This is a genomic window from Bergeyella zoohelcum ATCC 43767 (assembly GCF_000301075.1).
Classification (GTDB): domain Bacteria; phylum Bacteroidota; class Bacteroidia; order Flavobacteriales; family Weeksellaceae; genus Bergeyella; species Bergeyella zoohelcum.
This window is the reverse complement of sequence record NZ_JH932293.1, coordinates 111,988-194,316: the sequence shown is the minus strand read 5'-3', so window position 1 is coordinate 194,316 and position 82,329 is coordinate 111,988. Positions and strand designations below refer to the sequence as shown.

The window sequence follows — 82,329 nt, the reverse complement described above, 5'->3', positions numbered from 1 at the left end:
CATATAGAAAATTGAAAGACCTATCTAGGAATTTGAATAATCCATATGGAAAATTGAAAAACCTATCTAGGAATTTGAATAATCCATATAGAAAACTGAAAAACCTATCTGGGAATTTGAATAATTCATATAGAAAATTGAAAGACCTATCTAGGGATTTGAATACCATATATGGATAAGTAAAAACTACGGATAGATTCTGTAAAATTCAATATTCTTTTTTGAGAAAATATATTAAAGGCTACTTTTGGGGCTTTTATTGAATGGCTTTCAAACCATTTCAAATTCTTTTAAACTCATTCCAATGTGCTAATCCCCAGCTTTTCTCGCTCTTAAATCCCATAATAATTTCAGGAAATAATATAAGTTTTTCGCTTTTGGAGACCGAACTATTTTAGTACTTTTGACCCAAATTAGAAACGCTTTATGATGAATAAAAAAGACTATATTCCTGAGGGAATTATAAAACAAGTATTTCTCTTGGTGCTTATTGTAGTACTTCTAGGGATTATCTCCTTTAATCTTGCTCTTTTTATCCCCGCACTTTTAGGAGCTATCACTTTGTATGTGGTAACCAGAGACCTGAATCTTTACCTTCAGGAAAAGCTCAACTGGAAACCGGCACTGGCGGCTTTGGCGATTATATTCTTATGCCTCGTGGTGCTTATTCTTCCTTTGTACTTCTTAGGAGACCTCCTTGTAAGTAAGCTCAGCCAGACGCAAGCCTACATTCCTAAAATAGAAAAATTTCTTACCAATGTACAGCAGTACATCATGGAATTGACAGATATTAATATCTCTAGCACAGAGAACATTAAATCTTTGACCAATTTTGCTACGGGGTTATCTACTACCATATTGAGTAGTACACTCAATGCGTTTTCCATCGTTACCTCTATGTTTTTTATTCTTTATTTCATGTTAGAAAAACCGAGACAGCTGGAAAGTGTGTGTAATGCGGCAGTACCATTTAAGAGAGCCAACTCTAAACTGGTAGGGCAGAAATTTAGAAAATTAGTAATGGCCAATGCAGTAGGGATTCCTGTGGTGGCATTAGGGCAAGGGCTAGTAGCACTTGTGGGGTATCTTATTTTTGGAGCACCCAGTCCTGTTCTTTTCTTTGCACTTACTGCCATTACCAGTATGATTCCTATTGTAGGTGGAGCCATCGTTTTCGTACCTGTGAGTGTATTCATGATGATGGAAGGGGATATGTTCGGGGGCGTAGGGCTCCTCATTTACTGTCTCATCGTAGTGGGGCTTACAGATAATGTTCTTAGATTTACTTTGCTCAAGAAATTGGAAGACATCCATCCGCTCAATACGGTGTTTGGGATTATTATGGGGATGAATTTATTTGGATTTATGGGATTAGTTTTCGGACCCATATTGGTATCCATGACGGTGCTTTTGATGCAAATTTACAGGGATGAATTTTCAGATTCGGATACTCCAGACCTTCATGTCCCTGAAGAGGAATTAAAAAATAAAATAGACTTAACCATTTAAGGACAAATGGAGATTTTAGGTTACTTTTTTGCAATGGTCATTGGGCTAGTAATGGGGCTCATAGGCGGCGGAGGAAGCATACTGAGTGTACCTATTTTTACTTATCTTTTCGGAATAGATGCCATGACGGCTACCACACTCTCACTCTTTGTAGTGGGAGTTACTAGTACAGTAGGGTCTGTGAAATCTATTGTTCAGAAAAAAATAAACTTCAGGCTGGCTTTGTATTTTGGAATACCTTCCATCTTAGGTATTTTATTTTCCCGAAGAATCGTTTTGCCCAATCTTCCTCCTTATATCATTAATAAATGGGGGATAGAGCTCACTAAGGAGATGTTTATTCTTTTATTATTTGCGGTATTGATGCTTTGGTCTTCCCTAAAAATGATAAAAAAAGACCGGTCTATTAAAAAAAATATAGGGAAAGAGAATAATTATACATTGCTCATCAGTCAGGGACTTTTGGTAGGTATTATTATGGGATTTATAGGAGCGGGAGGCGGTTTTCTCATTGTTCCCGCTTTGGTAATGCTCTTTGGTATGAATATGCGAGAGGCAGTAGCTACTTCTCTTTTTATCATCATGATTAATTCTGCGGTAGGTTTTATTTCTTCACTGGACAAAATTGCGATAGACTGGCCATTTTTACTTGTATTTAGTGGACTTTCTATTATTGGAATATTTATTGGGATGCTCATCGCAAAGAAGATGAATGGAGCTTTACTTAAGCCGTTATTTGGCTGGATAGTCCTTGTGATGGGGATTTGGATTATCATCAAGGAACTTTTCTTGCCATAAAATTTACTTACGGTTTATTTTTGTATTGGGGTGATAATGGGCTTTTGGAAAGCAGGTGCTTTTATTTTCCCTTTAAGGTTCCAGTAAACAGAATCAATTAAATTATAATTTCACAAAATGGAAGAATTACAACAAATCACAGAGTTTAAAACATCTCCCGAGTTAGTGGAAAAACTTCAACACAATAGTGTGAAAAAAGAATACAAAGCAGGAGAGGTCATCCTAAGTGAAAATGCCTATATCCGCTCTATTCCCATTGTTATTAAAGGAACTTTAAAAGTAATCCGAACGGAGGAAGATGGGAGAGAGATTTTGTTGTATTATATCAAGGCAGGTGAAAGCTGTATTATGTCCTTTTTAGGAGGACTGCACAATGAGACCAGTAAAGTAAAAGCAGAGGTAGAAGAAAATGCAGAAATACTTTTTTTACCCATAGAAAAGGTATCATTATTCATCAAAGAACACCCTGAGTGGCTAGATTATATTTTTCGTTTGTACCACAAGCGTTTCGAAGAATTATTGGAAATTATCAATGCTATTGCCTTTAAGAAAGTAGATGAGCGAATGCTTACTTTACTGCATAAAAAAGCGGAATTATTAGGAAATAAAACGCTTCATATCACCCATGAACAATTGGCGAATGAATTGGGAACGGCTCGCGTGGTGGTCTCTCGGTTACTGAAACAGCTGGAGGAAATAGGGAAAGTGAAACTGGGGAGAAATAAAATTACACTTGTGTAACAAAGGTGGCTGTATGTTTTTTTGAGTTGGCAGAATTTTGCAAAAACAATTTCAAAAAATGGATACAGTAGGTTATATAGCATCGGTTTTTATTGGTATTGCTTTGGGGCTTATAGGTGGCGGCGGTAGTATTCTTACCGTGCCTGTATTGGTTTATTTGTTTAGAGTAGATGCCGTTTTGGCAACGGCTTATTCGCTTTTCATTGTAGGGGCTACCAGTGTGGTAGGGTCTGTGTCGTATTTTAAAAAAGGATTGGTTAATACCAAAACTGCGGTAATATTTGGCATTCCCTCTATCGTGGCGGTTTTTCTTACTCGAGCGTACATCGTTCCCATTATTCCGCAAGAGTTGTTTATCCTCGGAAGTTTTGTGGTTACCAAAAGTATCTTCTTGCTATTGCTTTTTGCTGTGTTGATGCTTTTCGCCTCATACAGTATGATTAAAAAGAGGAACACACCTGCAATGGAGACGCCACAAAAACAGCAGTTCAATTATCCGATGATTCTCATAGAGGGCATAGTAGTAGGGGTGCTTACAGGGCTTGTAGGGGCTGGAGGAGGCTTTCTCATTATTCCAGCTTTGGTAATATTAAGTAAACTGCCTATGAAAGAGGCAGTAGGGACTTCACTGGTCATCATTGCAGCAAAATCTTTGATAGGTTTTATGGGAGAAGGAGCAGGAACCGCCATGGATTATATATTCCTTTTGAAAATCACTACCTTTGCCGTGGCTGGAATTTTTATAGGAATGGCGTTGTCTAAGAAAATAGATGGCACTAAGTTAAAACCCGCATTTGGTTGGTTCGTTTTGGTGATGGGCATTTATATCATCATCAAAGAAACTTTGTTGCACTAATTTTTACTTGTGTAACCAATGTAACTGTAAAAAAGAAAACTATTTCGCAATTTTGTACCATCATATAGTAAATAAAAGAATAAATCATAGTAAAATGAAAATAGAACAAATATACACAGGTTGTTTAGCACAAGGTGCTTATTATATTGTTTCAGGGAAAGAAGCAGCTATTATAGATCCACTAAGAGAAGTACAGCCTTACCTTGACCGATTAGATGAAGATGGGGTAGTACTGAAATACATTTTTGAAACGCATTTTCATGCGGATTTCGTTTCGGGGCATTTAGATTTAAGTAAAAAAACAGGTGCACCTATTGTCTATGGACCTACGGCACAGCCTAGTTTTGAAGCGATCATAGCAGAAGATAACCAGATTTTTCAGATAGGAGACATTAAGATAAAAGTACTCCACACGCCAGGGCATACCATGGAGAGTGCTACTTTTTTGCTCATTGATGAAAACGGGAAAGAAACGGCTATTTTCTCTGGAGATACTTTGTTCTTAGGAGATGTAGGAAGACCTGATTTAGCCCAAAAAGCAGCAAATCTTACCCAAGAAGAATTAGCAGGATTATTGTATGATAGTCTTTATACCAAAATTCTACCACTTGCAGATGATATTACCGTATATCCTGCACACGGTGCAGGCTCTGCTTGTGGTAAAAACATGCAAAAAGAAACGGTAGATACCCTCGGAAATCAAAAGAAAACCAATTATGCCCTGAACCAACCCAACAAAGAAGCTTTTATAGAGGCAGTACTCGATGGACTTACTGCTCCACCACAATATTTCGGTATGAATGTAGCGATGAACAAAGGGGGCTATGAGTCTTTTGAGGAAGTAATGGATAAAGGAATGAAAGCACTTGAACCGAATGAATTTGAAGCCATTGCAGAACAAACGGGAGCATTAATTTTAGACACTCGTTCGGCAGCAGAATTCCATAAAGGATTTATTCCAAATGCTATTAATATTGGTTTGAAAGGGGATTTTGCACCATGGGTAGGAGCGATGATTGTAGATGTGAAGCATCCTATACTATTGGTGACCGATGAAGGAACAGAAGAGGAGGCGATTACTCGACTTTCTAGAGTGGGCTTCGATAATGTTTTAGGATATCTGAAAGGAGGCTTTGCTGCTTGGAAGGCTACAGGAAAAGAAACAGATGAGGTTAAAAGAATTTCGCCCGAAACTTTTGTTAATGAATTTTCTCCAGAGGCTAAAATCATTGATGTAAGAAAACCTACAGAGTATGCGGCAGAACATATAGAAAATGCTTATAGCCGACCTCTCAATGACATTGCCCAATGGGCAGGAGGTATTTCTAATGATGAACACTTCTATCTTCACTGTGCAGGAGGCTACAGAAGTATGATAGCAGCAAGTATATTAAATAAAAGAGGTATCCGTAATTTTACAGAAATAGAAGGCGGCTTTGGAGGTATTAAAAAAACAGAAAAAATACCTACTACGGATTTTGTTTGTCAAAGTAAAACATTGTGATGGCTGGGTTTATACATAAATACAAACTACACCTCATAGGCATTGCATTGGGGGCAGTTGCAGGTTATGCGTATTATCATTTCATTGGTTGCAATGATGGGAGCTGTGCTATTACTTCAAACCCTATTAGGAGTTCACTGTATGGCTCATTGATGGGCGGGCTTTTCTTCTCCATGTTTGAAAAGAAACAAAAATAATATTTACTTTATTATCCATTTAACCCTTTCGGCGTAGAAAAATGCTGAAAGGGTTCTTTAAAAAAATATCTGATGGAATTCACTGGACAAATACGAAAAATGATTACTCAAATAGGAATGCCTATTCAGTATTATCTAAATCTTTCTAATGATTTGATACACATGAATCATCTCATAGGAAAGAAATTAAAAATTCACCACATAGGTTATCAATGTGTGGAGTGTGGCACTGATACTCCTATTTTCAGAATGGGGTTTTGCAAAAAATGTTTTTTTGAAAGTCCTTATGCCAGTGAAACCATCCTAAAGCCAGAGCTTTCTAAAGCACATTTAGGAATAGAAGAAAGAAATTTAGAAGTAGAAAAAGAGATACAGCTACAGCCTCATATTGTTTATTTGGCTTATACGGGTGATGTAAAAGTGGGAGTAACGAGGGCTACGCAAGTGCCTACAAGGTGGATAGACCAAGGAGCCACCTTCGCATTACCTATCGCAAGAACGGAAAATAGATACGAAGCAGGTATGATAGAGGTGGAACTGAAAAAACATCTTGCAGATAAAACTAATTGGCGTAAAATGCTACAAGATGAAAGAGAGTCAGAGATAGATTTATTGGATTTCCGAAATCAAATAAGGCATCTTTTCCCAGAGGAAAGTAGAAAATTCTTTATGGATGAAGAAGAGATACATAGATTAGACTATCCATATACAGCATCAGAAAAAATAACGGCATTTACCCTCGAAAAACAGCCTAATTTTGAAGGTAAATTATCAGGAATTAAAGGGCAATATCTCTCTTTTGAGGGAGGAAGCGTGATGAATGTGAGAAGTCATGAAGGTTTTGTAATTACATTGTCCATCGCTCTTTAAGGTTAAAAAAAGCTATTAAAGCCAGAATGGTTTAAAAATCATAAGAAAAAAATGATTAGCTTTGCATTTAAACGATAAACGATATGGCATTAGAAATAGGAGAAAGACCGTGGGGAAAGTATTTTGTATTAGAAGATGAGCCTAACTATAAACTGAAGAGAATATTTGTAGAGCCAGGGCATCGGTTGTCTTACCAATACCATCATCATAGACAAGAGTTTTGGACGGTGGTTCAGGGAGAGGCAGTGGTGGTTTTAGAAGATGTAGAATATACCGTGAAATATGGTGAAAGTATTTTTATTCCTCAAGGTGCGAAGCATAGGATAGAAAATAGAAGTTCGGATTTGCTGATGTTTATAGAAGTTCAGACAGGGACTTATTTTGGGGAAGATGATATTATTCGTATAGAGGATGACTACGCAAGAGAGTCGTAATATATGAAAGTTATTAAGCAAAATAAATTATATTATTACTTTTTAGGCTATCTTAGATTTCTTTTGCCCAAGGGGAATTATATTCAGGCAGTACAGAAACTCAAGAATCAACTTACAGAAGAGCAGCTAAAAAAAGTAGAGGAGCGGGTGGCATATTATTGTAAAGATATGCCTAATCAGGTGGTACTATCCATGGATAGTATCGTTAAAGATTTGAGAAAGCCCCGAACGCCTAAGGCATATTATTTTGATGCCTATCAATATGCAAGATTTTTTGATGAAAATCTTGCATTTCATTTTGTTTTCGGAGATGTAACTCATATTCCGAATATTCCCTCCATTGTCAAAAGTCGTCCTATTTCTGAGGAAAATCAGAATAGTGTATTGCTTAATTTGGATAAAGTAAGGCATTTTACTTGGGTGAAAAATGATAAACCTTTCTATCAAAAAAAGAACATGCTCATTGGTAGAGGGGCTATTTATCAGCAACATAGATATGATTTTTATAAAAAATATTTTCATCATCCGCTTTGTGATTTGGGAGCAGTAGGTGATACAGCTATAGCCGAGCGAGAATGGCTCAAACCCAAAATTTCTATTCAGGAGCATTTAGACTATAAATTCATTCTCAGTCTTCAAGGTAATGATGTGGCCACAAATCTGAAATGGATTATGTCCTCTAACTCTATTGCTGTAATGCCAAAACCTACCATGGAAACTTGGTTTATGGAAGGAAAACTTATCGGAGGGAAACATTATATTGAAATCAAACCGGATTATTCAGACCTTGAAGAGCAGCTTCGTTTTTATATGGAGCATCCTGAGCAATGTTTAGAAATCATTCGAAATGCCCATGCTCATTGTGAACAGTTTTGGGATAAAAATGTAGAAGACCTATGCAGTTTAATGGTATTAGAGAAGTATTTCAAAGAAAATAATATTTTGAAAAAATGAAAAATATAGGATTCATACATGAAGAGTTTCCCTGTGGAGGAGCAGAAAAGGTTACTTCTCATATAGCTGCGTCTTTGAGTAAAAAAGGGTATAGATTTTTTGTATTTACTTGTAATTTGGTAGAAGATAAACTTAGTGATGAAGAAAGGAGAAATCTTAATTTTATCAAAATCAGTCCTTCAGATCTATTTGAAGAAACTCCAAATAGTGTTTGGGTGAAAAAGGCAAAAGATATTGATATTATGGTTTTTACGGGTTCTAATTTTAATGTGAAAAGAGAAAGTATAGTAAGAAGCATTGGTTGTAAATATATTTTTTCTAATCATGGTACACCTTTTTGGGAAATAGATGATATTAAAGTAGAATTTGAGAGAAGAATATCTGATAAAAATTTTTTCAGCAAAATTAAACATCGGATTAAACATCGGATTAAACTAAAAAAAGCTAATATTTATTTTAAGAATCTATATAAAAATATATATCAATCTTGTGATGCCTTTACGGTTTTATGCGATGATTACCAGAGAGAGATTTCGGAAAGAATAGGTGTGGGAACTGATAAATTTTATGTAATACCTAATGGCGTTCCACATCCTAAAATAACTTATTCTTTAAACAAAAAAAGACAGTTACTTTATGTAGGAAGAATGAGTTATGCTGATAAACGCGTAGATAGATTGATTGACATTTGGAAGAATATTTATAAAAAATTTCCAGATTGGGAATTTGTCTTGGTAGGAGATGGTGCTGAGCGTATATCCTTAGAAGGGAAAGTAAAAGCATATTCTTTGGAAAGGATTCTATTCTGTGGAGCGGTTAAAAATGTCGAAAAATATTATGATCAAGCAGCCATACTTTGTTTATCTTCTCAGTTTGAGAGCTGGGGATTAGTGCTTACTGAGGCTCAACAAGCGGGAGTTGTGCCTATTGCATTTAATTGCTCGAAAGGAGTTGAGAGTATTCTATCTCCATCTTGGGAGAATGGAGTTTTAATCGAAAATTTTGATATGAAAGCTTACCAAGAAGCCCTTGTTAAATTAATGACAGATGAAAATTTACGGCATAGTATACAAAAAAATATTATAGAAAAATCTTGCTCATATAATATGGATAAAATTGGCGAAAAATGGGATAACTTGTTCCAGAAACTCCTTAATAAAGTTTAACGGATGAATTTCATTTTTTATTTTTTGTAACGAAATCAATCGCTTGATCAAATTTATTTAAAATGCTACTCCAGCTATAATTTTCCTTGACATATCTTTTGGCTTGTAGTGAGTATTCTTCTCTTTCTTCTTCTGATAGGTTAATGATTTTATTAAGATATTTTTTAAACTCCATATAATTCCTAAAATAAAACCCTGTTCCGCTATTAAGGATATGTTGTTTTAAAACAATACAATCTGCATTAACTAACGGTATTTTTCCACAAGCCATAGCTTCTAAAGTAACCATAGACAAACTTTCATATTTTGACGGAAGAATAAGTCCCAAACTATTTTTCAGCAGGTAATATTTATCCTCTTCATTGATAAATCCTGTTAATATAATATTTTTATTAGGTATTATATCCATATTATTTTTCCCTATCATAACCAGTTTGGTGGAAGGGTTTTCCTTGCAAAACAAATTGAAATATTCTACCAATTCTCTACAACCTTTATTTCTATCTATCCTTCCAATATACACAAAATACGGAAAATCATACTGAAATTCTTTGGCTGGGCAGTATGTTTCGTCTAACACAAATTCTTCGATCCCAACCCCTGCAATATCTGTGTTTTGACAATATTCTTTAAAATGATTTTCTACTAATTCTTTTTCGGATTGTGTATTGTACATGATAAATTTCGGTTGTGAAAATAAATTTTCATAAGGCTTGGTATATAGTGGTGGTTCATCATGAGCAGTTGGTATAAAAATAGCTTTTTCATTTACTATAGGAAGTCCCATTACGGTGGGGTAATATAAGTAAGTGAAAAATATAAATACATCATATTCTTCCTTGTTTTTTCTTAAAAAACTCAGTAAATCAGGACAAAAAGGACCTTGCCCTTTCAGCCAATTGTCTTCATCTTCCTTCGTTACAGTAGAAATATTAAATTTTTTATCAAGTAAATCAAATAATCCCAAAAATCGAATGATTTTGAAATATTTTTTCTTTTTAAATATCGCTCTCCTTGCTTTTCTCATTTTCTTTTTCGAAAAGATTTCTGTAGAAAATCGGATAACTTTCAAACCATTAACTTCTGTATGACCTTCCGCATAGTGATTTGCCCAGCCTTGATAATCTAAGGCAGTAGTAGTTAAAATGGTTATATCATAATTTTTAGAAAGTTTTTCTGCTAAAATACGAGCATGAAACTCTGCACCTCCATTAACTTCAATTCCATATCGTTGTACAATAATAGCTATTTTTTTCATTTTATTATCCTCTTAGGATGATCATGCGTGCAATTTACAAATATTAAACCATAACTATCTCGAATTTTGTTTCAAAAATTTCTTAAAATGCTTTATAGGTTTATATCCGAATGCGAACTTATCTTTACTTAATTAATGGGTGTTTTTATTACAAATAAGTCGATGGAACTTCACTGCCAAATTATTCTGTTTTTTTATCTTTGTGTTGATCTAAATTATGGTTGTATGAAAAAAAAGATTCTTATAGACCTTGAAAGACTGCGTTATCCTTACACGGGGCTTGCTAATGTATTTCGGAATATAGCCAAAGGAATTGAAGTTCAATTTCCTAGCAATGATGTATGTTATTTTGGTCCTGAGAAGGAATTAAAAAAGTATATCTCAGCAGAAAAAATCATACCTTATCAAAAGTGGCATAAATATTTTGAATCTTTTAGTCACAAATTTCAATTGATTCATATCAGTAATCAAGGAGCACCTTATTTTAGGAAAAATTATAAAAATGCAATTAAAATTCTTACCCTTCATGACTTAAATTTTCTTCACGAGAACTTGAGTGTGAAGAAGAGAAGAAAGATGCATCATCGTATCAACAAGAGCTTTGAGACAGTAGATTATTTAGTCTGCATATCGGAATTTGTCAAGCAGGATTTATTGAAAAATAAGCATTTGTTTAATTTTAAAAAATTAAAAGATATTGTAGTTATCCATAATGGAATCGAATTTCCAGAGCAGAAAAAATATGATTTAGGGCAGTTTCGTGATTTGAGAAATAAAAAATATATATTAAATATAGGGGTGCTGTTTGATAAGAAAAACCAAAAATCTTTGGTGGAAATGTTGCCTTATATTGACGAGGATTTGGTACTTCTCGCTTCGGGGGAGAAAGAACCCTATGCTACAAAAGTGCGTGAAATCATCAATGAATTAGGAGTTTCAGATAGAGTACATATCCTTAAGAATGTGTCTGAAGAGGAAAAATATGCGTTGATTCAGCATTGTGAAGCGCTATGTCATCCATCTATTGCAGAGGGGTTTGGTATTCCACCTATTGAAGCGATGGCTTTGGGGAAGCCGGTTTTTCTCAGTCGTTACACCAGCTTACCTGAAATAGGGGGTGAAAATGCGTTTTATTTTGATGATTTTGAACCTAAAGAGATGGCAAATATTTTTCACTCCAAAATGAAATTGTATAGAGAGAATAAAACTGAAATGCAACAAGAGTTAAGGAAATGGGCGTCACAATTTGATTATCGAACAATGGCGAAGAATTATTATAAATTTTACCAATCGCTTCTTCAGTAAAATTGTGATTGAGATAATTTACGAAAAACCCCTTTCCAACCATGTGTTAGAAAGGGATTTTTATTAGCGACGCTTACTTTTTAAAATTCAGCACTACATTTCGGATAATAGCCACACATTCTAAGAGTTGTTCCTCTGTAATCACCAATGGAGGAGCAAGACGAATGATGTTACCATGGGTAGGTTTTGCTAAAAGCCCAGCTTCTTTTAGGGCAATACAAAGATTCCATGCGGTAGGCGAGTCTTGAGTATCATTAATAAGAATAGCATTGAGAAGTCCTTTACCTCTTACTTGGTAAATCAAGTCGGTTTCTTTTAATAATTTCTCAATCTCAGAACGGAAAAGCTGTCCCAGTTTTTCGGCTCTTTCAGAGAGATTTTCTTCTTCCACTACATCAAGGGCAGCCATAGCTACAGCACATGCTAATGGATTTCCACCGAAAGTAGAACCATGCTGACCAGGATGGATGACTTTCATGATTTCATTGTTGGCCAATACGGCAGATACAGGGTACATTCCTCCAGAAAGGGCTTTTCCGAGAATTAAAATATCTGGCTGTACCTCTTCATGATGACAAGCGATCAGTTTACCTGTCCTTGCGATTCCCGTTTGCACCTCATCAGCGATGAAAAGTACATTGTGTTTTTTACAAATTTCCGATGCTTTTTTTAGAAATCCTTCATCAGGGACATATACGCCTGCTTCTCCTTGGATAGGCTCTACTAAAAACCCTGCAATGGTAGCCGCTTCGTCTTCTAAAACTTTTGCCAAAGCATCTACATCGTTGTACGGGATTCTGATGAATCCAGGTGTAAAAGGGCCATAGTTAGTATTTGCATCAGGGTCATTAGAGAAAGAAACAATGGTAGTGGTTCTTCCGTGGAAATTATTTTCACAAACAATGATTTTCGCATTATTCCCTTGGATACCTTTCACCTCATACGCCCATTTTCTGGCGAGTTTGATGGCTGTTTCTACCGCTTCTGCTCCTGAGTTCATGGGTAAAACTTTGTCGAACCCGAGGAGTTTTGTGATTTTTTCTTCGTAAAGTCCTAATTTAGAATTATAAAACGCTCTAGAGGTCAATGCTAGCGTTTGAGCTTGCTCCGTAAGTACCTTTACGATTTTGGGGTGCGAGTGTCCTTGATTCACTGCGGAATATGCAGAAAGGAAATCATAGTATCTTTTTCCCTCTACATCCCATACGAATACCCCTTCTCCCTTATCAAGAACTACGGGGAGTGGGTGGTAATTATGTGCACCATGCTGGTCTTCAAGGTCAATGAAGTACTGAGAATTTTTTGTTGACATATTTATTTTAGTTTCTACAAAATTACACTTTTCTATTGGATTATTCTGCTTTAGGGGTAGGGCAATCTTCGTTTACAATGGTTTTAAAATCTTTGATGGTTTCTTCCAAGGATTTAAAATATTTTCCACCTGCGGCATTGATATGACCACCACCATTGAAATATTTTCGGGAAAACTGGTTTACATCTACTGCGTTTTTGGAGCGGAAAGATATTTTGATAAAATCTTCATATAAATCTTCCATGAAAAAAGCAGACATCTCTACGCCCAATAGGCTGAGTCCGTAATTGACAAAACCCTCGGTATCTCCTTTTTCAAAACCAAATTTTTTAAGTTCATCTCTTTTTAGCCAAAGTATAGCGATGGAATTTTCTGCTACCAGCTCTATCCTTCCTAGTACCAAAGAGAGCAAGTGTAATCTGGAAATGGTATGGGTATCCCAAGTATTGGAAGTGATTTCTGCGGGGTTAGCTCCAGCTTCAATGAGTTCGGCAATGATTTTATGCGTTAAGGCGGAGGTAGAGCGGAATCTGAACCCTCCAGTGTCCGTCATGATGCCCGTGTATAGACATTTCGCTACTTCTTCGCTGATAGGAGTTTCAGGGGCTAGTGCTTTGGCGAATTGAAATACCATTTGGGCTGTGGCAGGCTGTGTGGTATCAGAGTACACGAAATCAAATTCATCTGGTTGTTGATGATGGTCTATGAGAATTTTAGTGGCATTAGATTTTTCTATCCATTCCCCTACTCGGTCTCCTGCACGATGCGAAGCATTAAAATCAAGGATGAAAAGTACATCTGCTTCCGCAATGGTTTCCGCTGCGAGTTTCCTTTTATAATCCGCAATGATGATTTTTTTGGCTTCGGGCATCCATTTTAGGAATTTCGGAAAATCATTCGGCACCACTATTGTAGATTCTATTCCGATATTTCTAAGGAAGTGTTTCATTCCCAGTGTGCTACCTATGGCGTCTCCGTCGGGGTTGTAGTGAGTGAGTAGTACTACTTTAGCTTTTGGAGAAAGTAAATTTTTGATGGTTGAAAGTTCGTTGTTGCTCAGCATTATTCGTTCTGTATTAAAAACGCAAAGATAAGGAAAACTACAATGGGGATTTTTGGAAAAAATAAAATAATATGGACCGAAAATTTGCAGGCTAAAAAAAAAGTAATATCTTTGCCATCTGAAAATATAAAATCGGTTACATCTAAATAGTACAGAAGTCATGAAAAGAACATTCCAGCCATCAGAAAGAAAAAAAAGAAATAAGCACGGCTTTAGAGAAAGAATGTCTACACCTAATGGTAGAAGAGTATTAGCTGCAAGAAGAGCGAAAGGTAGAAAAAGCCTTACAGTGAGCTCTGCTCGTGCGAAGAGATAATTATTCTTTCACAAAAGAAAAAATAAAGTGCTTGGAATTTTTCAAGCACTTTTTGTTGTTAAAGTTTGCTAATTTTTTTTCGTTATTACTTTAATTCTCTATTTTTGAGTGTTGAATCCTTTTTTATCCATAAAAAATAAAAATTATGCCACATACAAATGACTTAGATGAGGGAATTATCTCTCTAAAAAATGCCACCATCGCACATAAAAATTTTTCTGTGCTTACCAATGTTAATTTGCAAATCAAAAAAGGAAGTTTCTGTTATCTGATTGGGAAAACGGGAGCAGGAAAAAGCTCGCTTCTTAAAACTTTGTACGGGCATATTCCTTTGGCAGGTGGTAGAGGAAGAGTAGCAGGCTTTGACCTTACGGGGTTAAAAACTTCTCAAATTCCTGATTTGAGAAGAAAATTGGGAATTGTTTTTCAGGATTTTCAGCTTCTTACGGATAGGTCAGTAGAGAAAAACTTGAAATTCGTACTCCAAGCTACAGGCTGGAATGATGCACATAAGATGAGTGTGAGAATAGACGAGGTGCTGGAGAGCGTGGGGATGAAAACTAAAAAACATAAAATGCCACATGAACTTTCTGGAGGAGAACAGCAGAGGGTAGCTATAGCAAGGGCATTGCTAAACCATCCGAGATTGATTCTGGCAGATGAGCCTACGGGAAACTTGGATCCTGAAACTTCTAATGAGATTATGACCCTGCTAAAACAAGTGGCTACGGAGAATGGAGCGGCGGTGGTGATGGCTACGCATGATTATCATATGATTCATAATTTTCCTGGAGAGGCGATAAGATGTGAAGATGGGAAAGTGAATATGCTTTCTACAGCTGAGCTTTTTGAATAAAACTTTTTTAGTTGAGAAATAAAACAATAAAACCACTGAACAATTCAGTGGTTTTATTGTTTTTTGAGTGTATTTTATTACAATGAATAATTAGGAGCTTCTTGGGTGATGATGACATCATGCGGGTGAGATTCCTTTAGTCCACTGCCTGTGATTTTCATCATCTTAGAATCTTTCTGTAGTGTAGTGATATCTTTTGCTCCGCAGTATCCCATTCCGGCACGGATTCCTCCAGTCAGTTGGAAGATGACATCTTCTAATCTTCCTTTATGAGGTACTCTTCCTTCAATGCCTTCAGGGACGAATTTTTTTGCTTCGCTTTGGAAATATCTTTGGCTTCCTCCTCTTTTCATGGCAGCCAAACTTCCCATGCCTTGGTAAGATTTGAATTTTCTACCTTGGAAAATAATTTCTTCACCAGGGGCTTCGTCTGTTCCTGCTAATAATGAACCCAGCATTACTGCACCAGCTCCCGATGCAATAGCTTTAACAATATCTCCTGAAAGTTTGATGCCTCCATCTCCGATAACGGTAACATTTCGGGTTTGTGCGTACTCATAGACATTGTATATGGCAGAAAGCTGTGGTACGCCTACCCCTGCTACTACACGCGTGGTGCAGATAGAGCCTGGCCCTACGCCTACTTTGAGAACATTGGCTCCCGCGTCTATAAGGTCTTTTGCGGCTTCTGGAGTAACGATGTTTCCTCCTACGATATCCAAATCGGGGTAGGCATTTCTAATCTCTCTCACTTTGTCCAAAACACCTTTGGAATGTCCGTGGGCGGAGTCCACTGCAATAATATCTACACCTGCATCTACTAATGCTTTCACTCTGTCCATGGTATCATTTCCTATTCCTACTCCAGCACCTACAATGAGCCTTCCATTTTTATCCTTATTGGCATTGGGATATTCTAGTTGATTGTCAATGTCTTTAATGGTGATGAGTCCTACTAGTTTATTTTTTTCATCTACGATGGGTAATTTCTCTACTCTGTTTTCTAGGAGGATTTTCTTTGCTTCCTCTAAGTTAGTGTCCTTGTGTGAAGTGATGAGGTTTTCTTTAGTCATCAGGTGTTCCACTTTTACACTGAGGTCTTCTTGGTACTTTACATCTCTATTGGTAATGATTCCTATGAGATTGTTCTCTTCATCTACCACAGGAAGTCCAGAGATTTTATACCTTGCCATGGTTTCTTTAGCTTCACCGAGGGTGTGATTCTTAGAAAGTGTAACAGGGTCAGAAATCATTCCATTTTCAGAACGCTTTACTTTATTTACTTGGGCAGCTTGTTCTTCTATGGTCATATTCTTATGAATAAACCCCAGTCCTCCCACTCTGGCAATAGCGATGGCCATTTCCGCTTCAGTTACAGTGTCCATTGCAGCAGAAACGATGGGTACATTTAGAGTAATCTTGTCGGTAAGTCTAGATTGTAAGGATACTTGGCTCGGAAGAACCTCTGAATACGCTGGAACAAGAAGTACATCATCAAAGGTGATGGCTTGTTCTATAATTTTGTCTTGAATAGGCATTGCACTTTCTTTGCAAAATTACGATTTTTTTTGATACGATAAAAGCGTAAGAAAGTTTTTTGACCTAAAATTCCATTAGTAAGTGCAATTGTTTTTATCAAAAAACCTTATTTTTGTATCTTTAATAATCTGGAATAATGTTTTACAACCACCAAGAAATAGAGAAAAAATGGCAACAATATTGGAAGGACAACGAGACTTTCAAAAGCCAACAGCCAACAGCCAACAGCCAACAACCTAAATATTATGTTCTCGATATGTTCCCTTATCCATCGGGGGCGGGATTGCATGTGGGGCATCCGCTGGGGTACATCGCTTCGGATATTTATGCGAGATATAAAAGACATCAGGGATTCAATGTTTTACATCCAATAGGCTACGATAGTTTTGGGCTTCCTGCCGAGCAATACGCCATTCAGACAGGACAACATCCTGCCATTACTACGAAAGATAACATCGCAAGGTACGAAGACCAGCTCCGTAAAATCGGTTTTTCTTTTGATTGGAGTAGAGAAATTAGAACTTCTGATGCTTCTTATTATAAATGGACGCAGTGGATATTTATTCAGCTCTTCCATTCTTGGTACAATAATGAGACCAATAAAGCGGAAGATATCGAAACTTTGATTCAGCATTTCGAGCAATTCGGAACTGAAAATCTTCGTGCGGCTCAAACGGAAGAGCTTTCTTTTAGTTCGGAAGAATGGAAAAATGCGTCCGAAGAGGACAAGCAAGATATTTTATTGAACTATCGATTGGCGTTTCGTGCAGAGACTACTGTAAACTGGTGTCCAGCTTTGGGAACTGTTTTAGCGAATGATGAGGTGATTAATGGGAAATCCGAAAGAGGAGGTTATCCCGTGTATCAAAAGAAAATGATGCAATGGTCTATGCGAATTACAGCTTATTCAGAGAGATTATTGGAAGGTTTGGATAAGTTAGATTGGTCAGATGCTGTAAAAGATTCTCAGCGTAACTGGATTGGTAAATCTGTAGGAGCTTCCGTGCATTTTAAAGTTCAAAATACAGAAGATGATATCGAAGTATTCACCACTCGTCCTGATACTATTTTCGGGGTTTCATTCTTGACTTTGGCTCCCGAACATGAATTGGTAATGAAAATCGTTTCCGAAGAGCAAAAAGCCGAGGTGGAGGCCTATATTGAGGAAACTTCTAAGCGTTCGGAACGCGAGAGAATGGCGGATGTGAAAACTATTTCAGGCGTGTTTACAGGAGCCTATGCTATTCATCCTTTTTCAGGGGAAAATATTCCGATTTGGATAGGAGATTATGTATTAGCAGGCTATGGAACGGGAGCCGTAATGGCGGTTCCTGCAGGAGATGACCGCGATTATGCTTTTGCGAAACATTTCAATATTCCGATTAAAAATATTTTTGACCAAGATATTTCAGAAAAAGCTTTTACGGAAAAAGGCAATTTCAAACTTGAAAATTCTGACTTCTTGAATGGTTTAGCTTATAAAGAGGCCACTGAAAGAGTGCTTTCTGAATTGGAAAAATTAGGAATTGGTAAAAAGAAAATCACTTACCGACAAAGAGATGCTATTTTCTCTCGTCAAAGATATTGGGGTGAGCCTGTTCCTATTTACTATAAAAATGGATTGCCATATACTCTGCCTATTTCAGCATTGCCTTTGGAGCTTCCAGAAGTGGAAAAATATCTTCCAACGGAAGATGGTGACCCACCATTAGGGAATGCCAAAGACTATGCTTGGGATGAGGTTGAGCAAAAAATAGTTAGTACTGATTTGATTGATAATCAAACTGTATTCCCATTAGAACTTTCCACCATGCCAGGTTGGGCGGGTTCTTCATGGTATTGGTTGCGTTATATGGATGCCCATAATCCCGATGAGTTTGTATCTAAAGAAAGCGTGGATTATTGGCAGGGCGTAGATTTATACATCGGGGGAAGTGAACACGCTACAGGACATTTATTGTATTCCAGATTTTGGAATAAATTTTTGAAAGATAAAGGCTACATTAGCCAAGAAGAGCCTTTCCAAAAAATGATTAACCAAGGGATGATTTTGGGAATGAGTGCATTTGTGTTCAGAATTGATGGAACTAATCAATTGGTTTCAAAAAACTTGGCAGGAAATTATACTACACAAAAAATCCCTGTAGATATTTCCTTAATTAAAGGCAATGATGAACTGGATGTTGAGCGATTGAGAAATTGGCGACCAGAATTTAAAAATGCCGAATTTATTCTGGAAGACGGAAAATATCTCTGCGAAAGAGAGGTGGAAAAAATGTCTAAATCCAAGTACAATGTGGTAAATCCCGATGATATTTGCGAGGAGTATGGTGCCGACTGTCTTCGTCTGTACGAAATGTTCCTCGGGCCATTGGAGCAATCTAAGCCTTGGAACACTCAAGGGCTTTCGGGCGTATATGGTTTCTTAAAGAAATTTTATAATTTGTATTTTGATGGAGATACTTTCAGTGTTTCCGATGAGGAACCTACCAAAGAGGAATACAAAGTGCTCCATACTTTAATCAAAAAAGTGGTGTATGATATTGAACATTTTTCATTCAATACTTCCGTATCTTCATTTATGATTGCCGTGAATGATTTGCAAAAACTAAAATGCAACAAAAGAGCGATTTTGGAACCATTGGCAGTGATTATTTCTCCCTATGCACCACATATTTGCGAGGAACTTTGGCAGCTTTTAGGAAATACCACCACTATAGAATATGTGAAATTCCCAGAATTGAACGAAGCCTATTTGGTAGAAGACGAAATAGAATATCCAGTGAGTTTTAACGGAAAGATGAGATTCAAGAAAACTTATCCTGCCGATATGCTTCCTAAAGATATAGAGATTGCTATCATGCAAGAGGAAAGCGTTTTAGAGCAATTAAAAGGGGCAAGTCCGAAAAAAATTATCGTAGTTCCGAAAAAAATTATTAATATTGTGGTTTAGATAAAAAAAATACGAATAGAAGAATGTTAAAAAAATAAGTGCAAGTTTTTTTATTCTTTCATAGGTTTTGCTTTGTTTGATGCGTTTTTTGATGATTTTCTCTATTGGAATTATTAATTCTATATAGGTGTGGTGTTAAATTATTGTAAAAAAAGCATTAATATTTGGGGTGTCATTTGTGTGAAAAGAAAATTTGTATTTATATTTACGGCTTGAAAGTTAGTAATTAAAACAATTAAATAATTAAATTATAATGGAAATGAATGTTTCAAACACAGAAGAGCAAGTAGTTGCTAGAAAAACAGGTGGTCTCAATCCTGCTATTGTACTTCCAATATTGTATGTAATTGCATTGAGCATTTACTTATTCGTATTGGGGAATCCAGGGAATTTTAAGGAAGATGCAAGGCTTACAGGAGCTTCAGTAGCATTTTCAGATGTAGATTCTAAGGAATTTCACCCAGAGTCTTTCATGGGGATTATCTACATGGGAGGTCCTGTAGTACATATCTTGATTTTGTTCATGATTACCGTAATCGTTTTTGCATTTGAGCGTTTCTTCGTAATTGGTAAAGCAGAAGGGAAAGGAAACTTAGATGCTTTCGTAGTGAAAATTAGAACGCTATTGAACCAGAACAAAATTGATGAAGCTATTGAAGCATGCGATGCTCAGCAAGGTTCTGTGGGTAATGTAGTAAAAGAAGGGCTTGTTACTTATAAGGCTTTAGCGAAAGATAATACACTGAATAAAGAGCAGAAAATGGCTGCACTTACTAAATCACTAGAAGAAGCCACCACGCTAGAAATGCCTATGCTAGAAAAGAACATGATGATTCTCTCTACCCTTGGTACTGTAGCTACGCTTGTGGCTCTTTTAGGTACGGTAATCGGGATGATTAAGGCGTTCTTCGCTTTAGGTTCTGGTGGGGGTACGCCAGATGCGGCAGCACTATCTATCGGTATCTCCGAGGCGTTGATTAATACTGCTTTAGGTATTGGTACTTCTGCAGTAGCGATTATTTTCTATAACTTCTTTACCTCTAAAATTGATGGATTGACTTATAAAATCGATGAAATCGGAATGTCTATCCAGCAATCATTCGCAGAGCACCACTAATCATTGAGGTGCGAAAAATACAGATGGAATGATTTATGCATCTGTAATTAAAGAAGTTTAATATAAAATTAATAATAATATGGCGAGAGTCAAACCAAAAAGACATGGCGTAGTAACGGATATGACGGCAATGTGTGATGTTGCTTTCCTATTACTCACCTTCTTTATCTTGACTACACAGTTTAAAAAACCTGATGTAGAGCAGATAATGCCGCCATCTTCTATATCTGAAAAATTGTTACCTGATGCTAGTCTTATGACGGTCAATGTAACAGCAGATGGGAAATTCTATTTCCAGCCCGTAGAAAATGCTTCTGAAAGAATTCAAGTTTTGGAAGCAATGGGGAAGAAATATGGAGTCTCTTTCACAGACAAAGAAAAAGTAGCTTTTACTAAAGTACAATCCATAGGAGTACCTATGAGTCAGTTAAAAAGTTTCTTAAATCTATCAGAAGATGAGCAGAAAAATTTTAAAGGAGCATCTGGTGTTCCTTTGGATGAAACCAATAAACAACTCATAGACTGGGTAAAAGCAAGCTTAGATGTGAAGAATGACTATAAAGTTGCCGTAAAAGGAGATGGTACTACTGCTTACCCTAAAATTAGAGACTTGTTTGAAGGTTTTAGAGATATTGAATTTTACAAATTTTGGTTAATTACTACCCAAGAAGGAAAATAAATCTTAATAGAAATGGCAGAAGTACAAGTACAAGATAAAAGTGCAAAGGGAGGAAAAGTCCGTTCCAAAAAGCAATCTACCAGAGTAGATATGACGCCCATGGTGGACTTAGGGTTTCTATTGATTACATTCTTCATGTTTACCACTACTTTCAGTAAACCGAATGTAATGGATTTAGGACTTCCAGCAAAACCAAAAGAAGATCAACCAAAACCTCCACCAACAGAGATTGATTTATCTAATTCAATCTCCCTGATTATTGGTAAGGACAATAGAATTTTTTATCATCAATTGGATAGACAAGGACTCACAGATGAAAAACTCCTTGAAACTAATTATGATAAAGAAGGGATTACGAAGGTAATCGAGGATGCAAAACGAAGAGCTAAAGATCCTGCTAAATTTACAGTGATTATTAAGCCTACGGATGATGCAGTATATAAGAACTTTGTGGATATCTTAGATGAAATGGCAATTACCAAAAATGAACAGTACGGGGTTACTGAAATCAAAGATTGGGAAAAAGCGATTTATGATAATAAGGTGAAATAAACCCACATCGTCTAACCCTTAATGAATAAATATATGTCAGACGAAAAATTAGGATACAATCAAACGCCTTCTTTGGACGAAATTGTATTTGAAAATAGAAATAAGGCGTATGGTGCCTATGACTTAAGACAAAGTTATAGAGGTATTCTTACCAAATCTTTCATCATCGGTACGATCCTTTTCTGTACCGCAGCGATTACTCCTTTTGTTGTGATGAAAATCAAACAATTGACCAATCCTGAGGAAACAGTAGAAGTAGATGCTAATCTTATGGATATTAAACTAGAAGATGAAGTATTGGAACAGCCTGAGGAAGAGGAAGAACTCCCGCCGCCGCCACCGCCAAAACCTGAAGAGCAGGAGCAAGTGGAAATCATCCAAAATGTGGTGCCAGAGCCTGTAAAAGCTCCAAAAGTGGAAACACCACCACCACCGATTTCTAAACAATTAGAAACTACTACTGGTCTTGTAAATCAGGAAGGGGTGAAAAAGCCAGACTATGCACCGCCACCACCGCCACCAACTCAAGGAACGGCTACAAAGACTATGGAATCAAAACCTCAAATCAGTACTACCGAAGTATATGCAAAGGTAGATCAGGAGGCAGAATATCCGGGAGGGATGAATGCACTGAGAGCTTACTTAGCGGATAATTTCGATAGCTCAGTGGTAGATGCAGAAGGAAGACTCAAAGCGACACTTCGCTTTATCGTGGAAAGAGATGGTACCGTATCGGATGTGAAAGTGGTAGAGAAATCAGGAAATAGAGATTTTGATGATGAAGCGGTAAGAGTAGTGAAAAAACTCAAAAAATGGAAGCCAGGTAAACTAGATGGTCAGAATGTAAGATCTAGATTTAGTGTTCCATTTGTAATGGAGTTTCAATAATTTTTAAATTTTTATTAACATAAAAGAGAGGCTTAAGCTTCTCTTTTTTTGTATATTTGTCTTTATGTTCAATTATCTATCCATTTTTACAGGTTTAGCCTACATTGTCCTTGGAATTTTGGTATTTACATATCAGCAGTTCGCTGTGCCGCTGGACGAAATGGTTGCCTATCTTTTGGGAGGGATTATGATTATTTATGGGATATTTCGTGTCCTTAGAGCTTTGTATAAAATCAAAAAACAAAAACAAGAGGATGAAGAATAATTTTCTATGGATACTCTGTTTTTTTCTATTTCTTTTTTCATGTAAGAAAAGTGCTGATGCACCTACACCACAAAAAGGAGAAATTACCATAGTAGCAGATGATGCCTTTAAAAATGTAACAGAAGCACTCTCTGAAAGATATATGGCGTTTTATCCAGAAACAAAAATTAATGTGCTGTATAAGAAGGAAGATTCCGCATTTATAGATCTTTTGCAGAATAAAACACAGGTGATTGTGATGTCTCGAGATTTGACAGATAAAGAACTTCAACTCTATGAAGACAAAGTGGATTTAAAATTCCAACCTGCAAAGTTTGCCGCCGATGCCGTAGTCTTTGTAGTGCCTAATGAGGACCCAAGGGAAAGCATTTCGGTACAAGAAGTGAAAGATTTTCTTATCAAAGGCAAGGATAAAACATTGATTTTCGATGGTAATAATGCCTCTAATATTAATTTTGTAAAGCAAAAATTTGGTCTCCATGATGCTACACAAAATTTAAACTTTGGGGTGATTCGTGGTAATGATAATATTATTAAGGAAGTAGGAAAATACAAGGGTAAAATAGGTGTAATTAGCTTGAATACCATCAGTAGGGTGCATTCTAAAGAGATTAATGAACTTAAATCTCATGTAAAAATTCTTCCTGTCATTGCGGAAGATGGTAAAATATATCGCCCTGAATTAGAGTATATTAAAAATATGCAGTACCCGTTTACCCGAATTCTCTATTTCTTGACCAATGAAGGTTTTTTCGGGGTGAGCAATGGCTTTATCCGTTTTTCTTGCACACAGTTAGGGCAAATTGTAGTATCTAAACAAGGACTCCAGCCGTACAATAACTATAAGCGAGAAGTACAGATGCGATGAAGAAATGCTTAGTGCTTAGGATGAAATTTTGGAATAATAATTGAAATATAAAAATAAATTAATTAAAAAGAATTTATGATGTTGTACAATGTAAGAAAGCTTACTTTTTCTGCTGCTATGATGGCAGGGGTAGCTGTTTTTAACGCACAGTCTGTTCAAGATGGTGTGAACTTAGTAGATAGTCACAAATATGCACAAGCAAGAGGGGTATTTGAGAAACTCATGCAAGCCAATCCGAAAGATGCAAATAATTTTTTCTATATGGGGAATACTTACCTTACACAGTTCGAGCCGAATTTTGATAAGGCAACAGAGTATTTCCAAAAGGGATTAGCACAATCTTCCAATAGCCATCTGAATAAGATAGGTATAGCTACGGTTAAATTAGGAAAGGGAGACCGCTCGGGGATTGCTGAAATTCAGAAAGTGGTGAGTGATAGCCGTGAAAAAGACGCAGAAGTACTCTACAGAGCTGCAGAAGCACTTACCTTATTTGAAAAAAACAATGCTCCAGATTTAGCCATTGATTATCTTAATAAAGCGATTGAGCGTTCCAAAGGAGGGGTAGCTCCACAAATATATTATTCTTTAGGAGATGCTTATCGTCTTAAAAAAGAGGCAGGAAATGCGATGAATGCTTATGAAAAAGCACTTGCAGTTTCTAGAAGTAAAGCATCTGTGTTTACAAGAATGGCAACACTATGGATGGCAGCAAACCAATGGAAATTAGCAGATGAAAACATTACTAAAGCGATTTCTGCTGACCCTTCCTATGCACCAGCTTATAAAGCATTGGCAGCATATAAAACGAGATTCCAAGAAAACGCAGCCGTAACACAAGCATTGATTAACTATGCGAAATACGCAGATGAAGATCCGGATACACAACTGGAAATCTCCAAAATGTATTTTGTGAATAATGATTATGCACAATCTCAAAAATTATTAGGTACTATTTTTTCTAAAGTAGAAGACCCTATAAAATACAAGCTTAGAGCTTACAATGAATATAAACTTGGTGGAGATATGGCTCAAGCAAAAGCTGATTTAAACCAATTTAAAAATTCAGTAACAGATAAGAGCAGGATACAGCCCGCAGATACGGCTTTAGAAGGTTTATTTATTGCTATTGATGCAAAAAATGAAGCCGATGCTACCCGTAAAGCAGAGCTTTTAGCAGAAGCGAATCAGAAAATTGCTGTAGCAAAAAATATTCAAGACCAAACTTTGGATTGGGATATGGAGTTCGCTAAAATTAATGGAGGAGCAGTGACTGCGGAAATGGTAGAAGCGGGTCCTCAATCACCAAAAATCCAAGAGTTGAAAACAAAACTGGCGACAAACCCTAAAGATGCTAATGTGTTGGTGGAATTAGGAACAGCTTATCAAGAGGCTCAGAATTGGAATGGTGCTATTTTTACTTGGGATAAAATGATTGCTTTGGCTCCAGATTGGGAATATTCTTTTTATGCGAAAGGAGTAGCCTATCAGCAGCTCGGAAAACATGATATGGCAGAACTTTCTTACCAGAAGTATATTGACACTGTAGCGAAAAAATCACAAGCTGAGCAAGATGCACAGAAACAATCACTTTCTTATGCATATTTCTTGGTGGCACATTACAATCAGGAGAAAAACTTGCCATTGGCCAAAGAATATGCAGCGAAGGCGGTGATGCTCAATCCAAGTTATGAAGATGCAGTGAAACTGAATACAGCATTACAAGCAAAATAATGTATAAAATTTTATAAAACACTTTTACCCTTTTGGCATTTTAAATGCTGAAAGGGTTTTAATAATATAATGATGAATCCATTTAAGGTAGATATTTTGGCTTTTGGTGCACATCCTGATGATGTGGAGTTAGGATGTGGTGGTACTTTGGCAAAACTTATTCATGAAGGGAAGAGAGTAGCCATTGTAGATTTGACGCAGGGGGAAATGGGTACCCGAGGTACTATAGAAACAAGATATGTAGAAGCTGCAAAAGCAAAGGAGATTTTGGGCGTTTCATACAGAGAAAATCTCAAAATGAAAGATGGTTTTTTAGAAAACACAGAGGTCAATATCCGAAAAATCGTAGAAATGGTGCGTAAGTATCAGCCAGAAATCGTTTTTGGAAATGCGATTAAGGATAGGCATCCTGATCATGCGAAAGGACAGAAGTTGGTTTCTGATGCATGTTTTATTGCAGGTTTAGTTAAATATGCCACCACTTATGAGGGAGAAAATCAAACGGCGTGGAGACCAAAACAGGTGTTTAATTATATTCAATGGCAAGAGATAGAGCCACATTTTGTAGTGGATATTAGTGATTTCATGGAACAAAAAATAGCATCATGTATGGCGTATGCTACACAGTTTTATAATCCTGAATCTCAAGAACCAGAGACGGTAATTGCTACAAAAGATTTTCAAGAAAGCTTTACTTATAGAGCTCAGAACTTAGGGAGACTTACGGGATGTGCTTATGCTGAGGGCTTTACCAGTGAAAAAACATTGGTCTTAAAAAATTTTGAAGGAATTGTTTTGTAGTTTCTGAAAAAGTCTTATATTTGCATCCACAATACGGTGGCTATAGCTCAGTTGGTTAGAGCGTCAGATTGTGGTCCTGAAGGTCGTCGGTTCGATCCCGATTAGCCACCCTAAAAGCACATAACAAAAGTTATGTGCTTTTTTATTTTATAATAAATACTATCTTTGTATTAATATATTTTGTTATGAAAAAGACAAGGATAATTGGGTTTATGCTATTTTCATTTATAGTATTTTTGCTAAGTTGCGAACGCAGGGATTATCTCAATAACTCAAGGTTTCATGTGGAGGGGCTCACTAATGCACCTCGAACAGAAGTAAAAGTAGTAATAGGTTCTGTGGTTTATTCTAAGGGGAAAACTAATGAGTTGGGCTATTTTCGATTGGGAGGTCCAGAAAGTGATAATTCTGAGAGGTTTTTGATTTTTGAGCGTAAAATAAAATCTTTTTCAGTTAATGATGCTCGAGTGAAATTGAGCTCAGACTCATCGGCAATCGTTCTTCCTTATAAAGTTTCTTATATTAAGTTTAATCATATTCTATTGCAATGATGAGATTTTTTTTACCCTTAGCTTTTTTGTTGTCCACATCGGTATTTGCCCAGAATAAAATTTTTAGAATGGAGTTAGGATACCATTTTTTGACTGCTGTAGGTGATAATTTTGTTAAAGATGGGCTCGGAAGTTTTAATGGATTAGGAGGTGAGGTAAATGCTGTAGTGTATAAAAATGTAGGTGTAGGATTGGGATATTCTAGGACTTTTTCTACTGTGAAAAATGAAGCAATTTATGGTAGTCTGAAAGAGCCGCAGCTTTCTGTTTTGGGAGTTTATATTTTTTATCGTCATCGTTTTACTCCTAGAATAGCCTCTGAGGCAGAAGTAGGCATTAATGATATGAGGATAAAATCTAAGTCGTATTATAGTAAAGATTTTTTTAGAGAAGGTGGAAGTGCTGGTTTTTTCGGAATCAAAGGGCTTTATAGCATTTCATATGATAATGTAGTGTCTATTGTTGTAGGTTCAAGACTGTATATTTATGATTCTAATTTAGACATGAAGCATTCAGCTGTACAAAATTATTATTCACAAGCGTTATTTCTCAATTTTAATGCAGGGATATCTATTGCTTTTTAGATATACTTGTAAAAAACAAATGGAAAGGAGAGAAATTACCTTTCTTAAATAGCTTTTGGTGATTCAAAAATTAATAAAAATCTTGAACAACTTAGTAATCTTTTCAAAATCAATTTACTGTATATTATTTCAGTATCCGTAGAATATTCCTACTTTTGCAATATGGCAAAAAACAAAAGAAAAAATCAGATTCTTACGGGGATACAACTGCATGCGGCTGGTGCAAAAGGTGTGGCTATAGGGAAAGATGAAACTGGAAAAACGGTTTTGGTTTCTGGTGCTATTCCAGGCGATGTGGTCAATGTTCGTGTGAAAAAATCGAAATCCAAATATATAGAAGGCGAGGCGATAGAGATAATTCAACAATCTGCTGATAGAGTAACGCCTAAATGTCAGCATTTTGGGGTGTGTGGCGGCTGTAAATGGCAAAATATGAGCTATGATAAGCAGTTGTACTATAAGCAATTGGAGGTAGAGAATAACATTCGAAGAATAGGAGGAATCAATGATTTCAAAACTTTGCCCATTTTAGGTGCCAAGGAAATCTATCATTATAGAAATAAAATGGAGTTTTCTTTTTCTAATGCCCGCTGGCTCAGTCAAGAAGAAATTGATTCTGATGAAGACTTAGGGGACAGAAATGCCTTAGGTTTCCATATCCCAGGGATGTGGTCTAAAATTTTAGATTTAAAAGAATGTCATTTACAAGAATCTCCTTCGGACGAGATAAGATTGGCTGTGAAAAAGTATGCCGTAGAGCATGGGTTAGAATTTTTTGATGTAAGAAACCAAGAGGGTTTTTTAAGGACTTTCATGCTGAGGCAAAATTCTAAAGGAGAATGGATGCTGCTTTTTCAGCTTTTCAGAGAAGAAAAGGAAAATAGAGAGCGGTTGTTTGATTTTGTTTTAAATCAGTTTCCTCAGGTTAAAACTTTGGTGTATGCCATTAACTCTAAAGCGAATGACTCGGTGTATGACTTGGATATTCAAACTTATTTTGGCGATGGATTTTTAACAGAAGAGATGGATGGCTTAGAATTTAAGATTGGACCAAAGTCTTTTTTTCAAACCAATTATCGTCAGGCTCTGGAATTGTACCGAAAAACTTTAGAATTTGCAGACTTAAAGGGAGATGAAGTAGTTTATGATCTTTATACAGGTACGGGAACCATTGCCCAATACTTAGCTAGAAAAGCCAAGCAAGTAATAGGTATAGAATCTGTACCCGAGGCAATAGCAGCGGCGAAGGCTCATGCAGCGGTGAATGGATTAACCAATTGTTTATTCTATTGTGGGGATATGAAAGAGGTCTTTACAGAAGCGTTTTTAGCTCAGCATCCTAAGGCAGATGTATTGGTAACAGACCCACCGAGAGATGGGATGCATGCCAAAGTGGTGGAGCAAATTCTGAAACTCGCACCTGAGAAGATTGTATATGTCAGCTGTAACTCAGCTACTCAAGCTAGAGATATTGATTTACTAAAAGAAGCATATCATTTAGTCAAAATTCTTCCTGTAGATATGTTTCCACAGACGCATCATGTAGAGAACATCGCATTGCTCATAAAAAAATAAAGATGAATAAAAGTTGGTTCTTAATTCTCTTGGCATTCATCATGACCAGCTGTGGAGGGGATGATATATGTAGTAGTACGGAATCTACACCAAGGATGAAGATGAAGTTTAAGAATGAAGCTACAGGGAAAATCCGAAGTTTGGATTCTATTTTTGTCTATGCAGACTATGGTCAAGGGATGGAAATGGTGGTGGCCAATCGGTACAAAACGGATTCTATTTTGATTCCTCTAAGAATAGATAATACGCCTTTTACACAGTTAGAAATTGCCCTTTCATCAGGTGGTGCAAAGAGTGGTGTAAAGATAGCGTATTTACCCAAAGACGAATATGTGTCACCCGCTTGTGGTATGAAGAAAGTCTATGAAAATGTGAACACTACACTTATGAATCCTCAGTCTTTAAAAGGAGTGGAGGTTTCTAAAAATGAAATTTATAATGAAGATACTACGCATATTTTTCTGCTTTTTTAGTCTTTGGGTAGGGAAAGTAATGGGGCAGCGTATGGAAGAGGGGAATCACCTAAAGTCATCACCATATTCATTTAATGGAGTGGTGGGAGTAGATGTTTTGAACACAGGACTCAGTACTTTTTCTGAAAGGAAACTTTTCCAAGGTTTTATTTCTACACAAATCAAAGAAAAAATTCATGCCATAGCGGATGCTGGTTTTGAGAAAAACGATTTTGATAAAAGTGGATATCAGGTCTATGCTCAAGGGTTTTTCTTTAAGCTAGGGACTTACTATATGCTTGTACAAGATGTAGAGGATAAGCTCAATGGGTTTTATGCAGGTGGAAAAATTGCAGGGAGTTTTTATAAGCAAGATTATACTGTGATACCTATCAGAGGGTATGGAGGAAGAGTGAGTAATAGCAGTATGCCTATTTCTTCACAGAGTACTTATTGGGTAGAAGCAATGGTAGGTGGAAGAATACGCATTTTTGACACTCCGTTTTTCATAGATGTAAATGTACAGCCTAGATACAGACTATATTCCACACTACAAAATGGTGTACATCCTTTGGTTATTCCTGGTTTTGGAAAGGGGATAGGAAAATTTAATATGGGGTTTTCTTGGAATGTTGCTTATTATTTTTAAGATTTTTTTGACTTAGTTTTCCATCATTAAGATATTTAAACTGAATCAAATAAGGGAAGTAAGTGATTTGATTGATCAAATTGAGGGGAAGAACATTTTTCTTTATAAATAAATCTATGAGACTTCATAGTTAGTTTTTTCTAAAAACTTTTATTCTAAGTAGATTTAAGATGCAAATGGTGTAAAAAGTTAGTATTTACATTGTTTGGGTTTGTTAATTTAAACTTTTTGCGTAGGGATAGGAATATGTAATTTTTTTTCGATAAAATAGCTGTAGCGTAATTTTTTTAATTATATTTGACAAAAATTTTATTATTGTTATTATGTTAAAAAATACTATTTTGCTTTCAGCTATCATGCTTTCGGGCGTAGTGTCTGCACAGTGGACACCAGCCAAAAGCAATGAGAAGAGAAGTGAAGACCTTACAAAGGTTCAAAAGAAAGAGTTTTACAAGCTCGACATTAATGAGATTAGAGCTCAATTAAAGGATGCTCAGCTACAAGGTCCTAATGCGAGACCTGTGTATATTTCTGTACCTGTAATGGGAGGAAAGGTAGAGCTATTTAAGGTGTATAGCTTCCCAGTTATGGTGCCAGAATTGGCAGAGCAGTATCAGCTAGGCTCATACACTGGGGTAAGTACAGAAAACCCTACGAAATTCATTCGTTTCTCGGTGGCTCCGAATGATTTCCAATCCATGGTGTATGATGAGCATGGATATCAGTTCATCTCTCCAGAAGATAAATCAAAGGGGCTTTATTCAGTTCATCCTAAAACGAATAAAGCATCAGGAAAAGACGCTTTCGTATGTGATACAGAACACGGACACTCATCTTCAGATATCGATAGACTTCGTAGTAATAATTCTTTCGCCAATGTGCCGGGAGATTTTTCTAGAAATTCTGATAGAAAATACAGAACGCTTCGTTTAGTAGTCTCTACTACAGGAGAGTACACTGCACATTTTGGAGGAGTAGCAGGAGCTTTAGCACAAATTAATGCTACGATAACGAGAGTAAATGCAGTTTTTGAAAAAGATTTTGCTCTGCACCTAAATCTTCAAAACTTTCAAAATATTATTTATACTGACCCTAATACTGACCCATATGCTACCAACCAAAGCGATTGGAATGTAAAACTTCAGCAAACACTGACTGCCAATGTAGGGCATACCAACTATGATATTGGGCATCTGTTCGGAAGAAGTGGAAACAATGGTAATGCAGGATGTATCGGATGTATCTGCGTAGATCCATCTACGCAAATGCCAAGGGCTAAAGGGTCTGGGTTTACCACTTCTACTAACCCTCAAGGGGACGCATTTGATATTGATTTTGTGGCTCACGAAATCGGTCATCAGTTAGGAGCAAACCATACTTTCTCTCATGGTATCGAAGGGACAGGAGTGAATATGGAGCCAGGTTCAGGAAGTACTATCATGGGGTATGCCGGAATTACAGGGCCAACTACCGATGTACAGACAAATTCGGATCCTTATTTCCATGCGGCGAGTATCCAACAAGTTCAAACAAATTTAATTTCTAAAACTTGTGATGTTGAAACCGATATTGTAAACAATCCTCCAGTAATCAACGCTTTTCCTGCTTATACCATTCCTAAGTCTACAGCATTTGTACTGACCGGAAATGCTACAGATCCTGAAGGAGATGCAATGACTTATACTTGGGAACAATACAATACTGCTACTTCACAGATAACTAATGCTAACTTAGGTAATACAACGCATGGCGGTAGTTTCCGTTCCAAATTACCAAGTAATAGCACCGTTCGTTATTTCCCTGCTTTGAGTACAGTGCTTAATGGAAGTGTAAGAGATGTTGCAAGTTGGGAATCTGCTTCCACTGTGGCAAGAAACCAAACATTCCGTTTTACAGCAAGAGATAATAATGCAAATGTAGCTCAACAGCAAACTAATGCTAGAAATCAAGTGGTTACTGTAGGTGATGACGGTCCATTCAGAGTGATTACAGATTATGCGGATGCAGGTAATCCTACAAATTTTGAATGGGATGTGGTAAATACCAATAATGCACCTTATAATGTAACTAATGTAAGCATTGACTATACTACTGATAATGGAAATACATGGACCACATTCGTGGCAAGTACTGCCAATGACGGAAATGAAATGATTACTTTTCCAGCTTCTTTAAACGGACAAACGGTGAAAGTAAGAGTTTCGGCTATTGATAACATATTTTACGCAGTAGGGGCAGTTAATGTAACTCAGCTTGTTTCATGTGACGGTACAGCACCTTCTGGATTGACGGCTACAAACCCTACATCATTTGGAGTAACATTGAATTGGGTGCCAGTGTCAGGAGCTTCTTATGAAATAAGATATAGAGTGGTAGGATCTGCTACTTGGACTACGGTTTCTTCTACTACTCATAGTATTACATTAAATGGTCTATCAGAGAATACTAATTATGAAGTACAGGTTGCTGCTGTATGTAATGCTGTAGTAGGGGCTTTCTCTAATTCTGTGAACTTTACAACAGCTCAATTGTCTTACTGTGCTGCCCAAAGTACGAATAGTACTTCAGAGCATATTTCCAATGTAACACTGGCGAATGTGAATAATAACTCAGGAACAAGTACTTATACCAATTATACTACTAATTCTGCATTACAAATTAATTTGGTGCAAGGACAGCAATATACGCTTTCTGTGTCCAAAAATTGGGCAGATAATAATCCTGCTAATGATGCCGTAAGTGCTTGGATTGATTTCAATAGAAATGGTGTTTTTGAATCTGCAGAGAGAGTAATGGCTTCTCCGGTTGCTCCACCTAGTGGAACACCAACGGTAGTAACTGCTTCATTCACTGTGCCAAATGATGCAGTAATGAATCTTCCTTTGAGAATGAGGGTGATTGTTATTTATGGAGGAAACCAAATAGGAGCTACGCTTGGTAATGCTTGTGGTAATATGGGATGGGGAGAAGTAGAAGACTATCAGGTGGTAGTTACCCCACAAATGTCTACAGTAGAGATCGCGACGAAAGATTCTGTGAGAATTTATCCAAATCCAGTGGCTGAAATCTTAAATGTAACCAAGGTTTCTAACAAAGCGGAATATCAAGTAGTAAACGCTGCAGGTCAGTTAGTACTTAAAGGAGTAATTTCTGATAATAAGGTGGATGTAGGTGCTTTGGAAAAAGGAAATTACATTATTTCAGTAAAAGATGGAGCTACCTCGTTCTCTGAGAAATTTATTAAAAAATAATCATTATTTCAATGATGCTTTGATAAAGCCCTCGTTTTGAGGGCTTTTTTTATTGTGGATTTCTTGTTCTTTTTAGAAAAAAAACATGTGTTTTTTGAGGTTGAATCAGAAAATTTATTAGATTTGTAGATAAAATAATAATTTAGTCCTATGAAGAAACTCTTTACTTTTTTGATTCTTTTCATTTATGGGGTTGTAAGTATTCGGGGGCAACAAAATCTACCTTTTTTTACAGATTTTACCACCAATAGTTTTACTCTTGTAAATGGTACTCAGACCAACAAATGGCATCACGGAACTGCTACGGGAAATACTGGTGCCTCGCTTTATGTGAGTAGTAATAATGGTACTTCGAATACATATATCAATAATTCAGAAAGTACAGTGCATGCCTATGTGGACTTAAATATTCCAGCAGGCTCTACTTTTCTTACACTTGAATTTGATTGGAGATGTGTTGGAGAGAATGGATATGATAGGATGTTTGTGTATTTAGCACCCACTTCGTTTACGCCAGTGGCAGGAAGTCAGATTGCTACGGGGAATGGTATTACACAAGTTGGAGGACAATTTGTACTTAAAAATAATTGGCAACAGTTTACAGATTCTACCGTTAATGTAAGTGCTTTTGCAGGAAGTACAATGCGTCTTATTTTTCAGTGGAGAAATGACTTTACAGCTGGAAATAATCCTCCTATTGCAATTGATAATGTAAGAGTGTTTTTTCCTACTTGTATTATACCTGGAAATCAAAGAGTAACAGGAAGTACTGTGAACTCTGCTACTGTAGCTTGGGATGCACCTACGCCTGCTCCAGCTATGGGGTATGAGTACTATCTAAGCCCTACTGGTGCACCTCCTACACCTGCTACCGTAGGTACACCTACAATGAATACTACAGCTACATTTACGGGGCTTGCACTCTATACATCGTATAAGTGGTGGGTAAGGTCAGTATGTAGTGCTACAGATAAATCTTCATGGGTAGAAGGTGCTGAAATTCTTTTAGGGCAAATAGGAACAGGGAACGATACCATGGGGAATCTTCCAATTAATAGTTGTTGGGAGTATAATTACTCTCAGATGATTTATACTCCTTCTGAAGTAGCTTCTGCTGTAGGAAATGGTAGAGTTATTACCAAGATTAAGTACTTTGTGTCATCTGTTGCACCTCTTCCAGCTAGATATGCAGAGTGGAAAATTTTTATGGCAAACTCTAATAAAAATGAATTTACATCGAATACAGATTGGATTCCTCACGCAGGATTTCAGGAAGTTTTTAGTGGAAATATTCCTGCACATGCTGCGGGACAATGGATGGAAATAACACTAGATACGCCATTTATATGGGATGGTGGCTCTAATTTAGTCATTGCAGTGGATGAGAATACACCAGATTATTCTTGTACCACTCAGTGGGGAAGTTATTCCACGAATAATGTGTCTCGGGGTATTCAGTATCAAAGCGATAATACCAATCCAGATCCTGCATCCCCACCATCGGCAACCTCAAGACCTACCAGCTTACCTCGTCTAAGAATGGAAGCACTACCGTTGCCTGCTTGTTCATTAGCAGCACCTACTAATGTGGTGGCACAAAACATAACCGATAATAGTGCGAGATTAACTTGGCAACCTGTGCAGGCAGATGCTTATGTGTTACAGTGGAGACAAGTAACTACGCCAGCTTCCCCATGGATTACAGTGAACCCTAATCCTACATTCTCATCTTATATTCTAACGGGGCTTGCAGAGCAGACCAGATATGAATATAGAGTGGCACATATTTGTAATGGAACACAGGGGGCGTTTAATGCACCTGTAAGGTTTACTACTTTACCACTTGTGTATTGTGGTTCCAATTCTACTGCAAATCCTTCTGATGAGCATATTACTAATGTTACTATAGACCCTGCAGGATTCCCTGTGCTTCCTACACTATCTGTTAATAGCACCGCTTCTGCTTATACAGATAATTATTTGGATGCTACTAAGAGAATCCGTTTGGTGAAAGGATCTACAGGAAATACTATTGCTGTAAGTAAAGGTTTTGGTCAGAATCCTGTTAATGTGGCAATATCTGCTTGGATAGATTTTAATAGAGATGGAGCCTTTGATGCAAATGAGCAAATTTTTAATTCAGCACCGAATCAAGCAACGCCTGTTACAGGCACCTTTGATGTTCCTGCTGTAGTTTATACAGGAAACCACCCTACGAGAATGAGGGTTATAGCGAGAAAAACTAATTCGCCAAATGCTTGTGGTACTTATCCTGATGGAGAAACCGAAGACTATGCTGTAGAATTTGTGGACATGATTCCTTGTGATAATTCTGCACCTCAAAATGTAGCCATTAATAATATTACTTCTAATTCTGCTACAGTAAACTGGACTGCTGATCCTGGTGGAGCAGAGTATGTCATCCGATACAGAGAGTTAGGACAAACTGCTTGGCTTGCAGCGTTTCCTGCCGCTTCGTTAGCTAATATGCTGAATTTGACTAATCTTACTCCGGCAACTAGTTATGAGTTGTCTATTGCTGCTATTTGTGGCGGTGTAGAAGGAACACCAGTGATCAAGACATTTGATACGCCGTGTTCAGATGAGCCTGTAACTAATCTTCAAGTTACTCAGATAGGTACTACTACGGCAGAAGTTTCTTGGGACCCAATTAATACCGCTACCTATGTACTTCAATATAAATCATTAAGTGCTGCGGCTTGGCAATCTATTAACCTTTCTGCAACAAATTACACGCTAACCAATCTCACGCCAAATGTTACCTATCAAGTAAGAGTGGCTACAGTATGTTCAGGGGTTACCAATCCTTTTAGTACGCCAGAAGTCTTTACTACTTTTCCTACATGTGAAATGCCACCAGTAGGACTTACAATTTCTGATATTACGATGACAGAAGCATTTATAGAATGGACTCCTACACCAGGAGTTAGTGCTTATGTTCTCGAATGGAGAAGAGTGGGGTCTAATGCAGGATGGAATGTAATAAATCTTAATGTCAACGAATATCTTCTTACAGGGCTTACAGAAGATACCAGGTATGAAGTAAGAATAGCTCATGTATGTAACGGGGGACGACAAGAATATACGGCAGTATATGAATTTATGACTCCTGTACTGAAATATTGTGAAATGGCACCTACTACTGTAGGAGATGATTATATCACTAATGTTACCGTAAACGCGGTGGGGTATCAAGAGATGACCAATAATTCTACTGCGTCAGGCTATACTAGTTTTGTGGCTGTACCCGATGCTTTTGTGAAGTTAATCAGAGGCTCTCAGAATAATAAAATTACGGTAAATAAAGCGTGGAGAGGGAATGCGGCGAGAAATGCTGGAGTAACCGTTTGGATAGATTTTAATAGAGATGGTATTTTCTCTAATCATGAAAGAATTCTCATTTCTCCAGCTAATGGACAAGATGTGGTGGAAGGTACATTCAGTGTTCCTGCGGATAGCTTCGTAACAGGTACAGATGGTAAGTTTACGGTGATGAGGGTAGCGATGAGTAAAGGAAAATCGCCAGAGATTTGTACTGATTTTCAGTCAGGAGAAATAGAAGACTATAGAGTAATTATTTCTACTATAGATCAGTTTGAAACTGTAGATAAGGAAGTGGTAAATGTCTATCCAGTACCTGCAAAGGAGGTATTGCATATCACCTTAGTAGAAAATGGTACTAAGTACACTATTTATAATAGTACAGGGCAAGTAGTCCATGTGGGTGAGATTTTTAATAACAAGATTGAACTCGATAATATTATTAGCGGAGTGTATGTGATAGATATTGATTCCGAACAATATGGAAGAGTAATTAAACGATTTATCAAACATTAATCGTTCTCTATTATTCCAATAATTTAAGAAGCTGTCTCCAAAAGGCAGCTTCTTTTTTTATACCATTTTGAGTAAAACGAAGCTTCGAGTTGAGCAGAATATAAAATACCATCTATATCCTTTGGATAAATGCTTCGTAGCATAGGATAAGTGTTATTTAATTTATTTTTCAGGAAATTTTGTCTTATTTCGTTCGATTTGATTTTATGAAATCGGAAATTTTGTCTCTAAAAAATGAAATTTTTGATATTGTATGGTTTTTGAGAATCTGAAAATGAGAAAATGTGAGAATGAGATAATTATTCAATTACCCAATTACCTTATTAAAAAAATAACGATTATGAACTTAAATCAATATACCGTAAAATCACAAGAAGCCATTCAGAAAGCACAGCAGATTGCTTTAGAATTTGGCAATCAGAGTTTGGAACCTCAGCATTTATTAGAGGGAATTTTCCAAACTGATGAAACCATTTCTTCATTTCTATTGAAAAAATCCGAAGCAGATGCCGCTTTGGTGAGAGAACGCAACCGAGAAAACCTTGAAAAACTGCCTAAAGTACAAGGGGGCGACCTCTATCCTTCTCAAGCTTTGAGCAGAATACTTCTAGACGCTCCGAATATCGCTAAAAAAATGGGCGATGAATATGTTACCATAGAGCATCTTTGGTTGGCATTAGTGGAAACCTCTTCCCCTGTGGCAACGATGCTCAAAGATATGGGCGTAACGAAAGCCTTTTTGGAAGCAGGAATTAAGGAACTTCGTAAAGGAGCAAAAGCAACTTCTGCAAGTTCGGAAGAAACCTATCAAAGTTTGAGTAAATATGCCAAAAACTTTAATGAACTGGCTGCAGAAGGGAAACTTGACCCTGTTATCGGTCGCGATGAGGAGATTCGTCGTGTGTTGCAGATTCTTTCCCGAAGAACGAAAAATAACCCTATCCTCATAGGAGAACCGGGGGTGGGAAAAACCGCCATTGCAGAGGGTATTGCTCATAGAATTATTTCGGGAGATGTTCCTGAAAATCTTATGGATAAAACGCTTTATTCTCTGGATATGGGAGCATTGGTTGCAGGGGCTAAATATAAAGGAGAGTTTGAAGAAAGGCTAAAATCTGTAGTGAATGAAGTAACAAAATCAGATGGGCAAATCATTCTTTTTATCGATGAAATTCACACGCTCGTAGGGGCAGGCGGTGGTGAAGGGGCTATGGATGCCGCTAATATCCTAAAACCCGCTTTGGCAAGAGGAGAACTTCGTGCAATTGGAGCAACGACCCTTAACGAATATCAAAAATATTTTGAAAAAGACAAGGCCTTAGAGCGTCGTTTCCAAAAAGTAATGGTGGAGGAACCCGATACTGAATCGGCAATTTCTATCCTCCGAGGCATCAAAGATAAGTATGAGTTTCACCACAAAATTAGAATTAAAGATGAGGCGATTATCGCAGCAGTGGAAATGTCTCAACGCTATATCTCTGACCGATTTTTACCTGATAAGGCGATTGACCTCATTGATGAAGCATCAGCAAAATTGAGAATGGAAATTAATTCTAAACCTGAGGAGTTAGATGTTTTAGACCGAAAGCTGATGCAAATGGAAATAGAACTCGCTGCTATTTCCAGAGAAGGTAATCAAGTGAAAATAGACCACCTGAAAGAAGATATTGCGAAAGTAACGGAACAGCGCAATGAAATCAATGCGAAATGGCTTCAGGAAAAACAAAAATCAGAGGATTTAACTCAGGTAAAAAAAGATATTGAAACCCTAAAATTAGAAGCTGAAAAAGCCCAAAGAGCTGGTGATTACGCCAAAGCTTCGGAAATACAATACGGTAAACTTCGCGAGAAGGAAGAGGCGTTGCAAAAACTGGAGCTTCTGATGCAGAACGAAGAAAATGAACTGGTAAAAGAGGAAGTAACGGCAGAAAATATATCCGAAGTTATTTCTAAATGGACGGGAATTCCAGTAACAAAGCTACTTCAAAGTGAGAGAGAAAAATTACTGCACTTAGAGGAGGAACTTCATAAGCGAGTGGTAGGCCAAGAAGAAGCGATAGAAGCCGTAGCTAATGCCATCCGAAGAAATCGTGCAGGGCTTAACGATGAGAAAAAACCGATTGGTTCTTTCCTCTTCCTCGGAACTACAGGGGTGGGGAAAACCGAACTAGCAAAAGCTTTGGCGGAATTCCTGTTTGATGATGAGAATAACATGACGCGTATAGATATGAGTGAATATCAGGAACGCCATAGTGTATCCCGATTGGTAGGAGCGCCTCCAGGATATGTGGGCTATGACGAGGGAGGACAGCTTACCGAAGCGGTGCGTAGAAGACCTTATTCCGTAGTGCTTTTAGATGAAATAGAGAAAGCACATCCTGATGTATTCAATACGCTACTTCAAGTTTTAGACGATGGCCGATTAACCGACAATAAAGGACGCGTAGTGAATTTTAAAAATACTATCATCATTATGACTTCTAATATGGGAAGCCATCTTATCCAAGATAATTTCTCGGAAATTAATGAAGCAACCACCAGTTTTGAACTTTCGGAGATTGTAGAAAAAACCAAAACCGAAGTCTTCGATTTATTGAAGCAAACACTTCGTCCAGAGTTTTTGAATAGAATAGATGAGACAGTACTATTCCAGCCATTGAACAAATCAGAGGTAGGAAAAATCGTTCAGTTCCAGCTCAGAGGTATCAATAAAATGCTAGAGAAGAAAAATATCATCTTAACGGCGACTCAAGATGCGATAGATTTTATTCTAAGTAAAGGATACGACCCCGCATTCGGAGCAAGACCACTGAAGCGAGTGGTGCAGCAAATGGTACTTAACCAACTTTCCAAAGAGGTTCTTGCTGGAAAAATTAATGATGGAGACAGAATCACAATGGATTACTTCGAGGAAAAGGGATTGGTATTTAATAAAATTTAGAAGTTTGGATAATAGGCAGGATAAATTTTGAGTTTCTTGCCTATTATATTTCCTCTAAGATGACAAAATAGTTGATAGAAATTCGCCAAAGTGATTTGCAAAATGGTAAATAGCTTTGGCGAATTTTTTATGAAGTTAATAAACATACTTTACGAACTACAAGAAAGCATACTACATCCTGATACATCATCATATTGAGTAGGGCGTTTCTTTTGGAAATGCTCGTATTTTGTTTCGTAAGGATTTTCTAAAGCATGGATGAGCAGATAGAGCATTTCCGTATCTCCTGCTTCTACTTTTTCAATACAATCATATAGTAAGTAGTTTCGCAAGATGAACTTAGGGTTGTAGGTTTTCATCCACTGTATGCTTTCCTCTTTTGGACAGTTATTTTGCTCTAAACGAATGAGGTATTGAGTGTAGAAATCATTTATTTTTTTAAGGTTTATTTCTTCATTGGGTAAATAAGAAACATTTGCCCATTGTGGAGTATGATGAGTTCTTGCTCTTTCTAGTTCGGTAAAAAATAAAGTGTAATCTAATTTCTCAGAAGTCATGAGCTTTTGCCAATGCACAAAAAAATCTTCATCAGAAGGTAATACCTTATCCAATCCAAATTTCTTTGCCAACATTTCATCGTGCTTTTTCCAGAAATTTTTTCCGAAATTATCTAATGTGTTTTGTAGAAAATCAGCATCGTTAATTAATGTGTACAAGGCATTTGCCAGCTGCCAGAGATTCCACTGAGCGATTTGTCCTTGCTTACCAAAAGCATATCTTCTTCCAGGTAAGTCGGTGGTATTAGGGGTGAAATTTAGATTGTACTCTTCTAGCATTCCAAAAGGTCCATAATCTATTGTTTCTCCAATGATGGACATATTATCTGTATTCATCACACCGTGAACAAAGCCTACTCGTAGCCATTCGATAATTAAATGGAGTGTTTTTTCTGTTATTTTTTCAAACCAAAGTGCGTATTTGTCTGGAGAATGAATATCCACTTCGGGATAAAAGTGTGTAATGGTAAAATCTGCTAAATCTTTGAGGAGGTTTTTATCGCTCTGTAAACTAGCGAATTCAAAATGTCCGAATCGTAAAAAGCTTTCGCTTACGCGCATCACTACGGCTCCATTTTCTTCCTGTGGATTGCCATTGTATAAAATATCCCGAATTACTTTTTCACCTGTAAAACAAAGGCTTAACGCACGGATGGTAGGGATACCCAGATGATACATTGCTTCGCTCATAAGATATTCCCGTAGGGAGGAACGAAACACGGCTCTGCCATCGGCGTGTCGAGAGTAAGGCGTGGCTCCTGCACCTTTCCATTGTAATTCGTGGGTTTTTCCTTTTTTATTTTGAATTTCTCCTGCAAAGATAGCCCTGCCATCTCCCAGCTGCCCTGCCCAGTTGCCAAATTGGTGTCCTGCGTATGCAGTAGAGTAGGGGCGTATATTTTGAGGTAGATTATTTCCCACTAAAAAAGGTAAATCCTGTTCAGAATATTCTCCTAAACCGATTTCTTGGGATAGCTTTGTATTAAAAATTAATAGTGTAGGATTTTTGAAAACCTCGGGCGTTACTAGATTGTATAATACATTGGGCGTTTGCCTTTGGTATGGATTCAGTGAGGTGTCACCTGGGAATATAAAAAATTGTTGGCTAATGTTTGATAGGTTCATAACTTAAAGTGGAGTAAAAGTTTTTTGTACGGGGATAACTTTAAATATTGAGTGTTGTATGTTTTTTTTTTTTTGATTGGAACAAAGGTAAATCATTATCTATAATGATAAGTGAGTATATCGTTTGTTTGAGTTTTTTTAAATGCTTGTTAGACAATTGGTTATTGTGTTTTTTTGGATTTTTATAAAAATTAATAATCGCAATAATAGAAAATAAATATATAAAAGAATCCTTTAATTATGGAATAAATTGTACTGTTTTGTTAAAAAAACCTAAACGGAAAGGTAAAAGGTGAATAATTGAAATATTGAAAATCAATTATTTATGAAAAGAAAAGATTTAACAAACAATCTTATTTTGTTAAATTTTGTTAAAATGGAACTTAGATACTTTAGATTTTGTGCTGCTGCAGATGGCTTTAGGTAAATTTGCCGTGCAAAACACAAGAAATATACTCCGTATGAAAAACAGTGTCTCAAAAATAGTTTTCGTTTTAGTAGCCATTTTTACACTTCAGTCGTGTGTTACTAATTATGTAGTGGCTAACCCTAAATTATACAATAAGGAGTACAAAACAGATGCCAAAATAACCTTGGCAGAAGCGAAAAGGCTAGAGGAAGATAAGAAAGTTCTTATCAATAGTTTTGCATCTGAAAGAGCAACAAGAATGAATGTGATAGCAAGAGCTGAAAAAGATGCAGCCATAGCAAAAGCTATTCAATACAATAAAGTGTTAGATGATATTTTAGAAGAAGCCTATACTTATATCGGGACGCCTTATCGTTTTGGTGGTATGACCAGAAGAGGGATAGATTGTTCTGCATTTGTGTTGTCTGTTTTTGGAGCAGTGGTAGGAATGGAGCTTCCAAGAGTAGCCGCAGCACAAGCAAAAGAAGGGGAGTTGGTTGCCAAGGAAGATTTACAGAAAGGAGATTTATTGTTCTTCTCACACAGAGGTAATAGAATAGGTCATGTAGGTATAGTGGAGAGTGTAACCGAAGATGGTGAAGTGAAATTCATTCATGCTGCTACCAGTAAAGGGGTGATGGTTTCATCTTTAAATGGTTCTTACTGGGGATCAAGATATAGAATGGCAAAAAGAGTATTTACAGCAGATACTATGGAAAATAAAGAAAATTTTGCACAGAATTAAATGGTCTTATTTTGTAAAAAAGTAAAAGTCGTCTCAAGATGTTGGGGCGATTTTTTATTTCTAGGTTTGTCATTTCGTTTTCAATTTATCTTGATTGTATGTGGCTATAGCAGTGTAGTATCAGCCTCAATTTGTTATCCTATGATACAACTCTAAATTTTTATATAACGAACTCGTCTTGACTTTTTATTTTGCTTAAATCCCCTGAGTTTTATACGATTCAAAGTACCCTAAACGATGAAATTCATTCCACTCAACCTTTTTCATAGATTCATTGTAGCCTTTTAATAAAAGAATCATTATATTTCATTTTTTATTTTTTAAGGGGCATGTTTATTACCAAAAGTCGAGATGGCTTCTGTCTTATAACATAAAAAAATAAGCTATCCAGAATTTTTGGATAGCTCATTTTAAATTATTTTCTAATGAGATTTAATCTCAAAATCTATTCTCCATACATTTCTTTTTGGAGTTCTTTGATTTTCTTATCAGAAAGGTATTCATCATAAGTCATGTCTCTATCAATGACACCTCTAGGGGTAAGCTCAATGATTCTGTTACAAACCGTTTCTAATAGTTCGTGGTCATGAGATGCAAGGAGGATGTTGCCTTTAAAACTTGCCAATGAGTTATTGAGCGTAGTGATACTTTCTAAGTCAAGGTGGTTAGTAGGTTCATCTAAAAGAAGAATATTGGCTCTTTGAAGCATCATTCTACTGAACATACAACGCATTTTTTCCCCTCCTGAAAGGACTGTAGAAGATTTAAGTGCTTCGTCTCCAGAGAAAAGCATTCTTCCAAGAAATCCTCTTACGAATTCTTCATGTCTTTCCTCATCCGTTTTGGTGAACTGTCTTAGCCAATCTACAAGATTAAGGTCTTTGTCTTGGAAAAACTCAGTGTTGTCTAGTGGCATATAAGATTGTGAAGTAGTGATTCCCCAGTTGTATTCTCCTTTATCTGGCGTGGCATTTCCGGAGATAATTTGGAAAAACTCGGTAATGGCTAATGAGTTCCTACTCAGAATAGCTACCTTATCCCCTTTTTTCAGTTTGAAGTCAATGTTAGAAAATAGTAGCTCATTATCCTTTGTTTTTTCTAAGTTTTTCACTTCCAGAATTTGATCCCCTGTTTCTCTTTCCATTTCCCAAATAATCGCAGGGTATCTTCGGGAAGTAGGCTTAATATCATCAATATTAAGTTTATCAATCATCTTTTTACGCGCTGTTGCTTGTTTTGCTTTCGCTACATTAGAAGAGAATCTAGCGATAAACTCCTGAAGTTCCTTTTTCTTTTCTTCTGCTTTTTTATTTGCTTGAGCTCTCTGTTTGGTTGCTAGCTGAGATGCTTGATACCAGAATGAGTAATTTCCAGTGTAAAGATTAAGTTTAGAATAATCTAAGTCAATGATGTGTGTACATACAGCATCTAGGAAGTGACGGTCATGAGACACTACGATAACCGTGTTTTCATAATCTGCCAAGAAGTCTTCTAGCCATGCAATGGTATCGATATCTAGGTCGTTGGTAGGTTCGTCCAGAATAAGTACATCAGGGTTTCCAAAGAGTGCCTGTGCTAAGAGTACTTTTACTTTGTCCTTATTTTCTAGCTCTCCCATTAGCTGGTAGTGCATATTTTCTTTGATGCCTACATTAGATAGCATGGTCATAGCGTCAGACTCTGCGTTCCACCCTCCCATTTCATCATAAATTACACCGAGTTCTCCTGCTTTGATTCCGTCTTCGTCAGAAAAGTCAGGTTTAGCATAGAGGGCATCCATCTCCTCTTTTATTTCAAAGAGCTTTTTATTTCCTCTGAGTACGGTTTCTAGTACGGTAAACTGGTCATAAGCGAAGTGGTCTTGCTCTAGAACAGACATTCTTTTGCCTGGCTCTAAAGAGACATTTCCAGTAGTAGGATCTTGTTTTCCTGTTAATATTTTTAGGAAAGTGGACTTTCCAGCACCATTGGCACCAATAACTCCATAGCAATTTCCTTTTCCGAACATGATATTTACCTCATCGAAAAGCACACGCTTTCCAAATTGAAGTGATACATTTGAAACTGTTAGCATATATTATTGTAAATTTGTGCAAAAATACAAAAACAATTTTGCATTCAATTTTATTTTGAAAAGGAAATTTAATGTAATTTCTTCATGATAAATTTAAAAGAAGTCGGTTAAATTTTGTAATGGGAGTTTTAGTAAATATGTTTAATATTGCAGAGTCAAAATGAAGATAGATAAGTCAGTACAGATAAAAAATAAAAGGGCTCGTTTTGAATATGAAATTATAGAACAATACGAGGCAGGAATAGTTCTTACAGGGACAGAGATAAAATCAATAAGAATGTCTAAGGCTTCTATAGCAGAGTCTTTTTGTCAGTTTGTAGGAGATGAGCTTTTTGTTATTAATATGACTGTGGATGAGTATAAATTAGGTACTTATTATAATCACAAGATAAAAAGGGAACGGAAATTGTTACTCCACAGAAGAGAATTGACAAAAATACAGAGAAAAGTAAAAGATATAGGATTTACCATCGTGCCATTAAAGCTGTATATTAATGAGAAAGGCTTGGTGAAACTTCAGATAGCGATAGGTAAAGGGAAAAAGCTTTTTGATAAAAGAGAAAGCATAAAGGATAGAGATAATAAGCGTCATTTGGACAGGATTATGAAGAAAGGTTAAAAAAATCTTAAAAAAACTTTGTGCAATAAGAAAATTTATATTTATTTTGCAATATCAATTATTTAATCATTTATTTATGAAAAATCTAAAACTAGGAATTTCAGCATTGGCACTTACTGTTGCCTCTTCTGTATTCGCTCAAACTACGAGCAATCCTTGGCTCATCGGTGTGGGTGCTCACGGAGTTAACCACATGGCAGTAGCTTCAGGAGGTGTAGGCGAGAAATTTAATAACTTTAAGGAGTTATTCCACTCAAAGAATTACGAAATTACTCCACCACTTTCTAAATTGACAGTTGCGAGAAATTTAGGTAAAGTCTTAGTATTGGATTGGCAAACTACCGTAGGTAATATTGGAAACCAAAGAATTAAGACAGGCAAGGAATTCATGCTAATGACAGGACTTGGTCTTCAGTTTAAATTTAACGGTTTATGGAATGAAGATTCTTGGTTTGATCCTTACTTAAGAGTAGGTGCTTCTTATTTGAGATACGACCAAACAGGTGTTTCTTTCCCTACCAATGATTATGCTAACTTAGATGAAAACGGTCTTCCTACTTTGACTAAGGGAGAAGATGGAGCTACTATGGGAAAAGCAAATCATTTCATGGTGCCAGTTGGTTTAGGATCTAACTTCTGGTTGACTAAAAATTTCGGTCTTGGTATCCAAGGTGATTATGTGTCTTCTCCTATCAATAAAGGAGCAAGTGCGATGAACTTCTGGCAAGCGTCTGCTTCTATCTTGTTTAGATTCGGACAAAGAGATAGAGATAAAGATGGAATCTTAGATAAAGATGATCTTTGCCCAGATACTCCAGGATTGCCAGAATTCCAAGGATGCCCTGATACGGATGGTGATGGTGTTATCGATAAAGATGATGACTGTCCTGAAGTGGCTGGTCCAGTGGAAAATCAAGGTTGTCCTTGGCCAGATACAGACGGTGATGGTGTTCTTGATAAAGATGACAACTGTCCTAATGTAGCGGGTCCAGTGGAAAATCAAGGTTGTCCTTGGCCAGATACAGATAATGATGGTATCTTAGACAAAGATGATGCTTGTCCTACTGTAGCAGGTCTTAGAGAGTACAATGGATGTCCTAAGCCAAAAGAAGTGAGCGCAATAGATGCTACTAGAGCACTTGAGAACATTGTATTTAACTTTAATAAGGCTACTTTAAGACCAGAGTCTGCTCCTAAATTAGATATGGCTGCTGAAATTATTAAAGAATCTAGAGGAAACTATGTAGTAGTAGGTCATACGGATAAAAAAGGTAATGATAACTACAACTTGAAACTTTCTAAAGAAAGAGCGGCAGCAGTAGTAGCAGCACTTGAAGCAAGAGGTGTTTCTTCTGATGCTTTGAAATCTATCGGTGTAGGTGAGCAAAATGCAGTAGTTCCAGAAACTGCTTCTGACGCAGAAAGAGCTAAAGATAGAAAAGTAGTAGTTCTTCCAGCTGATGCTTCTACTTGGGATACTTTGAAGAAGTCTGATGTAGAAATCGGTACTCCTAAAAAATCAACTAAAAAAGTATCAACTAAGAAAAGAAGAAGATAATAGATTCAATTCTTAATAAATGAACGCCCGATTTTTATCGGGCGTTTTTGTTTATTTATTATTTTTGCAAAAATTAAATATTAAAAATATGGGAAGAGCTTTTGAATATAGAAAGGCATCAAAAATGGCAAGATGGGATAAAATGGCTAAAACATTTTCTAGAATAGGAAAAGATATTGCTATAGCGGTAAAAGCAGGCGGGCCTGACCCTGAATCAAATCCTGCATTGAGAAGGTGTATCCAAAACGCCAAAGGAGCAAATATGCCGAAAGATAATGTGGAAAGAGCAATAAAAAAAGCTTCTGGAGCGGATGCTGAGCAGTATGATGAAATTACTTATGAAGGTTATGGACAAGGTGGAGTAGCGTTCTTTGTAGAATGCACTACCAATAATCCTACAAGAACCGTGGCGAATGTTCGTGCTATATTTAATAAAATGGACGGAAACCTTGGTAAAAACGGGGAACTCGCATTTATTTTTGATAGAAAAGGAATTTTTACTTTAGATAAATCTTCTATTACTATGGATTGGGAGGAATTTGAAATGGAGATGATAGACGGTGGTGCAGAAGAAATAGATACCGATGAAAATGAAGTGATGGTAACTACCGCTTTTGAAGATTTTGGTGCTTTGTCCCATAAATTAGAAAAATTAGGAATAGAAGCAAAGAGTGCAGAGCTTCAGCGTATCCCCAATATGACCAAAGAAGTTACCGAAGAGCAGTTTAAAAATAATATGAAAATGCTGGAAAAATTTGAAGAAGATGATGATGTTCAGAATGTGTACCATAATATGGAAATCAATGATGAACTCATGCAAAAATTATAAAAAAAACAAAAAGCTGTCCATTTTGGGCAGCTTTGCTTTTGATAATTAGATATTTTAGTGGGGAATCAAAATATCTTTTACATGGTCTATTTTCTTCATTACAGAATGTGCATAAGAGCAATGCGGGAAAATTTTCCATCCATTCTCTCTAGCGAACTGGATGGCAGCTTCTACTAAAAGTTTCCCCATTCCTTTACCTTCAAACTCTTTGTGTACCAATACAAATGAAATGATTAATTTGGACTCTGAAGGTATCACCATATAGGTGCATCTTCCTATTTCTATATTTTCATCTGAAAATAATAGTATTACACCTCCATTGCCTTGCCTTTGGTTTTCGTATCTCATTATTCTTTTTTTCTTGTTTATATCAAAAATCATACTATCATTTTATTATCTAAGTAGATTGTATTTGTCTTTGTACAAATAAGCTATTGTCAGAAAGAAAATTTTCTTTATTATCAGAATGATATTATAAGGAAAACGCATTGTTTTGGAAGGGAAATTCCTATCTTTGTTTTAGAATTAAAGAAAAACATGAACGATTTTTTTGATAACGATGATGATGTTTTTTCGGGAAAGGAACATACACCGCTCAGAGCCGATGCTTTTGAGAAAACCCCTGAGGAGAAAATAGCCATTATAGAGAAGCATTTTGCGGAAATTATGCATACATTAGGGATGGATATGACCGATGATTCTCTGAAAGATTCTCCGAAAAGAGTGGCGAAAATGTATGTAAATGAAATTTTTGGAGGGTTACTTCCTGAAAATAAACCCGGTATTTCTACTTTTAGTAATAAGTATAAATATCGTCAGATGCTTGTGGAGAAGGATATTACAGTGTATTCTTTTTGTGAACACCATTTCCTTCCTATCATAGGAAGAGCTCATGTGGCGTATATTTCTAACGGAGAAGTTATTGGGCTTTCTAAAATTAATAGAATAGTAAATTATTATGCTAAAAGACCCCAAGTACAGGAAAGACTTACTATGCAAATTGTAGATGCTATGAAAGAAGCCCTTAATACGAAAGATGTAGCATGTGTTATTGATGCCAAACATCTTTGCGTAAATTGTAGAGGGATTAGAGATACGGCCAGTTCTACTATTACGGCAGAGCTGAGTGGTATTTTCCGAACTAACCCTATTACAAGACAAGAGTTCTTACATTATGTGGGGATTCATTCTAAACTAGACTGATTTTAAAAGAACAATCGTTTAGGAAATTGACATCAAATTATTCAAAGTAATAACTTTTTCAGGATTTTTTAATTTTTGAAAATATGAACTATCAGCTCAAAATATACAATTCTCTTACAGGAGAAAAAGAAATTTTTAAACCTATTCTAGAAGGTAATGTAGGCATGTATGTCTGCGGACCTACGGTGTATAGTAATGTCCATATGGGCAATGTGCGTACTTTCATGTCCTTTGATTTTATTTATAGAACCCTGATGCACTTAGGGTACAAAGTGCGTTATGTCCGTAATATTACTGATGCGGGACACCTTACCGATGATGGCGATGTGAATAATGACCGTTTTGTGAAACAATCTCGCTTGGAGAAATTAGAACCTATGGAAATTGTACAGAAATACACTGTGGATTTTCACAAGGTGCTGAGCATGTTTAATAATTTGCCTCCCAATATTGAGCCTACTGCTACGGGGCATATCATTGAACAATTAGAGCTTACTAAGGTTTTGATTGAGAAAGGGTTAGCGTATGTAAGCAATGGTTCAGTGTATTTTGATGTTCGTGCGTACAATGAGCAAGGAGGAAACTATGGTGAGCTCTCTAAGAGGAATATTGATGAATTATTTGCCAATACTCGTGATTTAGACGGACAAGATGAAAAGAAAAATCCGCAAGATTTTGCTCTTTGGAAGAAAGCATCTCCTGAGCATATTATGAAATGGCCATCTCCTTGGGGAGAAGGTTTTCCAGGCTGGCATTTAGAATGTACAGCTATGAGTACTAAATATTTAGGGGATAGGTTTGATATTCACGGAGGAGGAATGGACCTGAAATTTCCACACCATGAGTGCGAAATAGCCCAAGGGAAAGCATGTAATGGCACTTCACCAGTAAATTATTGGATGCATGCCAATATGCTAACGATGAATGGGCAAAAAATGAGTAAATCTACAGGGAATACTATTTTACCTATGGAACTCATCACGGGGAATAATGATTTTTTTGAAAAAGCATTTCATCCATCAGTGGTAAGATTTTTCTTCCTCCAAGCACATTATAGGAGTGTGGTAGATCTATCTAATGAAGCACTTTTGGCCAGTGAAAAAGGGTTTAATAGGCTGATGGAAGCAGTAAAAATCATTAATGAAATAGCACCCACAGCCAATAGCTCACAGCCAATAGCTAATCGTATCATCGAATGGAAAGAAAAGTGTTATGCTGCACTCACGGATGATTTTAATAGTCCTATTTTAATTTCTCATCTTTTTGAAGCGGTGAAATGGATTTTCCAATGGAAAAATGGTGATGAAGAAATAAGCATAGATGAGCTCAATACACTCAAATCTTTACTCAATGGATTTGTGTATGATGTGCTTGGGCTTCAGGATTTAGAAGAGAGTAATAGTGAGAAGCTAGATGGTGCAATGAGGATACTTATTGACCTGAGAAATCAAGCTCGAAAAGCGAAGAATTTTGAACTTTCCGATGAAATTCGTGATAAGCTTCTTTCAGAAGGCATTGAATTGAAAGATAGCAGAGAAGGTACCAGCTATGTACTCAAATAGAATAAGCTCATGAAATAAATTTTTAGTGAAAACTCATATAGAGATGCAGAATTTGCATCTCTTTTTTTTAATATGCTGATGATGAAGGGAGTAGGTGGTGATGATATGATGAATGCAAATAATATAAGTGAACAATAAAAAAGAGCCATGAAACATGTTCATGGCTCTCACACAAATGATGAAAAAAATTATTGCTTTTTAAAGCAATGGAGCTCTTCTAAGCGTGTCAAAAGTACAACAAATTTTCTTAACTGCAAAATTTATTGTGAAAATAAATGGTTTTTATGGTCAAAATATTGTGAATATATCAATTGGATAAAATGTTTTTTTGGGGTGACCAATTCTTAATAGCTCCTATGAATAAATACATGAGTGTAAATTTCATTTATTATATTGTTTTATAGATTTTTTAATTTTTTTATTGTTTTTTATTTTGTACTTGCATTTTAAAATCGTTGTCTTGATTATTTTTTCAGAGACTGATGCAGTAATATCATTAATTAAGAGGTTATTGTACATGTATTAAATTTATAGATGATTTTCTTAAATTATTCTAAAATAGAAAGTGTGAATACAAACTGACGGTCAAAAAAATCTATAAACTACAAGTCTAAAAAAATAATATTCCTTAATTTTGTACTCTATTTCAATAGAATGAAAACAGTAAAAATTCACGATAAAGAATTCGTTCCTTACCTTAGCAGTGAAGAAATTCAGGAAGCTGTAAAAGCATTGGCACTAACCGTATATGAAGATTATAAAGATGAAACTCCAGTATTTATCGGGGTACTTAATGGAGTTTTTATGTTCTTTTCTGATTTTTTAAAGTATTATCCAGGAAAATGCGAGGTAGCTTTTCTCCAGGTAAGTTCTTATCATGGAGGGCTCCAATCTACGGGAGTGGTATATACCAAAATGGATCTTACCAAAGATGTGGAGGGAAGACACATTATTTTGATGGAAGACATTGTAGATACAGGGAATACTATAGAAAGTCTTTTTGAATATTTTAAAAATACTCAAAGACCTAAGTCACTTAAAGTAGCATCGGCATTTTTGAAGCCAGAAGTGTTTAAAAAAGACTTCACTATTGATTATGTGGCTAAGGAAATTCCTAACAAGTTTGTTTTAGGGTATGGGCTTGATTATGATGAGCTTGGAAGAAACCTTCCTGATTTGTATCAACTTTCTGAAGGAAGAATCAATCATTAAATTGTCATTTAGAGAAAATCTAAAAAATATTAAAAATAACAAAATCAATGATAAACATCGTATTATTTGGCCCACCAGGGAGTGGAAAAGGCACTCAGGCACAGCGCTTGATAGAGCAATTTAATCTTAAGCAAATTTCTACGGGAGATCTTTTCCGTTTTAATATCAAAAATGAAACGGCACTTGGGAAATTAGCAAAATCCTATATGGATAAAGGAGAGTTGGTTCCTGACCAAGTGACTATAGATATGCTTACAGATGAACTCAAAAAACCTACGGACGCAAAAGGATTTATCTTTGATGGATTCCCGAGAACCGCTTTCCAGACCCAAGCATTGGAAGGTATAGTGAAAGAGGTTTTGAATGAGGATATTGATGTATGTCTTTCATTAGTAGTGGAAGATGAAATTTTGGTGCAAAGACTTTTAGAAAGAGGTAAAACAAGTGGTAGAAGTGATGATGCTGATGAACAAATTATCCGAAATAGAATCAAAGAATACTATGCCAAGACCGCCGAAGTGGCAGAACTTTATAAGCAGCAAGGGAAATATGTAGAGATTAACGGAGTAGGAGAAATTGCTGAAATTTCGGCTCAACTCTCTAATGAAATTGAAAAAATTAAATAATCAATACCGCCTTTAGGCGGTATTTTTTTTATTATTATTTTTACCGTTAGATAAAGTTTGAGTATATGTTTAGAAATTGTATTATTGTAGTTCTGTGTTTGATGATAGATTGTATGTTCGGTCAGGAAATCAGGTTTTTGAATGCCGAAAATCAATCGCCGATGAAACAGCTCTTAATTCTCAATTCAAAGAAATCTTTTTTAGGGCAAACCGATGAAAATGGAGCAATAAAAAAATCTATTTTGGCAAAAGAAAAATGGGTTTTGATTTCTCATCCCAGTATAGATACGGATACACTGTATGTAGATAAAATTCAAAATGATACATATCATCTAAAACCCACTAAAGTGTATAAAATTCCAGAAATCATAATTTCCAAAACACAGAAAGACTATTTGGTAATCGAAGGTTTTTTTAATGGTTTTGTAACTAATGATGGAGTGTTTAATATCTATATTGATGGGATTATCCAGTATGTTTTTAGTGTTAAATCTAAAAAATTAGAAAAACAAATTCTTAAAGAGTATCGTTCCTTTGTGATGGAGTCTCGTCATGAGGTGAAGAAAATAAATGACATTATATTTGATAATATAATACGGCTTCCTCAACCGAAAAGAATTTCTGATATTCTAAAACCTTCATTTAAAAAGCATTATCATCCTTTAGAAAATGAAACTTCATACTCCATTCATCGTCAAAAGTTTAATGAAAAAGAATGGAAGTTTTTGGGCTATGTTTTTTATCAATGGAATTTTTTAGATGTATATCGGTTTTCAGGAAAATCTACTTCTCCTCAACAGCTAAGCGGATACGATGAGACTTTTACTTTCAAGTTAAAACATAAAAAAGATGAGCATTTTACCCAGATTACTTCTGTAGCTCATTTTTACCCTGCTGAAGTGAAATATCTTAATAAAAATGAACTCTCTAAAGGAGTGAAATTTAATAGAAAGAAAAGCAATTATAGGACGCAATTTTGGACTGAGCCTTATTTTAATACGACCTACCAACTCCTCTCTCAGCAATTCAACTCGAATCTTAGAGAGATGCCTAATGAGAATTAATCTCAGCATGAAGTAAATAGAGATGATGTATTTTTAACGATGCTTAAAACTCTGATAGACTGAAAAAACGCAATAAAAAATCTCGCCAAAGTTATTCCTATTTTTGAATAGCATTGGCGAGCGTTTTTATAGATGATTAAGAAATTTTATTTGATGACATGTACTTCTCTTTGTGGGTACGGAATACTGATGCCATGTTTATCAAGAGCCAGTTTGGTGGCTCTATTAAGACGCCATTTTGCTTGTAAAAAATTGCTCGATTCGGTGAAAGCATACATGGCGAGATTTACAGAGTTGTCCCCAAAGTCATTGATTTCAAGAACATAGCCTTTATCGTGAAGGAGTAGAGGCTCATTCTTCATTACTTCTATAAGCACTTCTTTGGCCTTGTCAAAATCATCTTGATAGCCTATTCCTATCGTGATTTCCACTCGTCTCACACCTGTTTTGGAGTAATTAATAATGGCGTTATTGAATACATTTCCATTAGGAAGAATTACGGTTTTAAGATCTGCCTTTAGGATGATGGTTTGTAAGATGGATATTTCTTCCACTGTACCAGTATTTCCCATTACTTCTACTACATCACCTACTCTAAAAGGCTTGAACACAAGGATTAATAGACCACCGGCAAAGTTAGATAAAGAACCTTGAAGTGCCATCCCTACGCCTACCGCTAGACCACCTAAAAGTGCTACAAATGAAGTAGTCTCTACGCCCATGGTATTCATTGCTGCTAGAATAACTAGAATTCTTATGAGCATACCGATGATATCACCTATAAATTTTTGGAGTGATAAAGATAATGATTGTATGTTTAGTTTCTTTTTAATGAACTTAGAAACCCTAGCGGCCAGCCAAAATCCGATGACAACAATTAAAAGTCCCGCTACGATTTTTATTCCATAGCTTATGGCTTTGTCTATTAATAAGTTAATGTCTAAGTTGCTAATGTTTAGTTTTTGTATTTCCTCCATTGTTTAAATTGTTTTAAAAACATGTTCTATCATTGAGTAGTTTTAGAAGAAAGTTATATTCCTATGATGAGCCCCACATTCGGTATAAGGGCACCTCCTAAAACGGATGGATTATTTTTTAGTACATTGTACATAAGCCCCAATTGCATATAAGAATGGTTGCCTACTTGCTGTATATATCCACCACCAATATATAGTGCAGATTCGCTCGTATTAAAATTTTCTGTACGGGCAGATTTGTATTTTTCATTGATAAAATATTGCTGAAAAAGTACAGTGCCATAATAGCTTCTATGGTAATAATAGGTAGCATAGGGACCTATTCCTAGCATATTGGTTCGAGTGTAGCTAGAATTATACCAAGTGTAATTACCATTTACTCCTACTTCGAAATGATTATTGATGAGGTAGCCTACTTTAGGAGATATCATTAGGGAGAAAGCGTTCCCAGTAGATCTTAATCCGTTATTTATATTGAGTCCTATGCCGCCGCCATAGACCCACCTTTTGCCTTCTATTTCAGATTGTTCCTGTGCGAAAGTATTTGAAAATAATGCAATAGTAAGAACAGATATGATTTTTTTCATAATATGAGTTTTTATGGGACGAATATAAAGTTTTTTTATCGAAGGATTGTTGTAATTTTGCAGGAGTTTTTCACGGTAAAGTAAAATAGTATGAAAATAGTAGTAGGTTTATCAGGTGGTGTAGATTCTAGTGTTACTGCATATCTTCTTAAAGAGCAAGGGCATGAGGTAATAGGACTCTTTATGAGAAATTGGAATGATGCTTCAGTGACCTTAGAAGATGAGTGTCCATGGATAGAGGATTCTAATGATGCACTTTTAGTAGCACAGAAACTTGGTATTCCTTTTCAGGTTATTGATATGAGTGAGCTGTACAAGGAACGCATTGTAGATTATATGTTTGATGAATATGCTAAGGGAAGAACACCTAATCCTGATGTTTTGTGCAATAGGGAAGTGAAATTTGATGTTTTTCTTCAGACGGCTCTTTCTCTGGGAGCGGATAAAGTGGCTACAGGACATTATGCAAGGGTACAGTCTTTTACTGATGAGCGTGGAGAAGAGATTTACCAGCTTCTTGCTGGGAAAGATCATAATAAAGACCAAAGTTATTTCCTATGTCAGCTCAGTCAAGAGCAGCTGAGTAAAGCATTGTTCCCGATAGGCGAACTCACAAAACCAGAAGTAAGAGAAATAGCGGCTAAAGCAGGGCTGGTTACTGCTGGAAAAAAAGACTCTCAGGGGCTTTGTTTCATCGGAAAGGTAAGATTGCCCGATTTTTTGAAACAACAGCTAGAACCTAAGGAGGGGGAAATCGTGGAAATATTTAGTGATTATGAAGGGTTTCATCGTGAACTACCATTGTTTTCGTCTAAAAAAGAGGAGCTAGAATATTTATCATCGGAAATGAGATACCAAAAAGAAGATGGTAAAGTGATTGGCAAACATCAGGGCGTGCAGTTTTATACCATCGGGCAGAGCAAAGGGCTCGGCATCGGTGGACACAAGGAAAGCTGTTTTATTATTTCCAGAGACATAGAAAATAATATTTTATTTGTAGGTGAGGGACATGCTTTTCCTGGACTTTGGAAAAAAGTGGTGAGAATTAATAGGAATGAAGTACATTGGGTACGCCAAGATAAGGCTTTAGAAAATGGAGAAACCATGGAAGTAATGGCGAGAATCCGTTACCGTCAGGGATTAGAGAGTGCATTGCTTCATCAGTATGAAGACGCTTTATACATAGAATTTGAAAACCCTCAGAGTGCGGTAGCTTCTGGGCAATTTGCAGCTTGGTATGTAGGAGAAGAATGCTATGGCAGTGGCGTAATTGCTTAGCTTCTAATTTCTCAATTCTAATTTCTAAAATCATTGTACAATTTCTAATGAATTGCATGATAAAAATCTTTCCAGAAGTTAGGATATGATTTTTCTACCACTTCAGGATGTTGTATTTCTATGTCTTGAAGGAGTTTCAGTGGTGCGAAGCTCATTGCCATCCGATGGTCTTCATAAGTAGCTATGGAAACAGGTGCAGAGGTAGGGTGGAAACTTATAGAGCGGATAGAGGAATCTGTAATTTCTGTAACTACTCCTATTTTTTTGAGTTCATTCTGGAGGGCAATCAGTCTGTCTGTTTCTTTTACTTTTAGGGTAGAAAGTCCTGTGATATGAAAATGTATTTTCATTGCAGAGGCGGTTACACAAAGCGTTTGAGCGATGTCAGGGCAATCATTCATATCCATTAAAATGCGTTCTGGGTAATTGAAGTTTTCTATGGGGCGGAGTAGTATGCTTTCATCCTCGTTAAAAATGGTTTCTACGCCAAAGAATGATGCATAGATGGCTGTGATTTTGGAATCTCCTTGTAGGGAATTTCTTTTAAAGTTTTTGAGTCTCAAGAGTTTCTTTCCTATTGCTACAGTGGAATAGAAATAAGACGCCGAAGACCAATCGCTCTCTACTATAAATTTAGTTATCGTACTTCGATGGGTAGAGGGAGAGATATAAAGGCTCGATATTTCACGGCTATTCGTATCGGTTTCTTGTTTTTGAGTTACTTTAATCCCCAGTTCTTGCAATATTTTCATGGTCATTTCAATGTACGGAAGAGAGGTCGCCTTTCCCAAGAGCCGAATGGTGAGCCCTCTTTCCATTTTTGTACCGATGAGCATGAGAGCGGTAATGAACTGGCTGGAGATATTGGCAGGAATTTGAACTAAATTTTTCGTGAGTTTTTTTCCTCGAATTTTCAGGGGAGGGAATCCTTCATTTTCCATGTATTCTATATCGGCTCCCAAATCCCGAAGTGCATTCACTAAATGATGAATAGGTCTTTGTTTCATCCTTTCTGAGCCTGTGAGGGTACTGATGCGTCCCTCTTGAATTGCCAAATAAGCAGTAAGAAAACGCATTGCTGTCCCTGCATGATGAATGTCTATCACTTCGCTATCCTCGTTTAGAGCATGGAATAAAAGCTGAGTGTCTTTGGCGTTAGATATATTTTCAATTTTTATATTGCCCAGTAGCTTTTGTAATATTAAAAGTCTATTAGATTCACTTTTGGAGCCAGAAATATAGATGGTTTTCATCGGTATTGTTAATAATCTAAATGGAGTATGATTCTGAGCAAAAATAATAAAAACAATGATAAGGTTTTCATTTTATTTCAATCTATATCTTCATTACTAAACTCATTTCCTTGTAGGATACATTGCTCGCCATTTTCTTTTCTCTAGCTCCCGCTCTAACAGCATCGTGGTAATGATACGGCTGGCTGGTATTTCCGGATTTTGGTGCAAGGCTCTCTTGAGCTTCTCTTCAGAAACATCTACCCGATAAAGAATACTGATGAGCTTGTTAAAATCCCTTTGAATCAAATCATCTATATACTCAACCAGTGCTTCAAACTGAGCTTCAAATGAAGGCTTGACCACTGCATTAGCTTCGTCCAAGCCTTGGGCAATGCTGATGATGGCTTGTTGTGCTTCTGTCATCTTTCTATATTTTTTAATTATTAGTTTGCAGAAATGATTTATCAAATGTTAGAAATGAATCATCAACCTTCAGAAACGATTTATCAAGTGTCAGAAATGAATCATCAACCTGCAGAAATGAATTATTAAAGTTGATAATCCATTTTTTTACATCAAAATATCAGTTCCTTTTGTCAAAAAATTATATTCGGCTGACCGAAATTCATTTTTCATTGACCAAAATCTATTTTTTTATATCAAACATTTATTTTTGGCTGACCAAATACCATTTTTTTCCGACTAAATATCATTTTATTATGACTAAATATCATTTCTGATTGACCAAAATTTATTTTTCTCTGTTGGAACAGCGTTATTCATTATTAATTATTCAGCTCCCACATGCTAGGCATTCCTCTGGGTTGTCTAGTGAGCAAGCTACTTGTGATTGTCCTGAAAGTATCTGCGTATCTACGGTAAATTTGATGGCATCTACGGCGGCTTTGGTACGGAGGTAGTACATACCCGTTTTCAGTCCGCTTTTCCACGCGTGGAAGTGCATTGAGGTGAGCTTTGCAAAATTCGGCTCTGCCATAAAGAGGTTGAGCGACTGCGACTGACAGATAAAGGCACCTCGCTCCGCCGCCATATCAATAATGGTTTTTTGTTTGATTTCCCAAACGGTTTTGTACAATTCTTTCAGTTCGGTGGGGATTTCAGGAATGTTTTGCACCGAGCCATTTTCGGCGATGAGCTTGTTTTTCATCGTGGGGTTCCACAAGCCCAATTCGATGAGGTCTTTGAGTAAGAATTTATTCACCACCACAAATTCACCCGAAAGCACACGGCGGTTATAAATATTACTGGTGTAAGGCTCAAAGCACTCATTGTTGCCCAAAATCTGCGAAGTAGAGGCGGTGGGCATCGGTGCTAAAAGGAGCGAATTGCGTACGCCGTGGGTCATCACTTCGTTGCGAAGTTTTTCCCAATCCCAGCGGTCAGAAGGGGCTACTTGCCATAAATCAAACTGAAATTTTCCTTCCGAAAGAGGCGAACCCGCAAACGAACTGTACGCTCCTTGCTCCTTTGCCAATTCCATCGAGGCTTCCATCGAAGCAAAATAAATGGTCTCAAAAATATCCTTATTGAGCTTTCGTGCTGCTTCACTTTCAAAGGGCAAACGAAGAAGTAAAAACACATCTGCCAATCCTTGCACACCTAAACCTATCGGACGGTGGCGGTCGTTAGAAGTTTTGGTTTCGGGAATGGGATAATAATTTCCGTCAATGATTTTGTTGAGATTTCGCGTAACGATTTTGGTTACTTCATAGAGTTTTTGAAAATCAAAGCCCTTGTCCGAAACATAGCGAGGCAATGCCAAGGAAGCCAAATTGCACACCGCTACCTCATCGGCGTTGGTGTATTCCATAATTTCGGTGCAGAGGTTGGAGCTTCGTATCGTACCAATGTTCTTTTGGTTTGATTTTTCATTCACGGCATCTTTGTAGCACATATAAGGTGTACCGGTTTCGATTTGAGCTTCGAGAATGGCTGTCCAGAGTTCGCGTGCCTTGATTTGCTTGCGAAATTTTCCTTCGTTTTCGTAAGTGGTATAAAGTTCGTTGAATTTTTCGCCATACACCTCGTACAGCCCTTGTGCTTCGTTGGGGTCAAAGAGCGACCACATTTGGTCGGCTTCTACGCGTTGCATAAAGAGGTCAGAAATCCAAAGGGCAGGAAATAAATCCCTTGCGCGCATCTCCTCCTTACCGTGATTTTTACGAATATCAATAAAATCAAAAATATCCGAGTGCCACGGTTCGATATAGACGGCAATAGCACCTTTGCGTTTGCCGCCGCCTTGATCTACATACCGAGCGGTGTCATTGAACACGCGAAGCATCGGAATAATGCCGTTGGAAATTCCGCCTGTACCTTTGATGTAGCTCCCTGTAGAACGAATGTTATGAATGCTTACGCCAATACCACCCGCCGATTGCGAAATCAAAGCACAGCGTTTGAGGGTGTCGAAAATCCCCGCGATGCTGTCTTCGGTCATACTGAGTAGGAAGCACGACGACATTTGCGGTTTGGGCGTACCCGCATTGAAGAGCGTTGGCGTGGCGTGTATAAACCATTTTTCGCTCATTAGGTTGTAAGTTTCGATGGCCGCCTGAATATCCTCTTTGTGAATGCCCAAGGCTACACGCATAAAGAGGTGTTGTGGGCGTTCGGTTACTTTTCCATTGGTACGAATGAGGTAGGAACGCTCTAAGGTTTTAAATCCGAAGTAATCAAAATTATAATCGCGGTCGTAGATAACACTGCTGTCGAGTTCATCGGCGTTTTTACGAATGATTTTATAAATTTCTTCGGAGATGAGAGGTGCGTGGGTTTGGGTTATGGGGTCGGTGTATTCGTAGAGCAATTGAGCGGTTTTTGAAAACGATTTGAGAGTGTTTTTGTGCAAATTGCTCACGGCGATGCGTGCCGCCAAGACCGAAAAATCAGGGTGAATGGTAGTTTGTGCAGCGGCGGTTTCTGCCGCAAGGTTGTCCAGTTCGGTAGTGGTAACATTGTCGTAAATCCCTTGAATGACTTTTTTAGCAATTTCAATGACATCTTTTTCCGAAATTGATAAGCCGTAGATGAGTTTATGAATACGAGCCGTAATTTTATCAAAATGAACGGCTTCTTTTTTTCCGTTTCTCTTTATTACAAACATTTCTTTTTTTATTTGAATTTCATAGCATAAGCAGGAACTAGATTTCCTTTCAATAGTTTTTGGAGTTTGGATTGCATCAGTTTTTTCGCCAAGGGTTTCACTCGGTCAATGTAGAGAATGCCTTCCAAGTGGTCGTATTCGTGGAGAATCACGCGTGCGGTCATTCCGCTAAAAGTTTCGGTGATGGTTTCAAATTGTTCGTTTTGATAGCTCAATTCCACCGACCACGAACGGGCTACTTTTCCTGATAAAAAGGGCAAACTCAAACAGCCTTCTGCTTCTTCCCATTGTTCTTCGGAAAGATTTTTTATTTGCGGATTGATAAACACCCGCCGAATACCTGTATCGTTGGGTTCAAAAAGTTCGGCTCGTTCGTCCTCGTTCATCACATCGTAAAGTACTTTTGAATCGGCAACGAACAACCGCAAAGATTTACCCACTTGTGGTGCTGCCAATCCACAGCCATTGGCTTTTTCCATCGTTTCCCACATATTGTCGATGAGTTCGTTCAAATTGGGAAAATCGGGTGTTACAGCTTCTGCCTTAGTCTTCAGCACATTGTTTCCGTAAGCAAAAATGGGGAGTTTCATTTTTTAATGGTTAATGATTAATTGTTAATTAACAATTACTTAAAAATCTTCATCGAGTGAAAAAGCGTTTTGTTCGCTACTGCTTTGTGCTACGCCTGTTTTTTGATATTCACCCACACGCCGTTCAAAGAAATTGGTTTTTCCTTGCAGAGAAATAAGTTCCATAAAATCAAACGGATTGGTGGCGTTCCATACTTTATTACAACCCAAGGCAACGAGCAATCTATCGGCAACAAACTCAATGTATTGGCACATCAGTTCGGCATTCATCCCAATGAGTTTTACAGGGAGTGCATCGGTAACAAATTCTTTTTCGATGGCAACGGCATCTACGATGATTTCTTTTACGGTTTCTTCCGAAAGTTTGTTTTGTAGGTGATTGGCATAGAGTAAGCAAGCAAAATCGCAGTGCAAACCTTCGTCCCGACTGATGAGTTCGTTGGAAAAGGTGAGCCCTGGCATCAAACCGCGTTTTTTGAGCCAGAAAATAGAGCAAAAACTTCCTGAAAAGAAGATACCTTCCACGGCAGCAAAGGCGATGAGTCGCTCGGCAAAACTTCCTTTGGTAATCCATCGCAACGCCCATTTTGCTTTTTTGGTAACGCACGGAATGGTTTCGATGGCACGAAGCAAATAGTCTTTTTCGATAGGGTCTTTTACATAAGTATCGATGAGGAGCGAGTACATTTCGGAATGGATGTTTTCAATCATAATTTGAAATCCGTAGAAACATCGTGCCTCAGGATATTGCACCTCTTGGAGGAAGTTGATGGCAAGGTTTTCATTGACGATGCCATCGCTGGCGGCAAAAAACGCCAACACCCGCGAGATGAAAAATCGTTCGTTGTCGTTGAGTTTGTTTTGCCAATCGTGGAGGTCGGGCGACAAATCCACTTCTTCTGCTGTCCAGAAACTGGCTTCGGCGTTTTTGTAGAATTGCCAAATATCGTTGTGCTGTATAGGAAAAATGACAAAGCGGTCTTTGTTTTCTATTAAAAGAGGTTCGGTCATGTGATTTGATACGGTCATTTTAGTAATTATTAGGGTTGGGGGTGATGCTTCAGATGCGAGACCTACCTTTGTTATTAATCATATGAGTAGGTGAAGCCTCGCATGAAGTAATAGAGGTATATTATTGGTTATCTTAATTTTATTATTTGGTTTTAAAACATTTACTCTTCACAAATTCATAAATCAATCTTACAGGAACGGCGGTTGCTCCGCTTTGTTTATAGCCTTTTTTGTCTTTGAGAAAAGCTGCTCCTGCGATGTCGAGATGCACCCAAGGGCAATCGGTAAAATGTTCCAAAAATTTAGCTGCTGTACTGACTCCGCCAATTGGTCCGCCAATGTTTTTAAGGTCGGCAATATCAGATTTTATGAGTTCGGCATATTCTTTCCAAAGAGGGAGCTGTACAATGCGTTCATAAACCTCTTCGCCAATGGATTTTAGAGCATCGATACTTTCTTGGTGGTTGGAAAGTCCTGCAATACCAAAACTGCCAGTGATTGCTGCCGAAGCTCCTGTGAGCGTAGCCACATCAATCACCAATTCGGGGTTGAATTTTTTCGCATAGCACAGTGCATCGGCGAGTACAAGCCGTCCTTCGGCATCGGTATTTTGCACTTCTACCGTTGTGCCGTCCATTATGGTAATTACATCATCTACCACTAAGGCATTGGAACTGATTTTATTATCCGTAGCGGGTACAATACCGATGACATAATAAGGTAATTGATTCCCTGCAATGGCACACATTGCTCCTAGAACGGCTGCACCACCTGCCATATCGCATTTCATTGTACTCATTACTCCACCCACTTTGAGTGAGTAACCGCCCGTATCGAACATTACGCCTTTGCCTACCAAAACTAATGGCTGACTATTTACTGCATTTTTCGGTTTGTAGTGCATAATATTAAAAGTGGGTGGTGTTTCCGAGCCTTTATTTACCCCAAGCAAACCGCCCATTTTCAGGGTTTCGATTTGCTTTTTATGAAGAATTTCCGTTTCAAAACCGAATTTTTCGCCTGCTTCTTGTGCCCATTCTGAAAATTTGAGTGCGTCCATATAATTAGCAGGTTCATTCACTGCGTTTTTGGTGAGGGAAATGGCTTCGAGAAGTATATTAAGTTCCTTGTATTGCTGTTCTGAAACTGCGGTTTCTGAAATAAATAGCGTGATTTTACTATCTTTTTTCTTGGATAAATACTTGTCAAAATGATAACTGCTAAGCAACATACCTTCCAAGAGAGCGTATTTTTCTTTTTCGGAAAACATTTCTATATTTTCGAATACCACTTCTGTAGAGGGAGAGGCAGCGGAAGGCTGTAATGAGCCTATAACATTCGCACCTATTTGTCTTAAATCTTCTAATTCATCTTTAGAAACGGCTACCAGCAAACTTTTTTCTTCTTGCCAAAGACACCAATGTTTATTCTCTTTTTTGTCGAATGATTGACGAATTTCTGATTTTAAATTTTCCTGAATATCAATCTTCTGTAAATCTTTTTCGTTACGAATAAATCGGATTATTGTGCCTTTTTCAGATGGTGAATTGTGGGTGTATCGTTTGAGTTCTGTATAAAGGTGATTATCGGTCATTTTATTGGTTTTTTAATTGTACTGAATGTGTTTTCTACTGAGTTTTTCTAATTTATTTTGTTCTACTTTTTCTTTGATGGTTTTGTACAATAAATTTTTATGAAACTTTTCCGTATCATATTTTTCTAAAAAGCAGACATAATTGATATAAGTTTTTTGCAGTTCCCTTTGAACCTCCTCCGTGTTACAGATGTGATTTGTCATTAGACGCAATAAATAGTAAATACAGCGTTCCATGATATTAATCACATCATTGTATCTCTGTAATTCCTTATATGTGTTAGATAAGTTATTACAAGAAATGATATAAATCTGCATAAAAGGAATATGAAGCCTGAGACAATCAGAGAGATTATTATTCAGTACTTCTGCTCTGTACATGGCGTTTTTATAGCCTATTAAGGCCTCTGTAAAATTTTTTTTATGAAAAAAATGATTAGCATCAGTAGTAAGTGATTCCCAATAGTTTTTAATGTGGTTCATACATGTTTCGCTCATATTATTTCAGATTTTGGTTAGCAAAATTCCAATTGACCAATTCCCAGAAGCCTTCTACGAATTTAGGCCTTGCATTTCGGTAATCGATATAGTAGGCGTGTTCCCACACATCGAGGGTAAGGATAGGGGTTTTGTTTTCGGTAAGCGGAGTGTAGGCATCTTTCATTGGGAGAATTTCTAGTTTTCCTTCTTGATTTTGAGCCAGCCACGCCCAACCTGCACCGAATAATTTTACGGCAGTGGTAGAGAATTGTTCTTTAAAATTTTCAAAATTTCCGAAATCGCGGTTAATGAGTTCGGAGATTTTTCCCGTAGGATTTTTTCCGCCATCGGGCGACAGGCAATTCCAAAAAAAGGAATGATTCCAATGCTGAGCCGCATTGTTGAAAATAGCTACATTGTTTTGTGCGTGGCTTTTTCGGATGATATCCACGATGTCTTTTTCCGCCCATTCGGTATCTTTTACCAATCCAGCAAGGTTGTTTACATAGGTAGCGTGATGCTTGCCGTAGTGATAGTCAAAAGTTTCCTCGGTAATAATCGGGTTTAGAGCGTTTTTATCATACGGAAGCTCTGGAAGTGTGTGATTGATTTTCATTTTATTTTTGGATTTAAATGTTTATTATTGTTGATTTTTCAATTATTTAATTTGCACTTATTTTAATATTTTAGGTTAGCAAAATTAATATTTTTAGGGTAACCTAAAAAATAAATTTTTATTTTTTGTTTAATATTTCTTGAAATATTTTGTAATAATTTGTAAATCAGGTACATGTGTTGTTAAGGAGGTGGGGGTAAGAAAGGAGGCTTTATAGTGTAGATTAAACCGAATCATTTTTTTTCAAGCTATTTAGAAATTGTACAAAGTGAAAAGTGCAAGGGCTTTTGATGTAAGGTTTATTGCCTACTGCTTACCGATTATCACATCTTAACACAATTATTGTCAGAAAAATTTAAACCAGTACTTTGTTTTTCTGCAGAGTGATTTTTGATTCGCAAAGCATCATCTCCTAAAATAATTTTTGTAAATTTGCCCACTATGGGACAGATTTTAGCCTTGGATTATGGAGGTAAAAGATGTGGTCTGGCGGCTACAGATGATATGAGAATTATTGCCAGTGGCTTGGATACTGTGCCTACGGAGAAATTATTTTCTTTCTTTGAGCAGTATTTTTCATGGAATAAAGTAGATATTTTAGTGGTAGGACAACCGGTGGATTTGCGTGGGAATCCTTCTGAAATAGAGCAAGAAATATTGGTTTTTATTCAGAAATTTCAGGCGTTATTTCCTGCGGTGGAAGTGAGGAGATTAGATGAAAGGTTTACTTCTAAAATTGCATCTCATTTCATCAGCCAAAGTGGGAAAAATAAAAAACAGAGAGAGAAAAAAGAACTTATTGATAAGGTGAGTGCCACCATTTTATTACAGAATTTTTTAGAACAAATACAGAAATGATACTTCCTATTCGTGCTTTTGGAGATCCTGTGCTTCGGAAGAAAGCAAAAAATATTGATGAAAACTATCCTAAACTGAAGGAGTTAATAGATAATATGGTGGAGACCATGCATGCGTCTAATGGTATTGGTCTTGCAGCTCCTCAAATAGGACTGGATATTCGTCTGTTTGTGGTAGATGTAACTCCTCTGGCAGAAGATGAGGACTATGAAGATATTGCTGATGAACTGAAAGATTTTAAAAAAGTGTTCATCAATGCCCAAATGATAGAGGAGACGGGTGCGGAGTGGAAATTTAATGAAGGCTGTCTTTCTATTCCTGATGTGAGAGAAGATGTGAAAAGAAAAGAAACCATTACAATAGAATATTGGGATGAAAACTTTGAGTATCATAAAGAGACCTTTTCAGACATTAGAGCAAGAGTGATTCAGCATGAATATGATCACTTAGAGGGGATTTTGTTTACAGATCATCTTTCGGCATTGAAAAAGAAATTGGTAAAAGGGAAGCTCCAAAAAATAATGAATGGCGAGGTAAATGTGAACTATAAAATGCGTTTTCCTAAATAATAAAGAATAATATAATTAATATACGATATGAAATTAGAAAAAATTATTTCCATCTCTGGAAAACCGGGACTTTATAAGTTGGTATCTCAGTTAAGAAATGGCTTTATCATAGAAGATGTTATTTCCAAGAAGAAAATGAGCATTGGGAATAATAGTCAGGTAAGTTTATTGGACAATATTGCCATGTTTACTACTGAAGCAGAAGTTCCGTTATTTGAAGTGTTTCATAATATAGCAAAAGCAAACGGATACAATGAAACTATTTCTCATAAGTCTTCTGATGACGAACTGAGAAAATTCATGGAAGAAGCTTTAGTAGATTATGATAGAGATAGAGTGTATATTTCGGATATTAAGAAATTGGCACAGTGGTACAATATTCTTCAAAAAGCGGGATATATCACAGAAGAAAGTTTTGTTACCGAGGAGGAAACTGCTGGATAAATTCATTAGAGCTACTCTTAAGAGTAGCTTTTTTTATGAACTTGTATTGACTTTTTGTTTTGCTTAAATTTCTTGAGTCTTAAGAAAATTTTAAAGCACTTTGGCAAAGTATCCCAAACACCAAGTGGAAAATATATCAAACAAAAATATAACGCTGTTAAATTTCATTTCAAATATTTTTTTATCTTTGCACTTCAAATATTATAACAAGGGACGAGTTCCCATAAAACCAAAATTTTATGTCAGTAAAAATTAGATTACAGAGACATGGTAAAAAAGGAAAGCCTTTTTTCCACATCGTAGTAGCAGATTCTCGTGCAAAAAGAGATGGTAAGTTCATTGAAAAATTAGGAACTTATAACCCAATTACTAACCCTGCAACTATTGAGCTTAATGTAGATGCAGCAGTACAGTGGCTAAACAATGGTGCTCAGCCTACAGATACGGCTCGTGCTATCCTTTCTTATAAAGGAGCATTGTATAAAAAACACCTTCAAGGTGGGGTAGCTAAGGGGGCTTTTGATGAGGCAGAAGCTGAAAAGAGATTTAACGCTTGGCTAGAAGAAAAAGAAGCTAAAGTACAAGGTAAGAAAGATAGTCTTGCCAATGCTAAAGCAGAAGCTAAGAAAGCAGCTTTCGAGGCGGAGCAAAAAGTAAATGCTGATAGAATTGCGGCTAAAGAAGCACAATTGAAAGCGGCAGAAGAAGCAGCTAATGCAGAGGCAACTACTGAGGAAGTAGCGGAAGAATCTGCTGCAGAGGAAACGCCAGAAGCAGAAGCGTAATATTACATATTTAAGAATGATACATGATAAAGACATCTTGGTAAAAGGTGTCTTTATTTTTTTAGGATGAAGTTTCTTTGCAGGAAGAAAAGGGGGAATAGTGTTCGTGTTTTACATTGATGGTTGGGTGATAAATAATCGGATATGATGAAAATCATTTTAAATAAATATCGTTTATATTGTAGAAAATTGTACTTTTGAGCATTCCTTTTTGAAAAAAAAGTGAAAACATTCAGTAAAATATAGTATCTTTATCAGACTTTTTATTATTCCTATGAAAAACGAATTGATTAAACAATCGCTACAAAAACTAGGTATTACAGGCGATTTCGAGGTGGTGTACAATCCAAGCTATGAAGAATTGTACCAAGCAGAAATGTCTTCAGAAAATGAAGGCTTTGAAAAAGGTGAACTTACAGACTCGGGAGCTGTAGCAGTAAAAACAGGTATCTTTACAGGGCGTTCTCCTAAGGATAGATACATCGTTAAAGATGCTACTACCGAAAATACCATTTGCTGGGATGGTAAAGTAAACTTTCCTACTACGCCAGAAATTTTCCAGTCTTGTAAAGGTCTTGTAACAAATCAGTTGTCTAAATCGAAAAAGCTTTTCGTGGTAGATGCATTCTGTGGAACGAATCCTGATACAAGATTGAAAGTAAGATTCGTGATGGAGGTAGCATGGCAAGCACACTTTGTAACGAATATGTTCATTAGACCTTCTTTCTATGAATTACAAAATTTTGGCGAACCAGATTTTGTGGTGATGAATGGTTCCAAAGTAACGAATCCGAACTGGGAAGCTCAAGGGCTTAATTCTGAAAACTTCATTATGTTTGACCTTACTGAAAAAGTGCAAATCATTGGAGGTACTTGGTATGGTGGAGAAATGAAAAAAGGAATGTTCGCTATCATGAATTACTATCTTCCATTGAAAGGCATGGCTTCTATGCACTGTTCGGCAAATGTAGGTGAAGAGGGAGATGTGGCACTTTTCTTCGGGCTTTCTGGAACGGGGAAAACTACGCTTTCCGCAGACCCTAAGAGATACCTCATTGGGGATGATGAGCACGGATGGGATGACCATGGTGTATTTAACTACGAGGGAGGTTGCTATGCGAAAGTAATTGACCTTAGCTTTGAGAAAGAGCCAGATATCTATAAGGCAATTAAGAGAGATGCACTTCTAGAGAATGTAGTGATAAAAGATGGCTCTCCAGATTATACAGATGGTTCTATCACGGAAAATACTCGTGTTTCTTATCCTATTCATCATATCAGTAAGATAGTATTGCCATCTAAGGCAGGACATGCAAAGAAGATTGTGTACCTTTCAGCAGATGCTTTTGGGGTATTGCCTCCAGTGTCTATTTTGAATGATGACCAAGCACAGTATCACTTCCTTTGCGGATATACCTCTAAATTAGCCGGTACTGAAAGAGGAATTACAGAACCTCAGCCTTCTTTCTCGCCAGCATTTGGAGAGGCTTTCCTTACACTTCACCCAACCATGTACTCTAAGACTTTAATTGGTAAAATGAAAGAGCATGGAGCGAAAGCATATTTGGTGAATACGGGATGGAATGGAACAGGAAAGAGAATTTCCCTTAAAGACACAAGAGCGATTATTGATGCCATCATTGGTGGTTCTATTGAAAACGCTCCTAAAACCGTCGTTCCAATTATGAATCTTGAGATTCCTACAGCATTACCAAATGTATCTGAAGGTATCCTTGATCCTCGTGAAACTTATGCAGATGCATCTGAATGGGAAGCAAAAGCAAAAGATTTGGCTGCGAGATACATTAAAAACTTTGAACAATATTGTGATAACGAAGAAGGTAAACGCTTGGTAGCTGCAGGACCTCAATTGTAATCTCATATTGAATCAGTATAGAACCTTTGGTGTTTTTGCCAAAGGTTTTTTATTTTTACATTCTTAAATGAACAAATATTGAAAACGATAGTCATTACAGGGGCGTCTTCCGGAATTGGTTTTGCCCTTGCGGAGTATTTTGGGAAGAAAGGGCATAGGGTCTATGGACTGAGCCGAAAGGTAGTAGAGAATGCTTATTTCACTTCTATTCCCACGGATATTACTGAAAAAGAACAAGTAGAAAGAGCTATTCATCGTATATTAGAAGAACAGGGTAGTATAGATGTTCTGATTAATAATGCAGGAATGGGTATGGTGGGGCCTGTGGAAGACGCTTCTAAGGCAGAAATTATTAGGCTGTTTAATCTTAATCTAGTGGGAGTAGTTCAGATGATGTCTGCGGTATTGCCTACCATGCGAAAACAGAAAGTAGGGCATATTGTTAATATTTCTAGCATTGGTTCAGAGATGGGATTGCCGTTCAGAGGGTTTTATTCCGCTTCAAAATCAGCTGTGGATAAAGTGACAGAAGCCATTCGGTATGAAGTGTCTCCATGGAATATAGAAGTATGTACCCTTCATCTAGGAGATATTAAAACGAATATTGCAGACCATAGGGTAAAATCAGAAGTATCTTCTCCCTATCGTGCCACTTTTCAAAAGGTATATGCACTTATGAACACCCATGTAGATGAAGGAATGGAACCTGATGGGGTAGCCGCTTATATGGAAAGGTTGTTGCAAAAAAAACATTGGAAAGCACATTATTATTATGGGAAATTAGGGCAAAAAATAGGCATTCCACTCAAATGGCTGCTGCCACAAAAGTGGTATGAAAATCTTATGAGAAAATACAGCGGTTTATAATAAAAACAAGTAGATATGTGGTAAACAAGAATAAATTTCTTTTTTAGAATGAGAAAAAATAACTCATAATCAAAAAAAAAAGTTAATTAATTTGGTTATATTAAAATTTCTTAACATATTTGCGACTAAGAAATATTAAAAATTGTTAATATGAGTGTTAAATCAAAAGTTTTAAGTGCTGGTGTGCTTTTCTTTTTGGGTGGCCAAATGATGTTGGCACAAAAAGCGAAAAATGACACAGTACAGAAAGAAAAAAAGATTGAGGAGGTGGTTATTGTGGGATTTGGTCAAAAGAAAGTAATCTCTGAATTAACTGGCTCTGTTGGAAAGATTGGAAAAGAAATTGCAGATGTTTCTTTGGGGTCTATTGATAAGGCTTTAGCAGGAAGGGTGCCTGGCGTACAAACGGGAATGAGTACTGGACAACCTGGAGGAGCAGCAGCAATTCGTATTCGTGGTATGGCTTCTGTAAATGGTAGAAACAATCCTATTGTTGTAATTGATGGAGTTCGTGTAGCACAAGGGGATTTGACTCAAAATACTACTACGGCTAATATTTTGGCTAATTTAAATGAGGCAGATATAGAGAGCGTAACAGTATTAAAAGATGCTGTTTCTACTGCAGTATATGGGGCAGATGCGGGGGCTGGAGTTGTTATTATAACAACTAAATCTGGAAAAAGAGGAAGAGCACAATTTAATGTGAGTTCGGAAACGGGGGTTTCCTATAGAGCAGTTGAAGGATATAAGTCGTTGACTGCCTCTCAATATAGACAATTATTGGCTCAATCGTTGGCTAATGAGAAAAAAGTGGGCTATAATATGGCATACCAAAATGCGGTGAATGGCGTATATGGAGGAGCGATAGCAACGATTTTTAACACTCCTTATGATACAGATTGGAGGAGAGAGACGGAAAACACAGGTGGTGCTGTATTGAGCAAAGTTAATGCATCTGTTTCAGGGGGGAATGATAAGATTACTTATTTTTCATCTCTAGGTTATTTTGAACAAGAGGGGATAGTTAGAAATTCCTCTTTTAAAAGAACTACTTTTGCTACTAAGGTTAATTATAGAGCGACAGATAAGTTGACTTTATCGTCAGATCTTCAGGCTTCTTATGGTAAGACGAGTACTTTATCTGATGGAGGAACCTTCGCGAACCCTATATTGGGGCAATATTTCCTTAGACCTACAGATCCAGTGAGAAATCCTGATGGTTCTTATAATTTAGGGGTGAGAAATAGAATGTCTAACAACTTGTTTAATGTAGCCGCTTTACAAGATTTAAATTATCAACACGCTAACACAGCGAGGATTTTTGGTAATCTTCAAGCCGAATATAAGTTTTTTAAAGGTTTGAGTTATAGGTTTGTATTTGCTCCTGAATTTATCAACATAGAAGAGGATAATTATAGATCACCTCTTCATGGAGATGGGTTTAATTTGGGCGGGTCTATGACGAGTTATTCTACTAGATATTTTAATTTTAATATTCAGAATATCTTAAGTTATGCTTGGAAGCTTGGAGAAGTAAATAATTTTTCTGCTAGTTTAATACAAGAGGCTTATAAGGAAGATTATAGACTGGTAGGAGGAAACTCTAATGTAGTAGGTTCACCAAAACTGTACACATTGGATAATTTTATTATACCAAGGGATGTAAGAGGAGCAAAAGCCATAAATACAAGAGGTGGATACGCTGCAACTTTACATTATGATTACGATAAATTATTTTTATTAGACTTATCAGGAAGACAAGATAAAGTATCTAATTTCTGGCCAGATAAGAAGACTGGGTATTTTTGGTCAGCAGGTGTAGGAATAGATTTAGCTAGACTAGAATTTATAAAGAATATTGACGCAATATCTCAAATTAAGTTTTCTGCTTCGTATGGTAAAGTAGGTAATATGCCATCTAAAGATGTTATACCATATTCGACTTATAGATATTCTTTTAATTATGGAGAGCAAGCAGGAGGGTATCCAAGAGGAGTGAATAATCCCGATTTAAGATGGGAATCGGTAAAGCCTTTCAATGCTGGATTGGATTTGGCATTCTTTAAAAATAGATTAAATTTAGGAGTAGCTTATTATCACAAGGAAACTTCGGATATGATTTTTAGTATTCCATTGTCTCTTGCACAGGCAGGGTATACGGTAGTAAATTCTAGTCCTTATGCCATTAAGTATGTGAATGTGGGGACTATGTCTAATTCTGGATTTGAATTTAATATATCAGCGGATATTATTAAGACGGAAGATTTTAGATGGAATCTTGGAGGTAATTTGGGCACTTTAAATAACAAAGTAACAAAGTTATTTGGAGGTAACGATGTGATTTCAGGCTCTCGGATTTTGAGAGAAGGAGAGGTGGCCAATGCTTTTTATATGAGAAAATGGGCGGGAGTTGACCGTGATACTGGTAAGCCTCTTTGGTATATTAATGGAAAAGATGGAGAAACAACATCAAACTATAATCAAGCCAAAATGGAAATTCAGGGAAGTCCTTATGCAACACTATTTGGAGGTGTAGATACACAGATTGAAATTAAAAATTTTACCATAGATGCTCAAATGAGTTATGGCTTCGGTAGTAAGATTTACGGAGGGTATATGAATTATTTATTTAGTGATGGGCAGTATGTAGCTAGTTATCCAGGTGTTGCTGATCAATTGGATTATTGGACACCAGAAAATAAAGATGCTCTTAATCCAGCTCCTATTTTTGGAAAAGGAAATTTAAATGCAAGTGCTACATCTACTAGATTTTTGTATAAGGGAGATCATTTAAGATTAAGAAGTTTGAAAGTTGCTTATACATTTAATAAAAACACTCTAAGTGGGACAGGGCTTTCCGCTGTTCAAATTTATCTTGTTGGGAATAATATTTGGACTTATACCTTTGATAAGAATCTAAAATTTGATCCAGATTTTCAAGTTGGAGGAACAAGTTCTTTGGCATTACCTCCAATGAAGACTTATAGTTTAGGGGTTAATTTAACATTTTAAAATAAAAAATAATGAAAAAGTTAATATATAGTTTATCTATCATCGCTGCAACTTCATCTTTGGTATTTACTTCTTGTAGCAGAGATTTTACTGAGACTCAGTTTTTCCAAGAAGAGTTAGCAGCAGAAATAACAACAGTAGAGCAGCTAGAGTCATTCGTAAATGGAACCTATGTTAAAATGAGATCTTCCAGTTATTTGGGTAGTCAATATAGGGGATATGCTCAAGTTCATACAGATGAGACTTATTGTACTCAGTTTAGTGGTAGGAATGTTAGATGGGCGACATATACATTTACATCATCTGATGGAGATGTTGAAGGTACTTGGTATGCAATCTATCAAGTAGTGGGGAATGCTAATATTGTAATTAATGCATCCAATAATCTTTCTTTAGGGGGACAATCGGGTACTACTGCAATTACAAATAGGATTAAAAATTTAAAAGGGCAAGCATATGCTGCAAGAGCTCTGGCATTTTTTGATTTGTTAAAACTTTATGGACAGGGATATTCTGGTGGGAATTTAGGTGTTGTTTTACCTACACAGTATAAGCCAGAAACATTAATGCCTCGTGCCTCGATTGCTGAAACTAAAGCTCAAATTGAATCTGATTTTGAAAATGCTTTGAAGAATATAGCTGTAGGGGCTAATGCCTCAAGAACCAAAATTGAATTTGATATTCATGCAGTGAAGGCACTTATGTCTAGGTATTATCTTTACACGGGAGATTATATGAAAGCCGCTCAATATGCAGATCAAGTGATTGCTTCGAATAACTATGAGGTAATTTCTTCTGGTGATTTCGTATCATCTTTTGCTAAAGAGAAAACAAAAAATAGTATTTTTGAGTTAGCTTTAGGTCTTAATGGAGCTTTAGGTACGACCTCTTACGATTATTTGATGAATCTGAATGGATATGCTAATATTGCTGTACTTCCGTCTGTTGTTTCTATGTATGAAAATAGTGATGTTAGAAAAAATGTTCTTGAACAAGATGGAGAGTATTATATCTCAGGTAAATTTTCAGATTTAAAAGGAACTACAAATATTAAACTGATAAGATATGAGGAGGTTCTTTTAAATGCTGCGGAAGCTCATTTGAATCTTGGAAATACGGCTAAGGCTTTGAACTACTATAATGAATTGATAACCAATAGAGGTCTTAATGCTGTTACTCTCGTAGATTTAGATACAATCAAAAAAGAGAGAACTAAGGAGCTTTTAGGCGAAGGATTTAGATTTTGGGATTTATTGAGATGGGGAGAAGTCATCCCATATTATGATAATATTGGAGTAAGAGATGCTTCCAAGGATAAGATGATAGGAGACAATTTGTTGGCTTTTCCTATTCCTCTAAGGGAAACCAATACTCCAGGTTCATTGATTATTTCAAATCCAGGGTATGATAACTAATACTTTTTGATATACCAAAAAAAGCTATCCGTTCAGGATAGCTTTTTTATTACATATGTTTTTCTAATTACCTCACCCTATGCCAGGTTTGGGTTTTTACGGCAATGCCCAGTACAATGGCTTTTACTTTTAGTACATCTCCTTCCCTTACCAATTCTGTTTTATAGCTTTTACCATCTTTAGGATTAGTGATAGTACCTCCGGTAAACGCATCCCCTTTTTTGGAAAGTCCGCGGATGATTTCTAAGCCGATGAGTGGTTTGTTTTTTCTGTCATCTTTACATTTTACGCAGTTTTCATTTTCTGGTTTCATAAGGAGTTGGACTATTTTTCCGTGGTATTGTCCATTATTGGTTTTATAAATTTGAACAATGGATTTCGCTTGTTTCGTTTCATCATCAATGGTTTTCCATTTTCCTTCTATTTGCCCAAAAGCTACGGAACTTATGAATGTGGCCAATATGCCAAAAACTAATTTTTTCATACTCTAATTATTTTATTGTTTGGATAAAATTAAACATTTTTTTCAAATAAACAAGCGGGAATGAGATAACTAGGTAGGTAATTGGGAGATAAGATAACAAGGGAATAAGACATTTCGTTGTTTTATCTGAAATAGATTCGCTTATCTTTGCAAAAAAAAGATATGCAGCAGTATATAGAATGTAAATTTGTAATAGAACCGCTTCAGCCGTGGAGTGAGATACTTATGGCGGAACTCATTACCATTGGTTTTGATAGTTTTACTGAAGAACAAGATGGAATATTGGGATATATTCCAGTGTCACTTTTTGATGAGAAAAAATTTGATGAATTGGTGGCATTTAATTCGTATGAAGTCAAAATTTCTTATTCTTTTGCTGAGATGCCGAATATCAACTGGAATGAAGAATGGGAAAAGAATTTTGATCCTATTTATGTAGAGGACAAGGTGCTTATTCGGGCAGAGTTTCACGAAGCGAATCCTAATTTACATGAAATTATTATTCAGCCCAAAATGTCTTTCGGTACGGGGCATCACCCTACTACTCACCTTATGATTCAGCAGATGCTAGAAATGGATTTTAAAGGAAAGACAGTTCTAGATATGGGCTGTGGTACTTCAGTATTGGCTATTTTTGCCAAGCAAAAGGGGGCAGATAGGGTAGTGGCAATAGATATAGATGAATGGTCTGTGGAAAATTCTAAGGAAAATGCAGTGAGAAATCAGGTAGAACTAGAGATAGCTCAGGGTACGGCTGATAATCTGGGTAAAGATACCTTTGATATTATTTTAGCCAATATTAATCGGAATATTTTAATTTCGGACATTCCTACTTACGCCCAAGTGCTACATAAAGGAGGCTATTTATTGCTTTCTGGATTATGTTTTTTTGATGTAGAAGATATTATGAAAGTTTGTCAAGAAAATAATTTAGAGCTTATAGGCAAACAGCAAAGAGAGGAGTGGATGAGTCTACTTTTAATGAAAAAGGAAGAGTAAATAAGCGATAGGAAATATTAATATTACTCTGTAATCATGAAAAAAGGCATTCATTTTAATCTTAAATATTTTTTATTTAGCGTTCTGCTTTTTATTGTAGAGGTGGTGATTGCGGTGTATTTATCTCACTATCATTTTATCAGAGCTTATTTGGGAGATGTGATTGTGGTGATGCTTATTTATTCATTGGTGCTTACTTTTTTTGATATTTATCACAAAAGTAGGCTTATTTTAGGAACTTTTATCTTTTCAGTGGCGGTAGAAGTTGCCCAGTATTTTCATATCGCTGACCGATTGGGGTTTCAGCAAGGGAGTATTCCGCATATTGTTATTGGTAATTCATTTTCTTGGTGGGATATGCTCTGTTATGGTGTAGGATGTGTAATTTTGTACGGCTTATACCAAGCCTTTAAATACAATAAGCAAAGCTCATGATTACTTGGAATTAGCGATAAGAGAGCTAAAAAATGAATGAATTATTCTCATTTATTTTGATTCCCAATGAATTCCGTAGGGTAAAAAAATAGATAGTATATTATGAAAGTTGTTATTCAGAGAGTAAGTGAAGCCAGTGTTACTGTAAATCAGGAAGAAATCTCCCGAATATCTAGCGGTTTTCTACTTCTCATAGGTGTTAGTGAGGAAGACACTCAGGAAGATGCGGATTGGCTGGTGAAAAAAGTGGTTCAGCTCAGAGTTTTTTCAGATGATAGTGGAAAGATGAACCGTTCTATACAGGATATACAGGGGGAAATCTTATGTGTAAGCCAGTTTACCCTCTTTGCAGATTATAAAAAAGGAAACCGACCTTCCTTTATCAAAGCTGCGAAACCTGATATTGCTATTCCGCTTTTTGAATATTTCAAAGCCCAAATTTCTAAATATCAAATTCCCGTAAAGAGTGGTGTTTTCGGGGCGGATATGAAAGTTTCTCTCCTTAATGATGGACCAGTAACTATTCTTATGGATTCAAAAACAAAAGAATAATGAGTATCGTATTGTTTTTATTTGTATATTGGCATAGTTAAAAACAAGCAAATTATGAAAAAAACAATTGTATTGGCACTCCTAGTTGGGCTTACCACAGGAATGAATGCTCAAAGAATTAAATTAGGAAAAGTATTAGATGCTACCACCAAGGGAATTAAGGCATTATCTTTTTCCAATGAAGATGCTGCGAGGCTTTCCAAAGAATCGGTAGATTGGATGGATAAAAATAACAAAGTGGCAGATAGCAAAAATCCATATGCCAAAAGGCTCAATAGACTTACTGCTAAACTCAAAAGTTATGATGGGCTCAACCTTAATTATAAGGTATATTTGGTAAGGGATATTAATGCTTTTGCATGTGCAGATGGGAGTATCCGTGTATTTTCCTCGCTCATGGATATTATGACGGATGATGAACTTCTCGCGATCATAGGGCATGAAATAGGACATGTGAAAAACGAAGACACTAAAGATGCTATTAAGTCCGCATATACTAAAGCGGCACTATTAGACGCCGCATCTTCTGCGAGTAATACAGTGGCACAGCTGAACCAAAGCCAAATAGGTGCTATGGCGAATCATTTTCTAGATTCTTCTTATGGTAGAAAGCAAGAATCTGAAGCGGATGATTATGGATATAAGTTCATGACTGCTAATGGCTATGATGTGGTAGGGGCTTATACTGCGTTTAAAAAATTAGAACTTTTATCTGCAGGTGCAAAGCAGAATGGTTTCCAAAAAATGTTCAATTCTCATCCTGACAGTGGTAAAAGAGCAGAAAGAATAAAAAAGCAGGCAATGAAGGATGGGCTTTGGAAAGACCCAGGTACGGTGGAACTTCCTAAATCACCGCTTCCACAGAAGTAATCGTTCAAGAAAAGATTGTTCATATAGGACAATCTTTTTTTATACCTATTTATGGCAGTGCTTATCTTGATTTTTTGATTTTGCTTAAATTTTCTGAACCTTATTCCAACGGACTAAAAAAAACTTTGGCAAAGTACCAAAAACATTTTTTACTTTTCAATGGATATTTTTACCCAATGAGTTGAGATATTATAGTACTTCTTAGCATATGTCAATGACAATAGCAGGGGTAAATGCGTAATTTTGTGTATATAAAATCAATGTTATGAATACCAAAAAAATAGAAAGAATAGCTCAGCCAGGGCAGCATCATTTTGTGGGGGACGGCTTTAGAGTAATCAATTTTATCCCGAGCTACTCAGGAATGGATATGAAAAGAATGGACCCATTCATCATGTTGGATTATAATTCTAAATATCATTTTCCGCCTAGTAAGAGACCACGCGGAGTAGATGTACATCCTCATAAAGGTTTTGAAACGGTTACTATTGCCTACAAAGGAAAGGTGCAGCATCATGATTCATCAGGTGGAGGTGGCGTCATAGAAGAAGGTGGAGTACAATGGATGACCGCAGGAAACGGTATCCTTCATAAGGAGTTTCACGAAGAAGAATGGTCTAAAAAAGGAGGCGAATTTCAGATGGTACAGCTATGGGTGAACCTACCTGCCAAAGATAAAAGAACGCCTGCCAAATACCAGTCTCTCAATAATGAAAACATCCCAAAAGTGTCTCTATCTGAAAAAGGAGGTGTGGTAGAAGTTATCTCTGGCGAATATCAAAATACGCAAGGAGGTGCCAGTACTTTCAGTCCTGTGAACTTGTTCAGTGTGAAAATGAAAAAAGATGAAAAAGCGAATTTTACTTTCCCAAGCCATTATAATACCGCACTTTTGGTCATAGAGGGAAAAGTATTGGTCAATGATGCGGAGATCGTAAGGGGAGACCATCTCGCACTTTTTGAAAATAATGGAGAAGACTTTAGTTTAGAAGCAGATGATGATGCGGTAGTGCTCATTCTTAGTGGTGAACCATTGAATGAACCCGTTGCGGCACATGGACCTTTTGTGATGAATACTCGTGAAGAACTCATAGAAGCATTTAATGATTTTAATATGGGGAAATTCGGGTATTTAGAATAATCGTGGCTGATTAAATTTAAGAAGCTGTCCAGAAAAGGGAGAGCTTCTTTTTTTTGTTCGTTTTGAGTAAAACCACTTTTCTCCATTTAACAGAAAACGAAGCTAAGAGTTGAAGAATATGGTGATTTTTTTGTATGCAAAGGTATTGAACTGCTTATTCTTTGTATTAAAAAAGTATTAAAATGTTATAATCAAGAGGCCGTACGCCAAAAGTCTTTATACTTTGTACAATTTTATCAAATTTAGCATTCTTCATAAACTCATTGTACTTCATTTTTATGTACTAAAAGTTAAAAAATATACACGATAAAATTGCCATAACCAATCGGAATAATTAAATTTGTGCCGATACTAAAAATAAATAATATGTCTACTTTCGTAGTGGTAGGTCTCCAGTATGGAGATGAAGGTAAAGGGAAAATTACCGATGTTCTTTCAGCTAAATCAGACTATGTGGTGCGTTACCAAGGTGGGGACAATGCAGGGCATACGGTATATGTAGGAGATGAGAAATTTGTTCTCCATCTATTGCCTTCTGGGGTTTTACAATGTCCTGGGAAATGTTTCATTGCCAATGGGGTAGTGGTAAATCCTAAATCTTTCATTAAAGAAATTAACCAAATAGAAAGCAAAGGGCTGAAAACGGATCATGTTTTCATTAGCCGGAGAGCTCATGTCATCATGCCTTATCATATTCTCATGGATACTTACCGTGAAGAAGAGAAAGGAGGGACAGAGATTGGGACTACTAAGAAAGGCATTGGTCCTTGCTATGAAGATAAAATAGCGAGAGTGGGCATCCGTATGATAGATCTGCTTAATCCTGAAATTCTTAGAGAAAAATTAGAGAAAAATCTCAAAGTAAAAAATGCTATTTTCTCTAAATATTTTGAAAAACCTACCTTGGATATAGATGAAATCTACGAAGAATTCTTGGCAATTGGGCAGCAGCTCAAAGATAGAATAGTAGATACAGAGGTGGAGCTGAATGAAGCCATCCAACAAGGGAAAAATGTACTCTTTGAGGGGGCACAAGCGCTCATGCTGGATATTGATTTCGGAACTTATCCTTTCGTAACCTCTTCTTCGCCCTCTACGGGAGGTGTATGTGCAGGGGCAGGAGTTCCACCTACAGCATTACAAAATCTTATCGGTGTTTCCAAAGCCTATACCACAAGAGTAGGGAATGGGCCTTTCCCTTCGGAATTACATGACGAGCTGGGAGAGCATATCCGAAAAGTAGGGCATGAATTTGGGGCAACTACGGGAAGGCCACGCCGTACGGGTTGGCTAGATTTAGTATCTCTAAAACATGCTTGTATGATTAATGGGATTAATAACCTTGTCATCACTAAATTAGATGTGCTTACGGGGATTACTCCGCTTAAAGTGGTTACTCATTATAAAACCGAAGATGGAAAAATCATTGATTACTTTACTTCTTCTACTCATAAACTCTATCATTATGAACCTATTTATGAGGAATTAGAAGGCTGGACGGAAGATATTACCAAAGTGCGTTCTTACGAGGAACTGCCAGAAAATGCTAAAAAATACATCCAATTCATTGAGAATTATCTCGGTATTAATGTTTATTTGGTTTCCGTAGGACCAGAAAGAAGCCAAAATATTATCCGTAAGGAATTATTTTAATTCTTATATTATGTAAAGACTAATTAATCCATAATGGCTGTCTTCATAGGCAGCTTTTTTATAATGACATCTTAATTTCTAAAATCATTTGCTTTGTATATTTCTAATAAGATTTTGGTAAAATGCTTTATTATGAAGATTTGACCTCGTAGAGGTCATATGTTTATAGTGGAATATTTTCCTATATAACATACAACCCCGAAGAGGTCTCATAACAAAACGGTGGCTGTTGCTATATACATTTGCCCCCGCTGTAGTCATACATGCAGTAGGAATGGGACGATTGGCTTTTAGCTACTAGCAATTAGCTTTCTAATCTCTAACTTCCAATTTCTCTCTTCTAAAATCATTATACATTCTACTTTGTACGCGGTACAATCTCCAACATCTAAAATTAACTTTTAAAAAACTTTTTGTGTATTAGAAAACTTTATCTATCTTTGCCTCGTTATGTTACACACAATCAACACATATAAAATTACTGAAAAAAAGTTGACTAAAAATTTGGTCAATTCAAATGATTGTGTAAACACACACACACACACACACACACACACACACACACACACACACACACACACACACACACTTACCTTCGCTAAGTATATATAAATATGCGTGTGTACGCGGAATCTATAAAAAAAATCTAGAGCGAGCAAATATCGGATATTTTAATTTATATCCTCCTTCTTTCGGAAGGGGGCAATTTTGTTTGTGTCTGTGTCATCATCATAGTTATTTGTTATCCCATAGAGGAGAGACCTGTACCAGTACATTCCCTATCCTTTACCAGAACTTTTTACAAAAATCAATACGATATCAGTGTCTCCCTTCTAATTTGTACAGTTCACTAATTGTTTTTTGGGAGGATAGGGATTTAATAAGGAATTATCTA

72 protein-coding genes and 1 tRNA gene are annotated in these 82,329 nt (G+C 36.7%); 55 read left to right on the top strand and 18 right to left on the bottom strand.

Features of this window, described 5'->3' with window-relative positions:
- Window positions 1-426 precede the first annotated feature (426 nt).
- The 10 genes from HMPREF9699_RS00910 (at window position 427) to HMPREF9699_RS00865 (ending at window position 9,029) form a co-directional block, all read left to right on the top strand.
- Window positions 427-1,509 carry an AI-2E family transporter gene (locus HMPREF9699_RS00910; RefSeq protein ID WP_002661601.1) on the top strand — a complete coding sequence of 361 codons (1,083 nt, stop codon included), beginning with the start codon at window positions 427-429 and terminating at the stop codon, window positions 1,507-1,509.
- A 6-nt stretch (window positions 1,510-1,515) separates the two neighbouring features.
- The gene (locus HMPREF9699_RS00905) at window positions 1,516-2,307 is read left to right on the top strand and encodes a sulfite exporter TauE/SafE family protein (RefSeq protein ID WP_002661600.1); all 792 of its coding nucleotides are present in this window, start codon (window positions 1,516-1,518) and stop codon (window positions 2,305-2,307) included.
- 117 nt (window positions 2,308-2,424) lie between these two features.
- Window positions 2,425-3,048: a Crp/Fnr family transcriptional regulator gene (locus tag HMPREF9699_RS00900; protein ID WP_002661599.1), complete on the top strand. Its 624-nt coding sequence runs from the start codon at window positions 2,425-2,427 to the stop codon at window positions 3,046-3,048.
- A gap of 58 nt (window positions 3,049-3,106) precedes the next feature.
- Window positions 3,107-3,904, top strand: coding sequence for a sulfite exporter TauE/SafE family protein (locus tag HMPREF9699_RS00895; RefSeq protein ID WP_002661597.1), 798 nt, complete (start codon window positions 3,107-3,109; stop codon window positions 3,902-3,904).
- A gap of 94 nt (window positions 3,905-3,998) precedes the next feature.
- Window positions 3,999-5,408, top strand: coding sequence for an MBL fold metallo-hydrolase (locus tag HMPREF9699_RS00890; protein WP_002661595.1), 1,410 nt, complete (start codon window positions 3,999-4,001; stop codon window positions 5,406-5,408).
- Window positions 5,408-5,605 carry a DUF6132 family protein gene (locus HMPREF9699_RS00885; RefSeq protein WP_002661594.1) on the top strand — a complete coding sequence of 66 codons (198 nt, stop codon included), beginning with the start codon at window positions 5,408-5,410 and terminating at the stop codon, window positions 5,603-5,605. Before HMPREF9699_RS00890 ends, HMPREF9699_RS00885 begins: the two co-directional genes overlap by 1 nt.
- Window positions 5,606-5,677: 72 nt before the next feature.
- Window positions 5,678-6,475 carry a DUF2797 domain-containing protein gene (locus HMPREF9699_RS00880; protein ID WP_002661592.1) on the top strand — a complete coding sequence of 266 codons (798 nt, stop codon included), beginning with the start codon at window positions 5,678-5,680 and terminating at the stop codon, window positions 6,473-6,475.
- Window positions 6,476-6,558: 83 nt separating this feature from the next.
- A complete protein-coding gene (locus HMPREF9699_RS00875; protein ID WP_002661591.1) occupies window positions 6,559-6,909 on the top strand; it encodes a phosphomannose isomerase type II C-terminal cupin domain in 351 nt (116 codons plus the stop codon).
- 3 nt (window positions 6,910-6,912) lie between these two features.
- Window positions 6,913-7,863 (top strand): glycosyl transferase family 90, encoded by a 951-nt coding sequence (locus tag HMPREF9699_RS00870; RefSeq protein ID WP_002661589.1) that lies wholly within the window; start codon window positions 6,913-6,915, stop codon window positions 7,861-7,863.
- Window positions 7,860-9,029 (top strand): glycosyltransferase, encoded by a 1,170-nt coding sequence (locus HMPREF9699_RS00865; protein WP_002661587.1) that lies wholly within the window; start codon window positions 7,860-7,862, stop codon window positions 9,027-9,029. Before HMPREF9699_RS00870 ends, HMPREF9699_RS00865 begins: the two co-directional genes overlap by 4 nt.
- Before the next feature lie 10 nt (window positions 9,030-9,039).
- On the opposite strand, the gene HMPREF9699_RS00860 is transcribed toward HMPREF9699_RS00865, so the two are convergent.
- Window positions 9,040-10,287, bottom strand: coding sequence for a glycosyltransferase family 4 protein (locus HMPREF9699_RS00860; protein ID WP_002661586.1), 1,248 nt, complete (start codon window positions 10,285-10,287; stop codon window positions 9,040-9,042).
- A gap of 225 nt (window positions 10,288-10,512) precedes the next feature.
- On the opposite strand from HMPREF9699_RS00860, the gene HMPREF9699_RS00855 reads away from it, so the two are divergent.
- On the top strand, window positions 10,513-11,592 hold the full coding sequence (locus tag HMPREF9699_RS00855) for a glycosyltransferase family 4 protein (RefSeq protein ID WP_034985368.1): 1,080 nt from the start codon (window positions 10,513-10,515) through the stop codon (window positions 11,590-11,592).
- A 73-nt stretch (window positions 11,593-11,665) separates the two neighbouring features.
- Here the strand turns inward: HMPREF9699_RS00855 and rocD are convergent, their stop codons facing one another.
- Together rocD and HMPREF9699_RS00845 are read right to left on the bottom strand one after the other, a co-directional pair.
- Window positions 11,666-12,904, bottom strand: coding sequence for an ornithine--oxo-acid transaminase (gene rocD / locus HMPREF9699_RS00850; RefSeq protein ID WP_002661583.1), 1,239 nt, complete (start codon window positions 12,902-12,904; stop codon window positions 11,666-11,668).
- Between the two features lie 40 nt (window positions 12,905-12,944).
- Window positions 12,945-13,967, bottom strand: a complete 1,023-nt coding sequence (locus HMPREF9699_RS00845; protein ID WP_002661582.1) for a DHH family phosphoesterase — start codon at window positions 13,965-13,967, stop codon at window positions 12,945-12,947.
- A gap of 160 nt (window positions 13,968-14,127) precedes the next feature.
- On the opposite strand from HMPREF9699_RS00845, the gene rpmH reads away from it, so the two are divergent.
- Together rpmH and HMPREF9699_RS00835 are read left to right on the top strand one after the other, a co-directional pair.
- The gene (rpmH, locus tag HMPREF9699_RS00840) at window positions 14,128-14,283 is read left to right on the top strand and encodes a 50S ribosomal protein L34 (protein ID WP_002661578.1); all 156 of its coding nucleotides are present in this window, start codon (window positions 14,128-14,130) and stop codon (window positions 14,281-14,283) included.
- Window positions 14,284-14,428: 145 nt separating this feature from the next.
- Window positions 14,429-15,139: a cell division ATP-binding protein FtsE gene (locus tag HMPREF9699_RS00835; RefSeq protein WP_002661577.1), complete on the top strand. Its 711-nt coding sequence runs from the start codon at window positions 14,429-14,431 to the stop codon at window positions 15,137-15,139.
- Window positions 15,140-15,216: 77 nt separating this feature from the next.
- On the opposite strand, the gene guaB is transcribed toward HMPREF9699_RS00835, so the two are convergent.
- Window positions 15,217-16,677 (bottom strand): IMP dehydrogenase, encoded by a 1,461-nt coding sequence (gene guaB, locus HMPREF9699_RS00830; RefSeq protein WP_002661575.1) that lies wholly within the window; start codon window positions 16,675-16,677, stop codon window positions 15,217-15,219.
- A 137-nt stretch (window positions 16,678-16,814) separates the two neighbouring features.
- Between guaB and leuS the strand changes: the two genes are divergently transcribed.
- The 18 genes from leuS (at window position 16,815) to clpB (ending at window position 40,396) form a co-directional block, all read left to right on the top strand.
- Window positions 16,815-19,631: a leucine--tRNA ligase gene (gene leuS / locus HMPREF9699_RS00825; protein WP_002661574.1), complete on the top strand. Its 2,817-nt coding sequence runs from the start codon at window positions 16,815-16,817 to the stop codon at window positions 19,629-19,631.
- Window positions 19,632-19,884: 253 nt separating this feature from the next.
- The gene (locus tag HMPREF9699_RS00820) at window positions 19,885-20,748 is read left to right on the top strand and encodes a MotA/TolQ/ExbB proton channel family protein (RefSeq protein ID WP_002661572.1); all 864 of its coding nucleotides are present in this window, start codon (window positions 19,885-19,887) and stop codon (window positions 20,746-20,748) included.
- A gap of 79 nt (window positions 20,749-20,827) precedes the next feature.
- Complete coding sequence (locus tag HMPREF9699_RS00815; protein ID WP_002661570.1) at window positions 20,828-21,427, top strand: ExbD/TolR family protein; 600 nt, start codon at window positions 20,828-20,830, stop codon at window positions 21,425-21,427.
- A 12-nt stretch (window positions 21,428-21,439) separates the two neighbouring features.
- A complete protein-coding gene (locus HMPREF9699_RS00810; protein WP_002661568.1) occupies window positions 21,440-21,979 on the top strand; it encodes an ExbD/TolR family protein in 540 nt (179 codons plus the stop codon).
- A gap of 33 nt (window positions 21,980-22,012) precedes the next feature.
- A complete protein-coding gene (locus HMPREF9699_RS00805; RefSeq protein ID WP_002661567.1) occupies window positions 22,013-22,867 on the top strand; it encodes an energy transducer TonB in 855 nt (284 codons plus the stop codon).
- Between the two features lie 64 nt (window positions 22,868-22,931).
- Window positions 22,932-23,132: a hypothetical protein gene (locus HMPREF9699_RS00800; RefSeq protein ID WP_002661565.1), complete on the top strand. Its 201-nt coding sequence runs from the start codon at window positions 22,932-22,934 to the stop codon at window positions 23,130-23,132.
- Window positions 23,122-24,000 carry a PstS family phosphate ABC transporter substrate-binding protein gene (locus HMPREF9699_RS00795; protein WP_002661563.1) on the top strand — a complete coding sequence of 293 codons (879 nt, stop codon included), beginning with the start codon at window positions 23,122-23,124 and terminating at the stop codon, window positions 23,998-24,000. Before HMPREF9699_RS00800 ends, HMPREF9699_RS00795 begins: the two co-directional genes overlap by 11 nt.
- Before the next feature lie 75 nt (window positions 24,001-24,075).
- On the top strand, window positions 24,076-25,734 hold the full coding sequence (locus HMPREF9699_RS00790) for a tetratricopeptide repeat protein (protein ID WP_002661562.1): 1,659 nt from the start codon (window positions 24,076-24,078) through the stop codon (window positions 25,732-25,734).
- A gap of 72 nt (window positions 25,735-25,806) precedes the next feature.
- Complete coding sequence (bshB1, locus tag HMPREF9699_RS00785) at window positions 25,807-26,535, top strand: bacillithiol biosynthesis deacetylase BshB1 (protein ID WP_002661560.1); 729 nt, start codon at window positions 25,807-25,809, stop codon at window positions 26,533-26,535.
- Window positions 26,536-26,571: 36 nt separating this feature from the next.
- Window positions 26,572-26,645, top strand: a tRNA-His gene (locus HMPREF9699_RS00780).
- Between the two features lie 75 nt (window positions 26,646-26,720).
- On the top strand, window positions 26,721-27,086 hold the full coding sequence (locus HMPREF9699_RS00775) for a hypothetical protein (RefSeq protein ID WP_002661559.1): 366 nt from the start codon (window positions 26,721-26,723) through the stop codon (window positions 27,084-27,086).
- Window positions 27,087-27,154: 68 nt separating this feature from the next.
- Complete coding sequence (locus HMPREF9699_RS00770) at window positions 27,155-27,670, top strand: hypothetical protein (protein ID WP_245946111.1); 516 nt, start codon at window positions 27,155-27,157, stop codon at window positions 27,668-27,670.
- 162 nt (window positions 27,671-27,832) lie between these two features.
- Entirely contained in the window at window positions 27,833-29,245 is a 1,413-nt protein-coding gene (rlmD, locus tag HMPREF9699_RS00765) for a 23S rRNA (uracil(1939)-C(5))-methyltransferase RlmD (protein WP_002661555.1), read from the top strand.
- Window positions 29,246-29,247: 2 nt separating this feature from the next.
- The gene (locus HMPREF9699_RS00760) at window positions 29,248-29,718 is read left to right on the top strand and encodes a DUF6452 family protein (RefSeq protein WP_002661553.1); all 471 of its coding nucleotides are present in this window, start codon (window positions 29,248-29,250) and stop codon (window positions 29,716-29,718) included.
- Complete coding sequence (locus HMPREF9699_RS00755; protein ID WP_002661551.1) at window positions 29,684-30,346, top strand: DUF6048 family protein; 663 nt, start codon at window positions 29,684-29,686, stop codon at window positions 30,344-30,346. Before HMPREF9699_RS00760 ends, HMPREF9699_RS00755 begins: the two co-directional genes overlap by 35 nt.
- A gap of 323 nt (window positions 30,347-30,669) precedes the next feature.
- Window positions 30,670-33,597, top strand: coding sequence for a reprolysin-like metallopeptidase (locus HMPREF9699_RS00750; protein WP_002661550.1), 2,928 nt, complete (start codon window positions 30,670-30,672; stop codon window positions 33,595-33,597).
- 150 nt (window positions 33,598-33,747) lie between these two features.
- On the top strand, window positions 33,748-37,455 hold the full coding sequence (locus HMPREF9699_RS00745) for a fibronectin type III domain-containing protein (RefSeq protein ID WP_002661548.1): 3,708 nt from the start codon (window positions 33,748-33,750) through the stop codon (window positions 37,453-37,455).
- Window positions 37,456-37,795: 340 nt separating this feature from the next.
- On the top strand, window positions 37,796-40,396 hold the full coding sequence (gene clpB, locus HMPREF9699_RS00740; protein ID WP_002661546.1) for an ATP-dependent chaperone ClpB: 2,601 nt from the start codon (window positions 37,796-37,798) through the stop codon (window positions 40,394-40,396).
- Window positions 40,397-40,545: 149 nt separating this feature from the next.
- Here the strand turns inward: clpB and HMPREF9699_RS00735 are convergent, their stop codons facing one another.
- A complete protein-coding gene (locus HMPREF9699_RS00735; protein WP_002661545.1) occupies window positions 40,546-42,078 on the bottom strand; it encodes a protein adenylyltransferase SelO in 1,533 nt (510 codons plus the stop codon).
- Window positions 42,079-42,539: 461 nt separating this feature from the next.
- Here HMPREF9699_RS00735 and HMPREF9699_RS00730 point away from each other — a divergent pair, with 461 nt between their 5' ends.
- Window positions 42,540-43,232: a C40 family peptidase gene (locus HMPREF9699_RS00730; protein ID WP_034986003.1), complete on the top strand. Its 693-nt coding sequence runs from the start codon at window positions 42,540-42,542 to the stop codon at window positions 43,230-43,232.
- Window positions 43,233-43,677: 445 nt separating this feature from the next.
- Here HMPREF9699_RS00730 and HMPREF9699_RS00725 read toward each other — a convergent pair whose 3' ends face one another.
- Entirely contained in the window at window positions 43,678-45,306 is a 1,629-nt protein-coding gene (locus tag HMPREF9699_RS00725; RefSeq protein WP_002661539.1) for an ABC-F family ATP-binding cassette domain-containing protein, read from the bottom strand.
- A gap of 160 nt (window positions 45,307-45,466) precedes the next feature.
- On the opposite strand from HMPREF9699_RS00725, the gene smpB reads away from it, so the two are divergent.
- From smpB to HMPREF9699_RS00710, 3 genes are all read left to right on the top strand, one after another.
- On the top strand, window positions 45,467-45,925 hold the full coding sequence (smpB, locus tag HMPREF9699_RS00720; RefSeq protein ID WP_002661537.1) for an SsrA-binding protein SmpB: 459 nt from the start codon (window positions 45,467-45,469) through the stop codon (window positions 45,923-45,925).
- A gap of 76 nt (window positions 45,926-46,001) precedes the next feature.
- The gene (locus tag HMPREF9699_RS00715) at window positions 46,002-47,483 is read left to right on the top strand and encodes an OmpA family protein (protein ID WP_002661534.1); all 1,482 of its coding nucleotides are present in this window, start codon (window positions 46,002-46,004) and stop codon (window positions 47,481-47,483) included.
- A gap of 88 nt (window positions 47,484-47,571) precedes the next feature.
- On the top strand, window positions 47,572-48,312 hold the full coding sequence (locus tag HMPREF9699_RS00710) for a YebC/PmpR family DNA-binding transcriptional regulator (RefSeq protein WP_002661533.1): 741 nt from the start codon (window positions 47,572-47,574) through the stop codon (window positions 48,310-48,312).
- Between the two features lie 54 nt (window positions 48,313-48,366).
- On the opposite strand, the gene HMPREF9699_RS00705 is transcribed toward HMPREF9699_RS00710, so the two are convergent.
- Window positions 48,367-48,660, bottom strand: coding sequence for a GNAT family N-acetyltransferase (locus tag HMPREF9699_RS00705; RefSeq protein ID WP_034985364.1), 294 nt, complete (start codon window positions 48,658-48,660; stop codon window positions 48,367-48,369).
- A 189-nt stretch (window positions 48,661-48,849) separates the two neighbouring features.
- Between HMPREF9699_RS00705 and folE the strand changes: the two genes are divergently transcribed.
- The 5 genes from folE to HMPREF9699_RS00680 all read left to right on the top strand — a co-directional run bounded on the left by folE (window position 48,850) and on the right by HMPREF9699_RS00680 (window position 53,979).
- Window positions 48,850-49,515 carry a GTP cyclohydrolase I FolE gene (folE, locus tag HMPREF9699_RS00700; protein WP_002661529.1) on the top strand — a complete coding sequence of 222 codons (666 nt, stop codon included), beginning with the start codon at window positions 48,850-48,852 and terminating at the stop codon, window positions 49,513-49,515.
- 83 nt (window positions 49,516-49,598) lie between these two features.
- Window positions 49,599-51,077 (top strand): cysteine--tRNA ligase, encoded by a 1,479-nt coding sequence (cysS, locus tag HMPREF9699_RS00695; protein WP_002661528.1) that lies wholly within the window; start codon window positions 49,599-49,601, stop codon window positions 51,075-51,077.
- Window positions 51,078-51,731: 654 nt separating this feature from the next.
- A complete protein-coding gene (gene hpt, locus HMPREF9699_RS00690) occupies window positions 51,732-52,289 on the top strand; it encodes a hypoxanthine phosphoribosyltransferase (RefSeq protein WP_002661525.1) in 558 nt (185 codons plus the stop codon).
- 47 nt (window positions 52,290-52,336) lie between these two features.
- On the top strand, window positions 52,337-52,915 hold the full coding sequence (locus HMPREF9699_RS00685; RefSeq protein WP_002661524.1) for an adenylate kinase: 579 nt from the start codon (window positions 52,337-52,339) through the stop codon (window positions 52,913-52,915).
- A gap of 161 nt (window positions 52,916-53,076) precedes the next feature.
- Window positions 53,077-53,979 carry a hypothetical protein gene (locus HMPREF9699_RS00680; protein WP_245946113.1) on the top strand — a complete coding sequence of 301 codons (903 nt, stop codon included), beginning with the start codon at window positions 53,077-53,079 and terminating at the stop codon, window positions 53,977-53,979.
- A 146-nt stretch (window positions 53,980-54,125) separates the two neighbouring features.
- Here HMPREF9699_RS00680 and HMPREF9699_RS00675 read toward each other — a convergent pair whose 3' ends face one another.
- Together HMPREF9699_RS00675 and HMPREF9699_RS00670 are read right to left on the bottom strand one after the other, a co-directional pair.
- Window positions 54,126-54,956: a mechanosensitive ion channel family protein gene (locus HMPREF9699_RS00675; protein WP_002661520.1), complete on the bottom strand. Its 831-nt coding sequence runs from the start codon at window positions 54,954-54,956 to the stop codon at window positions 54,126-54,128.
- A gap of 53 nt (window positions 54,957-55,009) precedes the next feature.
- Window positions 55,010-55,543: a hypothetical protein gene (locus tag HMPREF9699_RS00670; protein WP_002661519.1), complete on the bottom strand. Its 534-nt coding sequence runs from the start codon at window positions 55,541-55,543 to the stop codon at window positions 55,010-55,012.
- Between the two features lie 90 nt (window positions 55,544-55,633).
- Here HMPREF9699_RS00670 and mnmA point away from each other — a divergent pair, with 90 nt between their 5' ends.
- Complete coding sequence (gene mnmA / locus HMPREF9699_RS00665) at window positions 55,634-56,821, top strand: tRNA 2-thiouridine(34) synthase MnmA (protein ID WP_002661518.1); 1,188 nt, start codon at window positions 55,634-55,636, stop codon at window positions 56,819-56,821.
- Between the two features lie 44 nt (window positions 56,822-56,865).
- Here mnmA and HMPREF9699_RS00660 read toward each other — a convergent pair whose 3' ends face one another.
- The 8 genes from HMPREF9699_RS00660 to HMPREF9699_RS00625 form a co-directional block, all read right to left on the bottom strand.
- On the bottom strand, window positions 56,866-58,074 hold the full coding sequence (locus HMPREF9699_RS00660; protein WP_002661517.1) for a 3-phosphoshikimate 1-carboxyvinyltransferase: 1,209 nt from the start codon (window positions 58,072-58,074) through the stop codon (window positions 56,866-56,868).
- Window positions 58,075-58,176: 102 nt separating this feature from the next.
- A complete protein-coding gene (locus tag HMPREF9699_RS00655; protein ID WP_002661516.1) occupies window positions 58,177-58,479 on the bottom strand; it encodes a hypothetical protein in 303 nt (100 codons plus the stop codon).
- Between the two features lie 370 nt (window positions 58,480-58,849).
- Entirely contained in the window at window positions 58,850-61,183 is a 2,334-nt protein-coding gene (locus HMPREF9699_RS00650; RefSeq protein ID WP_002661515.1) for a ribonucleoside-diphosphate reductase subunit alpha, read from the bottom strand.
- 8 nt (window positions 61,184-61,191) lie between these two features.
- Window positions 61,192-61,773, bottom strand: coding sequence for a peptide deformylase (def, locus tag HMPREF9699_RS00645; protein ID WP_002661514.1), 582 nt, complete (start codon window positions 61,771-61,773; stop codon window positions 61,192-61,194).
- A gap of 39 nt (window positions 61,774-61,812) precedes the next feature.
- On the bottom strand, window positions 61,813-62,802 hold the full coding sequence (locus tag HMPREF9699_RS00640) for a ribonucleoside-diphosphate reductase small subunit (RefSeq protein ID WP_002661513.1): 990 nt from the start codon (window positions 62,800-62,802) through the stop codon (window positions 61,813-61,815).
- Window positions 62,803-62,926: 124 nt separating this feature from the next.
- Complete coding sequence (locus HMPREF9699_RS00635) at window positions 62,927-64,378, bottom strand: leucyl aminopeptidase family protein (protein WP_002661512.1); 1,452 nt, start codon at window positions 64,376-64,378, stop codon at window positions 62,927-62,929.
- 12 nt (window positions 64,379-64,390) lie between these two features.
- Window positions 64,391-64,876, bottom strand: a complete 486-nt coding sequence (locus HMPREF9699_RS00630; RefSeq protein ID WP_002661511.1) for a hypothetical protein — start codon at window positions 64,874-64,876, stop codon at window positions 64,391-64,393.
- Between the two features lies 1 nt (window position 64,877).
- Window positions 64,878-65,474, bottom strand: a complete 597-nt coding sequence (locus HMPREF9699_RS00625; RefSeq protein ID WP_002661510.1) for a superoxide dismutase — start codon at window positions 65,472-65,474, stop codon at window positions 64,878-64,880.
- Window positions 65,475-65,915: 441 nt separating this feature from the next.
- Here HMPREF9699_RS00625 and ruvX point away from each other — a divergent pair, with 441 nt between their 5' ends.
- The 8 genes from ruvX (at window position 65,916) to HMPREF9699_RS00585 (ending at window position 75,300) form a co-directional block, all read left to right on the top strand.
- Window positions 65,916-66,332, top strand: coding sequence for a Holliday junction resolvase RuvX (gene ruvX / locus HMPREF9699_RS00620; protein WP_002661509.1), 417 nt, complete (start codon window positions 65,916-65,918; stop codon window positions 66,330-66,332).
- Window positions 66,329-66,901, top strand: a complete 573-nt coding sequence (gene def, locus HMPREF9699_RS00615; RefSeq protein WP_002661508.1) for a peptide deformylase — start codon at window positions 66,329-66,331, stop codon at window positions 66,899-66,901. The genes ruvX and def (HMPREF9699_RS00615) overlap by 4 nt, the downstream gene beginning before the upstream one ends.
- 27 nt (window positions 66,902-66,928) lie before the next feature.
- Window positions 66,929-67,345 carry a DUF5606 family protein gene (locus HMPREF9699_RS00610; RefSeq protein WP_002661507.1) on the top strand — a complete coding sequence of 139 codons (417 nt, stop codon included), beginning with the start codon at window positions 66,929-66,931 and terminating at the stop codon, window positions 67,343-67,345.
- Window positions 67,346-67,584: 239 nt separating this feature from the next.
- Window positions 67,585-68,130 carry a 30S ribosomal protein S16 gene (locus tag HMPREF9699_RS00605; protein WP_002661506.1) on the top strand — a complete coding sequence of 182 codons (546 nt, stop codon included), beginning with the start codon at window positions 67,585-67,587 and terminating at the stop codon, window positions 68,128-68,130.
- Window positions 68,131-68,404: 274 nt separating this feature from the next.
- Window positions 68,405-70,006 carry a phosphoenolpyruvate carboxykinase (ATP) gene (gene pckA / locus HMPREF9699_RS00600; RefSeq protein ID WP_002661504.1) on the top strand — a complete coding sequence of 534 codons (1,602 nt, stop codon included), beginning with the start codon at window positions 68,405-68,407 and terminating at the stop codon, window positions 70,004-70,006.
- 78 nt (window positions 70,007-70,084) lie between these two features.
- The gene (locus tag HMPREF9699_RS00595; protein WP_002661503.1) at window positions 70,085-70,873 is read left to right on the top strand and encodes an SDR family oxidoreductase; all 789 of its coding nucleotides are present in this window, start codon (window positions 70,085-70,087) and stop codon (window positions 70,871-70,873) included.
- Window positions 70,874-71,023: 150 nt separating this feature from the next.
- Window positions 71,024-73,885, top strand: coding sequence for a SusC/RagA family TonB-linked outer membrane protein (locus HMPREF9699_RS00590; protein WP_002661502.1), 2,862 nt, complete (start codon window positions 71,024-71,026; stop codon window positions 73,883-73,885).
- Window positions 73,886-73,896: 11 nt separating this feature from the next.
- Window positions 73,897-75,300: a RagB/SusD family nutrient uptake outer membrane protein gene (locus HMPREF9699_RS00585; protein ID WP_002661500.1), complete on the top strand. Its 1,404-nt coding sequence runs from the start codon at window positions 73,897-73,899 to the stop codon at window positions 75,298-75,300.
- A 67-nt stretch (window positions 75,301-75,367) separates the two neighbouring features.
- Here HMPREF9699_RS00585 and HMPREF9699_RS00580 read toward each other — a convergent pair whose 3' ends face one another.
- A complete protein-coding gene (locus tag HMPREF9699_RS00580) occupies window positions 75,368-75,784 on the bottom strand; it encodes a DUF2147 domain-containing protein (RefSeq protein WP_002661499.1) in 417 nt (138 codons plus the stop codon).
- A 162-nt stretch (window positions 75,785-75,946) separates the two neighbouring features.
- Between HMPREF9699_RS00580 and prmA the strand changes: the two genes are divergently transcribed.
- The 6 genes from prmA (at window position 75,947) to HMPREF9699_RS00550 (ending at window position 81,434) form a co-directional block, all read left to right on the top strand.
- Window positions 75,947-76,783, top strand: coding sequence for a 50S ribosomal protein L11 methyltransferase (gene prmA, locus HMPREF9699_RS00575; RefSeq protein ID WP_002661497.1), 837 nt, complete (start codon window positions 75,947-75,949; stop codon window positions 76,781-76,783).
- A gap of 36 nt (window positions 76,784-76,819) precedes the next feature.
- Window positions 76,820-77,218, top strand: coding sequence for a ribosomal maturation YjgA family protein (locus tag HMPREF9699_RS00570; RefSeq protein WP_002661496.1), 399 nt, complete (start codon window positions 76,820-76,822; stop codon window positions 77,216-77,218).
- Window positions 77,219-77,320: 102 nt separating this feature from the next.
- Window positions 77,321-77,770: a D-aminoacyl-tRNA deacylase gene (gene dtd, locus HMPREF9699_RS00565; protein WP_002661495.1), complete on the top strand. Its 450-nt coding sequence runs from the start codon at window positions 77,321-77,323 to the stop codon at window positions 77,768-77,770.
- Window positions 77,771-77,824: 54 nt separating this feature from the next.
- The gene (locus HMPREF9699_RS00560) at window positions 77,825-78,640 is read left to right on the top strand and encodes a M48 family metallopeptidase (protein WP_002661493.1); all 816 of its coding nucleotides are present in this window, start codon (window positions 77,825-77,827) and stop codon (window positions 78,638-78,640) included.
- A gap of 265 nt (window positions 78,641-78,905) precedes the next feature.
- On the top strand, window positions 78,906-79,781 hold the full coding sequence (locus HMPREF9699_RS00555; protein WP_002661491.1) for a pirin family protein: 876 nt from the start codon (window positions 78,906-78,908) through the stop codon (window positions 79,779-79,781).
- Window positions 79,782-80,147: 366 nt separating this feature from the next.
- Window positions 80,148-81,434, top strand: a complete 1,287-nt coding sequence (locus tag HMPREF9699_RS00550; protein ID WP_002661490.1) for an adenylosuccinate synthase — start codon at window positions 80,148-80,150, stop codon at window positions 81,432-81,434.
- The last annotated feature ends 895 nt before the right edge of the window (window positions 81,435-82,329 follow it).

Coding starts and splice junctions, on each gene's coding strand:
- HMPREF9699_RS00560 (WP_002661493.1), top strand. CDS start 77,825: ATGAAAAAAACAATTGTATTGGCACTCCTAGTTGGGCTTACCACAGGA.
- HMPREF9699_RS00910 (WP_002661601.1), top strand. CDS start 427: ATGATGAATAAAAAAGACTATATTCCTGAGGGAATTATAAAACAAGTA.
- HMPREF9699_RS00820 (WP_002661572.1), top strand. CDS start 19,885: ATGGAAATGAATGTTTCAAACACAGAAGAGCAAGTAGTTGCTAGAAAA.
- HMPREF9699_RS00650 (WP_002661515.1), bottom strand. CDS start 61,183: ATGTTTGTAATAAAGAGAAACGGAAAAAAAGAAGCCGTTCATTTTGAT.
- HMPREF9699_RS00745 (WP_002661548.1), top strand. CDS start 33,748: ATGAAGAAACTCTTTACTTTTTTGATTCTTTTCATTTATGGGGTTGTA.
- HMPREF9699_RS00610 (WP_002661507.1), top strand. CDS start 66,929: ATGAAATTAGAAAAAATTATTTCCATCTCTGGAAAACCGGGACTTTAT.
- HMPREF9699_RS00630 (WP_002661511.1), bottom strand. CDS start 64,876: ATGAGCGAAACATGTATGAACCACATTAAAAACTATTGGGAATCACTT.
- dtd (WP_002661495.1), top strand. CDS start 77,321: ATGAAAGTTGTTATTCAGAGAGTAAGTGAAGCCAGTGTTACTGTAAAT.
- folE (WP_002661529.1), top strand. CDS start 48,850: ATGAACGATTTTTTTGATAACGATGATGATGTTTTTTCGGGAAAGGAA.
- HMPREF9699_RS00770 (WP_245946111.1), top strand. CDS start 27,155: ATGGAGTTAGGATACCATTTTTTGACTGCTGTAGGTGATAATTTTGTT.
- HMPREF9699_RS00715 (WP_002661534.1), top strand. CDS start 46,002: ATGAAAAATCTAAAACTAGGAATTTCAGCATTGGCACTTACTGTTGCC.
- rpmH (WP_002661578.1), top strand. CDS start 14,128: ATGAAAAGAACATTCCAGCCATCAGAAAGAAAAAAAAGAAATAAGCAC.
- HMPREF9699_RS00660 (WP_002661517.1), bottom strand. CDS start 58,074: ATGAAAACCATCTATATTTCTGGCTCCAAAAGTGAATCTAATAGACTT.
- HMPREF9699_RS00800 (WP_002661565.1), top strand. CDS start 22,932: ATGTTCAATTATCTATCCATTTTTACAGGTTTAGCCTACATTGTCCTT.
- HMPREF9699_RS00570 (WP_002661496.1), top strand. CDS start 76,820: ATGAAAAAAGGCATTCATTTTAATCTTAAATATTTTTTATTTAGCGTT.
- smpB (WP_002661537.1), top strand. CDS start 45,467: ATGAAGATAGATAAGTCAGTACAGATAAAAAATAAAAGGGCTCGTTTT.
- HMPREF9699_RS00855 (WP_034985368.1), top strand. CDS start 10,513: ATGAAAAAAAAGATTCTTATAGACCTTGAAAGACTGCGTTATCCTTAC.
- rlmD (WP_002661555.1), top strand. CDS start 27,833: ATGGCAAAAAACAAAAGAAAAAATCAGATTCTTACGGGGATACAACTG.
- HMPREF9699_RS00730 (WP_034986003.1), top strand. CDS start 42,540: ATGAAAAACAGTGTCTCAAAAATAGTTTTCGTTTTAGTAGCCATTTTT.
- HMPREF9699_RS00775 (WP_002661559.1), top strand. CDS start 26,721: ATGAAAAAGACAAGGATAATTGGGTTTATGCTATTTTCATTTATAGTA.
- HMPREF9699_RS00710 (WP_002661533.1), top strand. CDS start 47,572: ATGGGAAGAGCTTTTGAATATAGAAAGGCATCAAAAATGGCAAGATGG.
- HMPREF9699_RS00795 (WP_002661563.1), top strand. CDS start 23,122: ATGAAGAATAATTTTCTATGGATACTCTGTTTTTTTCTATTTCTTTTT.
- HMPREF9699_RS00670 (WP_002661519.1), bottom strand. CDS start 55,543: ATGAAAAAAATCATATCTGTTCTTACTATTGCATTATTTTCAAATACT.
- HMPREF9699_RS00555 (WP_002661491.1), top strand. CDS start 78,906: ATGAATACCAAAAAAATAGAAAGAATAGCTCAGCCAGGGCAGCATCAT.
- pckA (WP_002661504.1), top strand. CDS start 68,405: ATGAAAAACGAATTGATTAAACAATCGCTACAAAAACTAGGTATTACA.
- HMPREF9699_RS00870 (WP_002661589.1), top strand. CDS start 6,913: ATGAAAGTTATTAAGCAAAATAAATTATATTATTACTTTTTAGGCTAT.
- HMPREF9699_RS00685 (WP_002661524.1), top strand. CDS start 52,337: ATGATAAACATCGTATTATTTGGCCCACCAGGGAGTGGAAAAGGCACT.
- HMPREF9699_RS00900 (WP_002661599.1), top strand. CDS start 2,425: ATGGAAGAATTACAACAAATCACAGAGTTTAAAACATCTCCCGAGTTA.
- HMPREF9699_RS00750 (WP_002661550.1), top strand. CDS start 30,670: ATGTTAAAAAATACTATTTTGCTTTCAGCTATCATGCTTTCGGGCGTA.
- HMPREF9699_RS00635 (WP_002661512.1), bottom strand. CDS start 64,378: ATGACCGATAATCACCTTTATACAGAACTCAAACGATACACCCACAAT.
- mnmA (WP_002661518.1), top strand. CDS start 55,634: ATGAAAATAGTAGTAGGTTTATCAGGTGGTGTAGATTCTAGTGTTACT.
- HMPREF9699_RS00860 (WP_002661586.1), bottom strand. CDS start 10,287: ATGAAAAAAATAGCTATTATTGTACAACGATATGGAATTGAAGTTAAT.
- def (WP_002661514.1), bottom strand. CDS start 61,773: ATGAAACTCCCCATTTTTGCTTACGGAAACAATGTGCTGAAGACTAAG.
- HMPREF9699_RS00550 (WP_002661490.1), top strand. CDS start 80,148: ATGTCTACTTTCGTAGTGGTAGGTCTCCAGTATGGAGATGAAGGTAAA.
- HMPREF9699_RS00675 (WP_002661520.1), bottom strand. CDS start 54,956: ATGGAGGAAATACAAAAACTAAACATTAGCAACTTAGACATTAACTTA.
- HMPREF9699_RS00790 (WP_002661562.1), top strand. CDS start 24,076: ATGATGTTGTACAATGTAAGAAAGCTTACTTTTTCTGCTGCTATGATG.
- cysS (WP_002661528.1), top strand. CDS start 49,599: ATGAACTATCAGCTCAAAATATACAATTCTCTTACAGGAGAAAAAGAA.
- HMPREF9699_RS00580 (WP_002661499.1), bottom strand. CDS start 75,784: ATGAAAAAATTAGTTTTTGGCATATTGGCCACATTCATAAGTTCCGTA.
- hpt (WP_002661525.1), top strand. CDS start 51,732: ATGAAAACAGTAAAAATTCACGATAAAGAATTCGTTCCTTACCTTAGC.
- HMPREF9699_RS00590 (WP_002661502.1), top strand. CDS start 71,024: ATGAGTGTTAAATCAAAAGTTTTAAGTGCTGGTGTGCTTTTCTTTTTG.
- HMPREF9699_RS00810 (WP_002661568.1), top strand. CDS start 21,440: ATGGCAGAAGTACAAGTACAAGATAAAAGTGCAAAGGGAGGAAAAGTC.
- HMPREF9699_RS00815 (WP_002661570.1), top strand. CDS start 20,828: ATGGCGAGAGTCAAACCAAAAAGACATGGCGTAGTAACGGATATGACG.
- HMPREF9699_RS00865 (WP_002661587.1), top strand. CDS start 7,860: ATGAAAAATATAGGATTCATACATGAAGAGTTTCCCTGTGGAGGAGCA.
- guaB (WP_002661575.1), bottom strand. CDS start 16,677: ATGCCTATTCAAGACAAAATTATAGAACAAGCCATCACCTTTGATGAT.
- HMPREF9699_RS00655 (WP_002661516.1), bottom strand. CDS start 58,479: ATGACAGAAGCACAACAAGCCATCATCAGCATTGCCCAAGGCTTGGAC.
- bshB1 (WP_002661560.1), top strand. CDS start 25,807: ATGAATCCATTTAAGGTAGATATTTTGGCTTTTGGTGCACATCCTGAT.
- HMPREF9699_RS00895 (WP_002661597.1), top strand. CDS start 3,107: ATGGATACAGTAGGTTATATAGCATCGGTTTTTATTGGTATTGCTTTG.
- HMPREF9699_RS00680 (WP_245946113.1), top strand. CDS start 53,077: ATGAAACAGCTCTTAATTCTCAATTCAAAGAAATCTTTTTTAGGGCAA.
- HMPREF9699_RS00805 (WP_002661567.1), top strand. CDS start 22,013: ATGTCAGACGAAAAATTAGGATACAATCAAACGCCTTCTTTGGACGAA.
- HMPREF9699_RS00845 (WP_002661582.1), bottom strand. CDS start 13,967: ATGCTGAGCAACAACGAACTTTCAACCATCAAAAATTTACTTTCTCCA.
- HMPREF9699_RS00885 (WP_002661594.1), top strand. CDS start 5,408: ATGGCTGGGTTTATACATAAATACAAACTACACCTCATAGGCATTGCA.
- ruvX (WP_002661509.1), top strand. CDS start 65,916: ATGGGACAGATTTTAGCCTTGGATTATGGAGGTAAAAGATGTGGTCTG.
- prmA (WP_002661497.1), top strand. CDS start 75,947: ATGCAGCAGTATATAGAATGTAAATTTGTAATAGAACCGCTTCAGCCG.
- HMPREF9699_RS00735 (WP_002661545.1), bottom strand. CDS start 42,078: ATGAACCTATCAAACATTAGCCAACAATTTTTTATATTCCCAGGTGAC.
- HMPREF9699_RS00640 (WP_002661513.1), bottom strand. CDS start 62,802: ATGACCGTATCAAATCACATGACCGAACCTCTTTTAATAGAAAACAAA.
- HMPREF9699_RS00835 (WP_002661577.1), top strand. CDS start 14,429: ATGCCACATACAAATGACTTAGATGAGGGAATTATCTCTCTAAAAAAT.
- HMPREF9699_RS00875 (WP_002661591.1), top strand. CDS start 6,559: ATGGCATTAGAAATAGGAGAAAGACCGTGGGGAAAGTATTTTGTATTA.
- def (WP_002661508.1), top strand. CDS start 66,329: ATGATACTTCCTATTCGTGCTTTTGGAGATCCTGTGCTTCGGAAGAAA.
- HMPREF9699_RS00905 (WP_002661600.1), top strand. CDS start 1,516: ATGGAGATTTTAGGTTACTTTTTTGCAATGGTCATTGGGCTAGTAATG.
- leuS (WP_002661574.1), top strand. CDS start 16,815: ATGTTTTACAACCACCAAGAAATAGAGAAAAAATGGCAACAATATTGG.
- HMPREF9699_RS00605 (WP_002661506.1), top strand. CDS start 67,585: ATGTCAGTAAAAATTAGATTACAGAGACATGGTAAAAAAGGAAAGCCT.
- HMPREF9699_RS00725 (WP_002661539.1), bottom strand. CDS start 45,306: ATGCTAACAGTTTCAAATGTATCACTTCAATTTGGAAAGCGTGTGCTT.
- HMPREF9699_RS00625 (WP_002661510.1), bottom strand. CDS start 65,474: ATGAAAATCAATCACACACTTCCAGAGCTTCCGTATGATAAAAACGCT.
- HMPREF9699_RS00705 (WP_034985364.1), bottom strand. CDS start 48,660: ATGAGATACGAAAACCAAAGGCAAGGCAATGGAGGTGTAATACTATTA.
- HMPREF9699_RS00890 (WP_002661595.1), top strand. CDS start 3,999: ATGAAAATAGAACAAATATACACAGGTTGTTTAGCACAAGGTGCTTAT.
- HMPREF9699_RS00760 (WP_002661553.1), top strand. CDS start 29,248: ATGAATAAAAGTTGGTTCTTAATTCTCTTGGCATTCATCATGACCAGC.
- HMPREF9699_RS00880 (WP_002661592.1), top strand. CDS start 5,678: ATGGAATTCACTGGACAAATACGAAAAATGATTACTCAAATAGGAATG.
- HMPREF9699_RS00755 (WP_002661551.1), top strand. CDS start 29,684: ATGAAGATACTACGCATATTTTTCTGCTTTTTTAGTCTTTGGGTAGGG.
- HMPREF9699_RS00585 (WP_002661500.1), top strand. CDS start 73,897: ATGAAAAAGTTAATATATAGTTTATCTATCATCGCTGCAACTTCATCT.
- rocD (WP_002661583.1), bottom strand. CDS start 12,904: ATGTCAACAAAAAATTCTCAGTACTTCATTGACCTTGAAGACCAGCAT.
- clpB (WP_002661546.1), top strand. CDS start 37,796: ATGAACTTAAATCAATATACCGTAAAATCACAAGAAGCCATTCAGAAA.